97 protein-coding genes, 5 tRNA genes and 3 pseudogenes (1 of these 105 running past the window's edge) are annotated in these 115,343 nt (G+C 41.7%); 53 read left to right on the top strand and 52 right to left on the bottom strand.

The features are described from left to right. The 12 genes from FTU79_RS01700 to FTU79_RS01755 form a co-directional block, all read left to right on the top strand. A partial coding sequence (locus FTU79_RS01700) for an elongation factor Tu (RefSeq protein ID WP_180048777.1) occupies positions 1–815 on the top strand: 815 nt, incomplete at its 5' end. A gap of 55 nt (positions 816–870) precedes the next feature. Continuing rightward, positions 871–946, top strand: a tRNA-Trp gene (locus FTU79_RS01705). Between the two features lie 76 nt (positions 947–1,022). Then, positions 1,023–1,463, top strand: coding sequence for a preprotein translocase subunit SecE (gene secE / locus FTU79_RS01710; RefSeq protein ID WP_078189832.1), 441 nt, complete (start codon positions 1,023–1,025; stop codon positions 1,461–1,463). 7 nt (positions 1,464–1,470) lie between these two features. After that, positions 1,471–2,004 carry a transcription termination/antitermination protein NusG gene (gene nusG, locus FTU79_RS01715; RefSeq protein ID WP_078189831.1) on the top strand — a complete coding sequence of 178 codons (534 nt, stop codon included), beginning with the start codon at positions 1,471–1,473 and terminating at the stop codon, positions 2,002–2,004. A 115-nt stretch (positions 2,005–2,119) separates the two neighbouring features. After that, on the top strand, positions 2,120–2,548 hold the full coding sequence (gene rplK, locus FTU79_RS01720; protein WP_004868049.1) for a 50S ribosomal protein L11: 429 nt from the start codon (positions 2,120–2,122) through the stop codon (positions 2,546–2,548). Between the two features lie 3 nt (positions 2,549–2,551). Then, positions 2,552–3,247 carry a 50S ribosomal protein L1 gene (rplA, locus tag FTU79_RS01725; RefSeq protein WP_078189830.1) on the top strand — a complete coding sequence of 232 codons (696 nt, stop codon included), beginning with the start codon at positions 2,552–2,554 and terminating at the stop codon, positions 3,245–3,247. A 301-nt stretch (positions 3,248–3,548) separates the two neighbouring features. Continuing rightward, the gene (gene rplJ / locus FTU79_RS01730; protein WP_111885844.1) at positions 3,549–4,055 is read left to right on the top strand and encodes a 50S ribosomal protein L10; all 507 of its coding nucleotides are present in this window, start codon (positions 3,549–3,551) and stop codon (positions 4,053–4,055) included. 48 nt (positions 4,056–4,103) lie between these two features. Next, on the top strand, positions 4,104–4,475 hold the full coding sequence (gene rplL / locus FTU79_RS01735; RefSeq protein ID WP_078189828.1) for a 50S ribosomal protein L7/L12: 372 nt from the start codon (positions 4,104–4,106) through the stop codon (positions 4,473–4,475). A 303-nt stretch (positions 4,476–4,778) separates the two neighbouring features. Beyond that, the gene (gene rpoB, locus FTU79_RS01740) at positions 4,779–8,867 is read left to right on the top strand and encodes a DNA-directed RNA polymerase subunit beta (protein ID WP_180007035.1); all 4,089 of its coding nucleotides are present in this window, start codon (positions 4,779–4,781) and stop codon (positions 8,865–8,867) included. A 140-nt stretch (positions 8,868–9,007) separates the two neighbouring features. After that, positions 9,008–13,207: a DNA-directed RNA polymerase subunit beta' gene (gene rpoC / locus FTU79_RS01745; RefSeq protein ID WP_180007037.1), complete on the top strand. Its 4,200-nt coding sequence runs from the start codon at positions 9,008–9,010 to the stop codon at positions 13,205–13,207. Between the two features lie 159 nt (positions 13,208–13,366). After that, on the top strand, positions 13,367–13,909 hold the full coding sequence (locus FTU79_RS01750; protein WP_180048778.1) for a hypothetical protein: 543 nt from the start codon (positions 13,367–13,369) through the stop codon (positions 13,907–13,909). Positions 13,910–14,038: 129 nt separating this feature from the next. Continuing rightward, positions 14,039–14,395 carry a DNA transfer protein p32 gene (locus tag FTU79_RS01755; protein WP_078192840.1) on the top strand — a complete coding sequence of 119 codons (357 nt, stop codon included), beginning with the start codon at positions 14,039–14,041 and terminating at the stop codon, positions 14,393–14,395. A gap of 50 nt (positions 14,396–14,445) precedes the next feature. Here the strand turns inward: FTU79_RS01755 and FTU79_RS01760 are convergent, their stop codons facing one another. After that, complete coding sequence (locus FTU79_RS01760; RefSeq protein ID WP_180048779.1) at positions 14,446–14,928, bottom strand: DUF4442 domain-containing protein; 483 nt, start codon at positions 14,926–14,928, stop codon at positions 14,446–14,448. A gap of 128 nt (positions 14,929–15,056) precedes the next feature. Here FTU79_RS01760 and FTU79_RS01765 point away from each other — a divergent pair, with 128 nt between their 5' ends. From FTU79_RS01765 to FTU79_RS01790, 6 genes are all read left to right on the top strand, one after another. Continuing rightward, positions 15,057–15,932 carry an alpha/beta fold hydrolase gene (locus FTU79_RS01765; protein WP_180048780.1) on the top strand — a complete coding sequence of 292 codons (876 nt, stop codon included), beginning with the start codon at positions 15,057–15,059 and terminating at the stop codon, positions 15,930–15,932. Positions 15,933–16,028: 96 nt separating this feature from the next. Next, a complete protein-coding gene (locus FTU79_RS01770) occupies positions 16,029–17,396 on the top strand; it encodes a Na+/H+ antiporter family protein (RefSeq protein ID WP_111885839.1) in 1,368 nt (455 codons plus the stop codon). Between the two features lie 306 nt (positions 17,397–17,702). Next, positions 17,703–18,314 carry an OmpW family protein gene (locus FTU79_RS01775; RefSeq protein ID WP_111885838.1) on the top strand — a complete coding sequence of 204 codons (612 nt, stop codon included), beginning with the start codon at positions 17,703–17,705 and terminating at the stop codon, positions 18,312–18,314. 156 nt (positions 18,315–18,470) lie between these two features. Beyond that, positions 18,471–18,818, top strand: a complete 348-nt coding sequence (locus tag FTU79_RS01780) for a lysozyme inhibitor LprI family protein (RefSeq protein WP_078189819.1) — start codon at positions 18,471–18,473, stop codon at positions 18,816–18,818. Positions 18,819–18,935: 117 nt separating this feature from the next. Then, the gene (gene htpG, locus FTU79_RS01785; protein WP_180048781.1) at positions 18,936–20,855 is read left to right on the top strand and encodes a molecular chaperone HtpG; all 1,920 of its coding nucleotides are present in this window, start codon (positions 18,936–18,938) and stop codon (positions 20,853–20,855) included. Positions 20,856–21,008: 153 nt separating this feature from the next. Beyond that, positions 21,009–21,284, top strand: a complete 276-nt coding sequence (locus tag FTU79_RS01790) for a hypothetical protein (protein WP_180048782.1) — start codon at positions 21,009–21,011, stop codon at positions 21,282–21,284. Between the two features lie 67 nt (positions 21,285–21,351). Here the strand turns inward: FTU79_RS01790 and FTU79_RS01795 are convergent, their stop codons facing one another. From FTU79_RS01795 to FTU79_RS01815, 5 genes are all read right to left on the bottom strand, one after another. Further along, entirely contained in the window at positions 21,352–22,440 is a 1,089-nt protein-coding gene (locus tag FTU79_RS01795; protein WP_373685641.1) for a hypothetical protein, read from the bottom strand. A 149-nt stretch (positions 22,441–22,589) separates the two neighbouring features. Beyond that, the gene (locus FTU79_RS01800) at positions 22,590–24,038 is read right to left on the bottom strand and encodes a hypothetical protein (protein ID WP_180048783.1); all 1,449 of its coding nucleotides are present in this window, start codon (positions 24,036–24,038) and stop codon (positions 22,590–22,592) included. A gap of 11 nt (positions 24,039–24,049) precedes the next feature. Continuing rightward, positions 24,050–24,229 (bottom strand): hypothetical protein, encoded by a 180-nt coding sequence (locus tag FTU79_RS01805; RefSeq protein WP_078189814.1) that lies wholly within the window; start codon positions 24,227–24,229, stop codon positions 24,050–24,052. Between the two features lie 350 nt (positions 24,230–24,579). Next, entirely contained in the window at positions 24,580–24,768 is a 189-nt protein-coding gene (locus FTU79_RS01810) for a hypothetical protein (RefSeq protein ID WP_078189813.1), read from the bottom strand. A gap of 234 nt (positions 24,769–25,002) precedes the next feature. Then, complete coding sequence (locus tag FTU79_RS01815; protein ID WP_171525839.1) at positions 25,003–25,251, bottom strand: glycine zipper domain-containing protein; 249 nt, start codon at positions 25,249–25,251, stop codon at positions 25,003–25,005. 237 nt (positions 25,252–25,488) lie between these two features. Here FTU79_RS01815 and FTU79_RS01820 point away from each other — a divergent pair, with 237 nt between their 5' ends. Further along, positions 25,489–25,689, top strand: a complete 201-nt coding sequence (locus FTU79_RS01820; protein ID WP_067761311.1) for a dodecin family protein — start codon at positions 25,489–25,491, stop codon at positions 25,687–25,689. A 77-nt stretch (positions 25,690–25,766) separates the two neighbouring features. Here FTU79_RS01820 and FTU79_RS01825 read toward each other — a convergent pair whose 3' ends face one another. The 5 genes from FTU79_RS01825 to ompR all read right to left on the bottom strand — a co-directional run bounded on the left by FTU79_RS01825 (position 25,767) and on the right by ompR (position 31,380). Then, on the bottom strand, positions 25,767–26,453 hold the full coding sequence (locus FTU79_RS01825; RefSeq protein ID WP_111885832.1) for a DsbA family protein: 687 nt from the start codon (positions 26,451–26,453) through the stop codon (positions 25,767–25,769). A gap of 146 nt (positions 26,454–26,599) precedes the next feature. After that, a complete protein-coding gene (locus FTU79_RS01830) occupies positions 26,600–27,019 on the bottom strand; it encodes a GNAT family acetyltransferase (RefSeq protein WP_168377983.1) in 420 nt (139 codons plus the stop codon). Positions 27,020–27,145: 126 nt separating this feature from the next. Then, entirely contained in the window at positions 27,146–28,663 is a 1,518-nt protein-coding gene (locus tag FTU79_RS01835; protein ID WP_180007250.1) for an acetyl-CoA hydrolase/transferase family protein, read from the bottom strand. 206 nt (positions 28,664–28,869) lie between these two features. Continuing rightward, a complete protein-coding gene (locus FTU79_RS01840; protein WP_168377982.1) occupies positions 28,870–30,330 on the bottom strand; it encodes an ATP-binding protein in 1,461 nt (486 codons plus the stop codon). A 285-nt stretch (positions 30,331–30,615) separates the two neighbouring features. Further along, entirely contained in the window at positions 30,616–31,380 is a 765-nt protein-coding gene (gene ompR, locus FTU79_RS01845) for a two-component system response regulator OmpR (protein ID WP_078189809.1), read from the bottom strand. 335 nt (positions 31,381–31,715) lie between these two features. Here ompR and FTU79_RS01850 point away from each other — a divergent pair, with 335 nt between their 5' ends. From FTU79_RS01850 to FTU79_RS01860, 3 genes and pseudogenes are all read left to right on the top strand, one after another. Further along, complete coding sequence (locus FTU79_RS01850; RefSeq protein WP_180048784.1) at positions 31,716–34,076, top strand: Tex family protein; 2,361 nt, start codon at positions 31,716–31,718, stop codon at positions 34,074–34,076. A gap of 89 nt (positions 34,077–34,165) precedes the next feature. Further along, complete coding sequence (locus FTU79_RS01855) at positions 34,166–36,133, top strand: DUF2075 domain-containing protein (protein WP_180048785.1); 1,968 nt, start codon at positions 34,166–34,168, stop codon at positions 36,131–36,133. Between the two features lie 232 nt (positions 36,134–36,365). Next, positions 36,366–38,546 (top strand): annotated as a pseudogene (locus FTU79_RS01860) (SulP family inorganic anion transporter). Positions 38,547–38,616: 70 nt separating this feature from the next. Here FTU79_RS01860 and FTU79_RS01865 read toward each other — a convergent pair. The 7 genes from FTU79_RS01865 to FTU79_RS01895 form a co-directional block, all read right to left on the bottom strand. Next, positions 38,617–38,931, bottom strand: coding sequence for a hypothetical protein (locus tag FTU79_RS01865; protein WP_078189807.1), 315 nt, complete (start codon positions 38,929–38,931; stop codon positions 38,617–38,619). Positions 38,932–39,003: 72 nt separating this feature from the next. Beyond that, the gene (locus FTU79_RS01870) at positions 39,004–40,083 is read right to left on the bottom strand and encodes a patatin-like phospholipase family protein (RefSeq protein ID WP_180048786.1); all 1,080 of its coding nucleotides are present in this window, start codon (positions 40,081–40,083) and stop codon (positions 39,004–39,006) included. Positions 40,084–40,189: 106 nt separating this feature from the next. Next, complete coding sequence (locus tag FTU79_RS01875; protein WP_180010239.1) at positions 40,190–40,597, bottom strand: hypothetical protein; 408 nt, start codon at positions 40,595–40,597, stop codon at positions 40,190–40,192. 111 nt (positions 40,598–40,708) lie between these two features. Then, on the bottom strand, positions 40,709–42,328 hold the full coding sequence (locus FTU79_RS01880) for an AarF/ABC1/UbiB kinase family protein (protein WP_180007065.1): 1,620 nt from the start codon (positions 42,326–42,328) through the stop codon (positions 40,709–40,711). Positions 42,329–42,346: 18 nt separating this feature from the next. Further along, a complete protein-coding gene (locus FTU79_RS01885) occupies positions 42,347–43,015 on the bottom strand; it encodes an SCP2 domain-containing protein (protein ID WP_180002881.1) in 669 nt (222 codons plus the stop codon). A 16-nt stretch (positions 43,016–43,031) separates the two neighbouring features. Continuing rightward, positions 43,032–43,976: a bifunctional demethylmenaquinone methyltransferase/2-methoxy-6-polyprenyl-1,4-benzoquinol methylase UbiE gene (ubiE, locus tag FTU79_RS01890; RefSeq protein WP_078189802.1), complete on the bottom strand. Its 945-nt coding sequence runs from the start codon at positions 43,974–43,976 to the stop codon at positions 43,032–43,034. Positions 43,977–44,201: 225 nt separating this feature from the next. Further along, positions 44,202–44,915: a hypothetical protein gene (locus tag FTU79_RS01895; protein WP_180026789.1), complete on the bottom strand. Its 714-nt coding sequence runs from the start codon at positions 44,913–44,915 to the stop codon at positions 44,202–44,204. 205 nt (positions 44,916–45,120) lie between these two features. On the opposite strand from FTU79_RS01895, the gene FTU79_RS01900 reads away from it, so the two are divergent. Beyond that, complete coding sequence (locus tag FTU79_RS01900) at positions 45,121–46,539, top strand: phosphate--AMP phosphotransferase (protein ID WP_180007071.1); 1,419 nt, start codon at positions 45,121–45,123, stop codon at positions 46,537–46,539. A 138-nt stretch (positions 46,540–46,677) separates the two neighbouring features. Here the strand turns inward: FTU79_RS01900 and FTU79_RS01905 are convergent, their stop codons facing one another. Beyond that, complete coding sequence (locus FTU79_RS01905; RefSeq protein ID WP_180024754.1) at positions 46,678–47,199, bottom strand: hypothetical protein; 522 nt, start codon at positions 47,197–47,199, stop codon at positions 46,678–46,680. 179 nt (positions 47,200–47,378) lie between these two features. Between FTU79_RS01905 and FTU79_RS01910 the strand changes: the two genes are divergently transcribed. From FTU79_RS01910 to FTU79_RS01935, 6 genes are all read left to right on the top strand, one after another. Next, positions 47,379–51,164 carry an exodeoxyribonuclease V subunit gamma gene (locus FTU79_RS01910; RefSeq protein ID WP_180048787.1) on the top strand — a complete coding sequence of 1,262 codons (3,786 nt, stop codon included), beginning with the start codon at positions 47,379–47,381 and terminating at the stop codon, positions 51,162–51,164. Continuing rightward, positions 51,161–54,931: a UvrD-helicase domain-containing protein gene (locus tag FTU79_RS01915; protein WP_180048788.1), complete on the top strand. Its 3,771-nt coding sequence runs from the start codon at positions 51,161–51,163 to the stop codon at positions 54,929–54,931. Before FTU79_RS01910 ends, FTU79_RS01915 begins: the two co-directional genes overlap by 4 nt. A 74-nt stretch (positions 54,932–55,005) precedes the next feature. After that, positions 55,006–56,853, top strand: a complete 1,848-nt coding sequence (recD, locus tag FTU79_RS01920; RefSeq protein ID WP_373685639.1) for an exodeoxyribonuclease V subunit alpha — start codon at positions 55,006–55,008, stop codon at positions 56,851–56,853. Positions 56,854–57,720: 867 nt separating this feature from the next. After that, positions 57,721–57,990 carry a 30S ribosomal protein S15 gene (gene rpsO / locus FTU79_RS01925; protein ID WP_067761248.1) on the top strand — a complete coding sequence of 90 codons (270 nt, stop codon included), beginning with the start codon at positions 57,721–57,723 and terminating at the stop codon, positions 57,988–57,990. Positions 57,991–58,263: 273 nt separating this feature from the next. After that, positions 58,264–60,351: a polyribonucleotide nucleotidyltransferase gene (pnp, locus tag FTU79_RS01930; RefSeq protein WP_180048870.1), complete on the top strand. Its 2,088-nt coding sequence runs from the start codon at positions 58,264–58,266 to the stop codon at positions 60,349–60,351. Positions 60,352–60,488: 137 nt separating this feature from the next. Beyond that, on the top strand, positions 60,489–61,757 hold the full coding sequence (locus FTU79_RS01935) for a magnesium transporter CorA family protein (RefSeq protein WP_180022601.1): 1,269 nt from the start codon (positions 60,489–60,491) through the stop codon (positions 61,755–61,757). 184 nt (positions 61,758–61,941) lie between these two features. Here the strand turns inward: FTU79_RS01935 and FTU79_RS16465 are convergent, their stop codons facing one another. The 10 genes from FTU79_RS16465 to FTU79_RS01980 all read right to left on the bottom strand — a co-directional run bounded on the left by FTU79_RS16465 (position 61,942) and on the right by FTU79_RS01980 (position 71,189). Further along, entirely contained in the window at positions 61,942–62,064 is a 123-nt protein-coding gene (locus tag FTU79_RS16465; RefSeq protein ID WP_257224018.1) for a hypothetical protein, read from the bottom strand. Between the two features lie 158 nt (positions 62,065–62,222). Beyond that, positions 62,223–62,486 carry a YdcH family protein gene (locus FTU79_RS01940; protein ID WP_078192816.1) on the bottom strand — a complete coding sequence of 88 codons (264 nt, stop codon included), beginning with the start codon at positions 62,484–62,486 and terminating at the stop codon, positions 62,223–62,225. Positions 62,487–62,567: 81 nt separating this feature from the next. Continuing rightward, positions 62,568–62,906 (bottom strand): chaperone modulator CbpM, encoded by a 339-nt coding sequence (locus FTU79_RS01945; protein ID WP_111885626.1) that lies wholly within the window; start codon positions 62,904–62,906, stop codon positions 62,568–62,570. A 10-nt stretch (positions 62,907–62,916) separates the two neighbouring features. Then, positions 62,917–63,879 carry a DnaJ C-terminal domain-containing protein gene (locus FTU79_RS01950; RefSeq protein WP_180007253.1) on the bottom strand — a complete coding sequence of 321 codons (963 nt, stop codon included), beginning with the start codon at positions 63,877–63,879 and terminating at the stop codon, positions 62,917–62,919. A 141-nt stretch (positions 63,880–64,020) separates the two neighbouring features. Further along, positions 64,021–64,485, bottom strand: coding sequence for a DUF2147 domain-containing protein (locus tag FTU79_RS01955; RefSeq protein ID WP_168377965.1), 465 nt, complete (start codon positions 64,483–64,485; stop codon positions 64,021–64,023). A gap of 188 nt (positions 64,486–64,673) precedes the next feature. Continuing rightward, complete coding sequence (locus FTU79_RS01960; protein ID WP_168377964.1) at positions 64,674–65,138, bottom strand: DUF2147 domain-containing protein; 465 nt, start codon at positions 65,136–65,138, stop codon at positions 64,674–64,676. A gap of 284 nt (positions 65,139–65,422) precedes the next feature. After that, positions 65,423–65,875, bottom strand: a complete 453-nt coding sequence (locus FTU79_RS01965) for a DUF2147 domain-containing protein (protein WP_180048789.1) — start codon at positions 65,873–65,875, stop codon at positions 65,423–65,425. Positions 65,876–66,120: 245 nt separating this feature from the next. After that, on the bottom strand, positions 66,121–66,996 hold the full coding sequence (gene hslO, locus FTU79_RS01970) for an Hsp33 family molecular chaperone HslO (protein ID WP_078189788.1): 876 nt from the start codon (positions 66,994–66,996) through the stop codon (positions 66,121–66,123). Positions 66,997–67,046: 50 nt separating this feature from the next. Further along, positions 67,047–68,888, bottom strand: a complete 1,842-nt coding sequence (locus FTU79_RS01975) for a monovalent cation:proton antiporter-2 (CPA2) family protein (protein ID WP_180048790.1) — start codon at positions 68,886–68,888, stop codon at positions 67,047–67,049. A gap of 78 nt (positions 68,889–68,966) precedes the next feature. Continuing rightward, positions 68,967–71,189 carry a primosomal protein N' gene (locus FTU79_RS01980; RefSeq protein WP_180048791.1) on the bottom strand — a complete coding sequence of 741 codons (2,223 nt, stop codon included), beginning with the start codon at positions 71,187–71,189 and terminating at the stop codon, positions 68,967–68,969. A gap of 150 nt (positions 71,190–71,339) precedes the next feature. On the opposite strand from FTU79_RS01980, the gene gspF reads away from it, so the two are divergent. The 4 genes from gspF (at position 71,340) to FTU79_RS02000 (ending at position 74,208) form a co-directional block, all read left to right on the top strand. Beyond that, entirely contained in the window at positions 71,340–72,545 is a 1,206-nt protein-coding gene (gene gspF, locus FTU79_RS01985; protein WP_078189785.1) for a type II secretion system inner membrane protein GspF, read from the top strand. Between the two features lie 36 nt (positions 72,546–72,581). After that, a complete protein-coding gene (gene gspG, locus FTU79_RS01990) occupies positions 72,582–73,019 on the top strand; it encodes a type II secretion system major pseudopilin GspG (protein ID WP_078189784.1) in 438 nt (145 codons plus the stop codon). Between the two features lie 283 nt (positions 73,020–73,302). Further along, positions 73,303–73,638: a hypothetical protein gene (locus FTU79_RS01995; RefSeq protein ID WP_180022604.1), complete on the top strand. Its 336-nt coding sequence runs from the start codon at positions 73,303–73,305 to the stop codon at positions 73,636–73,638. 231 nt (positions 73,639–73,869) lie between these two features. Beyond that, positions 73,870–74,208, top strand: coding sequence for a tRNA-binding protein (locus FTU79_RS02000; RefSeq protein WP_180048792.1), 339 nt, complete (start codon positions 73,870–73,872; stop codon positions 74,206–74,208). Between the two features lie 84 nt (positions 74,209–74,292). On the opposite strand, the gene lnt is transcribed toward FTU79_RS02000, so the two are convergent. Then, complete coding sequence (gene lnt, locus FTU79_RS02005) at positions 74,293–75,852, bottom strand: apolipoprotein N-acyltransferase (protein ID WP_180048793.1); 1,560 nt, start codon at positions 75,850–75,852, stop codon at positions 74,293–74,295. Then, on the bottom strand, positions 75,849–76,688 hold the full coding sequence (locus FTU79_RS02010; RefSeq protein ID WP_078189781.1) for an HlyC/CorC family transporter: 840 nt from the start codon (positions 76,686–76,688) through the stop codon (positions 75,849–75,851). The genes lnt and FTU79_RS02010 overlap by 4 nt, the downstream gene beginning before the upstream one ends. A gap of 200 nt (positions 76,689–76,888) precedes the next feature. On the opposite strand from FTU79_RS02010, the gene tusA reads away from it, so the two are divergent. From tusA to FTU79_RS02030, 4 genes and pseudogenes are all read left to right on the top strand, one after another. Continuing rightward, positions 76,889–77,146 (top strand): sulfurtransferase TusA, encoded by a 258-nt coding sequence (gene tusA, locus FTU79_RS02015; RefSeq protein WP_111885617.1) that lies wholly within the window; start codon positions 76,889–76,891, stop codon positions 77,144–77,146. 133 nt (positions 77,147–77,279) lie between these two features. Next, positions 77,280–79,844: pseudogene (locus FTU79_RS02020) on the top strand (type VI secretion system Vgr family protein); the annotation flags it as partial. Positions 79,845–81,003: 1,159 nt separating this feature from the next. Further along, positions 81,004–81,930 carry a hypothetical protein gene (locus tag FTU79_RS02025; protein ID WP_180007097.1) on the top strand — a complete coding sequence of 309 codons (927 nt, stop codon included), beginning with the start codon at positions 81,004–81,006 and terminating at the stop codon, positions 81,928–81,930. Positions 81,931–82,150: 220 nt separating this feature from the next. Next, positions 82,151–82,546, top strand: a complete 396-nt coding sequence (locus tag FTU79_RS02030) for a hypothetical protein (RefSeq protein WP_180048795.1) — start codon at positions 82,151–82,153, stop codon at positions 82,544–82,546. Between the two features lie 223 nt (positions 82,547–82,769). Here the strand turns inward: FTU79_RS02030 and FTU79_RS02035 are convergent, their stop codons facing one another. Beyond that, positions 82,770–84,482 carry an electron transfer flavoprotein-ubiquinone oxidoreductase gene (locus FTU79_RS02035; RefSeq protein WP_180048796.1) on the bottom strand — a complete coding sequence of 571 codons (1,713 nt, stop codon included), beginning with the start codon at positions 84,480–84,482 and terminating at the stop codon, positions 82,770–82,772. Positions 84,483–84,676: 194 nt separating this feature from the next. Here FTU79_RS02035 and FTU79_RS02040 point away from each other — a divergent pair, with 194 nt between their 5' ends. From FTU79_RS02040 to FTU79_RS02060, 5 genes are all read left to right on the top strand, one after another. Then, positions 84,677–85,285, top strand: a complete 609-nt coding sequence (locus tag FTU79_RS02040) for a DUF1285 domain-containing protein (RefSeq protein ID WP_168377951.1) — start codon at positions 84,677–84,679, stop codon at positions 85,283–85,285. A 49-nt stretch (positions 85,286–85,334) separates the two neighbouring features. Next, positions 85,335–86,222: a glutamate racemase gene (gene murI / locus FTU79_RS02045; protein WP_168377950.1), complete on the top strand. Its 888-nt coding sequence runs from the start codon at positions 85,335–85,337 to the stop codon at positions 86,220–86,222. A 122-nt stretch (positions 86,223–86,344) separates the two neighbouring features. Next, on the top strand, positions 86,345–87,373 hold the full coding sequence (locus tag FTU79_RS02050; RefSeq protein ID WP_180048797.1) for a DUF4062 domain-containing protein: 1,029 nt from the start codon (positions 86,345–86,347) through the stop codon (positions 87,371–87,373). A 65-nt stretch (positions 87,374–87,438) separates the two neighbouring features. After that, positions 87,439–88,452, top strand: a complete 1,014-nt coding sequence (gene hemH / locus FTU79_RS02055) for a ferrochelatase (protein WP_180048798.1) — start codon at positions 87,439–87,441, stop codon at positions 88,450–88,452. A 20-nt stretch (positions 88,453–88,472) separates the two neighbouring features. Continuing rightward, positions 88,473–89,117 carry an MBL fold metallo-hydrolase gene (locus FTU79_RS02060; protein ID WP_180048799.1) on the top strand — a complete coding sequence of 215 codons (645 nt, stop codon included), beginning with the start codon at positions 88,473–88,475 and terminating at the stop codon, positions 89,115–89,117. Between the two features lie 86 nt (positions 89,118–89,203). On the opposite strand, the gene FTU79_RS02065 is transcribed toward FTU79_RS02060, so the two are convergent. Further along, positions 89,204–89,389, bottom strand: coding sequence for a DNA gyrase inhibitor YacG (locus FTU79_RS02065; protein WP_078189771.1), 186 nt, complete (start codon positions 89,387–89,389; stop codon positions 89,204–89,206). Between the two features lie 83 nt (positions 89,390–89,472). On the opposite strand from FTU79_RS02065, the gene FTU79_RS02070 reads away from it, so the two are divergent. From FTU79_RS02070 to FTU79_RS02080, 3 genes are all read left to right on the top strand, one after another. Then, the gene (locus FTU79_RS02070) at positions 89,473–90,123 is read left to right on the top strand and encodes an SAM-dependent methyltransferase (protein WP_180002966.1); all 651 of its coding nucleotides are present in this window, start codon (positions 89,473–89,475) and stop codon (positions 90,121–90,123) included. 6 nt (positions 90,124–90,129) lie between these two features. After that, positions 90,130–91,335, top strand: a complete 1,206-nt coding sequence (locus tag FTU79_RS02075; protein WP_180048800.1) for a TIGR03862 family flavoprotein — start codon at positions 90,130–90,132, stop codon at positions 91,333–91,335. A 73-nt stretch (positions 91,336–91,408) separates the two neighbouring features. After that, positions 91,409–91,819: a GFA family protein gene (locus FTU79_RS02080; RefSeq protein WP_180048801.1), complete on the top strand. Its 411-nt coding sequence runs from the start codon at positions 91,409–91,411 to the stop codon at positions 91,817–91,819. Between the two features lie 127 nt (positions 91,820–91,946). Here FTU79_RS02080 and FTU79_RS02085 read toward each other — a convergent pair whose 3' ends face one another. Further along, a complete protein-coding gene (locus FTU79_RS02085) occupies positions 91,947–92,522 on the bottom strand; it encodes a hypothetical protein (RefSeq protein WP_168377944.1) in 576 nt (191 codons plus the stop codon). Between the two features lie 9 nt (positions 92,523–92,531). Next, the gene (locus FTU79_RS02090) at positions 92,532–93,308 is read right to left on the bottom strand and encodes a class I SAM-dependent methyltransferase (protein ID WP_180002910.1); all 777 of its coding nucleotides are present in this window, start codon (positions 93,306–93,308) and stop codon (positions 92,532–92,534) included. A gap of 116 nt (positions 93,309–93,424) precedes the next feature. Between FTU79_RS02090 and FTU79_RS02095 the strand changes: the two genes are divergently transcribed. The 4 genes from FTU79_RS02095 (at position 93,425) to FTU79_RS02110 (ending at position 96,545) form a co-directional block, all read left to right on the top strand. Next, positions 93,425–94,696 carry an alpha/beta fold hydrolase gene (locus FTU79_RS02095; RefSeq protein WP_180048871.1) on the top strand — a complete coding sequence of 424 codons (1,272 nt, stop codon included), beginning with the start codon at positions 93,425–93,427 and terminating at the stop codon, positions 94,694–94,696. A 124-nt stretch (positions 94,697–94,820) separates the two neighbouring features. Next, positions 94,821–95,012, top strand: coding sequence for a hypothetical protein (locus tag FTU79_RS02100; protein ID WP_180048802.1), 192 nt, complete (start codon positions 94,821–94,823; stop codon positions 95,010–95,012). Positions 95,013–95,109: 97 nt separating this feature from the next. After that, entirely contained in the window at positions 95,110–96,063 is a 954-nt protein-coding gene (locus tag FTU79_RS02105; RefSeq protein WP_180048803.1) for a 2-hydroxyacid dehydrogenase, read from the top strand. Positions 96,064–96,164: 101 nt separating this feature from the next. Next, the gene (locus FTU79_RS02110; RefSeq protein ID WP_180048804.1) at positions 96,165–96,545 is read left to right on the top strand and encodes a hypothetical protein; all 381 of its coding nucleotides are present in this window, start codon (positions 96,165–96,167) and stop codon (positions 96,543–96,545) included. A gap of 30 nt (positions 96,546–96,575) precedes the next feature. On the opposite strand, the gene FTU79_RS02115 is transcribed toward FTU79_RS02110, so the two are convergent. The 8 genes from FTU79_RS02115 to glyQ form a co-directional block, all read right to left on the bottom strand. Further along, positions 96,576–97,085, bottom strand: a complete 510-nt coding sequence (locus FTU79_RS02115; RefSeq protein ID WP_180048805.1) for a hypothetical protein — start codon at positions 97,083–97,085, stop codon at positions 96,576–96,578. A gap of 111 nt (positions 97,086–97,196) precedes the next feature. Continuing rightward, complete coding sequence (locus tag FTU79_RS02120) at positions 97,197–97,685, bottom strand: hypothetical protein (RefSeq protein WP_180021197.1); 489 nt, start codon at positions 97,683–97,685, stop codon at positions 97,197–97,199. A gap of 262 nt (positions 97,686–97,947) precedes the next feature. After that, positions 97,948–98,595 (bottom strand): hypothetical protein, encoded by a 648-nt coding sequence (locus FTU79_RS02125; protein WP_180007117.1) that lies wholly within the window; start codon positions 98,593–98,595, stop codon positions 97,948–97,950. 352 nt (positions 98,596–98,947) lie between these two features. Then, positions 98,948–99,337, bottom strand: a complete 390-nt coding sequence (locus tag FTU79_RS02130) for a hypothetical protein (RefSeq protein WP_078189759.1) — start codon at positions 99,335–99,337, stop codon at positions 98,948–98,950. A 106-nt stretch (positions 99,338–99,443) separates the two neighbouring features. Next, positions 99,444–99,800: a DUF3060 domain-containing protein gene (locus FTU79_RS02135; protein WP_078192788.1), complete on the bottom strand. Its 357-nt coding sequence runs from the start codon at positions 99,798–99,800 to the stop codon at positions 99,444–99,446. 235 nt (positions 99,801–100,035) lie between these two features. Further along, a complete protein-coding gene (locus FTU79_RS02140) occupies positions 100,036–100,509 on the bottom strand; it encodes a hypothetical protein (RefSeq protein ID WP_180007118.1) in 474 nt (157 codons plus the stop codon). Positions 100,510–100,616: 107 nt separating this feature from the next. Continuing rightward, the gene (gene glyS, locus FTU79_RS02145) at positions 100,617–102,686 is read right to left on the bottom strand and encodes a glycine--tRNA ligase subunit beta (protein WP_180048806.1); all 2,070 of its coding nucleotides are present in this window, start codon (positions 102,684–102,686) and stop codon (positions 100,617–100,619) included. Continuing rightward, positions 102,686–103,669 (bottom strand): glycine--tRNA ligase subunit alpha, encoded by a 984-nt coding sequence (glyQ, locus tag FTU79_RS02150; RefSeq protein WP_067666981.1) that lies wholly within the window; start codon positions 103,667–103,669, stop codon positions 102,686–102,688. Before glyQ ends, glyS begins: the two co-directional genes overlap by 1 nt. A gap of 343 nt (positions 103,670–104,012) precedes the next feature. Between glyQ and FTU79_RS02155 the strand changes: the two genes are divergently transcribed. Next, positions 104,013–104,267, top strand: a complete 255-nt coding sequence (locus FTU79_RS02155) for a hypothetical protein (protein ID WP_257224234.1) — start codon at positions 104,013–104,015, stop codon at positions 104,265–104,267. 291 nt (positions 104,268–104,558) lie between these two features. Here FTU79_RS02155 and FTU79_RS02160 read toward each other — a convergent pair whose 3' ends face one another. Both FTU79_RS02160 and FTU79_RS02165 read right to left on the bottom strand, forming a co-directional pair. Further along, positions 104,559–105,161: an OmpA family protein gene (locus FTU79_RS02160; RefSeq protein WP_168377937.1), complete on the bottom strand. Its 603-nt coding sequence runs from the start codon at positions 105,159–105,161 to the stop codon at positions 104,559–104,561. After that, positions 105,161–105,742, bottom strand: coding sequence for a hypothetical protein (locus FTU79_RS02165; RefSeq protein WP_180048807.1), 582 nt, complete (start codon positions 105,740–105,742; stop codon positions 105,161–105,163). Before FTU79_RS02165 ends, FTU79_RS02160 begins: the two co-directional genes overlap by 1 nt. A gap of 275 nt (positions 105,743–106,017) precedes the next feature. On the opposite strand from FTU79_RS02165, the gene FTU79_RS02170 reads away from it, so the two are divergent. After that, positions 106,018–107,124, top strand: coding sequence for an HPP family protein (locus FTU79_RS02170; RefSeq protein ID WP_180048808.1), 1,107 nt, complete (start codon positions 106,018–106,020; stop codon positions 107,122–107,124). A 118-nt stretch (positions 107,125–107,242) separates the two neighbouring features. Here FTU79_RS02170 and FTU79_RS02175 read toward each other — a convergent pair whose 3' ends face one another. Continuing rightward, positions 107,243–107,500 (bottom strand): PspC domain-containing protein, encoded by a 258-nt coding sequence (locus FTU79_RS02175; protein WP_078189754.1) that lies wholly within the window; start codon positions 107,498–107,500, stop codon positions 107,243–107,245. Between the two features lie 300 nt (positions 107,501–107,800). Between FTU79_RS02175 and FTU79_RS02180 the strand changes: the two genes are divergently transcribed. Further along, positions 107,801–108,454, top strand: coding sequence for a hypothetical protein (locus FTU79_RS02180; RefSeq protein WP_180048809.1), 654 nt, complete (start codon positions 107,801–107,803; stop codon positions 108,452–108,454). Positions 108,455–108,576: 122 nt separating this feature from the next. Here the strand turns inward: FTU79_RS02180 and FTU79_RS02185 are convergent. The 6 genes from FTU79_RS02185 to FTU79_RS02210 form a co-directional block, all read right to left on the bottom strand. Next, positions 108,577–108,652, bottom strand: a tRNA-Lys gene (locus tag FTU79_RS02185). 262 nt (positions 108,653–108,914) lie between these two features. Next, a tRNA-Lys gene (locus tag FTU79_RS02190) sits at positions 108,915–108,990 on the bottom strand. Between the two features lie 49 nt (positions 108,991–109,039). Then, a tRNA-Lys gene (locus FTU79_RS02195) sits at positions 109,040–109,115 on the bottom strand. Positions 109,116–109,136: 21 nt separating this feature from the next. Continuing rightward, positions 109,137–109,212, bottom strand: a tRNA-Lys gene (locus FTU79_RS02200). A gap of 140 nt (positions 109,213–109,352) precedes the next feature. Beyond that, positions 109,353–111,194 (bottom strand): long-chain-acyl-CoA synthetase, encoded by a 1,842-nt coding sequence (locus tag FTU79_RS02205; protein ID WP_180048810.1) that lies wholly within the window; start codon positions 111,192–111,194, stop codon positions 109,353–109,355. Positions 111,195–111,379: 185 nt separating this feature from the next. Continuing rightward, complete coding sequence (locus FTU79_RS02210) at positions 111,380–114,808, bottom strand: Rne/Rng family ribonuclease (protein WP_180048811.1); 3,429 nt, start codon at positions 114,806–114,808, stop codon at positions 111,380–111,382. Positions 114,809–115,202: 394 nt separating this feature from the next. Here FTU79_RS02210 and FTU79_RS16705 point away from each other — a divergent pair. Beyond that, positions 115,203–115,343 (top strand): annotated as a pseudogene (locus FTU79_RS16705) (hypothetical protein) (it continues 168 nt past the right edge of the window).

Raw genomic sequence — 115,343 nt, forward strand, 5'->3', positions numbered from 1 at the left:
TAGGTGTACCTTACATCGTTGTATTCTTAAACAAATGCGACCTTGTTGACGACGAAGAGCTTCTTGAATTAGTAGAAATGGAAGTTCGTGAACTTCTTTCTACTTATGACTTCCCAGGCGACGACACCCCAGTAATCCGTGGTTCTGCTCTTGCAGCGCTTAATGGTGAAGCTGGTCAATATGGCGAAGACGCAGTAGTTGCTCTTGTTGAAGCTCTTGACTCTTACATTCCAGAGCCAGAACGTGCTATCGACCTTGCATTCCTTATGCCAATCGAAGATGTATTCTCAATTTCAGGTCGTGGTACAGTAGTAACTGGCCGTGTTGAAACTGGTATCGTGAAAGTAGGCGAAGAAGTTGAAATCGTTGGTATTAAAGATACAGTTAAAACAACTGTAACTGGCGTAGAAATGTTCCGTAAACTTCTTGACGAAGGTCGTGCGGGCGAGAACTGTGGTGTTCTTCTACGTGGTACTAAACGTGAAGACGTTCAACGTGGTCAAGTATTGGCTAAACCAGGTACAATCAAACCGCATACTAAATTCGACGCAGAAGTATACGTACTTTCTAAAGACGAAGGTGGTCGTCATACTCCATTCCTTAACGGTTACCGTCCACAGTTCTACTTCCGTACAACTGACGTAACTGGTGCGATCGCGCTTAAAGAAGGCGTTGAAATGGTTATGCCTGGTGACAACGTGGAAATGTCAGTAGAATTAATCCACCCAATCGCAATGGACGCTGGCTTACGCTTCGCGATCCGTGAAGGTGGCCGTACAGTTGGTGCGGGTGTTGTTTCTAAAGTAACTGCATAATATAATACAGTTATCTTTGTACAGATCGAGAGTTTCGACTCTCGATTTGCTCTGCAGGTCAGTAGTTCAATTGGTAGAGCGTCGGTCTCCAAAACCGAATGTTGGGGGTTCGAGTCCCTCCTGGCCTGCCAAATTTTTTTAAAAAGAAGCTTGATGCTGGCTCAACTGGTCATATAATAAGTCGCGAATCCTACGACGAGTACAAAAATGTCGAATGATAAATCGCGTGACGCATTAAGCGACGCGCCAATTCCTCAAAGAAATAATCCTGCTGAAGTTGTTAATTCTGGTTCCCCTTTAGACTATGTTCTGTGGGTTATCGCGTTGATTTTACTCGGTAGTTCTATGATGGTGAATCAACATTTGCCAGCATACTGGGCACCAGCGAATGATGTTTGGGTCCGTGTTGGGGTAATTTTGGCTTGTATCATCGTGGCTTTAGGTTTATTATACGCCACCCATCAAGGCAAAGGCTTTGTTCGATTGTTGAAAGATGCTCGAATTGAGTTACGTCGAGTGACTTGGCCAACCAAGCAAGAGACCATGACCACATCTTGGCAGGTACTTGCGGTAGTCTTAGTGGCATCTATTTTATTATGGTGCTTTGACTATGCTTTGAGCTGGTTAATGAAGTTTATTATCGGGTAAGAGAGCTATGAAACGTTGGTACATTATTCATGCCTATTCTGGTTATGAAAAACAAGTGTTACGCTCACTTAATGATCGAATCCAGCGTAGCGCTGTAGCCGATAGCTTTGGTGAAGTCCTTGTCCCTACTGAAGAAGTAGTGGAAATGAAGGATGGTAAGAAACGTAAATCTGAGCGTAAATTCTTTCCCGGCTATGTGTTAGTCGAGATGGAAATGAATGATGAAACTTGGCACATTGTTAAAGAATGTCCAAAAGTATTAGGTTTCATCGGTGGTACTGCAGAAAAGCCTGCACCAATTACGCAAAAAGAAGCTGATGCGATTCTTGCACGTGTACGCAATACTGGCGAAGCACCTCGTCCTAAGACGATGTTTGAACCAGGTGAAGAATTACTCGTAATTGACGGTCCATTCACCGATTTTAAAGGCGTGGTGGAAGAAGTTCTATACGATAAGTCACGTTTAACGTTGACGATTAATGTATTTAATCGACCAACTCAGGTTGAGCTGGAATTTCGCCAAGTCGAAAAATCGGTTTAATTTAACTTGGTTGATAAACGCCCGATTTGTTATGAGTCGGGCATTGTTGTTGTAACGGTATCGTTACTTAAATGTATGGGGAGCCTAGCGGCGTTAGTACCCAGAGGTAATTGAAATGGCTAAGAAGATTGACGGCTATATCAAGCTGCAAGTTCCAGCTGGTAAAGCAAATCCATCTCCACCGATTGGTCCTGCACTAGGTCAACGTGGTGTTAACATCATGGCATTCTGTAAAGAATTTAATGCTGCGACACAAAAAGTTGAAGCTGGTCTTCCAATTCCAGTAGTGATCACTGTGTACAACGACAAGTCGTTCACATTCATCATGAAAACTCCTCCTGCTGCGATTCTTCTTAAGAAAGCTGCGGGCATCCAAAAGGGTTCAGCTGTACCTAACAAAACTAAAGTTGGTAAGTTGACTCGCGCTCAATTAGAAGAAATTGCGACTACTAAAGAACCAGATCTTACTGGTGCTGATTTAGACGCACGTGTACGTACCATTGCTGGTTCTGCGCGTTCTATGGGCTTGGAAGTGGAGCTATAAGACATGGCTAAATTAACTAAACGTCAAAAAGCCATTGTTGCTGCTGTTGAAGCTAACAAAGTTTACACTTTGGAAGAAGCAGTTGCAGTTCTTAACGGCCTTCCAGCAGTAAAATTCAAAGAATCTTTGGATGTTGCTGTAAACCTAGGTGTTGATCCTCGTAAATCTGACCAAGTTGTTCGTGGCGCGACTACACTTCCTGCAGGTACTGGTAAAACTGTACGTGTAGCTGTGTTTGCTCAAGGCGCTGCTGCTGAAGCTGCTAAAGCTGAAGGCGCGGACGTTGTTGGTTTTGATGATCTTGCTGAAAGCATCCAAGCGGGTAACCTTGACTTTGACGTAGTAATTGCAGCTCCGGATGCAATGCGCGTTGTTGGTAAGTTAGGTACGATTCTTGGTCCACGTGGCTTAATGCCAAACCCTAAAGTGGGTACTGTAACTCCTGACGTAGCTTCTGCTGTTAAAAATGCGAAAGCTGGTCAAGCACGTTACCGTGTAGACAAAGCAGGTATCATCCACGCTGCGATCGGTCAAGTAGGTTTCACTGCTGAAGCTGTTCGTTCAAACGTTGAAGCTCTTGTAGCAGACCTTAAGAAAGCAAAACCTGCTACTTCTAAAGGTGTTTACATCCAAAAGATCACTCTAAGCTCTACTATGGGTCCTGGTCTTGTTGTTGATGTGGCAAACGTTTCTAAATAAGTTTCGACTTATTACAGAATTTTAAAGCCCTGAGTAATATTTGAAGCACCGCTTTAAATATTACGCAAGAAACGTTCCGTCGTATATTGCGTGATTCAGGCAAACTTTGAATTGATAAATTTAGATTTATCAGCGTCAAAGACCTCAGGCGAGGGGAGTTTTATGCTTTCTTCTTAATAGCCCAGCCTGAGTAGACGCGGTGGTGTGATTTGTTCCTCCTCCGCGTGTTGGTTCAGTGATGAGCTAACGAATTGGGAGTGCATCTGTATAGGTGCATAAATCACCGTTAGGAGGTTTTACAATGGCTCTTCTTATCGAAGGCAAAAAACAGATCGTAGCTGAAGTAACTGAAGTTGCTTCTACTGCGTATGCTGCTGTTGTTGCTGACTATCAAGGTTTAACTGTTGAGCAATTAACTGCTCTACGTGTTGAAGCTCGTAAACTAGGTGTTGCTACTCGTGTAGTTCGTAACACTTTGGCTAAACGTGCTCTTCAAGATACTCAATTCAATATCTTGAGCGACAACCTTGTTGGCCCAACAATCTTAGCTTTCTCAACTTCTGAAGACGACATGGGCGCAGCTGCTCGTTTGTTCGAAGAATTTGCTAAAACTAATAAAGCATTTGAACTTAAAGCTGCTGCATTTGACGGTAAAGTTTATCAAGGTGCTGAAGTTAGCGTTATCGCGAACCTTCCAAACCAAGAGAAAGCGCTTACTATGCTTGCAAACGTTCTTCAAGCTCCTATTTCGAAATTGGGTCGCCTTATTACTGCGCTCAAAGAGAAAAACGAGTCAGAAGCTGCTTAAGCTTAAATCAATTTACACACCATTCAATACCCATTTGGAGTTACTCTCATGGCTTTAACAAACGAAGAAATCTTAAACGCAGTTGCTGAAAAAACTGTTCTTGAACTTGTTGAACTTATTTCTGCTTTCGAAGAAAAATTCAACGTATCTGCTGCTGCTGTAGCAGTTGCTGCTGCTCCTGGCGCTGCTGGTGCTGCTGCTGAAGAACAATCAGAATTCAACGTTGAGTTGACTTCTTTCGGTGCTAACAAAGTTGCTGTAATTAAAGCAGTTCGTGAAGCTACTGGCCTTGGTCTTAAAGAAGCTAAAGATCTTGTTGAAAGCGCTCCTTCAGTTCTTAAAGAAGGCGTTTCTAAAGAAGAAGGCGAAGAACTTAAGAAAAAACTTGAAGAAGCTGGTGCTACAGTTACACTTAAGTAATCTTAAGGGGAGTCGATTTTTTTATAATCGGCTCCAAAAAATGGCTGGTGGCCCTTGGGTCATCAGCCTTTTTGCGTTACAATAATCGGCTCGATTTTTGTTTGCATGATATAAAAATCATACAAATTAAAAATAATTTATAAAACCAAACGCTTACCAATATTTTTCAGTAAAAAATATTGTTAAGCGTTTTAATACCACTAAAAATTGCAGCATTTGTGAAAGTGGTGGCCATATCGGCCTGCGTAATTCCTTCTAAGTTCGTTCTGCAGGCGGACTTAGTTTACTTTCCGAGGACTCCAGATGGCATACTCATATACCGAAAAGAAACGGATCCGTAAGAATTTTGGTAAATTGCCCAAGGTAATGGATGTTCCGTACTTGCTCGCGATTCAAGTCGACTCGTACCGAACTTTCCTTCAAGACGGCAAAACTCCAAAAAACCGCGAAGATATCGGTCTCCAAGCCGCATTTCGTTCAGTTTTTCCTATTGAAAGTTATTCTGGCAATGCTGCTTTAGAATTTGTTGAGTATAGTCTTGGTAAGCCTGAATTTGATGTGCGCGAATGTATTCTTCGTGGCTCAACTTATGCGGCGCCAATGCGTGTAAAAATTCGTCTGATCATTAAAGATCGCGAAACTAAAACAATCAAAGATGTGCGTGAGCAAGAAGTCTACATGGGTGAAATGCCACTTATGACAGACAACGGTACCTTTGTGATCAATGGTACTGAGCGTGTAATCGTATCTCAATTACACCGTTCACCAGGTGTATTCTTTGATCACGATAAAGGCAAAACTCACTCTAGCGGTAAAGTTCTTTATTCTGCTCGTATCATTCCTTACCGTGGTTCATGGTTAGACTTTGAATTCGATGCAAAAGATCTTGTATATGTTCGTATTGACCGTCGTCGTAAATTACTTGCGACTGTTGTGCTTCGTGCCTTGGGTTATAATAACGAACAAATCCTAGACATGTTCTACGAAAAAGTACCTGTATATCTTGATATGGGTAGCTATCAAATTGACTTGGTTCCAGAACGTCTACGTGGCGAAATGGCACAGTTTGATATCGTGGGTACAGACGGTAAAACAATTGTTGAACAAGGTAAACGTATTAACGCGCGCCATGTTCGTCAAATGGAAGCAGCAGGTCTTGAAAAACTTTCTGTTCCTGATGAATACCTATATGAACGTATCGTTGCTGAAGATGTAACGTTACGTGATGGCGAAGTTGTTGCGGCAAATACCGTACTTAGCCATGAAATTATGGTGAAATTGGCTGAGGGCGGCGTTAAGCAATTCAACGTACTTTATACCAATGACATCGACCGTGGTCCATTCATTGCGGACTCTTTACGTGCAGATACTACAACTGGTCGTGAAGAAGCACTTGTAGAAATCTACAAAGTGATGCGTCCGGGTGAGCCACCAACAAAAGAAGCTGCTGAAAACTTATTCAATAACTTGTTCTTCTCTTCTGAACGTTATGACTTATCACCAGTAGGTCGTATGAAGTTCAACCGTCGTTTGGGTCGTCCTTACGAAGTGGGTACGGATCAGAAGTCTCGTGAAGTTGAAGGTATTCTTTCAAACGAAGACATCACTGATGTATTGAAAACATTAGTTGAAATCCGTAACGGTAAAGGTGAAGTCGACGATATCGATCACTTGGGTAACCGTCGTGTTCGTTCTGTTGGTGAAATGACAGAAAACCAATTCCGTGTTGGTCTAGTTCGTGTTGAACGTGCTGTTAAAGAACGTTTATCTCAAGCTGAAACTGATAACTTGTCTCCGCAAGATTTAATCAATGCGAAACCAGTTGCTGCTGCAATCAAAGAATTCTTTGGTTCAAGCCAGTTGTCTCAGTTCATGGACCAAAACAACCCGTTGTCTGAAATTACACACAAACGTCGTGTATCAGCATTGGGCCCAGGTGGTTTGACTCGTGAGCGTGCGGGCTTCGAAGTACGTGACGTACATCAAACTCACTACGGTCGTGTATGTCCAATTGAGACTCCTGAAGGTCCAAACATTGGTTTGATTAACTCATTGTCTGTATACGCTAAATGTAACAGCTTCGGTTTCTTGGAAACTCCATACCGTAAAGTTGTTGATGGTCGTGTAACGGATGATGTTGAATACCTTTCTGCGATTGAAGAAGTAGGTACTGTGATTGCACAGGCCGATTCTGGTATCGATAAAGACGGTAACTTAACTGAAGAATTCGTATCTGTACGTCACCAAGGTGAATTCGTACGTATTCCACCAGAAAAAGTAACGCATATGGATGTATCTGCTCAGCAGGTGGTATCTGTAGCGGCATCACTTATTCCGTTCCTTGAACACGATGATGCCAACCGTGCATTGATGGGTTCAAACATGCAGCGTCAGGCTGTTCCTACATTACGTGCTGACAAACCGCTTGTTGGTACAGGTATGGAAGCAAACGTAGCGCATGACTCGGGTGTGTGTGTACTTGCGAAACGTGGTGGTCGTATTGAATTCGTTGATGCTTCTCGTGTCGTTATTCGTGTAAACGAAGAAGAGATGGTGGCAGGCGAAGCAGGTGTAGATATCTACAACCTGATCAAATACACACGTTCGAACCAAAATACATGTATCAACCAAAACGTTGTTGTACGTTTAGGTGATAAAGTTGCACGTGGTGACGTTCTTGCTGATGGTCCATCAACAGATGGCGGTGAATTGGCATTGGGTCAAAACATGCGTGTAGCGTTCATGACTTGGAACGGTTACAACTACGAAGACTCGATCTTATTATCAGAGCGTGTACTTCAAGAAGATCGTTTAACGTCTATACACATCCAAGAGCTTTCATGTGTTGCACGTGATACCAAATTGGGTGCTGAAGAAATTACAGCGGATATCCCGAACGTGGGTGAAGCTGCACTTTCTAAATTGGATGAATCAGGTATCGTTTATATCGGTGCTGAAGTAACTGCTGGTGACATTCTTGTAGGTAAAGTAACGCCTAAAGGTGAAACTCAGTTAACTCCGGAAGAAAAATTGCTTCGCGCAATCTTCGGTGAAAAAGCGGCTGACGTAAAAGACTCTTCATTACGTGTATCTTCATCTGTGAAAGGTACTGTAATTGACGTTCAAGTATTTACACGTGACGGTCTTGAAAAAGACGAACGTGCTCAAGCAATTGAGAAAGCACAACTTGATGCTTACCGTAAAGACTTGAAAGAAGAATACAAAATCTTCGAAGAAGCGGCTCGTGAACGTATTGTTCGTCTATTGAAAGGTCAAGAATCTAACGGTGGCGGTACAACTAAACGCGGTGACAAATTAACTGAAGAGTTATTGTCTGGTCTTGAGTTGGTTGATCTTATTGAAATCCAACCAGTTGACGAAGCGATTGCTGAGCGTTTAACTCAAATTCAAGTGTTCTTGAAAGAGAAGAGCCTTGAAATTGACGAAAAATTTGCAGAGAAAAAACGCAAACTTTCTACAGGTGATGAACTAACAACTGGCGTATTGAAAGTTGTTAAAGTTTACTTGGCTGTAAAACGTCGCATCCAACCGGGTGATAAAATGGCGGGTCGTCACGGTAACAAAGGTGTTGTATCAAACATCTTGCCTGTAGAAGACATGCCACACGATGCAAACGGTGTTCCAGTTGATGTTGTACTTAACCCACTGGGTGTACCATCACGTATGAACGTGGGTCAGATTCTTGAAACTCACTTAGGTATGGCAGCTAAAGGTCTTGGCGATCAAATCGACAAGATGATGAAAGAGCAACGTACTGTACTTGAGCTTCGTGATTTCTTAGACAAGATTTACAACAAAGTTGGTGGCGAACAAGAAGATCTTGATAGCTTGACTGATGAAGAAATCTTGGTGCTTTCAGGTAACTTGCGTAAAGGTGTTCCTTTAGCAACACCAGTATTTGATGGTGCTGAAGAATCACAAATTAAAGAATTGTTAGAACTTGGTGGCATTTCACGTACTGGTCAAACAGTATTGTATGATGGTCGTACAGGTGAACGTTTTGACCGTCCAGTAACTGTAGGTTACATGTACATGTTGAAACTGAACCACTTGGTTGACGACAAGATGCATGCGCGTTCTACTGGTTCTTACTCTCTAGTAACTCAACAGCCGCTTGGTGGTAAAGCACAATTCGGTGGTCAGCGTTTCGGTGAGATGGAAGTATGGGCACTCGAAGCTTACGGTGCAGCATACACACTTCAAGAAATGCTTACTGTGAAGTCGGATGACGTTGAAGGTCGTACCCGTATCTATAAGAACATTGTAGATGGTAACCATTACATGGACCCAGGTATGCCTGAATCGTTCAACGTATTGACCAAAGAGATCCGTTCTTTAGGTATCAACATTGAACTGAAAAATGGTGACTAATTAGCTCCATTGAATCTCCCTTGCGAAGCAGTGCTTCTCACCTCTTTAATCAAGAGGAGCAAGGGGGATTTCTCAGTTAAAAAACAATATTTGTGACCCAGTTGTGAAGTGAAAATCTCCACAACACACGGAGAAAAAAATTGAAAGACTTGCTCGATATCATGCGCAAAAAGACGGATTCAGACGGTCATGCTCCTGTAGAGTTTGATCGCATCCGTATTGGTCTTGCGTCACCAGAAATGATTAAGTCGTGGTCTCATGGTGAAGTTAAAAAGCCTGAAACCATTAACTACCGTACGTTCAAACCTGAACGTGATGGTTTATTCTGTGCCAAAATCTTTGGTCCAGTAAAAGATTACGAATGCTTGTGTGGTAAATACAAGCGTATGAAATACAAAGGCGTCATTTGTGAAAAATGTGGCGTTGAAGTAACAACTGCAAAAGTACGTCGTGAGCGTATGGGTCATATTGACCTTGCTTCTCCAGTTGCGCATATTTGGTTCTTAAAATCACTTCCTAGCCGTATCGGTCTGCTTTTAGACATGACTTTACGTGATATCGAACGTGTATTGTATTTCGAATCATACGTTGTAACTGACCCAGGTATGACTCCACTTGAGAAATACCAACTTCTAAACGATGAAGAATACTTCACGGCTTTAGAAGAACATGGTGATGAATTCACTGCGAAAATGGGTGCAGAAGCAGTTCAAGATTTGTTGAAAGACATCGATCTTGAAGCTGAAATTTCACGTCTTCGTGAAGAAATTCCAAATACAACTTCAGAAACGAAGCTTAAAAAAGCCTCTAAACGTCTGAAATTGATGGAAGCGTTCAAAGAGTCGAACAACAAGCCAGAATGGATGGTGATGAATGTACTTCCAGTACTTCCACCTGATCTTCGTCCGTTGGTTCCTCTAGAAGGTGGTCGTTTTGCGACTTCTGACTTGAACGATCTTTACCGTCGTGTAATCAACCGTAACAACCGTTTAAAACGTCTTCTAGACCTTGCAGCACCAGACATTATCGTACGTAACGAAAAACGTATGTTACAAGAGTCTGTAGATGCATTGCTTGATAACGGTCGTCGTGGTCGCGCAATTACCGGTTCGAACAAACGTCCTCTTAAATCTTTGGCAGACATGATCAAAGGTAAACAAGGTCGTTTCCGTCAAAACTTATTGGGTAAACGTGTCGATTACTCTGGTCGTTCGGTAATTACTGTAGGTCCGACTTTACGTCTGCACCAATGTGGTCTTCCGAAAAAAATGGCGCTTGAATTATTCAAACCATTCATTTTCGCGAAACTACAAGCGTCTGGCCAAGCGACAACCATTAAAGCTGCGAAAAAAATGGTTGAGCGTGAAACTCCAGAAGTTTGGGATGTACTTGCTCACGTAATTCGTCAACATCCAGTGATGTTGAACCGTGCGCCTACACTTCACCGTTTGGGTCTTCAAGCATTTGAACCAACCCTGATTGAAGGTAAAGCAATCCGTCTTCATCCGTTAGTTTGTGCGGCATTTAACGCCGACTTCGACGGTGACCAAATGGCGGTACACGTACCATTAACACTTGAAGCTCAGTTAGAAGCTCGTGCGTTAATGATGTCAACAAACAACATTCTTTCTCCTGCGAACGGTGAGCCAATCATCGTACCTTCTCAGGACGTTGTCTTAGGCTTGTACTACATCACTCGTGATGCGATCAATGCCAAAGGTGAAGGCATGGTGTTTGCGGATACTGACGAAGTAAACCGTGCACTTGCAACAGGTCAAGTTGATTTACACGCTCGCGTAAAAGCACGTGTACACCAAACTGTCATTGACGAAAATGGTAACCGTGAACAACAAACCATTGTTGTAGACACAACTCCAGGTCGTTGTTTACTTTGGGAAGTTGTACCTGAAGGTATGGATTTCCAACAAATCAACGTTGAGATGACTAAAAAGAACATCTCTAAATTGATCAACTCTTGCTACCGTAAATTAGGTCTAAAAGATACTGTTATCTTCGCTGACCAATTGATGTACTTGGGCTTCCGTCAAGCGACTCACTCAGGTGTGTCTGTTGGTATGGAAGACATGTTGATTCCGCCACAAAAACAAGCAATTATCGAAAAAGCTGAAGTTGAAGTTCGCGAAATTGAACAACAATTTGAACAAGGTTTCGTAACTGCCGGCGAACGTTATAACAAAGTTGTCGATATTTGGGCGCGTACAAACGACCAAGTAGCGAAAGCGATGATGGACAACTTATCTTTCACTACTGTTAAAAACAAACAGGGTGAAGACGAGAAACAAAAATCATTCAACTCGATCTATATGATGTCTGACTCAGGTGCCCGTGGTTCGGCAGCTCAGATTCGTCAGTTAGCGGGTATGCGTGGTTTGATGGCGAAACCAGATGGTTCGATCATTGAAACACCAATTAAAGCAAACTTCCGTGAAGGTTTGACTGTACTTCAGTACTTCATTTCAACACACGGTGCACGTAAAGGTTTGGCCGATACTGCATTGAAAACTGCGAACTCAGGTTACTTGACTCGTCGTTTGGTTGACGTTGCACAAGACTTGGTAATTACTGAGCCAGATTGTGGTACTTTCGACGGTCTTGTAATGACTCCGTTCATTCAAGGTGGCGATGTCATCGAGAACTTAGGTACTCGAGTATTGGGTCGCGTACTTGCTGAAGATGCGAAGAAACCAGGTTCGGATGATGTGATTCTTCCACGTAATACTTTAATCGACGAAAAACTTGCAAACTACTTAGAAGAGCAAGGTGTCGATGAAGTGAAAGTACGTTCAGTTGTAAACTGTGAATCTACTTTCGGTGTATGTGCGAAATGTTACGGTCGTGACCTTGCTCGCGGTCACTTGGTGAATCCAGGTGAATCTGTGGGTGTAATGGCTGCTCAATCAATTGGTGAGCCAGGTACACAGTTAACAATGCGTACGTTCCACGTAGGTGGTGCTGCGAGCCGAACTTCTGCTGCTAACAGCGTACAAGTTCGTAACAAAGGTACAGTACGTTTCCACAATGTGAAAACAGTACAACACGCTAAAGGTCACTTGGTATCAACTTCACGTTCAGGTGAAATCGGTATCGCAGATGACATCGGTCGTGAACGCGAACGTTACAAAATTCCATACGGTGCTTCAATCATCATTAAAGATGGCGAAGCTGTGGAAGCTGGCGGTATCGTAGCGACTTGGGATCCGCATACACATCCACTTGTTACCGAAGTTGCAGGTAAAGTGCGTTTCAGCCAAATCGCTGATGGCGTAACTGTGACATCGAAAACTGATGATGCAACAGGTATGACTACAATCGAAATCTTACCAGTGACTTCACGTCCTGCGTCAGGTAAAGATATGCGTCCAGCGGTTGTATTGGATACAACTGATGGTGGCGAACAGTTCTACTTCTTGCCACAAAATACGATTCTGACTGTTCGTGATGGCGAAACAATTGGTGTCGGTGACGTAATTGGTCGTGTACCACAAGAATCTTCACGTACTCGTGATATTACCGGTGGTCTTCCACGCGTAGCTGACTTGTTCGAAGCACGTAAACCGAAAGAACACGCGATCCTTGCTGAAATTTCAGGTATCGTAAGCTTCGGTAAAGAGACCAAAGGTAAGAACCGTCTTGTGATTACTCCGGATGATGGCTCTGAGATTTACGAAGAGCTAATTCCGAAATGGCGTACGATTAACGTGTTCGAAGGCGAGCATGTGAACCGTGGTGAAACCATTTCTGATGGTCCGCAAAACCCACACGACATCTTACGTTTGAAAGGCGAAGTTGCACTGACAAACTACATCGTGAACGAAGTTCAGGACGTATACCGTCTGCAAGGTGTAAAAATCAACGACAAGCATATTGAAGTGATCGTACGTCAAATGCTTCGTAAAGTTGAAATCACTGACGGTGGTGATACAAGCTTCATCAAAGGCGAGCAAGTGGAATACATCCGCGTTGTTCAAGAAAACCAAGCTGTGGCAGCTCAGAACAAGTTTCCAGCGAAGTTTGAACGTCAATTGATGGGTATTACCAAAGCGTCGCTTTCTACTGACTCGTTCATTTCTGCTGCATCGTTCCAGGAAACAACTCGTGTGTTAACTGAAGCTGCTGTAACAGGTAAAGAAGATGAATTACGTGGTCTGAAAGAAAACGTAGTTGTAGGTCGTCTGATCCCAGCGGGTACAGGTTTGGCTTACCACTTAGAACGTCGTCGTCAGGAGTCTGAAGCTGCAGAGCTTGAGCTTCACAATGATTTCTCTGATGTAGATCAAGCATTAAGCCAAGCATTTAGCGATGAATTTAACGGTCTTTAATTAGCCCTTAAATTATTCAAAAAAGCCACCTTTGGGTGGCTTTTTTTATGCGGATGAATTGAAAATTAAAGCTTTCCTAATGTTGATTTATTTCCTATAGTAAAAATAGAACATAACAAATCTCTTGATTTTTAAACTTAAACATAACGGGGTCTTTTGATGAAATTCGCACAGCAATTATTCGCAGTTTCTGCATTATTCAGCTCATTGACAGCGATTGCTGCACCTATGCCCAATTCGATTGTGGTAGAAGATAAAGCTGTAGTTCCAGTACTAAAAACAGAAGTGATTCGCCGTGTTGCAGGTCAAGAACCTGTACGCCAAGTAACTGCAACAGTGTTAGAAATGACCAATAAAGGTCAGGATATCGTGGCACGTGAAATTGAACTTTCAGATCACCAAAGTGATTTTTCTGAAAAGAAATTATCGATTCCAGTAGTACAACGTGGTGGTGTCATCATCCCGACTTCTAAAATTGAAACCAAGACTACGGTGAAGCAGGACGGTCAGATTATTCGTCAAAACACCAATATTGATGCAGAGGGTGTAGAGTTTAAGAAAGGGCAGGAACCGATTAAACGCACGCTAAAACTAGATCAGGCAACAGATCCAGAAAGCAAAGCCAAACTCTCTCATGCTGTGCTGACTGAAAATGGTGAAACCACAAAAGATTTGATGATTTTGGATGAAAACCCTGAGTAATTCGTAAGCGATTAGGCGTGGTTTTTACAAAATGCAGCATTTATGCTCCAAGCCGTAACAAGCTATGTTTAATTGTTTCATACAATGGTTTTAGAATCATAGGTATTGAAGAAGACAAGGAACATCACAATGAAAAAAGTAATGAGCGTATGTGCAGTCGCGATGATGTCGACCCTAATGCTTGCTGGTTGTGAAAGCATGTCGCCCAATGAACAACGTATTGGTGCTGCAGCTTTAGGTGGTGCCATAGGTGGTGGTGTGGGTAATAATGTCGGTGGTGGTGTAGGTGCAGCCGTTGGTGGTGGTGCTGGTGCAGCTGTCGGTAGTAAAACTCAAAACGGTTCAAACCGAAATGCTACATATAGTGGTGTAGGTGGTGCGATTGGTTCTGCAGTCGGCAAAAGTATCTTTGGTGGTAACACCGGTGCTGCGATTGGTGGTGCAATCGGTGGTGGCGCAGGTGCTGCAATTGAGCAAAATCGCTAATCCAATCCGCTAAAATTGAATGAAAAGGCGCTTAAAGATAAGCGCCTTTTTTATTTGCGTGGACGGGGTTGTTTGCGACGAATGTATAGCGTTTTTTGAATTTCAGCGATACGTAAGCCTGCTTCATCAAAAATATTTAAGCTATAGTTCCGTAAAACAGGTGCGTGGTTATCTGCTAAGTTTTTAATATGATTGATTTCATTTGGGGCGAGCTGGATGTCAGCGTATACCGTTCCACGCCCGGGAGATAAAAATTGGATATTTGCCGCTTTGTCCCACACGATATAACGTGAGCCAAGGTGATGCATCAAAATCAACATATAAAATGGGTCAACCATTGAATAAAGACTACCGCCAAAATGTACACCGACGATATTTTGATTTTTACGAGTTAATGGCATTTTGACGCGAATGTGATAATTGGCGAGATCAATTTTATCAATCGAAATGCCAGCACCTTTATAAGGGGCATAATGATTGAGTAAGAATTTAGAGACAATAGGCATTGTCATTATTTTCTGGATTATGCTCATACTGGGTCAATTTTTTTTTATGCTGAACTTTGCATACTAAATGAGTTTCCAAACTGTGGCATTGATCACATTGCCCATGTTCACAAATAAAACGTCAATTCGATGGAATCGATAAAAGGACAAGAAGAATGCAACCACTAAATACGCAATGGGTGAATACCACAGATCAACAACGGCTCTATGTGAAGACATGGGGTGATGAAACAAAGCCAGCATTGGTTTTGGTTCATGGTTATCCTGATAATCAGGAAGTATGGGAACCGGTTATTGAACATCTTATTGCTGAATTTTATATCGTCACCTATGACGTGCGAGGTGCAGGGCAGTCCTCTGTGCCCCGTAAAATACGAGATTACCGTTTAGAACAACTTTCACTTGATTTGGATAGTGTGACGCAAGCGGTATTAGGCGAGCGTAGTTTTCACCTAGCTGCGCATGACTGGGGTTCAATCCAATCTTGGGAGTCGGTCACAGAAGCAAAGTTTAGATCGCGAATTTTGTCTTATTCAACCATATCTGGGCCATGCTTAGACCATGCTGCATTTTTATTAAGAGATAACTTTAAACATCAGCAAAAAAAATTACTCAAATTGTTGAGCAAGTCATGGTATATCGGAGTATTCCAATTACCATTTCTTGCACCTGCCGCTTGGCATTTTTTGAATGCAGAGCGATGGGGGAAAATTGTTAATGATTTAGAACGAACTCAACAATTGCCGTTAAATCATAATATTCAACATGACGGTAAATATGGTATCGCGCTTTACCGTGCTAATTTTACTCCTCGTTTAACGCAGCCAAGACAACGTCATGCTATATGTCCTGTGCAAGCCATCGTATTAAAATATGATACTTTTGTCAGTCCAGATTACATTAAAGAATTAACTAATTGGGTTGAAGATTTATCGGTGGTTGAAGTCAATGCCAATCATTGGGCTGTGCTAAGCCAACCCGAAAAAATTGCAGGTTACATCGCTCAATTTGCGCAATCACAGCAGCTTTAAGTAAATCTTTCAACAGTGTCAGTTTCATCGATAGGGGGCTAAATAGCGAGCAAATTCTGATAAAATACGGTTTTTTGTCAGACTCCCTTTTTTCTTATGTTTGCTATTCTTGCCGCAATTACAGTCATGTTTGGACTGTCGCTGGCACGCGTGCCTGTTGTATTTGCACTGATCATTGGTGCAGTAACAGGTGGCTTGTTAGCTGGCCTTGGTATTCATGGCACCATCGAAGCGTTTAATAGTGGCTTAGGCAACGGTGCTCAAATCGCACTTGCTTATGGCGTGTTGGGGGCATTTGCTTTGGCACTTGCGCGTTCAGGTTTGCCAGATTTACTGGCTTATCAACTCATTACTAAACTCAAAGGTAACAGTAATGTGAAAGCCCAGAATCGCGTGAAATACGTAATTTTCGCTACTATCGCTTTAGCCGCCGTATGTTCACAAAACGTGATTCCAGTGCACATTGCGTTTATTCCAGTATTAATTCCACCATTACTCAGCGTATTTAATCATTTAAAACTTGACCGTCGTTTGATTGCTTGTGTTCTGACTTTTGGTCTTGTGGCGACTTATATGCTGGTACCTTTTGGTTTTGGTGCTATTTTCCTTAATGATATTTTAGGTCAAAACATCAATACCTTTGGTAAGCCATACGGTTTCAACATCAGCTATGATCAAATTCCAACTGCTATGGCAATTCCAGTATTTGGGATGTTTGTTGGCTTATTAATTGCTGTTTTTTATAGCTACCGTAAACCACGAGAGTATGCTGACGTTCAGGTTAAGGAATCACAGCACACCATCTCCTCTGATGTAAAAGCAGATGAAAATGGTAAACCACAAGTCGCTAAATTTACTTTGATTATGGCTGCGGTTGCAGTGGTTGCTACGCTTTCTGTTCAAGTCATATCTGAGTCGATGATTTTGGCGGGTCTCGTTGGTGTTGCGATCTTAAGCTGTGCAGGTATCTTTAAGTGGAAAGAAGCCGACGATGTCATTATCAGTGGTATGCGCATGATGGCACTTGTGGGTTTCATTATGATTTCTGCGCAAGGCTTTGCATCTGTGATTGAGGCTACGAATCAAGTACCAACACTGGTACAAGCTTCAGTTGAATGGATTGGAAACAGCCAAGGTTTAGCGGCATTTTGGATGTTATTAATTGGGTTATTAGTTACCTTAGGTATTGGTTCTTCATTCTCAACAATCCCAATTTTGGCCATTATTTATGTACCACTTTGTATTCAATTTGGTTTTAGCCCAGCGGCAACGATTGCCATTATTGGTACAGCAGCAGCTTTAGGAGATGCAGGTTCTCCGGCATCAGACTCAACTTTAGGCCCAACATCAGGCCTTAATATGGATGGTCAGCATGACCACATGAAAGACAGTGTGGTCCCGACCTTCATTCACTACAATATTCCATTAATGATCTTTGGTTGGATTGCCGCAATGGTACTCTAAAAAATTTTCAAAGATAAATAAAAAGGCGATTATATAATCGCCTTTTTTGTTATTTAATCCTGAGGATTTTGGTTGGATTAAAATAATTCATTTTATTAATTCTGATTAAAAAGGTTGGTATATTATGAATAATAAATTAATTATAACGGTGAAAATATAAAACCAAGCATTGCACTATGATTAAAATAAATATATATAATTAATAATGACTTATATAATAATGTAAAAATTTATAAAATAATAATGTTGCATAATTTTAATACTAATGTTTAATATTAATTATTCATTCTAGAAGGTTGCTTTAAAATGTTAAAACAAGCTGCTCTTATTGCATTATTGGGTATGTCTGCTTCAGCGATGGCTGGTCAATGGCAGGTTAAAGTTGGTGCTTCTGTAATTGCTCCAACTGCAGATACTGATATTGCTAATGGTGCTTTAAATGTAAAAGCAGATCATGAGTTTGCATTTACACCGTCTGTAGAATATTTCTTTAATGACAACATTTCAGCTGAATTACTATTAGCTACACCAATTAGTCATGATGTGGATGTAACAGCTGCGGGTTCAAAAGTTGCTGGTGTTAAATTGAAACATCTTCCACCAACAATTACTGCGAAATATAACTTTAAAAATTCAACTGGCTTTACACCTTACATTGGTGTGGGTGGTACAGCATTTGTTGCTTGGGATGAAGATGGTTCAGGTGTGCTAGAAGGCACAAAGGTTAAAGTGAAAGAGTCTTATGGTTTTGCAGGTCAAGTCGGTTTTAACTACCAGCCAGCTGATGCAAAAAACTGGGGCGTATTCTTTGATGCACGTTATGCTCAAATCCAGCCTGAAGTTCAAACAGTTGTCGAAACTTTTGATTTAGATATCGATCCTATGGTGTATACAATTGGTTATAGCTACAAATTCTAAGCTGTAGCTGATCTTAAAACCCTGCCTAATGGCAGGGTTTTTTATGCAGCATACTCCATTCATCAGTTGATCGAATTGAACAAATAGGCAATAGAAAATTTAGGTAGAAGTGTTAGAGTCGAGATAAATCAGCAAGTTGGATGAAGAGAAAAGACGATGAAAAAAATTATTCAGGGTATGCTGGTCTTGGGCAGTGCTTATTTTATTTCGACAAGTTATGCCGCAAGTTTTGATTGTAAAAAGGCGAAAACCATTACCGAACATGCGGTTTGTGATAACCGTAGTATTAATGATGCCGATGTCAAAATGGCAACAACCTATACGATTATTCGTCATTTGGTTCCCATGGGGACACGTGGTGCAATTCAAGATCAACAAATAAAATGGCTACAACTACGCGATCAGTGCCGTGACAATGTCAGTTGTTTAAGTGATGTATATAAAATGCGGCAGCAAAAACTGGATCTCTACATGGACCGCGTTTATAAACAAGGACCTTTTTAAACCTTAAAATTTAGTGCGACAGAATAAAAATTTTCCATTCACACTATTGAAAAATAGTGAAGTCCCTCCATTCATATAGGCAATTGATAATTTTACTCAGTATGAACGGAGAGACTGATGAGCGAACAACAATCTCAAAAACACAGCTTCCAAGCGGAAGTGGCTCAGTTACTGCATTTAGTAACACATTCTTTATATTCAAATCCTGAAATTTTCCTTCGTGAGTTGGTATCAAACGCATCTGATGCCTGCGATAAATTACGTTTTGAAGGCATTAACCATCCTGAATATTATGAAAATGATCCAGATTTACATGTGCGTATTCATTTAAATAAAGAGCAGAAGACAATTACCATTTCGGATAATGGTATTGGTATGACACAACAAGAAGCGATTGATCATTTGGGTACGATTGCTAAGTCTGGCACTAAAGATTTTATGTCGAAGCTTACGGGTGATCAAAAGTCAGATGCACAATTGATTGGTCAATTTGGTGTGGGCTTCTATTCAGGTTTTATTGTTGCTGAAAAAATTACAGTGGAATCACGTCGTGCTGGGGTAAATGCCGCTGAAGGGGTACGTTGGGTTAGTAATGGTACAGGTGAGTTTGATGTAGAGCCAATTGATAAGGCTTCACGTGGAACCGACATCATTTTGCATTTACGCGAGGATGCTTTAGATTATTTAGATCGTTACAAAGTTAAGCAGATTATTAATAAATACTCTGATCATATTAGTTTGCCAATTGAGATGCAGAAAGAAGTTTGGCAACAAGAGGAAGCTGCCGAAGGCGAAGAAGCAAAACCTGGTCAATATGTACTGACGGATGAATGGGAAGCGATTAACTCAGCAAGTGCATTATGGACGCGTAATAAAAATGAGATCAGTGAAGAACAATATACTGAGTTTTATAAAAACCTGAGCCATGATTTTGAAGCTCCGCTTGCGTGGACACACAACCGTGTAGAGGGAAGTACGGAATATACACAGTTACTTTATATTCCATCTCGCGCACCAAGCAATATTTTCACACGTGAAGCTAAAGCAGGAATTAAGCTGTATGTGAAACGTGTATTTATCATGGATGATGCGGATAATTTGATTCCTAATTATTTACGTTTTGTTCAAGGTGTGGTGGATAGCGCAGACTTACCACTTAATGTAAGCCGTGAATTATTACAAGAAAGTCGCGACGTTAAAACGATTCGTGAAGGTAACGCCCGCCGTATTTTAACGGTGCTAGATGGTTTGGCGAAATCTGAAGATGTTGCTGATCAAGAGAAGTTTGCAAAATTCTACGCTGAGTTTGGTTCAGTCTTAAAAGAAGGCTTAGGCGAAGACATAGCGAATCGTGAGCGTATTCTAAAATTATTACGCTTTGCTTCGTCAAATAATGATGAAGTGAAAACATCATTTGCAGACTATAAAGCCAATATGAAAGAAGGCCAAAAGGCAATTTACTATGTGACTGCTGATAGTTTAAATGCTGCGAAAAACTCACCACAACTTGAATTGTTCAAGAAAAAAGGTATCGAAGTGCTGCTCATGACTGAACGAGTGGATGAGTGGGCGATGGAATTTGTTTTTGAGTTTGATGGAACACCATTACAGAATGTATCGAAAGGTGCAGTTGATTTGGGTGATCTACAAGATGCTGAAGAGAAGAAAGCACTTGAGGAAGCTGCTGAGCAGTTTAAACCTGTTGTTGAAAAACTGTCGGATGCGTTAAAAGATAAGACCTCTGAAGTGCGTGTAACAACACGTTTAGTGGACTCTCCTGCGTGTTTGGTGGTGGCTGAGGGTGAGTTATCACCGCAACTGGTCCGTATGCTAAAACAAGCAGGACAAGCGGTTCCCGAGTCAAAACCAGTCTTGGAAATCAATCCATCCCATCCGTTGGTACAAAAATTAGAAAGTTCGGCGCAGTTTGATGACTTGGCGAATGTTATTTTTGATCAGGCGTTGATTGCTGAAGGTGGTTTACCCGAAGATCCTGCCCAATATATCAAACGGATTAACAGCTTATTGCTGAAGTAACGGTAGATATGAAATGAACCTCCTTCGGGAGGTTTTTTATTTGGTTTTTCGATAGAGCACATGAATAAAAACGTCCATGTTTTAATCTTTAAAATAAATTAAAAATAAATAATTAATCTATAATAACGATCATTAAGTATTGGGAATCTTAAGATGAAAATTTTAGTGATCGCTGTAATGGGCTCGCTGCTGTCTATGGGCCTCATGCAATCTGCTCAGGCAGACAGCTCTAAGCAAAAAATGGTGCGTAATGACCGTGTGCAGGTTTCAAAACAAATCGCACAATATGATATCAATCCTTTTGTAGATAGTCGCCGTGTGATGCGAAATGATCGTATTCAGTATAGTTTTCCTAAAGTGAAAAAAGTCGCTGAAAAACAGCCGAGTATTGTACGTAATGATCGTGTGCGTGTGATTAAGAAAAATTGAACCTGAGTAATTAAAAAAAGCCCATCCTGTTGAGATGGGCTTTTTATTCGCTGTGAAATAGAGGGTATTAGAACAAGGCTTCAAGGCGCACTAAAGCGCCCACAAAATGGCTTTTATCGTCACGATGGTTGTTGAGGTAGTTGAGATCACCTTGGATATAAAACCATTCGCGCAGAAAGGGCTGTCGCCATGATACATAGGGTCCCCAACTGTTTAAACGCAGTTGATCGTTATTGTAAAAACCACCTGTATACAGTCCGTAGTTGAATCGGTTACCTTTAAAAAATTGGTGTTGGCGGTAACTGAAGTTATCCCATTTCAGATCATCATCCTGTGCATCTGCATAGGTCAGGTTGAATTGGTTTGAGATAAAGGGTTGGCCTGGACGGGCATGGGTTAATTCTAAATTGGTTCTCAGATAATTTTCACTGTCGATGCCATAGCGATAAATTTGTTCGGCTAAAAAGCTAAAGTCGTTGTCGAGTTGCCATTTTTTAGCTGCTTTTAAGCGGACATATAGGTCATCTCCAGATCGTAAGCCGAGATCGACATCGGTTTCAAATGGAAGCCGATCTGAAATTTCAGACCAACGTAACGCGAGCGAACTGTTGTCATCCCGCGCTTGCTTATTGTCATAATGTTTATCGTTTCGTCCATCCGGATTTTCATTGGTAATCGCGGCATTATTTTCAAGCTCATTATCCAAAGAGTCATCACCAAACACGACGCTTAACTTTTTCTCCAAGGTCGGAAGCTTAATTTTACCGCGAATACGTGGCTTAATTTCGTATTCATCGTGCTTATTCCAACTGTTGTCTAAAATCACCCTAAGGGTAGCATTGGCTGGTTTATCAGGCTCACTTTGCCCAAACCAGTTATCCATGCGAACGGCCGTTCGATCTGCCCAATTTCGGACTTTCTTCTGTTGTCGATCGGTCCAGCTATTATTTTCCGTTTGTTCTGTTGTCGGAACAATGGGGTGATCTGATTGTTCAGGTAAGAAGGTCGGTGTTGCATCAATCCAACGAGGAATTTGATCTAAAAAATCATAGGTCTTTGGCATGATATACGGTGAACTTTGCTCGGTTGCAGGCACATCCTGCGAATGTTGCCCCTCAGTTTCATTGGCCCAAGCAACTTGATACATCAAGCTCATTGATGCGGAAAAAAGCAAAGTCCGAATAAAGTACTGTTGTTTTTTATGCATATGTTTTGGCTCTATTTAATTATCATCTGAGTATCCTGCATCTGTAGTTTTGTTATTTTTGTCGGATAAATGCAAGCCAAACTACAAAATAAATGCAATTAATCTTCGGTCGTTTGCTTAAGTGCTTGATAAAGCGAAATCACATCAATGGGTTGAGGCAATTGTTGGATCACATTTTGGATGCTTTGCCAATTTAAACCTTGCTGTCGATGGAGGATCAAATAGGGAAGGGCTTGTTCGGTACGCAAGAGTGCCATGCGTTTTTGACCGTGGATTAAACGTATTTTTTGACGTTCTTGTAATAATAACAGCGGGGTATGTAGCGTCGGTTCAGGTTCATCAAAATGAATGAATTTTTGCGTATTAACTAACTGTGCCGGGATAAATGGATAATAGTCGTTTTGCGACCAAATTATTTCAGCCTGCTGAGACTGTTGATAGAGCTGATCAGGTGCAGCACAGAGTTGCTCTAGATTGTCCCATGTCATGACTTTAATCGCGGCAAGTTCATGTTGATGTTGTTGGCAAAACAGCTGAGAGAGTCGAATGGCTTCCATTTGCGTTTGAGCACCAAACAACAAGAGATATTTGATGAAGCGACCTTCGGTATTGATTTGCTCTGCTAAATACAGTGGCTGGTTTTTCCAATCTGTACCATCTGTCGTATGCAATAGAACATCAAGTTGCGTTGTGAGTTCAGGCTGATCTATAAACTGCAATTCATACAAGGCCAATTGCGCATCGATGTTTTGCAGCGTTTGAACGCGAGCGGCATATTGAGCGATTTGAACCTGTTCAGGAAGTTCAACGCCTGCCATTGTCGAGTTGAGATGTTCCTCCGATGGCGCATGTGTTGGCTGCTCAATTAGAACAAGAGGAACGGTATCAGGTGCAGAAAGCTCCGGTTTATTTGTATTTGAGTTATCAAGCAACGTATCCGCTTCATTGATTTGCTTATCGCAATGATCTAGATCGACAGAACCGTCTTTATTTATCGCTTCAATTGGCAGTAGGTCGTCCACACTTGCGGCAACACAGCTTGGCGCTGTGATGATTTCATCCTTTAGGCGTAAGGTATGTAGACTTAGATCGGTATCACTGATTAAACATTTATATAGCTGTTGTTGTTCAATTAACCAATCATAGCATTCGTTAAAATTGCCCCATTCACTGAGTAAAGCCGTGCGCTGTTTGGCTGGAATCATCCACACTTGCCAACCTAATTCATGGTCATGCAGCAAGGCCCAACCCATCTCTGGATATTGATATAAAGCATTTTCAAGTGCAGCATCATGGTTAAAATAGCCACGAAATAACAATGAATATGGCGTTTGTTTGGAAAATTCAGTGGCAGCCATTTGTGGCTTAGTTAATGCACGATAACTTAATATTTGCTTTTGAAAAATTGGTTCATCGCATAAGGCAAAAATTTCATGAATCCGACGTTTAGAAAGCGCAGTTTCATAAAAACTCAAAGCACGGTGTTCAAGTTGATGGGTCAGTACATGGATTTCTTTTATTAATTGTACTTTCTCTTGTAAATTCATTTGTCCGCTTCCTAAAGGACTTTTTGTGCTTTTTCTAAATATTTAGCCAATACAATATTGGTTGCAAGTTCTACTAATTTATATTCAGCCGAATTCGGGTTTCGATATGTATTGGCCAATTCAATCAGGCGTTCAATATCTATGACCTGCGGTGAAATTTTTCCTTGTATCAGTGCCTGAAGTTCTTGCATAGGACAATGTAAATTTAAAAATAATGAAGTCGATTAGTTCATTTGATTATAGAGATTTCATTAAAAAAAACATGGAAATAAATGTCAGCTTCTACAAATTAAGCGTTAAATATGACAATTAATGCGCATTTTGTTTAAAAATAATACCAAATCATTAGCTTAAAGATAGGTTTTGCAAAAGATATAGCGGTATGGTTTGATCAATTTTTTTGAAGTCATCATCAGCGATTAAGCGCTGCTAGACGTTGATTTTTAATGTTGAGTAAAGAATAAAGCCCAAAGAAAAGGCACAAAAAATAAAAAACCGATGGTGGAAGCCATCGGTTTTTTATGGAAAAATCAGCTAAAAATTAAGCTTTTTTTTCTGTGTTTGTTACAACTTCGGTTGTATCAGCAGCGGGTGCTTTGTTATCTGCATTGGCAGTTTCAGCAGTCACAGCTTTTTTTACTGGAAAATCTGGTACATAAACGATTTGTGCAGAAACAGTTGCAGAAAGCGCCATCACAGCAACAGCCATAGCATATTTGATTGCGTTCATTTGTGTATTCCTATCAATCATTAGTGACTCAAAAATTGAGTCAGGGAGAAAATTAATCACTTGAATTTATGTGAAAATAATATCAAAAAATAATCAATTAAAAATGATCGATTCGGCAACGCAAGATAAACGGTATGAATTAATATTTATATAAAACAGTCTATTAGAGTTATTGCTCTAGAGCTTTTGGTGGCTGAGTGACAGCGTTGTATCACTCAGATAAAGATGAAAAATCTATGAATGTTTGGCACATTTCTTTTCATAGACTTTGCCTGCGATACCACCAATAATGGCACCGCTGATCGTACCAAAAACGGGCAAAATACTGCCTGCAACAGCACCGATCGCAGCACCTTTGACGGTCGGAGAAAAGCGAGAGAGAAAGCTATTCTTCCCTGTTTGCGACTCGTTGGCGGTTGCTTGAGGGGGTGTATTGGTAGATAGATCGGTTTCAGCAGAAGTTACTTGAGGTTCAATTGTCATGACATTACTCCCGAGCATGATCATTAGAAGAATGAAGCTTTTAGCCTAATCGGAAGCGACCACTGCTTAAACAGAAAGCATGTAATAAATGATGGTCAGTTTGTAATCCCGCGAAGTGGAATTCACTCCTGTGTAAGACATGTAATATTTTGCTGTTTTGATGTTTAAAAAATAACCAAAATAAGCGACTTAATCATATGATGAAGTTTCAAAATCATAACAATGAGGATAAATACAATGTCAGTTGCTAAAGTCGTTGAAGTAAATGCAAGTAGCACAAAAAGTTTTGAAGATGCAATTCAAACGGGAATTAATAAAGTCACTGAAACCGTGAAAAACGTTCAGGGTGCATGGATTAATGAACAGAAAGTCGTGGTGAAAGACAATAAAATTGCGGAATATCGAGTGAACTTAAAAATCAGCTTCTTGGTTGAATAAGTTTTAATTTTATTGATGTTAAAAACTGATCAAAAAAAATCCCCGAAGTTCGGGGATTTTTGTTTGAACACGCTGAATTATTTTTCAGGCGTTTCACAGCTTTCATCATTACACACAGGTGTAGGAGCAAGCTCAGGAAGTTCCGCAGCTTTGTCCATCACTTTTTTAAATACATCTTTCGGTTGAGCGCCTGCTAAAGCAATGCGTTGCTCAAATACAAAGAACGGTACACCCGTAACTTTAAGTTGATCGCGTGCTACTTCTTCATCGTATTTGACGAAATCGGCAAATTCATCTGAGTCTAATAAATCATCGACTTCAACAGGGTTTAGACCAATACGAGATGCAACGTCTTCTAAGGTTTCACGTTCACCAATGGCCAAGCCTTGCGTCATATAGCTATAGAAGAAAGCTTCTTTGGCTTCACTACCGAGACCTTTGCTTTGTGCAAGGTGAATCAAGCGGTGCGCGTTGAAAGTATTGCCTGAATTGGCTTTTTGCCAGTTAAATTCAATACCTTCAGCTTTCGCCATTTCGGCGATATTGCGCTGCATTTCCTCTACTTCTTCAATACTGCGACCATATTTTTGAGCCAGACGTTCAGTATTGGAAATTTCTAGACGAGCGGGCGCATCTGCATCAAGTTGATAGCTATGCCAAAACACTTCAAGTTCTACACCCGATTCTTCGGCAGCAGCTTCAAGGCGTTTTTTCGCAATATAACAAAATGGGCAAACCACGTCTGACCAGATATCTACACGCATGGGAAATCTCTTTTCTATGTTCTGGGAAAATGATGGGGGCAAATCCTAAAATTTAAAGCCAAGCAATGCAATCCATTTTTTTCGATGGCGCAATGTCGAGTTTTTTTGATGTTGTTTCAAGGCTTGACCGAAGAATTGTCGGGCCACTAATCCGTGATTAAACGTTTACCCAAACAAATCACTTCAACCTCTTCATAGCCCAATTGTTCATAAAAATTTTGTACGTCAATGTTGTCTTGGCGAATCAGTAATTGAAGTTTGGGGCAACCTAAAGCAATTAAGCGTTTTTCTAATTGCTGAATGAGGGCGGTAGCGACGCCATTTCGCTGAAAATGTGGATGTACGGCAAGATAATTGACCCAGCCTCGGTGTCCATCATAGCCACCCATGACAGTTGCGATCAATTGATCATCTTTGACAGCCAATAAAAATAATTGATCACGTTGAGCCAATTTTCGAAATATATCAATTTCAGGGTTATTCCATGGACGGGTCAGATCACACAGTTCCCAAAGTGCAATCACTTCATCTAAATCAGATTCGAGATAGGGGCGGATAATAAACATAATTTTTGTTTTAGCATGTATTTTGACCAATTTAGATTAGTCGAGTTTTGCAGACTTGATAAGTCATATTGAAAAATAAAAGCCATAAAAAAACGCTCCGAAGAGCGTTTTTCATTTCACTGTCAATTAAGCAGTTTTCACTTCAGGTTGAGCAGCTAACATGTGGCCGTTCTCTTCGAAGTTGATGTGCCAAGACAATGCTTCACGTAGAAGGTGAGGTGTTTGACCACCTTTCGCACATGCACGGTCGAAGTAATCATTTAGCGCATCACGGTACATAGGGTGAGCACAGTTGTCGATTACTGCACGAGCACGTTCACGTGGAGCAAGACCACGTAAGTCAGCAAGACCTTGTTCAGTAACTAAGATGTCAACGTCGTGTTCAGCATGGTCAATGTGAGAAGCAAATGGAACAACAGAAGAAATGTCGCCGCCTTTTGCAATTGATTTAGTCACGAAGATCGCCAAGTGTGCATTACGTGCGAAGTCACCTGAACCACCGATACCGTTCATCATTTTTGTACCGCAAACGTGAGTTGAGTTCACGTTACCGTAGATATCAAACTCAAGCGCAGTGTTGATACCGATGATACCTAAACGACGTACAAGTTCTGGATGGTTCGAAATTTCTTGTGGACGTAATACAAGTTTGTCTTTGTATTGTTCAAGGTTATTAAATACTTTTTCGCCATATTTAGCAGAAAGCGTAATAGAAGAACCTGAAGCAAATTTCATTTTGCCTGCGTCGATCAATTCAAATGTACAGTCTTGAAGTACTTCAGAGTACATGATCAAGTCTTCAAAGTTTGAATCTTTAAGACCAGTCAATACTGCGTTTGCAATTGAACCGATACCTGCTTGTAATGGACCAAGGTTTTTCGGTAAACGACCTTCTTCTACTTCTTTTTCAAAGAAAGCGATCAGGTGGTTTGCAATACCTTGAGTTTCATCATCAGGTGCAGTCACTGTAGATGGAGAGTCATGCAATTCGTTGTTAAATACGATACCTACGATTTTTGAAGGATCGATGTTGATTGCATGTGTACCAATACGTTCGTCAACTTGAGTCAATGGAATCGCTTGACGTGTTGGACGATACGTTGGGATATAAATATCGTGTAAGCCTTCGAATGCTGGGCTTAAGTTGGTGTTGATTTCAACAATCACTTTTTCAGCAAAAATTGCGAAGCTTGCAGAGTTACCTACAGAAGTTGTAGGGATGATGCCACCATCTTCAGTGATCGCAACAGCTTCAATAATTGCCACATCAGGCTTTTTAAGCTGAAGGTTACGCATTTGTTCAACTGTTTCAGACAAATGCTGATCGATGAACATCACTTCGCCTTTGTTGATGGCTTTACGTAATGTATTGTCTACTTGGAACGGTAAACGACGAGCAAGAACACCTGCTTCAGTCAATTTTTTGTCCAAATCGTTACCCAAGCTCGCGCCAGTAATTAGGGTAATTTTAAGAGGATTAGCATGAGCCTGTTGAACCAACGCTAAAGGTACAGCTTTCGCTTCACCTGCGCGTGTGAAACCACTCATACCTACCGTCATACCATCCTGAATGAATTCAGCAGCTTTTTCTGCGCTGATAACTTTGTCGTGAAGGGCAGCTAAACGGATGCGATCTAAAGACATCATATACTCTCGTGAAATTCTCAAAACTGATACGGATTGTACCGATCAAAAAAGCCATTTTGCATACCTGTTAGGCTAAGGTCTAATTTTTTGAAAAAATGTGGGTATAAGATTTTATTATGTTTTTTAAACTACTGAATAATAAAGTTAAAAATATCAATGGTTAAAGCTTAAACAAAACTGTTCGTTGCTTTTTTGAACGCTTGTTAAAAGCGTTCAGTTAAACTTTGCTTAATTTTTTCCAATGGGCTGTTGTTTAATATTTCATCATTTTCGAGTTTTTGCAGTGGTAAAGAAATGATCGCTTCGAGTCCACCTTCTGCTCGATTGTGAATTGAAAGTTGACCTTCGTGAATATCCACAATACGTTTTACAATGGCTAAACCGAGTCCACTGCCTTGAATGGTACGTGCATCATTACCACGTACAAAAGGTTGCATCAGGTCTTCAATTTGGTCTTCAGGAATCCCTTCGCCATTATCGGCAACGCGAATTTGAATATGATCACCTTCATATTCGGTAGACAGTTCAATCGGCTCGGCACCATAGCGTTTTGAGTTATTGATTAAGTTCCCTATTAATCGTTTTAAGGACAGGCTGCGTGCTTGAATAACGGGTAAGTCTTGGGGTTCAAAGCGAATATCTAAGGGTTTAAATTGAATCACTAATTCCTGCAATAACGCATTTAAATCGGTATCTTGCGGAACTTCATCTGAACCGTCACGCATATACGAAATGAACTGATTCAGAATTGCATCCATATCTTCAACATCGTAAATCAGACCTTCTTTTAGGAAGTCATCATCAGGCATCATTTCTGCGCTGAGTCGAATACGGGTCAGCGGAGTACGCAAATCGTGGGAAATACCGGCCAACATGATGCGGCGATCACGTTCAGTTTGTTCCAGCGTGTAGACCATGTGGTTAAAGGCTTGGTTTACTTCACGGATTTCTTGTGGCCCATGGTTGGTTTCTAAATAAGGTGCAGTGCCGTGTTTACTATAGTTGTTTGCCGCATCTTGTAAACGTTTTAGTGGACGGTTGAGCTGACGAACCAAGGTTAAGATAATGATGCCAGCAATCAGCGGAATACCCAATAACCAGCCTAAAATCAGCTCTGCGCTATAGTTGGCATAGGTTTTTAAAGGCTCGCGAACCCAGTTGCCATTCATTTCTGGAGTTTGAATCCAGATGCGTGGGTCAGGTTTAAATTGGAAATACACGGTCGCATTATCAATGCGCATTTCTTTGGCCAGTTTCTTTTCAATTTGATTGGTAAAGAACTCTGCAATGACTTTGTCTTTGACATTGGGGAATTCTTTCGGATCGGTCACATATTCGATCCCGACACGGTTGCGCATCCAGTCGTCGACATCCACTTCGGCATTGTTATGAAAAATCCGTAAATCAGGATTGTTAATGATTTCAAGCTCGACCGCGAGGTAACGAGCATGTTGTTGAATTTCGGGTAAATAGAGTGTGCGCCAAAAGAACCATAAGGACATAAACAGGCTAAAAAACACCACAAATAAGACCAATACGGTGGTCCGCATGGCTGCAGAGCGGGGTTTGATTTTATCGAGGAAGCGTTCCCAAGGTGTCCGTTTTTTTTCGGAGTAGGTAACGTAGTCGGTAAATTCCTGTGGGTCGATGGGTTCGAGTTTCACGCTATATCCCTAGAGTAAATTTTAGAGTGTGAGATCAATTAACCCTGTTGGATACGCGTTCAGGTCATACGCAACTGTTCGAGGCAGGAAGCATGGAATAGATTATGTTTCTGCGATGATTCTGATATGAAGCAGAAATGAGACGAGTTTTGCGTATGACAATGGTTTTGCTTACTTTTGCCGAAACAAAAGTAAGGCGAACCGCAGGTTATTGGATAAATTTAATGTTCAATGAAAAGACTCCGCCTAATGAACGGCGGAATTTTTTATTACTATTTATTTGGCTTATTCAGCACCATCTGGAACAAAGACATAACCTACGCCCCAAACGGTTTGAATATAGCGCGCACGTGCTGGGTTTTCTTCAACCAAACGACGCAGGCGAGAAACTTGAACGTCAATTGAACGTTCCATAGCACCCCATTCACGACCACGAGCAAGATTCATTAACTTGTCGCGTGTCAGTGGTTCACGTGGGTGTTGAACTAATGCTTTGAGTACGGCAAATTCACCCGTTGTTAATGTGACGACTTGACCTTCACGGGTTAATGTACGAGTAGACAGGTCGAGTGACCAAGGACCAAAAGACACCACTTCCATTTGTTGGCTTGGTGCGCCCGGAACTTCACGCACTTGACGACGTAATACGGCACGAATACGTGCCAAAAGCTCATTCGGGTTGAATGGTTTTGGTAAATAGTCATCTGCACCGGCTTCAAGTCCAGCAATACGGTCTGAATCACTACCACGAGCGGTCAGCATAATGATCGGGGTATCGATGCTAGATTGGCGCAGACGGCGACAAATACTCAAGCCATCTTCAACAGGTAACATAAAGTCGAGCACAATCAGGGAAAAGAGTTCCCGCTGCAACAGACGATCCATCTGAGTCGCATCATGTGCGGTTTTGACCACAAAACCTTTATCTTCTAGGAAGCGTTGTAAGAGGGTGCGTAGACGCACATCATCATCGACAACCAGAATGCGTTCGACTCGGTCGGTTTCGGCTTGTACGGCATCTGTTTTTTCAGCAGGTACAACTAAACTCATGACGTGCTCCTTATTCTTTATTGTCATCGTAAACAAAAAGTCGATTTCACTTGAGTATACGATTCATTTATATAAATTTACTATGCTCTAAAGCAACAAATATTGCAGTTAAAATCAAGACATAGATACCAAATGTATACATGTTGTTCGAATCAGTTTGCTTGTCTAAGTCTCGCTAATTTGCTGTTTCATAGTCAGTTTCGTAAAAAAATGTGTATTTGAGATGAATTGGCATTAAAAACCACGAATAAATTTATAAAAACAATTGTGGATTTTATGGTCTTGGTCTTTATAATCATGGCTTTTAGAACTTATCCTTGCAGGGATCTAATACGATGACTGACTTAGTTCAGCAGTTGGCAAAAGAAATTGCCGTACGTCCAAATCAAATTGAAGCTGCCATCAAGCTCATTGATGAAGGTGCCAGTGTTCCATTTATCGCACGTTACCGTAAAGAAGTGACGCAAGGTCTGGACGATACTCAATTACGTCAGCTCGATACACGTCTGACTTACCTGCGTGATTTATTTGAGCGCCGTGAAAAGGTAATCGAATCTCTAAAAGAACAAAACAAGTTATCTGATGACTTACTTGCTCGCGTGAATGCAGCAGAAACTAAAAATGCTTTAGAAGAGATTTACGCACCGTACCGTCCAAAACGTACCAGTAAATCATTTAAAGCCAAAGAAGCGGGTTTAGGCCCAATCGCTGAAAAAATCTTTAATGAAGCGGTTGATCCAACCGAAGCTTTAGCTGGTTTTAGTCATGAAGATTATGCTGATGTTGAAAGCCAATTAGACGCGATTCAACACATTTTAATTGATGACTGGGCACAAAATATTGCATTAACCACTGAGCTAAAAGCGACATTTGCGAAAACTGCAGTGTTGAAAAGTTTAGTTGCAAGTGATGAGAAAAAGGAAGTCGGTAAAAAATTCCGTGATTACTTTGATTTCTCTGAAAGCTTAAACAAAGTCCCTTCACACCGTTTATTGGCGATGCTCCGTGGCCGTCAAGAAAATGTCTTGGGCTTAAAAGTTGATGGTGAAGATGATGCGCCATTGGCTCGTATTGATACTGAATACAATTTAGAAACAGCTCAGCCACAAGCGCGTGCAGATTTCTTAAAACAAACTGCAAAATTGTTCTGGCTCGGTAAAGTTCGCCCTGCGATTGAACATTCATTATTGACTGAAAAACGTTTGGCTGCTGAAGCTGAAGCGATGGATGTCTTTGCTGAAAACCTACGTCATTTATTACTTTCTGCTCCTGCAGGGGCACGTTGCACATTGGGTGTAGACCCTGGCATCCGTACGGGTGTGAAATTGGCTGTTGTGAATGCATCAGGTGATGTCCTTGCACATAGCACGATTTACCCATTTGCTCCGAAAGAAGACAAAGCTGGTTCAGTTGCTGAACTTGCGCGCCTTTGCCGCGAATTCAATGTTGAATTAATTGCGATTGGTAATGGTACTGCAAGCCGTGAAACTGAAGCTGTTGTGGCTGAAATGATGGCAGCAAATACAGACTTGAACTTGATTCGTGTGTCAGTATCTGAAGCAGGTGCGTCGGTTTACTCTGCATCTGAATTGGCGTCACAAGAGCTTCCAGAGTTGGATGTTTCAATTCGCGGTGCTGTGTCGATTGCACGTCGTTTACAAGATCCATTGGCGGAGCTTGTGAAAATTGATCCGAAATCGATTGGTGTGGGTCAATATCAACATGATGTGAACCAAACCGGTTTGGCAAAAACGCTAGAAGCGGTTGTGGAAGACTGTGTGAACTCAGTAGGTGTCGATGTCAACACAGCATCATCTGCTATTTTGGGTTATATCGCGGGTCTAAACAAATCGATTGCACAGCAAATCGTTGAATTCCGCAAAGAAAATGGTCGTTTTGATAACCGTCAAAGTTTGAAGAAAGTACCTCGTTTAGGCGAACGTACCTTTGAACAAGCAGCAGGTTTCTTACGTATTCAGGATGGTTCTGAACCATTGGATGCATCTGCAGTTCACCCTGAATCTTATGGTTTAGTAGAAAAAATTGTGGCAGCGAAAGCAACCACAGTCAAAGATATTATTGGTAATACTGAAATTATTCGTCAGGTCGATGCAGCAGCATTTGTAAATGATCAATTTGGTTTGCCAACGATTCAGGACGTTTTATCTGAACTTGAGAAACCAGGTCGTGACCCGCGTCCAGAGTTCCGCACGGCTAAATTCCGTGAAGACATCACTGAAGTTGGTCAATTGACTGAAGGCTTACAGCTTGAAGGTGTGGTTACGAATGTGACGAACTTCGGTGCATTCGTGGATGTGGGTGTACACCAAGACGGTTTAGTGCATATTTCTGAACTTGCAAATGAATTTGTTGCAGATCCGCACAAAGTCGTGAAACCAGGTCAAATCGTTCAAGTTCGTGTACTAAATGTCGATGTTGAACGTAACCGTGTCAACTTGTCTATGCGTGCAGAAGGTGCTGCTGCAGCGAAACCACAACGTCAACCACGTCGTGACAATGCGCAGCAAGAACAACGTGGTGAGCGTAAGCCACATGCGAAACGTCCACAGCATGCCCGTCCGCAAGGCGACCGCCCACAAGGTCATAAAAAACCTCAAGCAGCGAAACCACAAGAAAATAAAATTGGTGGTTTAGGTGCGTTGTTATTACAAGCAGGGATTAAAGGTTCGAAGTAATCTTTAACTGTTAAAAAAACCTCCCATTTGGGAGGTTTTTTTATATAAGATTAAAACAATCAAAGCTTAAATAAACTTAGAAGACCATAATGTTACGTAGTTATTATCAGGGTTCAGTGCAACAATTCATACATACAAATGAACAAGAAATTATGGGGGCTTTGGCACTACAGCATGAATTTGCATTGGAAGATTTACAAAAGAACGCTTGGTTAAAACAAATTGAGATTTTAAAACAACAGTTGGATTTTTTAGATGAGGGAGAAATCTTTTTTGAATTCTCTATTCCACGGATGGGTAAGCGCGTAGATAACATTCTTTTGATACGTAATTTAATTTTTGTTATTGAATTTAAAGTAGGTGAAAAGAGTTACCCACAATATGCTAAGACTCAGGTCATAGATTATTGTTTAGATTTGTTGAATTTTCATGAAGGTAGTCATCAGCAAAAGGTCATACCACTTTTAATTTCAACCCAAGCTCAAAGTTGTGAACAGTCATGGTCAGCGGTATCCACTTATCAAGATACTTTATGCTGTAACACCCATAATTTACGGATTGTAATCGAACAAGCGCTTGATCAATTTGCAGGTCTTACGCAACTTAATATCAAACAGTGGGTTGAGTCTCGATATAAACCAACACCCACAATTATTGAAGCAGCTCAGGCGTTATATCAAGGTCATACAGTGGATGAAATTTCTAGAAGTGATGCCGGTGCAAAAAATTTAGCGATCACTTCGAAAAAAATCGAACAAATTATTGAAGATGCAAAATTAACAAATAAAAAAACGATTTGTTTTTTAACGGGTGTACCTGGTGCAGGAAAGACATTGGCCGGTCTTAATATTGCGAACCAGCGTTTAAAAACAAATGAACAAGAACATTCTGTATTTTTATCTGGGAATGGTCCTTTAGTTGATGTTTTACGTGAAGCATTGGTTCGAAATACCGTGGAACTTGCTAAGCAACAAACAGAAAAAAAGACGCGATCTGAGGCAGAACGTGAAGCCAAAGCCTTTATACAAAATATTCATCATTTTAGAGATCATTATTTGAAGTCAAATGAGGTGCCAATCGAAAAAGTCGTTATTTTTGATGAAGCTCAAAGGGCCTGGCAAAAGGATCAGGTTTCAAACTTTATGAAACAGAAAAAAGGTATTGATAATTTTTCGATGTCTGAACCAGAGTTTCTCATTAGTGTTATGGATCGCCACGCTGATTGGTGTGTCGTTGTTTGCCTGATTGGTGGTGGGCAGGAGATTAACACTGGAGAAGCAGGTGTTTCTGAATGGCTATCAGCATTAGAACATAAATACCCGAAATGGAAGATCTACTTTTCTAACAAAATTTTGCAGGATAAAGTCTATTTAACTGATCCTAAACAACAATTCTGGGTTCAAAAAAATGGAAAAAATGAGGAAGATTTACATCTTGCTGTTTCTGTCCGGTCATTTCGCAGCGAACAAGTTTCACATTTGATTCAACATGTATTAGATGGTGATGCAAAGTCCGCGAAAGAAACTTACCATATGATGTCCCAAGATTATCCTATTCTGCTTTGTCGTGATTTTAATGTTGCTAAACAGTGGTTAAAAAGAAAGGCTAAGGGTTCAGAGCGCTTTGGGGTTATTGCTAGTTCGGGTGCCAGACGTTTAAAAGCCGAAGGTATTGATGTAAAGAATAAAATAACACCTGCAGATTGGTTTTTGAATTCAAATACAGATGTACGTTCTGCGTATTATTTGGAAGATATTGCAACTGAGTTTGATGTGCAAGGCTTGGAAATAGATTACAGTTGCGTGGCATGGGATATTAATTTTTATTTTGATCAAGATTGGCAATTTCAAGCCTTTAAAGGTAGTCGATGGCAAAATATAAGGCAAACTGAAAAGCAGAAATACCTGTTAAATGCATATCGAGTGCTACTGACTCGGGCGCGACAAGGTATGGTGTTGTATATACCATCTGTAGATGACAGTGACTGGACTCGTCCCAAGAAATATTATGATTCGACGTATAATTTTTTGAAGCAATGTGGTTTCAATACGCTATAAAAAACCTCCCATTTGGGAGGTTTTTTTATTTCTTTTAAGGCTTATCAAAGATAAATGAGCTGAATCTTAAACTTCGCAATAAAGTGTAAAAATCACACAAATCACGTATCAAAACACACTATAGAATCGTTCGATTGTCAGACAATATAAGTCACGCCATAAAGTGGTCACAAACTTTAGGCTTTACATACTTACATCTAATTATTTGATATTTATTATAAACGGTAAAATGATGACATCTAAAATTGAACGACATCGATTTCATATTCACGACTTTTTATCTGGAACAGTGGTATTTCTCGTGGCTTTACCGCTATGCCTAGGCATTGCATTGGCTTCTGGCGCACCGATTCTCTCTGGCATTATTTCCGGCATTGTCGGTGGTATTTTAGTCGGAGCATTGAGTGGCTCACATATCAGTGTTGCAGGGCCAGCAGCAGGTTTAACAGCAGTCATTTTGGTACAGCTTGAACTACTCGGCGGCAACTATGCCGCCTTTTTATTGTGTATTGTTTTTGCCGGTATTTTACAGATTGGATTTGGCTTATTTCGGCTCGGTTTCTTTGCCAACTTTATTCCAAACAATGTCATATTGGGTTTATTGGCAGCTATCGGGCTGATCTTGATTGGGAGTCAAATTCCTTATCTGTTTGGCTTGAACCAATTTTCATGGTCAGTGTTGTGGCAGTCACAGCCGCTCAATTTGCAATGGGATGTGGGTGCCATTGTGATCGGTATCGGTAGCCTTGTACTGATGTTGCTTTAGGAGCAGAGCCCATGCAAAAAATGGGTTTTGCCTTCAGCCTTGGTTGCTGTCGTTCTTGCTGCACTATGTAATGCCGTGTTGGTGCTTAGTGGCTCGTCTTTTGCAGTTCATCCATCAAATCTCATCCAACTTCCTAACCTTTGGGATCAGCCACAAAATGTGATGATCTTTCCGGATTGGACCGCTTTAAATAATCCTCTGATTTATACGGGCGCTATCACTTTGGCGGTTGTGGCGTCATTAGAAACTTTATTGAATTTAGAAGCAGCAGATAAATTGGATCCGCATAAGCGCTCTTCACCCCCCAACCGAGAGTTATGGGCGCAAGGCATCGGCAATGTCGTTTCGGGTGCTATAGGCGGGATGCCGCTGACGTCAGTAATTGTTCGTAGTTCGGTCAATGCCAGTGCTGGAGCTAAAAGTAAATGTTCTGCCATCTTTCATGGCGTGTTGCTCCTGTTTGCCGTGCTGTGTTTAGTGCCTTTGATGAACATGATTCCACTTTCAGCATTAGCTGCAATTTTAATCCTCACAGGTTTTAAACTGACGCATCCCAAATTGTTTAAACAGCTTTATTTAAAAGGTTGGAAACAATTTATTCCTTTTATCATTACCTTGTTGGCGATTTTACTCACAGACTTATTGCTCGGAATCTTGATTGGTTTAGCCAGTAGTGCGGCCTTTATTTTATATGCCAATTTTAATAAGGGACTGAAGGTGTATAAAGAGCATCATTTACATGGGGTGATTACACGGATTGAATTGCCTTCACAAGTCAGTTTTCTCAACCGTTCGGCATTAATATCTGCATTGGAACATATCCATCGCGGCGAACAAGTGGTGATTGATGCTACACATGTGAGTGATATGGATGCTGATATTTTCCAGCTTATTCAAGAGTACCAGCAGGAAAAGGCAGCACAGCGTAAAGTGCAAGTGCAGTTGATTGGTTTCAAGACACACTATGCCGATGCGCAGGAGGCGGCATTAGATATAGATATTAGTACAGCAGCTTTACAGCAACGTTTGAACCCAGAGGACGTGCTCGCTTTGCTTAAAGCAGGCAATAAACGTTTTGTACAAAATGAGCGTTTGCAACGAGATATCTATCGGCAACTGCGGGTGACCGCTGAAGAAGGGCAGCATCCGATTGCGGCAGTGTTAGGTTGTATGGATTCTCGTGCGCCGACTGAAATGATCTTTGATGTTGGAATTGGCGATTTATTTAGTTTACGCATTGCGGGGAATGTCGCGGGACAAAAAGTTTTGGGATCATTGGAATTTGCCTGCGAAGCCAAAGGTGCCAAAGTGATCGTGGTGCTTGGTCATACGGACTGTGGTGCGGTTAGCAGTGCTTGTCAGTTGCATTTAGCTGGTCAATCGATTCAGAGCCTGACGCGTATGCCACATATTCAATATGTGCTGGGGCCACTCAATGAGTCTGTATCGCGTGTTGCCGAATTGATGCAACCACAAACGCTGAGTCCGGCATTTTTAGAGCAAGTGACGCAAATGAATGTGCATTACAACATCCGCTATATTTTGCAAAATAGTGAAGTGCTACAGCAGTTGGTGCAAGAAGGTAAAGTGGCGATTGTTGGTGCAGTGTATGATGTAAAAACTGGACGGGTTAATTTCTTCGGATAAATAAAATCCGATGACATAAAAAAGGATCATCATGAACACATGATGATCCTTTTTATTGAACTAAAATACATTAGCGAATCATCGGTACGATCCAACTGGTAATGATCAGCAAAATACCGAAGTGTCCCAATTTACGGGTGACATATACCAATTTAGACGGTTTTTGTTCCAATTGTTTCGCATAGTCTTCGATACTAATGCCTTGTTTTGCATTACTAGTAAATAAAAATACCGCCAAATCGATACAAATTAAAATGGTACCGACATCTGCCACTACTTCCATTAAATCGTATTGGCCGCTGATCAAGGCGGTTGACACTTGATAAACAAGGAAAAGTGCAAAAGCGATGCAGGCATACTGCAAAACAGTTAAAAATATCCGCATAAATCTATACTAAATAAGCTCAAAATTCTGAAACAGGATTATAGCGTCCCTCGCAAGAGATTACTGTAACGCTTAGAGTGCTTGCATGACTGCTGGGAAATGTTGCTTCTCAACCATTTCCAAAAACTCATCGCCCATACGCTGACTTTCAGCCACGCATTGGTTCCACATTTTAATCCGTTGTTGGTTGTCTAAACCTTTGAGGGTAAAATCTTTGCGGTCAGGCAGTCGGCCAAGCGGCAAGCTTGCAAGGTATTCTTGTGAAGGTGATAGTAACAAGGTACGCGCTTGATTGTCTGGATTAGCCTGACGTTTAAATAATTTATCAAACCAACCGGGGGTGATGCTATCTGTGAAATGTGGATATAGTACGATGCCTTGACTTTGGAAGGGCAGGTCAATGTGATAGTCGATTAGGCCGCCATCGCGGTAACTGCCTTGTGGTGCATCAGGGATATCACGGATCGCGGCCATAACACCAGGAATAGATGCAGATGCCATAAGCCACGGCATAACACTATTTTGAGTCAATGCATGGTAATGCGTGGTAAAGCCATCATCCGCCACGGTAAATTGATGACCTGACACAGGCTGACTAATTACACGCTGCATGAAATAACGACTGTGTTTACGTGCGAGCGCTGTCGTTCCCACGATTCCTGCGACAGAGGCTAATAGCGGCAGAGCTTTATCACTTTGGAAAATATGCTGAGCTTTGACTGAAAGCACAGTGAGGTGATAATCCGGGTGATTAACCAGTGCCGCTTCTTGACCTTGAATCAAATCGATCAGCATGCCACGACACACATCGCTGACTTCTTGACGGCTCATCTTTTTATGAAAGCTCAGATTGGTATACAGCTCAGAGAGGCGTTTCGTCCCTTCAATGGCTCCCCAAGCAGCAATACTGGCAAAGCGCCAACTGCCAATCGATGAACCAATTAAAGTACGCTTTTGTTGCGCGCGTGGCAAAAAGTCAGCAAAAATCGCCTGATCTAAACCTTGAATACCAATGCCTTTCGGACCACCCGCAGCACCGGGCAGGATATCCACTTGAGCAGCGTTTAAACCCTCTTGTTCAATCAGTTGGCGGGCTAAATGGCCAGCACGGATATTGAGCGCAGGCGGTCTTTTTTGCAAAATTTGAGTCATGGTAGTCGCTTAAAATACAGTCGTAGAATTATTCTAATGCGTTTTTGCACAGACCCAATGGCTGAAACTTCCGACAAATGACTTCTCAGTCATATCAGGGCGTCTCTCAGGAATGCTGTAATAGTTGTTCGTTATGCCGATGCAATTGAAACAAACTGAGGCAGACGATTGCCCATGTCGCCATTGGAAAGACCGCCCAAGCAAATAGGTTAATGATAAAAATCACGGCCCCAGCTAATAACCAATAATTTAACCCCGCCATCAGCTTTTGCTGTGGCAAACAAAGTAGGAATAAACAGGGAAGTGCATTAAAGAGAATGATCCACCAAAATGTAGCGCTATGCTGCATCCGATACAGGGTGGTGTTGGCTGGCGGTTGCCAGTTTAGAAAAGGCATGTGCATATTTAATTGAACCAACACATCGAGCAGGGTCGAAAAACTATACAGCAAGGCCGTTGCACATGCTCGGAGAGGGTTTCGACCATACAGTACCCCTAAATAACTGTATGACATGGCGTTCAGCCTTATTTAAATTTTTGAATTTTTTGTTTTTATGGCTTTAAGCCTTTTATTGTCAAAAGGCTTAAAGGAGCTATGGATACATCAAGATCATTTAAACACAGATTATTTAAACACACGCCAAATGGCAAGTAAGCTTGAAAGTGCAATTAATACGATGGAAACATACCATGGCGCAATTATCGCGATGGAGAGGAAGATGGCCATAATACTGCCAAAAACCCAACTACGTTTTTGCTGATGTTCCATTTGCAGGCGCATGCTTTGCAGTTCATTCAGTTGTTTGGCATGCCAAGCCGACTGATTTTTTAAACCATTCAGGCTGTCGATCATCAGCGTTGGTAAATCTTGCGCACCTAAAAGTAAGTCTGGAATTTTTTGCCCGAGTTCTTTTAAGTTTTTCTGCGGATTCATTTGCGCTTTAATCCAATCGGTGAGGATTGGTTTTGCCAAACTCCAAATATCCAATTCAGGATAGAGATCAGTTCCTAAACCTTCAACATGGACCAAGGTCTTGAGCAGCAACATCAGTTGTGGCGGAATCTCTAAATGGAAACGACGCGCAATATCCATCACTTGAATCAGGATGCCGGCGAAGTCCAATTCATGCATTGGTTTAGAGACCATTGGGCCAACGGTACGACGCATTTCACGTGCTAAGGCATCTTGATCTGTACCCGGTGGAATCCAACCCGCTTGATGCACGATTTGAATCAGTTGCATAAAGTCGCTGTTCATAACCGCAAGCAGCATGCGTGCTACGGTCATTTGGTCGTGCTTTGAAAGCTCACCCATAATCGCGCAGTCCAAGGCAATAAAGCGTGGATTGCTTGGATTAATGGTTTCGACGAAGACATTCCCCGGATGCATGTCTGCATGGAAGAAGTTGTCGCGGAACACTTGGGTAAAGAAAATGGTGAGCCCTTTTTCGGCTAAATCTTTACGATCCATGCCCAAGCGATCAAAGGTCGCAATATCTGAAATTGGTACACCCGTAATACGCTCTTCGACCATGACATCACGGCTGTCCATATAGACTTCAGGCACGTACATCATGCTTGAACCGGTGAAGTAATGACGCATACGACGCGTGTTATCCGCTTCTAAAGTCAAATCCAATTCATTGAGAATAATTTGACGGTAGTCTTGAATAATTTCAGATAGATGCAGGGCACGAGCGGCTTCTAGGCGTTTTTCAAGGAACTGACCAAGCCACTCTAATATTTCAAAATCATGCAGAATTTGATTGCGAATATTCGGGCGAGCCACTTTCACTACGACTTCGCGACCATCATGCAGTGCAGCAGTATGCACTTGTGCGATAGATGCTGCGGCTAAAGGTTGCTCGTCAAAGCGTGCAAATAAGGTATTAACATCGGCTTTGAGTGATTCCTGAATGCGCATTTTGGCAACGTCATTTGAAAAAGGTTTTACACGGTCTTGTAAAAGCACCAATTGCTGTAAAACTTCAGGTGGAATCAAGTCACGACGGGTAGACAGTAATTGACCGAGTTTAATGGCCAAAGGTCCCATATCTTCTAAAGCTTGTTTTAGCTTCAGTGGATTTTTACGTTCTTTGCTTAAACGTGCTGCAGGATGTATACGAATGAGGGAAATAATATGACGGGCTTTTTCCGGTAATTCTTCCGCAGGAAACAACGTGTCGAGTCTATAGTGCGCAGCAATGCGCCAAAGGTCGAGTAAACGTGAAACGTGCGGAATCATATATGCAATTACCTAGTCTTAAGTGTTGTCTTGTAATGAGTCAATTTGGCTGTGCAGCTGCTGAATTTTTGCTTCTGCACGGTCCAGATTTTGATTCAAAATTCGGGTGTCTTGATTCAGGTCATCCATTTGCCAGCGTGGGGCAAGCAAGCCTGAATCTTCTTTTAACGCGTCTTCAGCAAAGAACAAATGGCTTTGTAAAGTACGTTTGAGATGTTTGGGTGCAAGTTGTAACTTACCAATTTCATGCGCAAGGCTTGGACCAATCCAAGGGCTTAGATGCGAAGCTAAATCAGGCTCAGCTTGCTGCATAATGCGCTGGATATCCTGCAATAAGTGATAATCACCTTGCAATGGAATATTGCCGACATCTTCAGCCAACAGCAGTTTGAGGAGCTCGACGACCGTTTTGACATGTAAGGTCGCCGTTGCTTCAGTTATGTTTGACTGCTGCTCGAAAGGGCGTTGCTCAAAGATGGATGCGGTTTCAGTATGTCCTGTTGGCGTCGGTTCTAAGCGAACTTTCTGATCGTCAAAAAACACATCCACCGACAACTGTGGTGAGTCGATCACCACACGAAGCATTTTGCCTTGCAATTCATTCAGTTGGATGCGGGTAATCGCATCCAAATCAATGACATGATGAATTAAGCGTTCAACTGCACCAAGTGCGAGAATCGACCACATAGTTCAGCCTGCAGTATTAAAGTTTGAAACCACGGTGTACAGCCACGATACCACCCGTTAAGTTGTGGTAATCACAGTTTTGGAAGCCCGCATTTTCCATCATACCTTTAAGAGTACGTTGGTCTGGGTGCATACGAATTGATTCTGCAAGGTATTTATAGCTTTCAGAGTCATTCGCTACGATTTTACCCATGATCGGTAATGCAGTGAATGAGTACAAGTCATACAGTTTTGAGAAAGGTTCAAATACCGGTTTAGAGAATTCTAAAATCAGTAAACGACCACCTGGCTTAAGTACGCGGTACATGGCAGCTAGTGCAGCATCTTTGTCAGTCACGTTGCGTAGACCAAATGAAATGGTCAATAGGTCAAAACTGTTGTCTGCAAAAGGTTCTAAAGTTTCAGCATTGGCCAAAACGAAATCGACATTGGTACAACCAGCATCAATGAGGCGGTCACGACCGACATTGAGCATCGATTCATTAATGTCTGAAAGCACCACATGACCTGTCGGGCCAACTTCACGGCTAAATACTTTGGCAAGGTCACCAGTACCGCCTGCAATATCTAGGACGTGCTGACCGCGACGTACACCAGACATGTTAATGGCAAAACGTTTCCATAGACGGTGAATACCAAATGACATTAAGTCATTCATGATGTCGTATTTTGCAGCCACTGAGTGGAAAACTTCCGCTACTTTTTGTGCTTTATCTTCGCTGCTCACGGTTTGATAACCAAAGTGCGTGGTTGCCCCAACGTTACCAGTATTCGCGCCACGTGGCAGATTATATTTGGGTACTGAACCTGTCACAGGTGTGTCGGTCAGACGTTGTTCTAAAGATTGTTGCTGACCTTGCGCTGTCCCTTGTGGTAAAGGCTCAGTTAAGAATGGACTCACTTTGTCTGTATTTTGTGCCGACTCAGGTGTAGGGGCAGGCGTTTGATTCTCGTTAGACATTAGAGTCACTCCTAACTTATAAATAGGGTTAATGTTGCTTTGCAAGCATGATGACAGATTCTCTGTTGTTATACAGCAGTCATTTGCATTTGTTGTGAATAATATACAGAAAAAATAAGGGTCTGCTGTAATTGCTTTGCAAATCCCCTATAAAAAATCTGAATTCAGTCTTGCAAGCCCAGTTTGTTTTATATCAAACATGGGCTTTGTGGGATGTGAGTTTTGTTAAGCCGCAGGCTGAAACGGGTTCGGGTCACCGGCATGTACACGGTCAACGATTTGGCGTTCTACAGCGGTAAATTCGCGGACAAATTTTTCTGCTGACTTGAGCGGTTTCATCGCCAAGAAGCCATCTTGCATAAAGTCGTACATCACTTCGAAGTTGTATTTGTTTGCTGCGCCCTTACACATTTTAAAGGCGGTATAGACCATAAACGAGCGCATATATTTATCTAAATTACGACCTAAATCGTCTAACAGTTGCAGTTGCAACATGCGGTCTTTGCCCTGATCGAGCTTGAGATAGGTCTGGCGCATCATTTCATCGGTCAGGGTTGGATTATTTGGATAATCTTCCAGTAATTGAATGGCCACTTGTTCGTCAAGCTGTACGGCCAATATCGCAAGTTGTACGCCCGAAGTGCCGGTCTTAATGGCATTGTCTGGAATTAGTTTTTCTGCTTTATGCGCATAGCGGGTGAGACGTGCAATTTGTGCAGCTAATGCATCAAAATCAGGACCGCCATATAAACGGTTAATAAAATATTCAGACATCAGTACATTGTGTTTTTCAGCAAATTGCACAGCATGCGTACGTTGCATGCGCTGTTTTTGCCACTGTTGGACATCTTGTAAACGCTGTAAAATTTCTGGCTTTTTGTGGTAATTCAACTGGTAATACAGTTCAAGTAAATCATCTAATACCGCAAGTTTGGACATTGAGTGTCTCAATTATTTTTTAGATGTTTGAATCTTAGTGGGTGTTGGAGCTTAGGGCTATGACAAAGTGACGAAATTACAGGTCAATCTGAGTCAGTTTGTTGCAGAAACGGTCATATTTTGCATTTCAGCACATACATGAAAGCATTGTTGTGTGATGAACGGCATGGTTATACTCAAAACAGAATAAAACCAAGGGTCCGCCATGAGCTTAAAAGAAACAGAATTTCAATTGATGGATGAAGAACAACTCTCGGTTGAGCTGATTGAAGCGCAGTATCAACTGAAAAATACCAGCCGTCAGCCCAATGCCAAAAGCATGTTGATTTTAGTGAGTGGAATCGAGCTTGCGGGTAAGGGAGAGGCTGTCAAACAGCTCCGCGAATGGGTCGATCCACGCTACTTAAGGGTGAAAGCGGATGCCCCGATCATGTTTAATCAAAAACAAACGTTTTGGCAGTCTTATGCACGGTTTATTCCTGCCGAAGGGCAAATCATGGTGATGTTTGGAAACTGGTACAGTGATTTGCTCAGTACCGCCATGCATGTGTCGAAGCCTTTGGATGAAACCTTATTTGATGAATATGTCGAGAACATGCGAGCCTATGAACAAGACCTAAAAAATAATCATGTCGATGTGATTAAGGTCTGGTTCGATTTATCTTGGAAATCCTTACAAAAGCGCTTGGATGAAATGGACCCGAGTGAAGCGCGTTGGCATAAATTGCATGGTTTAGATTGGCGCAATAAAAAACAATATGACAACCTACAACGTTTACGTCAGCGTTTTAGTCATGACTGGGTCATCATCGACTGTGAAGATGAGCAAGTCCGTGATCAACAATTTGCACAGCATATTTTACGCACTTTAAAACATTGTCCAGCACATGAAACCAAAGCGGTGGGGCGCTGGAAACAAGCCAAAACACCACAGGCGTTATTGGAACCCAGCACTGTCGTGGCTGATGAGGCTGATTATAAAAAAGAATTAAAAAAATTAAGCCGCAAGGTGGCTGAAGCTTTACGTTTTGATTCACGCAATGTGGTGATCGTCTTTGAAGGAATGGATGCCGCAGGAAAGGGCGGGGCAATTAAACGCATCGTCAAAAAGTTGGACCCACGCGAATATGAAATTCATACCATTGCAGCACCCGAAAAATATGAGCTACGCCGTCCATACTTATGGCGCTTTTGGAATAAAATTCTCCCTGAAGAAAAGATCACGATTTTTGACCGCAGTTGGTATGGTCGCGTTTTGGTTGAGAGAATTGAAGGCTTTGCCAATACGGTTGAATGGCAGAGAGCCTATGATGAAATCAACCGTTTTGAAAAGGACTTATATGACAGTCAAACGGTTGTCATCAAGTTCTGGTTAGCCATTGGAAAGGATGAGCAAGCTGCACGGTTTAAAGCCCGAGAAGAAACCGCGCATAAGCGTTTTAAAATTACTCCAGATGACTGGCGGAATCGTGACCGTTGGGATGATTATCTCAAAGCTGCCGCAGATATGTTGCAACGCACGGATACAGAATATGCGCCGTGGCATGTGATCGCCACCAATGACAAACATAGTGCGCGCTTACAAGTGCTAGAGACGATCTTGGCGCAATTGAAAGCAGATTAAATGCATGAAAAAAGCCACGATATTCGTGGCTTTTTTCATTTTCAAAACTAGCTCATTTTCAGATTTACTTAATCTTCAGATCTATGGTTTAGATCACTTTGATTATTAAATCTTGTTGATGCGCTATACATCGTTTCGTTAACCATTGTTCGGCGTTGGGACAGGTTGGTTCGGAAATTTCTGTTGAATACGCTTCGCCAATTGGTAGCTTTCTTCTACATGGGTTTCAGCGACTTTTTTCATCACAATATAACCCAAACTGGCTGCCACCAATTGTCCACCTAGTGGAATAAATTTAGTGACTTGTTTGGTAATATATTTTGCTGCAATGTTATTTAGCGATTTTTTCATGGCGGTTCGTGCAACCACTAAACCAGAAAATTCGACACCACGTTTACGCAGTTCTGTCCAATGAATTTGTTTGGTTTTCGGGTCATACACACTAATTTGATCTGGCGCTAAACCAAAACGCGCATTAATTTCTGGAATGAGCTGTGACAAAATTCCGACATCAATCACCACATCCAAAAATGGCACAGGAATAATAGCTGCACCTGCTGAAAAATAAGCACGTTTTTTCACAAGCTCTAAGCATTCAGCGCGAATAATGTCCAGATTTAAGTTAGGGTCGATGGAATCAGGAATGTTATCAATTTTCATAAGCAGATACCCTTGATACTGGATTGGTTTTTTTCTCATAAAGTATCATTAAGATACTTGTTTAAAAGCATTTTTTGCAATCTATTCTCTTGTCAAAGTCGCATAGACAGCCCAAGATGTATAGTAAATAATCATTGTTGTTTTGTAGTAGTTGGTCACTCAGGCTGTAAAGGTAATCCATGGCAATACATGTAATTCAAAGTCAACGAATCGAAGTTTTGGTGGATTGTCTAATCGAAAAATTGAAATCGAATCAATCGACCAATGCTTTGTCCGTCTTGCAAGAACGACATATCGTGGTGCCCGATCAAGCCATTGCTGCATGGTTAGAAAAACAAATTGCTGAAAAAATCAGTATTAGTGCCAATATTAAGCATCATCGTAAAATTTTAGGGTTGCAGTGGAAAGCCTACGATTGGGCCTTGCCGAATAAACAAGACCGAGAGCGGATTAAAGGTATCAACATGCCGCCGTTGATTATGCAATGGCGTATTTATAATGCTTTAGCGGTTTTTATTGCAGCTGATCAGTTTGATGCAGCACAGATTCCGACAGATGTTCAGCCCTTAGTTCAGCGTATTTTTGACAGCACAGCACAGCTCTCAGATCGAAAAAAACGTGAGCAAAAGCGGCAAGAAATGTTGTACTGGATCGCTGCTCAAGTCACTCGGCTTTTTACCAACTACATGGCCTTTCGTGGCAGTTGTATTCATACCCCAGATGAAGGTGTTGAGCACTGGATTTGTCCACATTGCGATACCGATTGGTTGAAGGCGTGGAGTCACAATCAGCCTTTAAATATCATGCAACTCACAGGTCTGAAACCTGAACAAGCCGATGAATATCTACCGACGCAGGCTCGACAACTGGAGCATTGGCAGCGTTGGTTATGGCATCAAGTATTCCAAAAAGACTTTAATGACCGTCAGGAAATAGACAATAAATTTTGGTTTGCCTTGGCGCGTGCTGAGCAAAATCGGCAGCAGCAGTTTGATTTGGATGCTGAGGATGATGAACGCGATGATGATGAGCGTCATCAAACCTATAACGGTTTGCCTGAACAAATTTTTGTTTTTACGACCTTAGAATTACCACCTGCACAACTGAAATTTTTATATTGCTTGGCGGCGTATACCAAAGTACATTTGTTGTATTTCAACCCATCGCGTGAGTATTGGGCAGACATGGTCGATCCAGTTTGGAAAGATCGTTATAACTTGAAATTACAACAGCGTTATATTGAGCGAAATCCCAATGTCAGCACAGCGCAAATTCAGGCCTATCTGAGTACGACCAATGCCGAATTTCGTGAATCACAGCATTCACTACTGACGCGTTTAGGCAAGCGTGCGCGGGATAACTTTGCATTATTGGTGAATATGTCTGGTGGCGAAGGCTGGGAAGATATTTTTCCAGACACCGAGCCGACAACACTGCTCGCTCAAATTCAATATGACATCATGACCTTAGAAGAACCCGAGCAGCATCAATATGCACTCGCGGGGGCAGATGAATCGATTCAATTTCATGTCTGTCATTCTAGCCTGCGTCAGTTAGAGGTTTTACGTGAACAGTTGGTGCATTGGTTGGCCGATGGCACGGAACAAGAGCCACGCCATCCGAGTGATATCTTGGTCTTGGTGCCAAACTTAAAAGAACTGGAACCGCATATTCGGACGGTCTTTTCGACGACTCGAGGCATGGGTCGCAGTGCTGTGGATTTACCTTATATCCCAGTCAAAATTGCAGGGGTGGTCAGTCAAGATATTCAAAATGCATGGCAAGCCTTTGTTGGACGCATTGAAATTAGTCAAGGTCGTTTTACCGCAGAAGATTTTCATGATTGGCTGAATTTGAATGCGGTGCAAGAACTGTATCAGCTCGACCATGTGCAAATGGAACGTATGATGGAACTGCTGATTCAAGCCGGTTTCCGTCGTGGTTTAGACGAACAGCACATGTTGGCTTATTTGTCCGAGCAAGACCGAGATTATCGTTATACCTTTAAATTTGCATTAGACCGTTTGGCTTTAGGGATTGCGATTCCACAACATGCCGTATTTGAGGACACGTTAAGTTTTGCAGGGGTGTTGAGTAGTGATTTTGAGTTGGTGCAAACTTTAATTCAGATCTACCGAGATATCAGTGCGCGTCGAGATTGGCTCAATCCAAATCTCAGCGCACAGACGGTCAAAGCATGGTTGCAACAATTAGACGCAGATTTGAAGCCTTTTGTGGAGGCCAGTGGTCGTGCATTTGAAACCATTCGCAGTGTAATGCGTGCGATGACGCAACGTCTGCACAATGCTCAAAGTGATAAAGTTGAGTCGCTCCCCAATAGCTTTAATTTGCCATTATCTTTGCTGCTCAAAGAAATACAACAAGGCATCGATAGCTCTGCCGATCAGATCGAACCGACAGGATCCGTGACCTTTGCGGACATGGGGAAAATCCGCCAAGTCCCATTTTCATTGGTGGTGTTGATGAACATGGATAGTGGTAAGTTTCCACGTCGTGATCAGCAAGTGCCTTTTGATTTGATGGATGTGTTTAAACCGGTATTGGGTGATCGCTCACGTTTGGAAGATGATAAAGGTGCATTTTTAGATGCCTTGTTATTTGCCCGACAGTCCTTGTGGATTTTCTATAATGGCTTTGATGTCAATGATGGTGAAAGTCGTGAGCCATCATCCGTGATTTATGAATTTAGCCAATTCCTCGCACGGATGATTCAGCCGCAGCAATTGAACCAACCACATGATGCCATGCTGGATTTGGATGGCTTACGCATTCCACAGCAGCTCGAGCCGCTATACCATATTTATCCTTTGCAGCCATTTGACCCGATGGGTTTTCAGCAGTCGAAAAACCTACGATATAAAGATCAATGGTTTGCTGTGGCGGAACATATTTTAGATCAGTCTGGTCAACGCCAATCGTGGATTAACCGTGATTATCCTGTGCATGATGAACAAGAAGTACGGGTTTTGGATGGTCAGGAATGGATTAAAGATGTGGTGTTTCCAGCTCGTGCATATTTGAAAACGCTTGGCGTGGCCAGTGTCTATACCGGTGACCAATTACCACAGCAAGAGCCTTTATTGCTCGACCGTTTACAGCAATATCATGTCCGTGACTTATTGCAAAAGCATTATGTGCAACCTGCCTCTCGTGTCCATCAAGCTGAGGATCAGAACTCTACGACTCCAACTGAACCGGATATGGCCTTGTTCCAAGATGTACTGCCTGTGGGACATAGTCAAATAGCGACTTGGAAGCTCAGTTTGCAAGAGCAGGCACAGTTATTAGAGCGTTTAGATGGACGTTGTGTAACCGTGACCACCCTACAAAACCTACAGCTTGAACCGCATTTGATACTGAGCATCACCGTGCCTGAAGACCCTCAGAGTATGCATTGGTTGAGCTGTATGGCGTCAGGGGCAAAGCCTAAGCGTCAGACGCAAACGTGGCTCGAATATCTACTGTGGTTGAGCTATTTAGACTTAGGGGATGAGGGCGCTGCGTATCGTCGTGAAGTGATTTGTAATGATAAAAGCATAGTCTGTTGTGGATTAAGCTCTGCACAAGCCAAGCTGCAGCTCAGTGAATGGGTGGCGATGTGGAAACATGCACAAAAACGTCCTGTGGTGCTGCCTGCTGCCTTAATTCGCCAAGAAAAATGCACTTGGGTGGAGAATGAAACAGGCCAGCTCATGCCAGATAATTTTGCAAAGCTTCAAGAGGAATGGCTGAAAAATCATAGTTTTGGTGGAGTGGAGTTGGAGTCGAATGAAGCCAATAGCCACCATCGTGATTGGAGCTTTATTTTACAGCAACAAGCGGCAGATGAGCTTCTGGCATTGTCCTGTCGTTATTATGCAGAACGTTTATATCATGTGATGGATACCGAGGCGGATGACGGCCTAAAAAAACTTAATGTCATCAAGCCTGAGGTGAAAAAATGAATATGCCACAGCAAGCGATGAAAATGTCCACCAACCCGATTGCAGACATGAGCTTTACCGGACTGCACTGGATTGAAGCCTCTGCGGGTACTGGGAAAACCTATACGCTTTCCAGTCTGATGGTGCGGATTTTTCTCGATCGCTATATGCCGAATCAGGTCATTGCCACTACCTTTACACGTAAGGCTACAGCAGAACTCAAAGCGCGGGTTCGGCTGCGGATTGAAGAAACCCGTGACTTTATTTATGGCCTGCTCGCGGCATCTCAAGGTGAGTTGGCCGAACTTCAGCAAAGTTTGAGTGACCCTTTGTATCAGCAAGTGCTGAAAGATCATGGGCATCACTTAGATTATGCCTACAATCGTCTGAACGTGGTCTTACAACAATATGAAGAACTCTTTGTCGGAACTTTAGACAGCTTTAGTCAAAAGTTATTACGTGAATTTGCCTTTGAAAGTGGTCGTATCGAACAGGTGCAAATCAGTGATGATGAAGACCTGCATATTGAACGTATTATTCATGATTTATTAAGAGATTGGATCCAGCAGCAGCCTGCACATTTGATTGAATATTTGATGTTGAATCATCAGTTGAAAGGTCCTGAATACTATCTCAGCGTGGTAAAGGAAAGTCTAAATTTCCCATCGGTGGATTTGCGCGTCCCTGAATTACCCGAAAATGCCTTAGCGCATTTTGAAGCGATGTGTCATCAGCTTGCGCAAATGCTGCCTGATGCTCGTGTAGAACTTGCAGCGTGTTTTGATGCAGGAAGTCATTATAAAAACCTGGTGGACGCTCGACGTTTTAATAAAGAGGCATTTTTTGTCACCTTTAACACACGCATTCCCGAGTTTTTACAGCACTTTGAAGCTGCGGGTAGCCAAGGGGTTTTGACCCAGTCCGACGTGTTACAACCGACGATGAAAGCCATTCGTTCATTGTTTTATGATCCGAATAAAACTGAATTTAAGCCACGTGTCTTTAAAGACAAAGTCGTTGAAGAGCAGCCTGATGTCTCAAAAGCGTTTTATCAACATGCTTTTGTTCAACAACTCCGAGCGGTGCTCAGCGCTTATGAACATATCAATCAAGCAGAACAATACCTGAATTTTTATTTGGCGCAGGAAGTCAAAAAGCGTTTGCCTCAAGTGTTGTCCCATGCTGGGGAAACCACCTTTTCACAACAAATTCGGACCTTATCGGAAGCCTTACAGCAAAGTTCAGCAGCAGGGAAAGACAGTTTTGCTGCCCATGTTTTAGCACGATATCCGCTGATTTTAGTCGATGAATTTCAAGACACCAACCAAGATCAAGATGACATGCTGTCCAGTATTTGGCGGGTCAAGGAGCGCTTACATCAGGGCTGTATGATTATGGTCGGCGACCCGAAACAGGCGATTTATGGGTTCCGTGGCGGTGACATGCTGACCTATCGTAAAGCGCGTCATGATATTCAAGCCAAGGGTGGGCGTTGTTATACCTTGAACAAAAACCATCGTTCAGTCAAAAACTTGGTTGAAGTGGTGGATGCCTTGTTTCATCGGCAAATGGACTTTGGTGAGCAAGTTGAATACACCCCGATTCAAGCAGGTGAGCGTGAGCATCCGCCGTTGATTGATCATGATCAAGTCAATCCACAACCGCTGCGTTGGTTGGCTTTGGATGAAACGCTAAATGAAGCAGAGCAAGTGGCTTGGCAGATTCAGTCCTTGCTCAACCAAGCTCAGCAAGGACATTTATATTTTCAAGACAATAATACCCAGCGAGCACTGACAGCAAACGATATTGCGGTCTTGGGGCAAAACCATTTCGACTTAGAGCAAGTACAGCAATGTTTATTGCAGCTGGGCGTTCCTTGTTATAAAGCATCTCGGGACAGTGTCTATAAAAGTTCCGTCGCACAAGACGTTGCCGCTTTGCTGACGGCGATTTTAAATCCTTATCAAGAAGCCAAGGTGAAACGTGCGCTGCTGAGCCGTTTATTGGGTTTTGATCTGAAACAACTGGTCGCACTCGAACAGCAAGCGGATGGACTGAGCGAAATTATCGAAAAACTCGAACAGATTCGACAAATTTGGAATGAGCAAGGATTCCGCAGCGCGTGGAATAGCTGCATGACGGTCTTTCAGGTGTGGACGCGTTTGGTGGCTGGGCAAAGTCGAGATAATGAACGCACAGTGGTGAATTTACGCCATATCGCAGAATTATTAAGTCAGCAAAGTGAACATTACACAGGTGCACATAAGCTTTATCAATGGTTTATTCGCCAAATCAATTTAGGCATCAATAATGAAAGCACCCAAGAGCGAAAATTGACTGGGCAATTGGGGGTGCAATTGATGACGATCCATGCATCCAAAGGCTTAGAGTTTGGTTGTGTATTTTTATTGGGAGCAAATGCCGGCTTAAGTGAAAAAGGCAATTTGAATTTTTCCCTTAAAGACAATCAGCAAAAAAGCCTTGGGTTAGAACGTGTGATTGCTGTGAAGTCTTCGGATTTACCCGAAGATGATATTCAACAAAATGATGCGCGCAATGAAGCAGAGCATCATCGCTTGTGGTACGTGGCGTTGACCCGTGCCAGTTATCGTGTCTATGCCGTGCTGCGTCATCATGAAGTAGAAAAGAAACAAGTGGCAGAAGCGCGTTCAGGACTGACTTTTTGGCGTGAAAGCGAACCTGATCTGTTCCAACATGCAGAAAGTGTGGATGCTGATGTTTTGCGTGCAGCACCACCAATTTTGACTCAGACTCAGGTTGAAACTGTTGTATTAGACGCGGAAGAAATTCCCAATAGCCATTTTTATCCACGGGAAACCACCAGCTTTACCGCGCTCACGCGCACGACACATAAGGCACATATACAACGTGACCAACTGGCAGCGGCAATGAACGAACAGGAAGACAGTGCTGCCGATGAAGTGGAACAAATTGAAATCATTGAAGCAGAAACTGCAGAGAAAATTAGTTGGATTAAACGGCATTTTCCAAAGGGAACCAAGCCCGGAAGTTTCTTGCATAAATTGATGGAAAAAGTTCGATTTAGCACCCCAGAAGAGAAGTTGGCCAAAGCCATCGCATCACGTTTTCATAGTGATGTTGAGTTTGATTCGCCGCAAATGTTGCAAAACTTAATGAAACAGTTCGGGCAAACGGCGAACCCTGAACAAGATGAAACTGAACTGATTGAAGAAATGCGGGAATGGTACAGTCAAATTATTCATACACCATTGCATGATGGTTTTAGGCTGCATCAGTTAAACGATGGTGAATACCGTTCAGAAATGGACTTTCATTTAAGTATGGCAGATCGTGCATTGGCGATACGTAAAATACGCATGCTATTTGAAAGCCTAAATGAGCCAGATTTACAGATACAAGATTTGAATGATGTGTTTACGGCACGCTATCTGACGGGGTCGATTGACTTGGTGTATTTTGATGGTCAGCGTTATCACATTGCCGATTATAAAAGTAATTTCTTAGGCGATCAGACCGCACATTATAATCATGCCTATATTCGAGAAAGTATGAGTCATTCCAGTTACTGGTTGCAGGCGGCTTTATATTTGGTGGCCCTGCATCGTTATTTGAAAGCCGTGATGAAAGACTATGATATGACGCAGCATTTGGGTGGGGCGAGTTATCTGTATCTTCGTGGTATGGATGGACAGTCCGATCGTGGAGTATATCACTGGAAGCCGGCGGATACATTCATTCAAAACCTCGATGCAATATTGAGCGAAAAGGTTGTGGCTAAAACGTGAAAAAGCACGAAAAAGATAAAAATATTCACGCTGAAACAATGAGTTGCTTTGTGGATAAGTTTGAGGATAACTGTGTGGAAAATGATCAAAAAGCCTTGTCAGCACAGCCTTTGCACGCGGGACAAGACAGCACTGTAGAAACGCAGGTTTTAGGTACCCAAAATACCCAAGAAACTGCTGATTTAGATGCGGTTTTTCCGGATTGGATTGACTATTTAATCCAACACTATTTACCCAATCAGGCCAGTCATCCTGCTGCAAATCAGTTAATTCAACAATTGATGCAAGCCGTGGAAAAAGGCGACAGTTGTATTTTGGCCGAAGATGCACAGATTCAATGTTTGGCTCAGATGGTTCAGCATGAACACGCTGAAAAAACGCCTGTTGCGCCTTTTATTTTTGATTCACAGCGACTTTATCTTTATCGCTATTGGGCACTAGAAAATGCTTTAGCCAAGCAAGTTGCACGTTTAAAGCAGCAAACTGAGCAAGATCTTAATCAAACGCAGATGCTTAATATTGAAAAGGATTTACTGACAGATCCCCATCAGATCCAAGCGCTGCACATGGTGTGTCAACACAATTTTAATATCATTACCGGTGGGCCAGGGACAGGTAAAACCTATACCTTGGCACGGATTATTGCCGTGTTGAATGAGCAAAATCCAAACTTAAGAATTGCGATGGCAGCGCCGACAGGAAAAGCGGCGCAGCGAATGGAAGAAGCCTTACAAGCAGCGTTTAAAGATCCTGCATTGCAGCATTATTCGATTATTCACAAACATTTGAAACCCGTAACTTTGCATCGTCTATTGGGATTAGGGACGCGCGCTATCCCGCGGTTTAATGAGCGCCAACGCTTACCCTATGACGTTATTGTGGTCGATGAAGCCTCCATGTTGGACTTAAGTTTGGCGCAGATGCTATTCGCGGCAATCCCTCAACACAGCAAGCTGATTCTATTGGGGGATGCAGAACAGTTGGCTTCGGTCGATGTTGGCGCTGTTTTGGCCAACCTTCAGGATGTTGATGCCTTACAAGCCAACCGTACCCATTTACAGACCAGCCGCCGTTTTGTACAGGGTGCAGCCATTGGTGAGTTTGCTCGTTTTATTCAACAACAAGAACAACAGCAAACAACCACAGAAGTTCTGGCGAAATTCGAACATCAGGTGGTATCTGCATCCGAACTTCAGCCGATTCAACTGACACCGAATATGAGCGATGTGATTCAGTTACAATATCTCCCCGAAGCCACGAACAGTGCGGCACATTGGGCAAAATATTATGATCAACTGATGTATGGTTTTCAGCCCTATGTGGCATGGTTAAAACAATGGCCAGAGCAACCCGCTGAATATGCAAATTGGTCAGCCCAATTGATTCGCTATTTTGATGATTATCGGATTCTATCGGCCATTCGACATGGAAAATTAGGCTTACATGAACTCAATCAGCAGATTGAACTTCGGGTCTTAAATGCCTTGGGTGTGTTGAAACAAGGGGATTGGTATGTGGGTCGTCCAGTTATGATGACCTATAACGATTATCAACTTGGACTATCAAATGGTGATATCGGGATTTGCTTAAAACGACCGATGACGGAAAAGTCGCAGTTTGAGGTTTATTTTCCAAGTTTGGATAAATGGGTTGTGGCAACACGGTTACCTAAAAGTATAGAAACTGCCTACGCATTGACCATACATAAGTCTCAAGGTTCTGAATTTACCCATACGGCGGTAGTTTTGGAAAATCATGCAACCGAAATGATGAGTAAAGAGCTGATTTATACCGCCATCACTCGTGCGAAAAAAGTGGTGAGTTTACTTGTTGCAAAAGATGCATTGGCAAAAGCGCTTATAAAAAGAACAGCGCGAGTTAGTGGTCTGTTAGAAAAAATTAACAATCACCTACCTTTATAAAGCCTAGGCAAAATGTACCGTATTTTGTAAGAAATGGCTTACATCGATTCAGGAGATTTGCGCATAGAGCTTTTTAGAGCTTTTTGAGAAGATGACTTCACAGAAAAAGAACTCAACACGGATGGTTGAGTAAAATCGCAAAAGTATAAGAATAACGTCAAAAGACAGCGAACTTACAGTGAAGTAAGGAAATAGGAAACTTACAGCCGCTAAGCCTTGTAGTTTTGGGAGAGACTACAAGGCTTTTTTATGTATAGAAAATAAGAAATGCCTATATGCTGTAACAGAAAAGAAATAGAGCTTAACCGATGTACGAAAAAGCTTACATATAGATACGAAAAATACGACTTTTATCTAACAGCCGTTGTGGCAAAATCTACCACATAAGGAAGTGCAAGTTAAAACATGGAATGTTTGACATAAGGACGCGGAAAAGCGCCACATAAAACAATAAATAATAAAACAATAACTAAAAAAGAAGAAACTACAGCGCAAAAAAGCCCGAGCCTAGCTCGGGCTTTTTTTTAATCATTCCACTTTGAGTTTTGTATCCTAAATATTGAGTGGCAAAATGTATCAAAAATAAGTTTAAAATTCATTCAATAATATGGAATTCAATGTGTTGGAAATATGCAGTTTTGTGTCGTATAGAGTGTCGAAGCATATAAAAAATTTATAATGGAATCGAGAGGAAAAATAAGGCGTTATTGTCATTAAGAAAACCTGACGAAGTCGGCTATCTCTTTTTGCAATTAAGACGATTTTCCCTTAATATAATGCACTTGCTGTAGTGATGCACGGCAGTCAGCTGATTTATCAGTTGATTCGTATCAAAAGTTAACTTTATAAGCATCTCGGAGAAATCGAATGGCTTTAACAAACGCAGATCGCGCAGAGATCATTGCAAAATTCGCTCGCGCTGAAAACGACACTGGTTCACCAGAAGTTCAAGTAGCTCTTTTAACTGCTCAAATCAATGATTTACAAGGTCACTTCAAAGAGCACAAACACGACCACCATAGCCGTCGCGGTCTTATTCGTATGGTTAACCAACGTCGTAAGCTTCTTGACTACCTTAAAGGTAAAGACGCTACTCGTTACAGCGCATTGATTGCTGCTTTAGGCTTACGTCGTTAATTCGATTTAAACTTTTATTTTCGGACTATTGCATGCTAAGTGCCGTATTACTGAAAACTAAAGTCTATCCAACCTTGGTTGGATAATGGGGAAGGGGCGATGATTCGCTCCTTCTTTGTGTCTTAAATTAGTATTTTAAATTAATGTTTTTAATATCTAGTGAGGTCGGCTTCTAAGCTTTGTCATTTATGTTACAGCGTTTGGGGCGTTGAATGAATGCCAAACCTTAGGGGTCTCCACTAGAATAAAATCAGGAAAAAATAAAACATGTCGATGTTTAATATTATTCGTAAAGAATTCCAATATGGTCAGCATCAAGTTGTCCTAGAAACAGGTCGTATTGCGCGTCAAGCGAATACTGTAATCATCACTATGGGTGGTGTACAAGTTCTTGTTGCCGTTGTTGCTCAACCAACAGCTAAAGCAGGTCAAGACTTCTTCCCATTGACTGTTAACTACCAAGAAAAACAATATGCTGCAGGTCGTATCCCGGGCGGTTACGGTAAACGTGAAGGCCGCGCGTCTGAAGCTGAAACTCTTATTTCACGCTTAATCGACCGTCCAATCCGTCCGTTGTTCCCAGAAGGTTACTACAACGAAATCCAAGTGACTGCGACTGTGATTTCTTCTGACAAAACGATGGATGCTGACATTGCTGCAATGTTAGGTACATCTGCTGCACTTGCAATTGCGGGTACGCCTTTCCGTGGTCCAATCGGTGGTGCGCGCGTTGGTTTAATCAACGGTGAATACATCCTTAACCCGAACCACGAACAGCTTAAAGAATCTGACCTTGACCTTGTGGTTGCAGGTACAGAATCTGCAGTATTGATGGTTGAATCAGAAGCGAAAGAACTTTCTGAAGACCAAATGCTTGGCGCTGTATTGTTCGGTCATGACGAAATGCAAATCGCGATCCAAGCGATTAAAGAATTTGCTGCGGCTGCTGGTGCAACAGAGTCTACTTGGACTGCACCTGCGAAAAACGAAGACCTTCGTGCAAAATTAAAAGAAGCGTTTGAAGCGAAAATCTCTGAAGCATACACAATCGCTGTTAAACACGATCGTTATGCAGCACTTGATGCGCTTCAAGCTGAAGCTGTTGCTCAATTTGTTCCAGAAGAAGACGTTGACGGTATCGCTGACGACTTAGCTGAATTATTCGAAGACCTGAAATACCGTACAGTACGTGACAACATCTTGTCAGGTAAACCACGTATTGATGGCCGTGATACTAAAACAGTTCGTGCGCTTGACGTACAAGTTGGCGTGTTAGACCGTGCTCACGGTTCTGCATTATTCACACGTGGTGAAACTCAGGCGTTGGTAACAACAACTTTGGGTAATACACGTGATGCGTTAATGGTAGATACATTAGCGGGTACGAAAACTGACAACTTCATGTTGCACTACAACTTCCCTGCATACTCTGTAGGTGAAACTGGTCGTGAATCTGGTCCTAAACGTCGTGAAATCGGTCACGGTCGTTTAGCGCGTCGTGGTGTACAAGCTGTACTTCCAGCAGCTGACCGCTTCCCGTACGTGATCCGTATCGTATCGGACATCACTGAATCTAACGGTTCATCTTCAATGGCTTCTGTATGTGGTGCTTCTCTATCACTTATGGACGCAGGTGTTCCACTTAAAGCGCCAGTTGCGGGTATCGCAATGGGTCTAGTCAAAGAAGGCGAGCGTTTCGCAGTTCTTTCTGACATCTTGGGTGACGAAGACCACCTTGGCGACATGGACTTTAAAGTAGCAGGTTCTGCAAACGGTATTACTGCACTTCAAATGGACATCAAGATCGAAGGTATTACTGAAGAGATCATGGAAGTTGCATTGAACCAAGCGTATGCAGGTCGTATGCACATCTTAAATGCAATGAACCAAGTAATTTCACGCGCTCGTCCTGAAATCTCTATGCACGCGCCTACATTCCAAGTGATCAACATCAACCCTGATAAGATCCGTGATGTGATTGGTAAAGGTGGCGCAACGATTCGTGCGATCACTGAAGAAACTAAAGCAGCAATCGATATCGAAGATAACGGTACAGTTCGCGTATTTGGTGAAACTAAAGCGGCTGCTTCTGCTGCTGTTGCGAAAATCCAAGCGCTTACTGCTGAAATCGAACCAGGTACAATCTACACTGGTAAAGTGATTCGTATCGTTGAATTTGGTGCGTTTGTAAACATCCTTCCAGGTACTGATGGCTTACTTCATATCTCTCAAATTTCTAACGAACGCATTGCGAACGTTTCAGACGTATTATCTGAAGGTCAAGAGATCAAAGTACAAGTTGCTGATGTCGACAACCGCGGTCGTATCAAATTAACCATGAAAGACATCGAACAAGCTTAATGGTTTGTTGATTCACAGGGTTTCGGCTCTGTGAATGGATTCTAAAAAGCCTTGAGTGCAGTCAGAGTATGAACTTTGACTTGCTCAAGGCTTTTTTTATGGCATCATGAAAAAGTAAACACAATAATAAATGAGATATGCAAACCTATTATTTTTTTCAGCATCCAACAGCCGCGCATATCTATGTGCAAGACCAAGTGCAATGTGAGCATTATCCTGAACTTGAGCCTGAGTTTATTTGGATTGATTGTACCCGTGAAGATGTCGTCAACCGCCCAGAGCAGTGGCAGAGTGATATTTTTCAGGCATCAGATCTACGGGTCAATGAATACCATCTGCGGGATATTTTAAATTTAGAGCATCCGTGTGCCTTTGACACACTCGATGATTATGATTTATTAATTTTTAGAAAAATGGTCACACCCGATGACCAAATTGTTGCAGGTGCAGAAGCTCTTGAAAAGCATGAGCGGGTCTTTGGTTTGGCGACCACCCCGATCAGTTTTTTGATCACGCCCCAAGTGCTGATCACGGTGCGCGAAAAAGGCAACAAAGCCATTGAAAGTTATATCCAACGGATTGAAACTTTAATTTCTCGTCCGATTGATGAACAAAATAAACCACGAAAATTAGCCATTACACCCTTAGATTTGGCATTGCGCTTACTGAATAATATGGTAGATGGATACTTGGATTTACGTGTTCCTTTGACCCGCCGTGTCGAGTTTTGGCAGCGAGAATTGCTGCAAGGGCATCGGCGTTTTACCAAGTGGCATCAACTGTTGCAGGAAAATATGGCCTTTCAGCAAGTGGAAAACTTGTGTGAAGAGCAAATTGAAGCCTTGCAAGAACTGCGTGATGAAGTTGTGGATAATTACCCGCATTTGAAAGGCAAAAAGCGCAGTGAAAAGCAGGATATCATGCTGGTTCGCGTAGATGATTTAACTAGCCATATCGAACGCATTCAAAAACACACCACACGATTACGCAGTGCCGTGCAGGCCGCCATTGATCTGCATTTTTCAGCCGTTGCCAACCAAACCAATGAAAATATGCGTATTTTAGCGATTATTACGGCGATTTTCGCACCATTAACCTTATTAACTGGTATATACGGTATGAACTTTGAGTTTATTCCCGGACTCAAATCGCCAACCGGTTTTTGGATCATGCTTGGTATCATGTTGATTACCACGATTTTACTGCTGTATTATTTTTATCGACGGCATTTGGTGGGGCGTGGCGAAAAAAGTGTGATTGATATGCTGGCACAGCAACATGGCGATCAACACATGAATTTGTTTTGGTTTATGGATTATGAACCAATTAAACAAACGGTGAAGGGCACAGTCAAAGGTACGGTTAAAACTATGAAAGAAATTGAGAAGCTGACGAAACTCAAATAGTTCGCGTTAGCTTCTCTGATGGATGGGTCTGCTTTAAATCCTTTGATAACTTCGAGACTCACCAAGGGTGCATATTTGAGTTTGCCTTTGCGTTTTAAGCACACTTCGACCAAGGGCTTGTACGGCATTGGGCGTATTGCAGTAAGTGTTCCACTATACGTCCCGTCGGCATTTTTGACGATGGTCACATCACCGCGTGAATATCCTGTTTGGTCATCCATGGTTTTTCAAATACTCGTTTATCACTGGCATGCAACAGACCGCTGAAACTGAGTAATGCTCCAAATAGCACATGATGTATTTGCATGATGAATCCTTTGTCATGATTTTATTGTTTTTTAAAAATCTGCAGTACAACGCGATTTGACCGATCCTTATGGTCTTAGTAATTCAATTGTGTAGCCTCGTGGGTTGTACTGCGAACGACATGCATCATGAAAAATCCCCTATACATGAATCGATATCTCAAGAGATATCATCATTTTCGTTACTTTTCAGCAAGCGATAAATTTCATCTTTTAGCTTTAATTTCTTACGCTTAATGGTCTCAATATCCGTGTTATGGTGATTGACAGGATTTAATTCCAATTGAATAATTTCACGATCTAACTCATCATGTTCTTCAAAGATCCGTGCAAAATATGGATTTTCATCACGTAACTGAGAGACCAAATCACGGTACTCAGGAAACATGTTTTTGACTTTTTTATTGCAATCTCGTGTTTTCATGGTTGTCGATCACTTCCTCTACAAGACAAACTCTACAAGAAAAGAAAAACGCCCTGCGAGGCAGAGCGTTCATGATTACATTTAATGTGAATGAAACTGTTGGTGTTTGACTTGGCGACGTAGTTGTTGAACTTCGTCAATTAAATCAAGCATCATAGCGACCGCAGTAAAACTGGCATCGAAATCTCGTTGAAGCCGATACGCACGCCGTGCGCGAGATATATCATCGCCAAAAAATTGATGAATCCTGTCTTCTGAACGGCTAGGCAGAATATCGTATTCGAGTAGTTGCAGAACCCATTCTGGACTTTGCCCACAGGCAGAGGCAAAGTGTTGTAGATCAAAACTACTTTTTTCGTCTACGATTTCAGTCTGTTTACATCCGTCACAGACAATTTCACGATAATGAATTGTTGTCATGGTGCTCTCCTTAAGACTGTCGTGGATTAAATGACGGAAAAGCTTGAGCAAAAGCCGCATATGCTTGTTGCTCTTGTTCGGTTTGTGCAGCTGGTATCTGTATATTTAAAATCAGGTAAAGGTGTCCGGGTGTTTTATTTGGTATCCCTTTGTCCTTTAATCGTAGCTGCTGACCAGTACGTGCATTTTTAGGAATTTGTAGTTCTAATGTTTTGCCATCAGGACTGGTAAATGCAATTTTTTGACCCAATGCGGCTTCCCATGGACTGATATTCAGTTGTTGGAAAATATCAACGCCTTCTACACGGATTTGCTCAGTTTGTTTATACAAAATTTCAATGTATAAATCGCCGGCGGCTCCACCGTTATAGCCAGCTTGCCCTTGGCCGGAGAGTCGAATTTGTTGACCTGATTTCATACCTGCAGGAATTTTGACTTGCAGGGTTTTACGTTGGACTTCAGGCTCACCATGGGGGTTGAGGCTTGGAATCTGTAAGGTGATATTCTGCGTTGCACCATGAAATGCGATTTCTAAATCCACTTCTAAACTGGCGTGTTGGTCTTCACCACGGAAGCTCTTGGTTTGGCGGTTTGCACGTTGATACTGATAGTCACCGCCACCAAAGCCTTGCCCAAAACGACCAAACAAGTCTTCAAATCCACTAAAGTCCGCATGCTGACCATCACTCGTCGATTGGCGATAAAACTGAGATTGGTCAAAACCACCTTGGTTGCCAGCATTAAACCCAGCAAATCCTTGAGGATGATCGAGTTCAAAATCGTATTGTTTTTTCTTTTCGGCATCACTTAAAGTGTCGTATGCAACATTAATCGTTTGCATACGCGTTTCAGCATCAGCCTCTTTACTGACGTCAGGGTGATATTTACGCGCCAATTTTCGATAGGCTTTTTTTATTTGATCAGCCGAAGCATCTCGGGCGATCCCTAAAGTTTGATAGTGATTGTCTGGCATACTCTCTGTATAAATATTGATCATGTTTTAATCAATATAGAAGGGTTCATCAAACTGTCATAGGGGCAAACAGCATCTTATTGTTTCAAAACATGACAATAAAAAAGCCTCACGAGGAGGCTTTTAAAAACACATTTAAAATTAATATTTTATCCAAGTGACACTACGACCAATCACAGATACACCAACATACCCACGTATAGTTAAATGTTTTCCTGAAGCACTAAGTCTTGCTTTGCCTTTATAGATTTTTCCACCAATCGGGTCCAGAACTTTACCGTTTTGGAATTCACGTGGATTTTTTGGATCTTGTTTAAAGTCCCAAATAAATGGCAAGCCGATAAAAGGTTTATTTTTCAATTCACCTGGGCAGTTCGAGCAGACGCCCATTTTTTCAGTGCCAGGGACATTGCGTGTGGTGACAATGATGCCTTCATAGCTTCCATCGGCTTTTTTGCGAATTTCAACGTCTGCACGCGAATATCCTGTACGGTCATCGACGGTTTTCCACTTCCCCACTAGTGGATCGGTTTCCGCAGCAATTGACAATCCTGACAAAGTGCTAAGTACTATTCCGGCAAATAATTGTTGATATATTTTTTTCATTTCATCCCCTGAAAATTCAGAATTGTGTTTTTAGAGTAAGTTGCCTAATTTATATATAAAGACCTACAAAATCAATGTGATAGTTTGTGATGTATTTGGCATATTTTTTTAAAACGCTGCTTTAATATGGAGTTTTTACTCTAATTTTTAAGTTAAAAAAGGCCTTTAATGATTTAAAGGCCTCGTGCTTAGTTTTTGACCCAAGTGACATTGCGTCCAATTGCAGAGCCTTCAGTACGACCATTGATGATCAAATGCTTGCCATTATTCATCAAACGAGCGCGTGCATTGTAGTGCTTGCCAGATTTGGGATCGAGCATTACACCACCCACAAATTCATTGGGCTTTTCTGGATCAGCGCTTAGGCCGGATAAGGTGGTTAAACCGACCATCGGTTTATTTTTCTGAGCACCGGTGCATTGCGTGCATGTCGAAACATTTGCTGTTCCGGGTACGCTTCGGCTTTGGATAATGGTGGCCGAATACAGGTCATGCTTATCTTTACGAATCACCACATCGGCAAGGGAATATCCTGTTCGATCATCAATGGTTTTCCATGTCCCCACTAAGGGGTCAATCGCTGCAAAAGCAGAGGATAAACTGCAGATGGAGAACATGCCGAACAGGATAGAAGGGAGGAATTTAACAGCCATATAATTACCCACATTACACAAAAAGCGGATGCCTAAAACTTAAAGGCATAAAAATATTATGGGTTTAATGTAGCCTGAAATAATATGAATATTCTAGTGATTTTTTAAGAATTGGTATTTATATTTTGAGCCAAAACATGAACGAGTTGGCGCTAAATGAGGTTTATGCTGAACGTCTACGCACTAGTAAAATAGTCGGAATTCATCTCAAAGTAGATTATTATCGGCATGATGAACTCGTCTGGAGTTGAGTTCATCATGCCAATGAAAGCCAAATGGCGACTTTAGTTGACGCGGATCCAAGATACCGTCCGGCCGAGAAGCGTGGTTCCAACATAACCTCGAAGTGTCAGGACATTGCCGCGCGCATTCAATTGCCCTTTACCTTGATAAGTATTGCCTGAAAGTGGGTCGATCACCTTGCCATCGGTGTACGCATTCTCTTTTGCATTATGTTTAAAGCCAGAGAATATCGGTAAACCAATTAAGGGTGCATTTTTGAGTTTACCTTCGCATTTTTCACAAATCGTGGTGACAGGGCGGTTGGGGATGGCATGCACTTTGGTGATTTTACCGCTATAGCTGCCGTCTTTTAATTTAGTGATTTTGACTTCAGCACGAGCATAGCCTGTTTTATCATCTATGGTTTTCCATGTCCCGACGAGGTCTGCTGCATGTGCTGTCATTGGGCCAAAGCAGAACATGGCTAAGGGAATAGCGAGTGTTTTGAGTTTCATATTTTATCCAGTTTTTTACATTATTTTTCTATTAAAAAATAAAGCTTTGTTGGTTTTTTTGACTTTATTTCTGGCGCGATTCTACTCTAAAAAAAATTGATCGCAAATACAGCTGATCATATTGAGGTTCTAAAGTTCGCAACCATTCGACTAAGCGGAAGAAAGTAGTAGGTCTAAATTTTGCGGGGACAACAAAAAAGCACCCCGAGGGATGCTTAGATTTAGGCTTTTAATCATGCAATGATTTAGCTGAGGTGTTGACCAAAAAGGGATAGAGCTTCTTCTGCCGTAAAAGTATATTTTGTATTACAGAATTGGCAGTCCATTTCAATTGGGTTTTGAAACTCTAGAGTTTCACGAACTGCAGCAACACCAATTTGTTCAAGTGCTGTCGCACAGCGTTCTTTTGAACATGTGCAGCCAAATTTTAAGGCTTCAGTTTCAGGTAGACGAACTTCTTCTTCGTTATATAAACGATATAAAATTTCGTTTGCAGATAAAGACGTTAACTCTTCTGCTTTTAATGTCTCGGTCAGCATGGTTAAACGTGGCCATAGATCTTCATCAACTCGGCGTTGTTCTTCTTCGCTGTTACGCGGCAATAACTGGATCAGTAAACCACCTGAACGGCTGTTGCTGCTTGCTAAGACGATGCGTGTCGGGATCTGTGCAGATAGATCATAATATTGCATCAAGCAACCCGCTAAAGTCGGTTTGTCTAAAGGTACAATCCCTTGATAACGCTCACCAAATTCAGGCTCGATATTAATGAAAAGTACTGGGTTTACCAAGGCTTTGAGTACCGTGCTGCTGTCTTCAGCGGTTTGAAAGTGCGGGTCTTCTTCATAATCTGCAAGTGCGCGAACTTCACCGAGATGATTACATTCCGCCATTGCCCATTTAAAAGTGCCTGCAGCCTGAATTTGTAAGCTAATACGACCTTTAATTTTTAAGGTGCTGGCCAACAAGGCAGTCGCGCTGAGCATTTCACCCAAGAGAATTTGTACAGCAGGTGCATAGTCACGCTGTGCAAGAATCGTTTGTAGGGCTTCTTCAAGATGAACCACTTCTCCACGAACAGGGCTATCTTCAATAAAAAAGCGTTGGCGTAAATCTGACATAAAATTCTCCATAACCCTGCTTTAATGGTGACGATATTGTAAAACACAAGTCATTCATTATCATCTCTTGTGACATCAATACGATGACGTTGTAGACTGCGTTGTAAATCAACACCTGTAGGTTTTTCAAGGGCTTGCGCATCGCTTTCAAACAAATGTTCCAGTTCAGCTAAAGCGTTACGATGCGTTTCATAAATTTTTTGTTCATCGGTATAGATTTGCTGCTGTTGAGTCAGCAGTTTTTCATCATAATCACGGAACAATTCGATACTTTTATAGGCATCTTCATCGCTGATGCCTAAGTCGCACAGCATGTGATAGGCCATTCCTAAAGACGATAAATAGGTTTCACGCCAAATATGCTCAATCCCCAAATCACGCAGCAGATGCACCTGATGACGGTCACGCGCACGGACCAATAATTTTAACTGAGGGTAATTCAGGCGAATATGACGCGCCACGTTCATCGAGTCTTCAATATCATCTATGGCAAGGACGAACACTTTGGCATGTTCAATGCCCGCAGCGCGTAAAATATCTGGTTGTGTGGCATCGCCATAATATAGATGACCACCATAATTACGTACGAAATCGACTTTGTCTAAGTTGCTATCAATGGCGGTAAAAGACAAATGCTGTAAATGCGCCACACGAGCAATGATTTGTCCAAAACGTCCAAAGCCCGCAATAATCACAGGATTATGTTCATCCGGAATGTCGTCATATTCGGGGATGGTTTTTGGATTAAAACGCGGCAAAATTTGTGATTGTATTAACCAGTACAACATAGGGGTCAACACCATCGACAAAGTGACGATGAGGGTTAATGGCTCCAAAATGGCTTGCTGTACGACATTTTCACTTTTCGCCACACTAAAGACCACAAAGGCAAATTCACCGCCTTGAGCCAAACAGGTCGCCAGTAAAATACTGTTGCGCCATGAATTTTTAAGATAACGCGCAATCGCCGTAAGTGACGCCATTTTGATGAGCATCAGTGCCAATGCACCACCGATAATGAACCATGGCATTTCAACGAATAATGACAGTTCTGTGGTCATGCCCACGGTCATAAAGAACAAACCAAGTAAAAGCCCTTTAAACGGAGCAATACTGGCTTCGAGTTCATGGCGGAATTCCGAGTCTGCCAATAGCACGCCAGTCAGAAATGCTCCGAGTGTGGTACTGATGCCAAGTACATCCATCAACACCACGACACCCAGCACAATAAATAAGCCAACAGCAGTGATCAGTTCATGCGCACCACTTTTCGCGACGAAACGGAAAAAAGGCCGCATTAAGTATCGACTAAATAAAAATAAGCCTGAAAAAGTTGCAATGAATGCAGCGAAATAGGCGATCCCGTGATGTGATGATTCTGTTCCTGCGAGCAGGGGGATGACTGCAATCAGGGGAATTGCGGCCATATCTTGAAACAGCAAAATCGAAAAGGATTGTTGCCCATAGGTGGTGTTTAATTGCTGTTTTTCACTCAGCATCTGCAAGACAAAGGCAGTAGAGGAGAGTGCCAGAGCGAAACCGATAACGATACTGGCTGCAATGCCTTGTTGTAAGGCAAAAAAACTGCCTAGCGCTAAAAGCAGACCGGTCAGACCGACTTGTAAACTGCCCATGCCGAAAATAGAACTACGCATACTCCATAGCCGCTGTGGACGCAGTTCGAGGCCGATCAGGAACATCAGTAAGATCACGCCAAACTCAGCGAGCTCTTGGATCGCTTCGGGATCACTGGCAATGTTAAAGACATCGGGGCCGAGCAAAATACCAGTGAACAGATATCCCAAAACCGTTGCAATACCAAAGCGCTTGAGCAAAGGGACAAGCAATAAGGATGCGCCAAGGAAAATTGTGATCTGTAACAGTAGTGACATTTACTCGTCCTAGAGTTGTATTTTTGGTCGAAAGTTGCAATTCAGTATGACTGATTTTTCAGACTGAATTGTACGCGTTTAACTGAGTTCCTGTGGGTCTATATCGAGGCTCAATTTCATATTTGATGGCTTGTTATGCAAGATGTTTTGCCACCAATAACGCAGATAATAATGTAAGCGCGCACGATCTGTAGACAGTAAAACCATGTGGGATTGATAACGTCCGGCTTTGCGCTCCATCGGGGCAGGAATCGGCCCCCAAATGTCAATAATTCCAGCAGAGTCCTGACGCAGCAATTGGGCATGTTGCTGTAAAAATTCAGTATTGAGTTCTTGGTTTTTGGACTCACAGCGTACCAATGCGGCATAGCGAAACGGTGGCATTTGTGCCATTTCCCGTTCTTTCATGGTTTCTTTGGCAAATTTTCGATAGTCCTCATTGACCAAGATATTCAAAAGCGGATGGTCGGGTCTTAGGGTTTGTAAAAACACATCGCCTTTACGTTCACCACGGCCGGCACGCCCAGTGACTTGTACAATGAGCTGTGCAGTACGCTCGATGGCACGGAAGTCCACACTCAGTAGACCTGAATCGATATCTAAAATCGCCACCAAGGTGACGTAAGGGAAATGATGTCCTTTGGCCAGCATTTGTGTACCGAGTAAAATGGCAGGTTCGCTTTTTTGAATCTTGTCATAGATTTTTTGCCAACTGCCGACTCGACTGGTGGAATCACGATCGACCCGTATAACGTCATGCTGCGGAAATAGCTCATTTAGGCTTTCTTCAACCTTCGCTGTACCCATGCCCACGGATTTCAGTTCTTGGTGATTACACTGTGGACAATGCTCTGGCATACGGTGAATGGTGCCGCAGTGGTGACAATGCAAGTGTTGATAGGGTGTGCGGTGTACCGTGAAATTGGCATCACAGTGCGGACATTTGGCCTGCCATGCACAGCTTTCACAAATTAAAACCGGGGCATATCCGCGACGGTTTAAAAACACTAACACCTGTTCTTTTTTTTCTAGGCGCTTACGGATTTCACCAATTAATAATTGGCTAATTCCATGCTGTTTCTGTGCCACTTTCAGATCAAGGATGTGCATTTTCGGCATGACTGCGGTGCCAGCACGTTGGTTCAATTCCAGTACAGTCATTTTGCCTTGTTTCGCGAGTGCATAACACTCGATACTAGGCGTGGCAGAACCTAAAATTACGGGGCATTGTTCCAGATGCCCACGGTAAAGTGCGACATCCCGAGCGTGATAGCGAAAGCCTTCTTGTTGTTTAAAGGACAGATCATGCTCTTCATCAATCACAATCAAACCTAGATTCGGCAGTGGAGTATAAATTGCAGAACGCGTGCCTAAGATAATTGACGCCTTACCTGTTTGCGCCGCTTGCCAAGCTTGCATACGTTTTGAATCATTCAAACCCGAATGTAGTAGAGCAATATTGCAATGAAAACGTGATTGGAAGCGGCTGATTGTCTGTGGGGTGAGTCCAATTTCAGGCACTAAAACCAAGACCTGTTTGCCTTGCTTTAGAACCTCTTGCATGATTTGTAAATAGACTTCGGTTTTACCACTGCCGGTCAGACCATCAAGTAAAAATGCCTGATATTGACTCCGTGCTTTTAATACCCGATCAATGGCTTTCTTTTGCTCAGGATTTGCAGTGAGCGGCATTTGCGCCATGCTCATGGGCATCGGGCTAAAGTCCTGTTCGGCCAAGACACATTGACAGATACCTTTTTTCTCTAATGCTTTGAGTGTCGCGGTTTCCACACCTGCCAAATTGAGTAAATTTTCCCCAGTTCCAGTTGGATGTAATTTTAAAATCTTATAGGCTTCTTGCTGTCGTTCCGAGCGCTTAATTTTGTCATCGGCATGGAGGTCGAGGAGATTCCATGTCCGTGCCAATAAATTATAGGGTTTTCCTTGGCGTAACAAGGTCGGAAGGGCACTTTGCATCACTTCACCAATCGGAAATTGGTAATACTGTGCAGACCATGTCAATAAATTTAAAACTTTCTCATCTAAAATGGCGCGATCATCAAGAAGTTCGGTAATGGCCTTGAGTTTAAAGCTTGAATCGAGTGGTGCATCGGGTGCAATTTTTTCCACGATGATACCGGTCAAATTTTGCCGACCAAAAGATACAGCAACGCGTGCAGCTACTTCAGCTTTTTGGTATTGCTCTTGGCTTAAGCTGTAATCGAAGCAGTCGTATAAATATACCGGAACGGCGACTCGAACGCGGTAAATAGGTGTTGCAATGCTCGCTGAATTTGCCATAAAACGTGGATAAGTTCCTGATTAAATTTCGTCGTGATCGTAAAGGAGTTGTGTTAGAGTGAGCTCATATTTTATATCTAAGAATATGAATGATTTTGATGGTCAGACGCAACTGCGCTGATAGAAATTTTGGAAAATTAGAGCATTACAATGCCTGCATATCAGTTTACTGCCATAGACGCTTCAGGGAAGCAGCAGAAGGGTGTACTTGAGGGTGATTCTGCGCGTCAAATTCGTCAACAGCTCAGAGATCAGTCACTCATTCCAGTTGCTGTCGATCCGATTGAGCAAAAAGACAAACACGCGCAGCAGCGCTGGTTTCAAAAAGGGCTGAATGCCTATGACTTGGCTTTATTAACTCGCCAACTTTCAGTTTTGGTTGCCGCTGCGATTCCATTAGAAGAAGCGATTCGTGCTGTGGGAAAACAAAACGAAAAAGCCCATGTGCAAAACCTGTTGATGTCGGTGCGCTCTAAAGTTTTGGAAGGACATTCTTTAGCCAACGCACTACAACAAGCGGGACGTTTTCCTGAACTGTATATTGCCACGATTGCAGCAGGTGAGCGTTCAGGCCATCTCGATCTCATTCTCGACCAACTTGCCGATTACACCGAAAATCGCTTTGCCATGCAAAAAAAAGTGCAGGGTGCGATGATTTATCCGATCATCCTGATGTTAATGTCTTTCGGTATTGTGATGGGACTCATGACCTATGTGGTCCCAGATATTGTCAAAACCTTTGACCAAAGCAAAGATGCCTTGCCGTGGATAACGGTCGCTTTAATGAAAGCCAGTGATTTTATTCGAATGGCCTGGCCATTTTTATTGGTCGGTAGCGTAGTTTCGATTTTTCTCTTGGTTCGATTCCTCAGAACAGCGGCGGGACATTATGCCTTTGACCGATTGACCTTGAAATTACCATTATTTTCCAAACTGTCTAAAGGCATTAATGCCGCTCGTTTTGCCAGTACCTTGTCGATTTTAACCAAGTCTGGCGTGCCTTTGGTCGATGCTTTAAAAATTGGCGCAGCGGTCAGTAATAATTGGGTGATTCGAGATTCGGTCAACCTTGCGGCAGAGAAAGTAACAGAAGGTGGTAATTTAGCAACACAGCTTGAGCGAAGTGGTTATTTCCCACCGATGATGGTACAAATGATCAAAAGTGGTGAAAGTTCAGGCGAATTAGATCGGATGCTAGAACGTGCGTCGACGATGCAAGACCGAGAAGTGACGACTTTAATTTCAACTTTATTGGCGTTGCTTGAACCGCTGATGTTGGTATTTATGGCGAGCATTGTACTGGTGATCGTGATTGCTGTGATGCTGCCAATCGTGAATATGAATAATATGATTTAAGACATTCGAACAATGATGTGAACAGAGATTTGTAACATGCAAGTGAAGACAAAAAATATGAAGCAACAAGGTTTTACTTTAATTGAAGTGATGGTGGTCATTGTCATTTTAGGTGTTTTGGCAGCGCTGATTGTACCGAACGTGATGGGCCGTGGTGAAAAAGCCAAAGTTGATACTACGGCGATTACTTTAAAAAGTGTCGCTGGCTCATTAGATCAATACAAAATGGACAATGGTAAATTCCCTTCAATGCAAGACGGTGGATTAAATGCTTTGGTCACTAAACCTGAGTCTGCTAAAAACTGGTTGCCGGGTGGCTATATCAAAGGCGGCTATCCAAAAGACAGTTGGGACAATGATATTCAATATGTGATCCCAGGTTCTGAAGGCCGTCCTTATGATCTTTATTCATTTGGTGCAGATGGTCAGTCTGGCGGTGAAGAAAATGATGCCGATATTTACTATAAACACTAACTGAGAATAATTATATATTCAGTTTTAATGGAATTAATCACTTCACTTAATAGGGTGTTTCAATATTGAGTGAAGTGATAATAAATCTTAATTATAAAATTAATATTAAGTTATTGAATTTACTTTAAATTTCATAATATTAAATATGTGATATTTATAATAAGAATTATTCCCAATTTTATTGATTACAATAATCGCAAAATATGAATAAATATAGGCTTTTCATTTAAATAAAACCGAGCATAATATCTTTTATGGTACTTTTTTAGCCATGGAGGATAGTATGAAAGCATTATTATTAACGGATGAAATTAACCAATTTCATTGGTCTATGCTGAAATCTGTTCTTTTGATTTTAAGTATTCTGCCGATCAGTCAAGGCATTGTGTATTTATGGCAAAGCACTGAGGGCAGTAGCCAAATTATGGTGGGCTTCTTTGCCATGAGCTTAATGAGTTCATTACTGGCTTTAAGTTTTTGGTCTGCATTAAAAGCGACTGTGGCAAATTTAAAACAAGAACATGCATCTGCCATCGAACAAATGGTTGTTCGTCTTTATCGATATATTCCAATGGTATCTTTAGCTGCCATGCTTTCCTATTTAGTAACGAAGTTATAAACCACAATCAAACCTTCCAAACTGGAGCTTGCTCCAGTTTTTTTATGTCCCGTGCAAATGAACAGTTAGCCTACATCAAAGCGTACATCAATTTGATACGTTTTCTAAGAAGACCTTGCTTTGTCCGTTTTGACGCATCGAATGTCTGCTTCACATATCGTCAGCCTGAATGAAATTTTTATAATGCATAGATAGTCAGATGAAGTACAACAAAGAAAAGCAAGAGGAAAAATGCAACAGATCGATTGGCAAGATTTTTTGAAAGTTGAATTACGTGTAGGGAAAATTGTACAGGCTGAAGTCTTTGAGCAAGCACGTAAACCCGCGTACATTCTCCATGTGGATTTTGGAGAGGAACTGGGCATTAAAAAGTCCAGTGCACAAATTACACAGCTGTATCAGCCGGAAAATCTAGTGGGAAAATTGGTCGTTGCCGTCGTGAATTTTCCAAAAAAACAAATTGGGCCGATCCAGTCAGAGTGTTTGGTCACAGGTTTTCATAATGCAGAGGGGCATGTTGCTCTTTGTATGCCTGATGCAGAAATTCCCCTCGGCACCAAGTTACTTTAAAAAAGCAGGATGAGCTGGCACGTTGAAAGTTTATCAATAAAAAACCGAGCCAAAGCTCGGTTTTCTTGATCTTTTATAGCGGAATCAACGGCGTGATTTAAAAGAAATATCAACTTTACGCGGGCGATAAATCCAACCGAGAACCAATAACAAGAATGAGAAAATCAACACAGGCCAATCACTTAAGCGTGTGTAAAGTGTCTCGCCTTGCATGGCAGGTAAATCACCACGAAGTACCGCATCTTTATCCATCGGTGCTTGTTTCACAATGTGACCATTATGATCAATAAAGGCGGTAATACCAGTATTGGTTGCACGGATAAACCAACGGCCATTTTCTTTGGCACGCATTTGAACCATTTGTAGGTGTTGATGCGGGCTCGCTGTTCCAGTAAACCATGCGTCATTGGAAATAGTCACTAGGTAGTCACTTTGACTGGCATTACGGCGCGTTAAGTTGGGATAAGCCACTTCATAGCAAATCGCCGCACCTAAATCATGACCTTTAACATTCAAAGGCTTTTGGTTGTTTGCACCACGTGAAAAGCCACTCATCGACGGGTCATTTTGTAGGGCAGGCAGTACCCAACTTAGCATCCCTGAAAGCGGAATGTATTCACCAAAGGGAACTAGACGTTGCTTCTTGTATAGGCCAGAAGACTCATCACCAGTTGCCATGATGGTGTTGTAATACATAGGGTGTTGGTTTTGCTGTGATTCTGCCAAATCCCAATAGGGAATACCTGTCACCCAAGCCGTACCTGTTTTATTGGCTTGGACTTTCATCGCATCCAAAAACGGCTCAATATCAGTTTGGAACATTGGAATGGAGGATTCTGGCCAAACAATGACATCACGGCCCCATTCTGTCCGACTTAATGATGCATATTTCATTAAGGTTTGAGCTTGGTATTCTGTTAACCATTTTAAATCTTGTGGAATATTGCCTTGAATTAAGGAAACACTCAGCGGTTTTTCATTTTTAGGCTGAACAAATTGCAGTTGTGCTGCACCCCATGCACCGAGCAAAACAAGGACAGAGGGAACAATCCAAAAGATGCGTTTACGTAGGATTTCAACCAAGGCACAGGCCAATACAATGACCGCAAAAGATACCCCAAAGATCCCGAATAATGGCGCATAGCCATCGAGGAATCGTTCAGTAAAGGTATAACCTGCAAACAGCCATGGAAAACCGGTAAAGACCCAAGTTTTACTCCATTCGAAAAACACCCACAGTGGCGCAAAGGTCAGAGGTGTTTCTGGAAAGAAGCGGCGGTAGAGCCAACTCTGAACTGCGGTAAACAGGCCCATCACAATCGCCATAATGGCAATCATCAAAACACTGAGTGCTGAATTGGTATCACCATAGACATGGATCGAGGTATACAGCCAAAAAGCCCCGACAAACCATAAGCCAAAGCCATAAGCTAGACCAATGAAAAACGATTGTTTAGGGGCACGCTGACTTAAGCAAGCATACAGCAGGGCTGGAGATAAAATTGCCAACCACCAATAATGATAAGGTGCCAGCGACAAGCTGAAGATGGCACCTGAAAATAATGCAATCAGCAAAGGATAGATGAAAGGTAGCTGTTTTTTTTGTTCTGAGTGGTTTAGCAGCTTATCAAAGTAGGTTCTCATTTACGGACAGCTCGGATCAGATGAATAGTACGTGCATCTGCCTCCAAAATGGTAAATTCCCAGTTTTCAAGTTCAATCACTTGACCTTGTAAATCACTGACTAAGCCCATTTCTTGTAGCAGTAAGCCGCCCACAGTTTCTACTTCATCATCTGAAAAATCAGCATCTAAAAGATTGTTAAAATGTTCAATTGGTGTAAGTGCTTGAACCAGCCATGTATTTGCACTGAGTGGGTCTTCATCTGGAATGATAAATTGAGCTTCTTCATCGACTTTGTCGTGTTCATCTTCAATTTCACCCACAATTTCTTCAAGAATGTCCTCTAAAGTGACTAAGCCTGAAGTTGTGCCATATTCATCAATCACTACAGCGATATGGGTTTGGGTATTTTTCAACATACGTAAAACTTGGTCAGAACGCGCGCTCTCGGGTACAAATAAGGGTTGACGCATTAATGCACGAATATCGACTTTGGTGGTCGGTTCTGTCAAAAATGGCAACAAATCTTTGGCCAACAAAATACCGACAACATTGTCTGGCTGGTCTGAGGAAAAGACTGGGAAACGTGAGTGTGCAGATTCAACAAGTACATGCAAAATATCTAATAGCTCATCATCTTCTTGCAAGCTGATCATCGCAGTACGGGGGGTCATGACCTCGCGGATTTTAGTTGCAGGTAAGTCGAGTACCCCTTCGAGCATGGCAACTGTATCGGGTTCTAAGAAGCGACGTGAATCTTGTACCAATTTCAACAGTTCGTCACGGGTTTCTGGTGCAGTGCCCAGCCATTTACGTAAGCCGCGCATGCCCCACGACGGGCCGGATTCCTCTTGCATGATCTTTCCTAAAGACTCTTAATATCTAATAAATGATGATTTTATCATACCGTAGAAAATACAGTTGTCTATTGTTAATGTTGATCTAGATGATGAGCGATGAAGTCATTTTAAGACGTTATCATCTGCATTTTTCAAGCTAACATTCGGTCGTCAGGATTATGCTAAAATAGCCCTAGATTTTAATACTGAGTTTTCTAATGTCTGAGCCTTCTGTGTCCCCATCAATTCAATTAAACACCCGTGGCTTACGTTGCCCTGAGCCTGTGATGATGTTGCATCAAGCCATTCGTAAATCAAAATCGGGTGATATTGTGGAGGTTTTTGCAACAGATAATTCGACCTCTTGGGATATTCCGAAATTTTGTATGCATTTAGGTCATGAGCTTTTGCTTCAAGAAGAACGTCTTGATGAAAATGGAAATAAAGAATTCCATTATTTGGTTCAGAAAGGTTAATTTAAGAGATTGTAAAAAATAATAATTATTAAGATGTTACATTTTTATTAATAAAATAGGCTGGTCAAGTCTGATGGCTAGCCTATATCATTCGCAGCATAATTATACAAAGTTTAAAAAACAGACTTTTAAAATGTCAAATTCGATTGCTCTTATACTTGAAAAATTAGGCTTATCCGCCCAAAAACGTGCCATTCATGTGCAATTTTCCAACCCTGCGTTGAATGACGAGCTTTTTATTCAACGTATTGATGGGGAGCATGTCTTAAACCAAGGCCTGCAAGCGACTTTGATTTGCCTATCTACGAATGCACTTATTCCACTAAAACAATTTATTGGCGCACAGGTCGCCGTTGATCAAGTGACCGATCAGGGCGAACTCTTCCGTACCACGGGTATTATTACCGAAGCCACCCAAGGCCAGAGTGACGGTTCACTCACCCTATATAAACTCACTCTAGAAGACGCAACGTCGCTATGGCATAAACGCCGCAACAGTCGTGTGTTTATGAACAAATCGGTGCGCGAAGTCAGTGAGACTCTCTTTAAAGAATGGCAAAGCAAAAGTCCGCTCTTTGCTGCCAGTCTAACGCTAGATCTAAGCGGTTTAAGTCAGAACTATGATGTACGACCTTTCATCATGCAGTCGAATGAAAGCGATTATGACTTTTTAACGCGTCTTTGGCGCAGTGAAGGCATCAATTGGCTCATCGATGAAGCGCAGCTGAAAGCACCACATTCCTCAGCGCCAATTGAAAAACAAAAACTTCGCCTGATTGATGACAATAGCCAATATCAAGCACTCAGCCGTCGTAGCATCCGCTTTCATCGCTCTAGCGCCACAGAAAAACAAGACAGCATCACCAGCTTGATCGGTGAGCGTAGCATTCAACCGACTGCGGTCCATGTGCAGCGCTGGCAAGCCGATGGACTCAGCCAAGAAGAAGGCGCAGGTTCAGTTCAAAGTAAACATCAGCATAGCCAAAGCCAAGACAATGCCAGCTTAAGTTTGGAACAAGCATGGCATGTCAGCCCTGCATGGATGCAAGATTTAAAAGGTGAAGATCAAGCCACTGCTTCATCCAATAGCCAAATTGAAAAACTGAATCAAAACCTAACGCGCTATCACGAGCTACAATCGAAAAAATTCAGTGCACAATCGACTGTGCGTGATACCCAAGTGGGTTATTGGTTTGAATTGAATGAACACCCAGAAATCGATCAACACAGTGGTGCAGACAAACAATTTTTAATCACAGAAAAAAAATTCTATAACCAAAATAACTTACCTAAAGACCTCTCTGAACAAGTCAATCAACTGATTGAACAAAGTCAGTGGAACATTAAACCGATCCATGAACAGGCCGAGCGTCAGGCCAATCAGCTCACATTACAACGCCGCAATATTGTGACGGTTCCTGCATATAACCCACTCGAACACCGTCCAAGCACCCATCCGCAACGGGCTAAAGTTGTCGGGCCAAGTGGTGAAGAAATACATGTCGATGAATGGGGGCGTATCAAAGTCCGCTTTTTATTTACCCGTGGAGATGACCACAGCCATGATGGCGGTGCAGGCAGCAATGACAATGATACGGACTCTGCATGGGTCGATGTGCTTACCCCATGGGCCGGTGAAGGCTATGGTGCACGTTTCTTACCACGTATTAATGAAATCGTGGTCATCGATTTCTTTGACGGTAACATCGACCGACCATTTGTGGTGGGGCGCATACATGAAGCACAGCGCAGTCCAACCCAATTTGATAGTAAAGGCAAACTGCCAGACACCAAAAAACTGGCTGGAATAAAAAGTAAGGAAGTCCAAGGTGAAGGCTTTGGACAACTACGCTTTGATGACACGACTGGACAAATATCAACACAATTACAAAGTACCCATGGTGCCACCCAGCTCAACCTAGGGAACCTCAGTCATCCTAAAGAAACCGCAGAAAGTGCAGGTCGAGGCGAAGGCTTTGAACTGAGAACCGACCAATGGGGCGCAGTTCGTGCAGGACAAGGGCTCCTTGTCAGCACACACCCACAACAACAAGCAGCAGCAATGCACCTCGATGCACAAGCGGCGAAAGAACAAATCGAAGCCAACTTAAACAGCAGCAAAGCCTTAAGTGAAGTGGCGAAAAAACAGCAAACTGACCCGCTTGAAGTCTTAGATAACCTGAAAAACTTCCTTGGACAAATTGAAAAAGGCAGTAAAGAAAAAGCTGATGCCTTTAAACAAGCCTTAATGATTTTATCTGCACCAAACTCAATTGTTGTGAGTAGTCAGGAAGATATTCATCTTTCAGCAGATGGACAGATCAGCCAAAGTGCAGGCGATAGCATCAACCTCAGCAGTCAAAAATCCTTGATTGCCCATGCACAAAGCAAGATCAGTCTATTTGCAGCACAAGAAGGCTTACGTGCGTATGCGGGCAAAGGCAAAGTTGAAATCCAAGCCCAAGGAGATGGGGCAGATCTGATTGCCCGAAAAGGTATTCAAATCATTTCCACGGAAGATAAAGTTGAAATCAAAGCGAGCAAAAAAATTGTTTTGGTTGCGGGTGGTAGTCAGATTGAGATTAGTAGTGCGGGTGTATTACCGACAACTAGCGGTAAGTTTGAAGTGAAGGCGGGGCAGCATAAGTTTGTGGGAGGGAACAAGATTCCCACTTTGAATGTAAATTTACCTGCACTGAAAATCAAAGAAAATTCAGTGAGCGAATGTCCTATAAGGTTAAAACAATCAAATTCAAATACCGAATATATATCTAATGCTGAGTCATCCACGGCGTTGAATGATTCAGCATTACATGGAAATAGTTGTTCATCTTTATTAAAACCAATTAGTATAGTTGATTATCTACCAGAAGCTCTTTCTGGGAAAATTGTAGATACGGATGAAAACGGAAATTTAATATCAATAGGTATAGAAAAAAATGAAACTTTAGAAGATGGTTATGTTGACTATTATGAAAATTCAAAGAGGTATAAAGTCAAATTTTATGATTATTCAGAGATAAGCCAACCATTTGATATTAAGTTTGATCCACTTAAAAACCTCTTAACAGTAACAACAAAGATATCTTTTAAAGGAAAAAAGCGTGTCTTAGTTGACAATAATAACCAGATAGTTACTAATAAAAGTGGTATAGAAGTAGAATTACCATATGATTCTAGCTTAGATTTGCAAAATTCCATGTTTTCTTTTGAGGATATAGAAATTCCATATAAAGATTGGTTTGACTTTAATAAAGCTAAATCTGAAATTGAGAAAATTTTAAATAAAAATAATTTTTATTTATATCCGAAAAACTGTGCTCAATCAAAATGTACGTGTAAAGTTCCAGTTTGGTTGGAAGTTGTAGAAGCACAAGATGGTCATGAGGTTAATATATACAAATTAAGTACACGTGCGGATTCAAGTAATTGGTCTATAAATGCTACAGCAGAATACGAAGCATCGAAAAAACAGGTAACTGATTACTATCAAATTTATGAATTTATTGAAAACTCAACTTCATTAACTGATTTTCAACAATATGACTTCGGATGTTGGAAATTTGAGCCAAGTTGGATGTCGAATAATATACATGCGCATGAATCTGGTCATTTATTTAATTGGCCAGATGAGTATTTTGCTTATGGGGGAGCAGTAAATCAAAGATATACTTTAGCTACAAGTAATCCACCATATCAAATAGATCTTAAGATTGCAGAGCCTGCAGATTTTTGGAAAAGAAATTCAAAAAATAATTTAATGGGTGAAGGAACTTTAATTAAAAATCCACAAATGCATGAATATTATCTGCATCAAATTCGAGATTGGTTTGAAAAAGAAACAGGGATTAATTGGGATGTTAAATCTTAAATTTATAATGGTTTCAATTTTATTTATGAGTACTGTATCAATGGCGAAAAATAATCAAGAGTTTTACACGAGTACATATCCAAATTATTGGGGTAATCCTCTTATAGAAAAATTTTGGGCTAATAATGGTAAAGAATTTTATTTGAAAAATTCTACAGTAGATAGAATAGGTAGTAAAAATAATAAAATAAACGGAGTCGGTTTGATTGTTAAAAGCTTAACCGAAAAAGAGGCTGAAGATTATGACAAATATGGAAAAAAAATTTTCTTGCTTAATAAAAAATATGATGTCAAAAGTAGTAAAGATAAGAAGCTAAATTTTAGATTTTTTGAAATTTCAGGTGAGAATACTGTTTCTTCAATACTTTTTAATTCAAAAGACAGTAATGGGCAGGAAGTTTTAAAATGGTTTAATGAAAAAAAAATAAATTTTATTAATTCCAGTGAAAGTAAAATGGAAATAGGATTTAAAATTATTACTAAAATAAAAAAAAGTGAATCTAATTATGTTTTAGAATTGATATTTGAGAATTTATCTGGGCAAGATATATTAATCACTGGGGTTAATGATTGGGAGGTGAGTAATGAAAATAGAAGAAGTAAAATAATATCAAATTTAGTGATTAGGGATGGTTTGAATGCATCTTTTAAATTTAGTTTGAATAAATATAATTTGATAGAGAAAAATGAGGATTTATTAAACAATCTAATATTACCTGGGAAAATGAAAAAAAGTATTCATTTCAAGTTAGATAAAAATGAAATGGATAAGCTAGAAGAATATCAAAAAATTATAGATGATGCAGAGCTAAAATATTATGTTGTTATGGATCTTAGAGTGCTATCGCCAAGTATTATTGCAGGTGATTTTCATTATTTAACTAGTTTGAATGAATTTATTTATTCTAAATGAATTGCATGTCGTATATTTGGTTTTTTTCATATTTTTTTGTGCAGGGGAATTGTATTTTTAATGTTTGAAGTAATAATTTTGTAGGCGGAATTTTATTCTGATTTTTTAATTATTTAAACTTTCTTGCAATGGTTTTTGTTGATATTGATTTTTTAATTTTATTTAGTGGGTTTGATTTTAAAAAAATTATGTATTTTATTTTTAATAAATAAATTGAGCTATGATGAATTTTGTTGGTGTTTTTAGATTGTTATTTATAGTGCTCATTAGCTCGCATGTATATGCTGATGACGAAAAAATAGCATATTTATACGAGAAAAATAAACAAGCGCTTTTTTTAGGTGGGTGTAATAGGGGAGTTTTTCCATTTAATAGTACTGATTTTTCTAACATAAAAGATCTAACCTTAAAATATAAGTTGGAAAAAATTCATCGAAATCATGAAGAGCCGACATCGTTTAATTTTCTGATCGAAAATAAGGAAATTACAATGTACGGTGGAGGAGATGAAGTTGTAAGTAAGCTTTGTAATATGGAAAGTTCTAGAGAAATTAAAATTAATTATTATAAAATTGAAGGATCTAAAAGAATATATTACTATATAGATGAAATTTAAATTTTTATTTAGGCTTAGTGAAATTATTTCTTTTAATTATTTATAAAATATCTAAATCTAGTGGATATAAAATAATACATTGATAATTATTTTAAATGAAATACTTATGAAATTCATTTTTTATAGGAATTAGTTTTTTTGTAATAATATTTATTTAAAGAGTGTGATTGTCTATTAAAAAATAAACCCGCATTAAGCGGGTTTATTTCAATCTCAAAAGAGATTACATATTAGGATAATTAGGACCACCGCCACCCTCAGGTGTTACCCAAGTAATGTTTTGAGACGGATCTTTGATGTCACACGTTTTACAGTGTACACAGTTGGCCGCGTTAATTTGGAAACGTTTAGAACCGTCATTCTCTTCCATAATTTCATAAACACCAGCAGGACAGTAGCGCTGAGCAGGCTCATCCCATTTTGGTAAGTTCACATGTACAGGAATAGAAGCATCTGTCAATTTCAAGTGAGCAGGTTGGTTCTCTTCATGTACCGTATTTGATACGAATACTGAAGACAAACGGTCAAATGTAATTTTACCATCTGGTTTTGGATAATTCGGTTTGAAGTTCGCAGCATCGACAGTTTTTAAAGCGCTGAAGTCGGGCTGTAAGTCATGCAGCGTGAACGGCACTTTAAAGATGTTTTGATCAACAAAGTTGAACGCACCACCCATCCATTGACCAAACTTATGCATAGCAGGGCCGAAGTTACGAGAGTTATATAACTCTTCTTTCAACCAACTGTTGTTGAACTTGTCTGTGTACGCAGTTAACTCTTTAGCGAAGAAGTCTTCACCTTCAGTCACACGTGCAATGGCAAGGTCACCACCTTTTTCCACACCCGCAGCAATCGCTTCAAATACAGCTTCACCGCACAGCATGCCTGATTTCATTGCTGTATGAGAGCCTTTGATTTTCGCAAAGTTTAGGAAACCTGCGTCATCACCAATTAAGCTACCACCAGGGAAAGTGAATTTAGGTAATGAGTTGAAACCACCTTTTACAACCGCACGTGCGCCATAAGAAATACGTTTACCACCTTCAAGATATTGCTTGATCAGTGGATGTGTTTTCCAACGCTGCATTTCCATAAATGGATACATGTGTGGATTTGTGTATGACAAGTCAACAATCATACCCAACGTCACTTGGTTGTTTTCAGCGTGGTATAACCACCAACCACCTGAAGAACCTGTTTCGCTTAAAGGCCAACCTGCACCGTGCATCACCAAACCTGGCTTGTGTTTAGCAGGATCGATTTCCCAAAGTTCTTTAATACCAATACCGTAATGTTGCGGATCAGCATCTTTATCTAAGTTGAATTTTTGGATTAAACGTTTACCCAAATGACCCCGACAGCCTTCAGCAAATAATGTGTATTTGGCATGAAGTTCATAGCCAGGAGTAAAGTTATGCGTTGGTTCGCCATCTTTACCAATGCCCATGTCACCAGTCTGAATACCTTTCACAGTACCATCTTCGTGGTAAAGGATTTCAGACGCTGCAAAACCTGGGAAAATAGACACTTCTAATTCTTCAGCTTTAGCGCCCAACCAACGAACCACATTACCTAACGAAATAACATAGTTGCCATCGTTATGCATGGTTTTAGGCACCATCCAATGTGGTGCTTCTTGTGATTTTTCATCAGACAATAAGAAGAAGGTTTTATCTTCAGTCACAGGCACATTTAAAGGTGCACCTTGTTCTTTCCAATCTGGGAACAATTCATTCATTGCGCGAGGTTCAAGCACAGCACCTGATAGAATATGCGCACCCACTTCGGAGCCCTTTTCCACGACACAAACGGACAGATCGTTTAGGTTATTTTCAATTGCAAGTTGACGAATTTTAATCGCAGCAGATAGGCCGGCAGGACCTGCACCGACGATAACTACGTCAAACTCCATCGATTCACGTTCGATGTGTTCCATGTAGGACTCCTCATATTTCGGAAGGTGGCATCCATTCAATTCATTTAAATGGTGCTGCCATGAGTGTTCTTAATGCCCAGACACAATTTTTCTATCGTGTCTTTGATATTGTGGGCTAGTATAGTTTTAAACCGAGTTCTAGCCAATTGGCTGAATCATATTATTTTTCCGTCACTAAGGTATTTATTAGGCGGATGAAGCAGCAATTGAACGAAAACCCGACGAAAAAATTCATTAATAGGGATGATAGAAATTTAATGAACATTGCACAATACTTAAAAGATGGACAGTCCGGTCACAAAAGGTCAATCCCTCCATTAGATCAATGGCATCCAAAGCATTGTGGTGCAATGGATTTGAAGGTTTTAGCCAATGGAGAATGGTGGCACGATGGTCAATTGATCAAGCGGCAAGCACTCATTGATCTGTTCTCAACCGTGCTTTGGAAAGAAGATGGGAAATTCTATTTAAAAACCCCTGTGGAACAAATTGAAATACAGGTGGAAGATGAGCCTTTATTTGTCAATCAGGTGGATCACGTTGAGATTGACGCTAAAAACTATATTCAATTCACCACAACCACCCAAGACCTGATTATTGTTGATCAGGAACATCCGATTTTTATGCGTGAATATCAGGGTGAACTACGTCCTTATGTGCATGTTCGTTTTGGTATAAATGCCTTAATTCAACGTGCTGCATTTTTTCATTTAGTCGAGATGGGTGAGCTGCTTGAAAATGAGCAAGGGGAGTCCATTTTAGTGTTACAAAGTGGTGATTTGCACTTGCAATTAGGCACCTGAGGTTTAAGCTTTCCACCTTGTCATTCTGAATCTAAATTAAAGTGACCCTATGACCGCCATTCATCCCATTTACCCCTTAAATGTACCCATGCCAAAAGCGACTGCTGATGCGCCTATTGGGGTATTTGACTCAGGTATTGGTGGTTTGTCTGTTGCGTTGGAAATTGCACGTTATTTACCGAATGAACGGATTGTTTATTTTGCAGATACGGCACATGTCCCTTATGGCCCGCGTCAAGATCAGGACATCCGTGAACTGACTGCACATGCGATTGAGTGGTTATACCGTCAGGGGTGTAAAGTCGCGGTGGTGGCATGCAATACGGCATCGGCATTTAGTTTGGATTATTTGCGTGAACACTACGGTGAAAATTTTCCGATTATTGGCTTGGTTCCAGCCTTAAAACCTGCGGTATTACAGACCAAAAGTAAAACTGTGGCTGTCCTCGCAACGCCTGCGACTTTTCGGGGTAAATTAATCAAAGATGTCATGCAGCGATTTGCTGAACCTGCAGGGGTGCAAGTTTTGTCAGTGACTTCTTTGGAATTGGTGCCCTTTGTTGAAGCGGGGGCGCAAATGACTGAGCCTTGCCTGCAGACATTAACTGAGATATTACAGCCAGTTGTAGATGCAGGTGCAGATTATTTAGTGCTTGGATGTACGCATTACCCCTTCCTAAAATCGGCAATTCAGTATATTTTTGGTCAGAAGCTGACATTAATTGACTCGGGATTTGCGGTTGCACGACAAACAGCCCAAATTTTGATTAAAAATGAGTTATTATTTGAGCATAACCGCCAAGATTCACTGCGTATCGAATGTTATGTCAGTGGAAATAATGCGGAAAACTTAACACCTGTGGTAGCACGCTTAATTCAAGATGATCAAATCACTTGGAAAATCTGCAATATTCAGGCGGCAAGTTTAGAATTTTAATCATTGTGATTGAACGATTTTAGATAAAACAATTTAAATCTATTTGGGGTAGTCATGCTGTATGTTTCAGCAACCACTTTTTTGAGTGCTGGATATAGCGTGCAACGGGAAGAGGATCTCTAATGCTCGATAAGCGTTATCAAGTATTCATTTCCACATCTGGTAGCGAAATGCAGCCAGAACGGATCATTTTGGCTCAGACGCTTGTAGGAATGGGGTTTTTCTCATGGGGGCTAGAACAACGCACACCATTGAGCACTGCTTTTGCACGTCGTCAAATTGACGATTGTGACTATGTGATGATTTTATTGGGCAGTCAATACGGTGAGCAGTCTGTGTCTGGTGTGGGCTATATGCACCTTGAATACATCTATGCGGTGACCAAGCAAAAACCTGTCATTGTGTTTATGCATGATGATCCAGATTCACGTGATGATGCGTTACATGATGCTAAACCTGAACTTCGTGAAAAATTTAAAGAATTTAGAAAACTATTACAAAATGAAGTGGATCAAGTCTTTAGCTATCGAACCTTGCGTGATTTAGAAATGGCAGTGCGATTGAACATGCCGCAAATGCTAGAGCGCTATCCTGTTACAGGTTGGGTGCGCCCACAGAATACCCAAGCTTTGCATGATGAAATTGATCGCTTAAAAGCCCAGTTAGTTCAACTCGAAACAGAATCAGGAAAACGAGAAGTCGACCCATTCCTATCTTTACCAAAAGTGTCTATGCATGAAGTGTTCTCTTTTGAATATCGCATGCATGCCTATCAAGACGGCAATTTTAAAGAGCTGAAAGTTCAGAAAAAAATGACGTGGGCACAGTTGCTTTCGATTTTAGGTTCAACTTTTGTCAATCCGACCCCAGAAGAGTTTTTCTCTAAACGCATGAATGAATTTCTAAACGAAACAGGTTTGGAAGATGCCCGCGTTGAAATGCCTCGTGCGCATGCGGTTGCTCGTGCTCAGGTGAATATTCGGGCTTTGCATAGTATCAAGAGTCAAATGCGTCAAAATGATTGGATCATTCCAAATGGACGTGATGACCGTCAACGCATGTTGTGGCAAGTGACCTCGAAAGGTCAAAAACTACTGGAAAGTAATTTGTTGGATAATGATCGGGTTTTCCAATTTAAAACTGTATATTAATCTGTTTTATAAAATAGATAAAAAGCTGCTACATTAGCGTCATTCAAATTGATGGAAAAAGTGTAATGTTGTCTGCCGAAAAAGCTAAAGTCACCATTATTCTGGCGAACTTAGGCACGCCTGATGCGCCAACTGTGCCCGCAGTGCGTCGTTTTCTGCAACAGTTTTTGTCAGATCAGCGGGTGATTGAAATTCCAAAACCGATTTGGCAATTGATTTTGCGTTTGTTCATTTTGCCATTTCGACCAAAGCGTGTGGCGCATGCCTATGAAATGGTTTGGGGCAATGATTCGCCTATGCGTGAAATTTTATTTGAGCAAGTTGCCGCAGTAAAACAGCATCTCACAGCAAAATATCCAGAATTTGAACTGAATGTGATTCCGGCCATGACTTATGGTAATCCAGGGATTTCTACCGCTTTAGCGCAATTGGCTGAGCAGCCTCAAGACCACATTCTATTATTTCCGTTGTTTCCACAGTATTCAGCAACATCTACGGCACCTTTATACGATGCCATTGCTAAATGGATTCCACAGCAGCGTAATTTGCCGGGTCTGAGCATTATTCGTGATTACTATCAGCACCCGCTATTTATTCAAGCTTTAGCGCAAAGTGTGCGTGATTATCAAGCGGAGCATGGGGTCGCGGATAAGTTATTGATGTCTTTTCATGGCATTCCACAGCCTTATGCAGACAAGGGTGATCCCTATGCTGACCGTTGCCGTGTAACAGGACATTTAGTCGCGCAAGCGCTTGGTTTAACTGAAGATCAATATGAAATCAGTTTCCAATCGCGCTTTGGTAAGCAAGAATGGGTGAAACCTTATACTGATGCCACTTTGGACGCATGGGGCAAACAAGGCGTGAAATCGGTACAGGTTATGAGCCCTGCATTTTCAGCGGATTGTTTGGAAACGCTAGAAGAGTTGGCGCTGCAAAATGCTGAAATTTTCCAAGCTGCAGGCGGTGGTGAATATGGTTATATTCCTGCATTAAACGCGCGGGATGATCATGTCGCATTGCTCAATTTGTTACTTCAAGCTAATCTTGATGCCTTAAAGCAAACATTAGCCCATTAACGCCTTGAGGTTGTCGCCCTATGTTGCAAGTTAAAATCGTGCCCGTCACGGCATTTCAACAAAACTGTTCCATTGTTTGGGACTCTGAGTCGAAAGAAGCGGTCTTGATTGATGCAGGGGGAGAGCCGGAAAAATTAAAAGCCGAAGTTGAAGCGCTCGGTTTAACGGTCAAAGCCTTGTGGTTAACGCATGGCCATTTAGACCATGCAGGTGCGGTTGGGGCATTAACCCAAGCTTGGAATGTTCCAGTGATTGGCCCGCATAAAGAAGATGCGTTTTGGTTGGACATGATTCAGGAGGTTTCTGCGAAATACGGTTTCCCGATCCCTGAAAATGTCCATGTGACCCAATGGTTGGAAGGCGGCGAAACCTTGAAGCTGGGTGCAGAAGAGTTTGAAGTTCGTTTTGCACCGGGGCATACACCAGGTCATGTCATGTTCTATAACGCAAAATATGCCGTGCTTTGGACGGGGGATGTGTTATTTAAAGGCTCGATAGGCCGGACAGATTTTCCACGCGGTAACCATCAACAATTACTCGACTCCATTCAGCGTGAATGTTTTAGCTTGCCGGATGACACGCAGTTTATTTCAGGGCACGGTCCAATGAGTACCATTGGTTATGAAAAGCAGCACAATCCTTTTGTTGCGGGTAAAACCGGTTAAGCAATATGCTTTAACTGGATTCGTTAAAATAAAAAAAGGTCTACTAGGTTAGACCTTTTTTATATTTAAATCTGAGCTAAACGTATTTAGAATTGGTCTTCTTCACGGCCACCATCGGCCTGAGGTGCATCTTGTGTCGGCAGACGATATTCATCATTGGCCCATGCACCGAGATCAATCAATTTACAACGATCTGAGCAAAACGGGCGATATTCATTATTTTCCCAAGTCGTCAATGCGCCGCAGCGTGGACAATTCATGGTGGTGGGCATGCTTAACTCCAGCAAAAACGGATGATTCAATTAGGCAAATACAGTCGCAGTTGTTAGACTTATGCCGTTCTGTTTAGTTTGATCTGTTTATGCCTATTCGTCAATTTCAAGCGCAGCGTATGCGAGCTCCCCGTGATTTTCAGCCGATTGATTCCACGCCGATTTGTGTGGAAATTGGGGCTGGTAAAGGTAAACATGCATTATTGTTTTCAGCCAATCACCCTGAATTTCAATTGATTGCTGTTGAGCGGACACGTGAAAAATTTGTGGCAATGCAAAAGCAGCATCAACTTGAAGGGCAAAGCAATTTAGCTCCAATTCATGCTGATGCATTGCCTTGGGTAGTACATGCCTTACATCCTGCGCAAGTACAGCAATTCTTTATTTTGTATCCAAACCCTGAACCGCATAATCCTGCACAGCGCTGGTTAAATATGCCGTTTTTTGAATTTTTATTGTCGCGTTTGCAGCCGGGTGGTCAGATTACCTTGGCCAGTAATATTCCTGAATATATTGAGGAAGCGCAGCAGCAGTTAATCGATGTTTGGAAGCTACCTTTTGTCAAAGAACGCATTGCAGAGACTTCAGCACGTACACACTTTGAGATTAAATATCTAGAACGTGGTGAGTTGTGCCAACAATTATTGGTGACTAAACCCGCTGGCTATACCACACGTTTTGATGATTTTCAGCCGCTACAAGGCAAGCAACCCACCGAAGCATCTGCGGAATAATTGGGCATGACTCAGCGTATTGCAATCATTGGGGCAGGTCCTGCGGGATTGATGGCGGCGGAAGTGCTTAGCCAATTTGACTATGACATTCATGTTTATGAGCAAAAACCATCGGCAGCCCGTAAATTTTTAATGGCTGGCAAGACGGGGCTGAATATTTCGCATGCAGAACCCGTTGAACAATTTGTGCAGCGCTATGATCAAGTGGAATGGCTGAGCCCATGGGTTAAGCAGTGGGATGCAGCATGGATTCAACAGTGGATGATGGGGCTGGGCATTGAAACCTATATTGGTTCATCAGGTCGGGTCTTTCCTATTGAAATGAAAGCTGCGCCTTTGCTGCGAGCCTGGTTAAAACGTCTTAGTCTAGACGGGGTGCAGTTTCATTATCGACATCAAGTTTTGGACTTACAGTCCAATCAGCTAACGATTCAAAACCTTGTTGATGAATCAAGTCAAGTGCTTGGCTTTGATGCGATTATTATGGCATGTGGCGCAGTGTCTTGGTCACGTTTAGGCAGTGATGGCGCATGGCAAAAATGGCTGCAGCCTGAGAGCATTGAAACTTTTCAAGCCAGTAATGCTGGCGTGGAACGCGCTTGGTCGAAGTTTATGCAGCCTGTGTTTGGACAGCCCTTAAAGCGAGTCAATGCATGGGTCGATCAAGCCGAGCCGACCCAAGGCGATATCATCATTTCACACTATGGGCTGGAAAGTGGATTGATCTACAAACAAGGTCGAGCACTGCGTCAACAGGTGAAATCTGCTCAGCCCATGCAGCTGACTTTGGACCTATTGCCAGATCAATCTGTTGAGCAATTGGCAAAGAAACTACAGCCTTCGAAGAAGCAGTCTTTAACCAATGTTTGGCGTAAAGCCGGTTTAGATGCGGCGAAAGCTGCGCTGGTCCGTGAACTGGTGGATAAATCTTTTTGGCATGAGCCGGCCTTACTAGCAGCGAAAATTAAACATTTAGATATTCAACTTGACGGATTTCGCCCGATAGATGAGGCGATTAGCTGCGCAGGTGGTGTGAAGCGTTCAGTCCTAAATGATGGCTTACAATTGAAGAGCAATCCTGCAGTATTTGCTTGCGGTGAAATGTTGGATTGGGATGCGCCTACTGGAGGCTATTTACTAACAGCCTGCCTTGCAACCGGTCGAGCAGCGGGTGAAGGGGTTCAAAACTATCTGGTTTCTTTGCAGAACTAAGCGCTTCAAATTGTCACAATCTTGCTGAGGAGTTGTGATATTTTGAGATGAAATTCTTCTAAGAAAGACCACTATGCGCGTACAAGAACAATATACCGGAAGCTGCTTGTGTGGAGCGGTTTGTTATGAGATCAATGGTCCGGTCGGTGAGATCATGCAATGCCATTGTTCTCGGTGCCGCAAAGCCAATGGTACAGCATTTGCGACCAATGCCCCGATTGCTAAAGCAGATTTTAAAATTGTAGCCGGTGAGCAGTTTCTGAAACAGTATGCGTCTACCGCTACCACACAGCGCTGTTTTTGTAGTGAGTGTGGTTCGCCGATCATCAGTATAAAGGCTGAAACGCCTGATTATTACCGCTTACGTATAGGCACCTTAGATACACCTCTGACGCAGAAACCAACCTGTCATATCTTTGTCGCATCCAAAGCAGAATGGGATGATATCGCAGGTGATTTACCACAATATGCTGAACGACCATAGCGCAAATTAAGATTGAGCAATCACCTCAAGGGCATGAATTTGCCCTTGAGGTTGAGTTTTAAGCTCGTGTCACCTTCTCATTCATCCATGTTGAATTTGGGTGCATAGATTGCAACAGGGTGGATGATTAGGGTTGTCGAGTTTTTTGTAGTTCAGGATATTGTTCTTGCCAATGTCCCAATTGTTCTTGAGCATGAATAAACTGACCGAGACCTTTGACACTATCACTAGGATTTTTCAACTCACCATCGGCTGCTTGATTTTTCTCACGATAAATTTGTGATTGATTGTCCCAGTACTGATACATCAAGCCTTGAATATAACGGCCTTGCTCAGTTTTCATTTCGAGTTCTTTGAGCATATTCAGTGCTGACTGGATGTTGTCACGCTTACGCTGTGTAGCAAATTCATCAGTGAGTTTGCCTTCCTCACGCAGTTTCATCAGCTCATCTTCCATCTCATCGCTAATTTGACTAAAGCTCTCGTCATATTGCGTCAGAAGCGTGAGGTCGTGTAGATCATCTGGGGTCTTGGCAAAGTTTTTAATAGGATCACTATTCAGTTCTTTCATGATTTGATCATCGGAACTGATTTCACTATTTTGTTCCACCGTTTTTGATGATTTTTCACATGCAGTGAGTCCTAAGACTGTACCCATGAGGAAGATGACACTGAGTTTTTTTAAAGAGATTGGCAAGAGCATAATCGTGTCCTAATGTGTTTTTCTAAAGATATAGACATGCGTGATATAGGGAAAATCAATGAAATCCTGCGCAGTCTTTTGGGTTGATTCAGCCACGATATTTTCAAATTGTTGTTTCAGTTTTTGTTGTTCATCCAGGCTTAACGCTGCAATAAAACTGGTGGACAATAATCGTTTGGAAACCACGTGTTCCACTGTACCATGATGCAATTGTTGAAAGGTGGTTTCGGCAATTAATTTAAATTTTTGCTGCTGCTCAAACACTTTTTGCCATTGCCCACTATGATAACGTGGTGTGTCACCTTCGAGCTCACTCAAGACATCAGCGAGTTGTTTGACCCAATTGACTTGGATATCACGTTGGTTCCAAATCAATACAAGATCCCCATTGGGAACTAAGATACGACTGATTTCATTGAGGGTTTCAGGGGTGGCAAACCAATGAAAAGACTGGGCACAAAATACCGCTGCCACAGAATGATCATGCAGTGGAATCTGATCACTTTGGGCGGCTAAAGTTGCAATATGCGGATGTTTTTTCTGCAATTGTTGCAGCATTTCATGCACAGGTTCGATCGCGGTGATATTTTCACTGAGTGGGCGAATATACTCGAGAAATTTGCCTGTACCTGAGCCTAAGTCCACCAGATGGGCTTGAGGGGCTAAAGCTAAATGTTGTTGTAGCCACGCACTGATTTCAATCGGGTAGTCAGGGCGGGCTTGTTGATAGAGTTCAGCTGCAGAGCTAAAGCCTTGTTGTGCGGCAGGATGTATTGAATGTGTCATATTCTGCACTTTTTAATCTATATGGCCTCTATAAAATAGCATATTCGGAACAAGATAAACTTTGAATGCAACAAGGAAGGAAAAGCGTGACGCAACAAGGACTGGAGCAAAGTACAATGGAAAAGCACATCATTTTTGAAGATGATCAAATTCGTGTCATTTTTCAGCCTGGCAGTTCTCGTGAGCTTATTTTCTCCTTCGGTGATTTGATTACCCGCGCCAAGGGCTTGAGCATCAATGCCGAGAAGTCTTTGCAAAAATATGGTTTTAATGTGATCGGTGTGATGCCGAAACAAAAATCGTGGTTTCCAGCATCGTCAATGCAACCGATGTATCAAGCCATCAAGCCGATCCTAGAGCAATTTGAGATGCGTATTGCCTATGGTGGTTCCATGGGCGGCTATGCTGCCATTAAGTATGCCAATTTATTTGGTTTTCAGCGCGTGGTCAGTATGGTGTCGCAGTACTCCATAGACCCAGAAGACATTGTCGATACACGCTATGGCATGTTCTTTCAGCCCAATCTGCATGCCAATATGCGGGTGCTTGCTGAAGACGTATCGACTACACGTGAATATATCGTGGTGTATGATCCTTATTGTCCAGAAGATCGCGCACACTTTGAAAAACTACAGGCCTTAATTCCGCATGTGCATGTGTTACATCTGCCGTTTACAGGGCATGATGCCATTGCGGTATTGGCGAGTTCTGAACTGTTAAATGATTTCTTGAGACATCCTTTTGATGCGCCGTATTTTTATCAAAAAATGCGTCGGGTTAAGAAAAACAGCAAATTTTATTATCGAAAAGTTATCGAAAATTTACTGACTCGCCATCGAGATGCCTTGGGTGAAATTTTAAAAAGTAATTCGTTTCAGCTTGATCCACAATTTTTTGATGCCAAACAAAAGCAGACCTTATTACGAGTATTGTTTAATAACAAACAAGTCAGTGAGCAAGATCTGCAAAAGTTGGGGATCACAACTTTTGTGCCACAGGATAATCGTAACCTGTTACTCGACCAGTTTGATCATGGTTTAGTGTTTAACGTGATTAGCCAAAAAATTGAAAGCTATGCAGCCGGTGTGATTGCACTGAATCACAAGTTTTTGATCCCTTTGCAGCCGAAGGGCACAGGCCTGGTATACGTACAAGTCCAAGATGAGCGTTACATGGTGGTGATGAATGACCGTCAGGTAATGAAATTGGTCTTAGCTCAAGATGAGCTTGCGACAGGTATGCATCCGATTTTAATGCAGAAATATGTGGGCTATTACACGCTGAACTATAAAGAAATGCGTTTGAGTAGTGATGAATTCGGTCAAATCTTCTTTGTCGAAAATGCCGATGCATCTTGTCAGTTCGTGGTGCAACCCGAACAGATTTAAGCTCGACATTTAGTTGAAAATCCAAAGCTTGCTAATTTGTAGGAAGAGATTATGATGAGAGAAAGGCAGTATAAAAAACAATCATACTGCCCAAAACATCATAAGGAATATGAGGGGTATCAGTATGCATTCAACACAGATGCTTGCTGTATTATTCATCTTAGTGCTGACCATGGGTTCAGCCTATGCACAGGGGGTTAGTTCAAGCATACTGATTTTTAGCAGCAGTATGTTGTTACTTACGATACTGACCATTTATGTCATACTCAAAATTCAAAATTCACTGCAACATCATCTCGATAAACCCGCGAAATAGCGGGTTTTTTTATATGCTGTTCGATTGCACTTTGGTGCATCACAGGTTTTAATCATTCACAATCGAATCTTTATAATCGGCCAGAAGGGAAGCAGCCATGAAAGCGGTATTTCTAGATTATCAGTCTCTAGATAAACAGGACTTAGATTTTAGCGGACTAGAAGCACAGTTTGATGACTTGACGCTCTATCCCGCAACAACGGCTGCAGAGGTTACTCAGCGCATACAAGGGGCTGATGTGATTATCAGCAATAAAGTACACATCAATGCTGAGCACATGCAGCTCAATCCGCAATTAAAACTGATCTTGATTTCTGCTACTGGCACCAATAACGTTGACCTTGTACACGCACAGCAACAAGGCATCGTGGTGTGTAATTGCCAAGCTTATGGCACCGCTGCAGTCGCACAGCATACCTTGATGTTAATGTTGAACTTGGCGACATCATTTCGACAGTATGATCGGGCGGTCCAACAGGGAGATTGGCAAAAAGCGGATCAGTTCTGCTTACTAGATTTTCCAATTATTGAGCTGGCTGGTAAGACTTTGGGAATTGTCGGCTATGGTGAATTGGGGCAAGCCGTGGCCCATTTGGCTAAAGCTTTTGGCATGAAAATTATGATTGGTGCGCTACCGAATCGACCTATGGTGGCTGAGCGAGTGGGATTTTCTGAGATGTTAGCGCAGGTCGATTTTCTGAGTTTGCATTGCCCTTTAACTGATGAAACTCGTGATTTACTCAATCATGAAAGCTTGGCTCAAATGAAAGCATCGGCCTTTGTGATCAATTGCGCACGAGGTGGTGTGGTTAATGAATCGGCATTAGCCGAGGCATTAAAATCAGGAAAGATTGCAGGCGCAGCAACCGATGTCTTGACGGTTGAGCCACCCAAGCAGGGTAATGTGCTGCTCGACCCAAGTATTCCAAATTTAATCATTACCCCACATAGTGCATGGGGAAGCGTCGATGCGCGACAACGCATTGTGCAGCAATTGGTGGAAAATGTAGAAGCCTTTAAAGCGGGGATGGTCATTCGACAGGTGAATTAAAATCGAGTTTAAGGAACATTATTTTTGAACAATGCTCCATATAAATAGGGATGTCTATGCAGGTCGATCTTGCCAATAAAAAAAGTTTAAGATTATTTTGCATGCTGATTCTCTTTACCGCATGCATCACTTGGGCATGGTACAGTTATGTACTAAATATCAGTGAAAATTATTTATTGCAGAACCCTGATTTTGAAGTTCATAAATTCATGCCGACCTTACAAGTTGTGCTGGTTTCGGTATTTTTTATTGCGCATTTTATCTTAGCGCTTATTGATTTTTTAAATCGCTATTGGTACTGGGGGCTATGGCTTGTTGTAGTGCCTATTATTGTGGGACAGGTCTATTTTTCTGTCTTTGGAGAGGTTGCTCATATTGATCATTTATCAGTCTGGGGTGACTATCCATTTTGCCTGTTGATGCTTATTCAAATCTGTACAGCATTGTTTGTACGTAGGCGATATCTCAAGCCTACTACTTAATGCATTAATGCTTAATTTAATAGTTAAATTTCAGCATTTTTTCAAAAATTTAGCATTGAAATGATTTTTGATTTGCTCAAATTCAAGTTCAGTCTTGATACTGTTTGGCATCATGATTCGTAAATAACTTTTTTCGAGTTTAAAAGGCTCTTTGGTATTGGGTTCAGCGTAAAAGCCACCGTTTGGATAAGTCAGATATGTTTCATAGGCACGTATAATCTGACCTTTGTGAAAATAATAACTTGTTAGGCTTTGATAGGATTCACCAAAAACATAGAGGTTTATTTTGCATTGACCATCAAGTTGATACAACGTCGCTTCATTGCCTTCAGTCGATTTGTATTCTTCGTCATCTAGCATCTCTAAGGTTTGTAATAATTTACCTTCGGCATCATGGTTATATTGGTATGAATCGTACAATTGGGGAAAAATAGTCTGCAACTGTGGATAACTTTTCAACAATTGTGGAAAACGTTGCAAGCCAATCACAGAGCCAACGTAGAGCAGAATACCAAGCAAGATACCAAATAAAATTCGCATTTTTTTCTCATTAATTCATTGTTTTTATAGGCATAGGCCAAAGACCAAAAGCATTCAATTTTGGTTTTAAAAAAGCCCAACCAAAGTTGAGCTTTTAAATGTGGTGTTAAATTATAAATCAGTCACTGGATACGTCGTAGACGTCGAACTCGATGGATAACTACTTTGTGGATATTGATTGTTATTTTGTCCCGCATTGTTGCTTGGAGCCGTATTGATCGTATTGCCTGAAGACGGTTCACTCAACGACTGTTGGCTAATGGGCGCAGGTTGGCTAGTTTTACCTGTAATATTTTCACGGGTTTGTTTCAATTTTTCATTGACGTTTTGAGTGGCTTGCTGTGCGCCCTGATCAACCTGTTGCACTGTATTTTGAGTAGCAGTTTTCGTATTGTCCCAAGCTTGGTCAACCGAAGGCTTAATTTTAGAAATTCCACGTTCAGTCATTTCACCAATATTTTTAGCAGCACCGACCACGCCTTCTTGGGCTTTATAGGCCCACACATGCAATAAATTTGGATTATCGCCATAAGGGCTCACAGGCTTTTTCGCTTGTTGCTCAGTACTTTGCGCTGCTGTTTTTTCTTGTGCCCAAAGCATGGGTGTCGTGAATATTAAGCTTAGGCATAACGTTGCTTTTAATGAAATTTTCACAGCTTCACCTCTGAATTTTATAGATTTTCTATCTGATGAACGGTTTTAACGCATTATAGGAAAAATTGCAGCGAAAAAAACCTGCCGTAGCAAAATCAATACAGCAAATGACAGCTTTGTACACGTTTGTATTTTGCCTAGGGTAAAAAAAAGGCCCACTGAAGGGTGAGCCTACTCTCTGGAGGAGAGGGTATGAAAGCCAGTTTATTTATTTGTGAGCACCTAAGCTGGCTTCATGTGAGCTATGGACTTCAGCTTGTGCGACAGGCGTTTGCAACTGTACATTGCTACTGCCACTCACATTAGCTTCTTGACCTTTTTGGAAATTCGCTTTGGTTTGTTGCCATTTTTCACTGGCAAATTGGCGACCTTCCTGAGCTTTTTCACCTAAATAACTCTTGGTTTGATTAACTTTGTTGTCGACATTGCTTTTACGTTCATCGAGTTTTGCTTTGTCTTTTGCAGCTTTTTCATCGAGCTGTGCTTTGCGCTCATCAAGCTTAGCTTTATTTTGCTCAGCCTTGGCATCGATCTTGGCTTTCGCTGCATCTGACTTTTCATCTTTAGACTGTTTTAGGTCAGCCCATTTATTTTTTGCATCTTGCTTTTTGTCAGCACTGAATTCTTTGGTGTCTTGCCACTTTTCTTGGGTGAATGTTTTGGTCTTATCGACGCCTTTTTCAATTTTGTCACCGGCTGTATGCGCAGACTGATTAATGTCTTGTTTTAGATTTTGCAGTACAGACGGTTGCTGTGTTTCAACTTTCGCATTGGCTTCTACTGCGGTGTTCGCAAATAGTGGGGTGCTTGCGAATAATGCTGCGGTGATCAGTGTTGTTTTAAATAAAGGTTTCATCTTTGCAATTGTCCTCTTTTATTGAACGCTGCTGTTGCACTCAGCATTTGCGCTTTTGGAGCAGAGGACATCTTAAGAGTAAAAAAAAGCAAAAAGTGGTTTTGTGCGATAAGTCACACAATGCAATAACAGCTCAGATACGCGGAAGTTTGAAGTGTGGAAACATGGTTAAGTTAATGCATTATTGTAATTTTATGAAAATACAGTGGCTTATATGTGTTTTGAGCGTTGCTGTGGTGTGGTTCTAGTTACGATTTTCATGATTAAAAATTATGGGTTTGAACTGATTATGATTCAAGATTAAACGAAAAATGAAACCATACCTCCATTTTGGAGATATGGTTTTTATTATTTATTCACATTGTGTAAGCGCATCTTTTGCAAAATGACCGCGTAATGCAAGGAAGTTTTTCTGTACATCCGCCGCATTTAAATCAAAATTGTGCGCTGAACTTGTACCATCTTTGGCAAAGGTTGCTGTACCACCTGAAATTAGGGTTAAGCCTTTAAATGACCATTGTTCAACAGATTTTGCTTCTTCTAAATTGCCTGTAAATTCAATCACGCATTTATCTACAAATTTAGTCAGTTTTGCTTTGTTATCTGTGGTATCTGGGTAGACATCAATGTTTTGAACTTCTTGTAATACACCTGTTTCAAGTTGTGGAATTGTTGGTGCAGATGTACATGCAGAAAGTGTTAGACCCGCAAGACCAGTCAAAAGGAATGCTTTCAATTTCATAAGTTTCATTCTTGTTGAGTGTTGTTGGATTGAGTATAGGGAATTGGTGAATTATTGGCTATAGATTTAAGTCTTAAGCCCAAATTCAACTTCATTCACTTAATATTTAACGTTTATAGGCTGCACTTCCTGGACCAACGGCATTGATGCTGACTTGGCGTGATGGATGGGTGCTTTTTTGATAATACACTTTCGAATTTGGTCCATAAATATTGATTTTATTGACTGATTCTACATAGACCGTTGTATTTGGACCTGCAACCGTAATCATCGGGCAACTGCCTTTTAGAGTAATACGGCTATCTGGAGCAGGAATATTCACTGAGCGTCCTGCGCAATCATAACTTGCAACGGTATCAGGTGAAGAAATGATGATTTGAGAATGAGTCATTTCCGTTCCAGCATTTGCAGAAGAAATAGATAGGATCAATAATCCAAAGCTAAGTAATTTTTTATTCATCATAGGTATTTCATTTTATTCAGGTTGAGTTATTTTTAGCATGCCGAGATTTATTTGCTCAAGTCTTATTCAACTTTATTTAAAACGAGATATTGAGTGCAACAGCAGATCTTTTTCACATTGATGTATTAAGAAGTGATTTAGCTTGGTGATTGATCTCGTATTTCAAACCGTCTCATTGAATTATCAGGACGTTATTCTAAATAACCCATGAAGCCTTAGCTGGTTTATTTAGCGATTAAAGTTTTGGCAAAAAGAACAACAACACAAGGCCACCCAATACTCCACCGATAATGAGCCAATCTTTCTTACGCATATCTGCAACACGAATTACTGAAAAATACAGGCTGCTAAAAAATAGAAAAACGAAGACAAATAGCACGAGGGGATTATTGAATATAAATTTAGTACTGCCCAATAAAACGAAAATGGTTGTGCTCGACAACCAATACACCAAACTTAAAACAAATTTTGAAAGCGTTAAGTAACGCACAGTGCGGTCTAATCTTGGCAAAGTCACCGCAAGGATGACGATTCCAATAAATCCACCCAAAACAGAAATAATCAAAAAGAATAAAGCACCCATATCTGGCTTGTTTGGAATGTATGGATAAACCTTCCAAAGGTAAAAGCTGCATGCCATCAATACTGTATGTAAGATAAAAAGATAGAGATCTGGGCGGTAAGGATGATTGACTGTAATACTTTTCATATATTGTTCTTATCAAAAAATCCCGCTATTTCTAACAGGATTTTACCTAGATTTCAAACGGCATAAAAAAACCCGCTTTAAAGCGAGTTTTTAATTAATGCTTAAACTTAGTGCTGTAACACTGAAATATCAGCCACTTTCGTAAACAAGTCACGAAGTTGTGCAAGCATACGTAAACGGTTTGCTTTTAGGTCAGCATCATCTGCCATCACCATCACACCGTCAAAGAACGCATCAACAGGCGCACGAAGTGCAGCAAGTGCAGACAACGCAGCAGTGTAATCTTTCGCAGCAAATAACGGCTCAACCACAGGTGTGATTTTCGCAAGTTCAGCGAACAATGCTTTTTCAGCATCTTCAACTAAGTTTGCTTCAACGACATTTCCTTCAGGAGCAGCTTCTTTTGCAAGAATGTTTGCAACACGTTTGTTTGCAGCAGCAAGCGCAGCAGCTTCAGGTAAGTCACGGAAATGATTTACCGCATTTACACGTTTATCAAAATCAAGTGGTGATTTTGGAGAAAGTGCTTGAACGGCTTGAATCACATCTACAGCCACACCTTGGTCTTCGTATTTCGCACGGTAACGACCTTCAAGGAATGCAACAGCATCCGCTAAAGTTTTATCGTGATCTTTTAATACATCGCCATAGGCAGCAAGTGCAAGTTTGATTAGATCTTCAATCGAAACGTCTAAATCATTTTCAGTCACAAGACGCAAAATACCAATCGCAGAACGACGTAGTGCAAACGGGTCTTTAGAACCTGTAGGTGCTTGACCAATACCAAAAATACCTGTGAGCGTATCTAAACGATCCGCAAGGGCAATCGTTGTACCTGTTTTGGTTTTCGGTAAAACGTCACCAGCGAATTTAGGTAAGTATTGCTCACCTAAAGACTCAGCCACTTCATTATTTTCACCTTCAATACGTGCGTAGTAAGTACCCGCAATACCTTGAAGCTCAGGGAATTCACCCACCAACTCAGAGGTTAAGTCGCATTTTGCAAGGAGTGCAGCTTTTTCAGCATCTGCTGGGTTTGCCCCAGTGATTGCAGAAAGTGCAACAGCCAATTTAGCAATACGTTCAGACTTGTTCCAAAGGGTACCCAATTCAGCTTGGAATACCATATTTGCAAGTTTCTCTTTACGAGATGCAAGTGGTTGCTTTTGGTCTTGTAAGAAGAAGAATTCAGCATCTGACAAACGCGGACGTACAACTTTTTCATTACCTTCAATAATTTGAGACGGATCTTTCGACTCAATGTTTGACACGGTAATGAAGTAAGGTTGAAGTTTATTGTCGCTATTCACTAAGCAGAAGTACTTTTGGTTGTCCTGCATCGTCGTGATGAGTGCTTCTTGAGGAACAGCAAGGAAACGTTCTTCGAAGCTTGCACGAAGAGCAACAGGCCATTCAACCAAAGCAGTTACTTCGTCACGAAGGTCGCTAGGGACAATCGCAATGGCATTCACTTCATCCGCCAAAGCTTTCACTTGTTGGTCGATGATCGCTTGGCGCTCTTCAAAGTTTGCAATCACTTTTGCAGTACGAAGGGCATCAAGATAAGCATCGGCATTTGCAAGTGTAATTGCTTCAGGAGCATGGAAACGGTGACCATAAGTCACGTTACCTGCTTGGTGATCCTGAATGGTTGCTTCAATTACATCACTGTCTTTCAACAAAACAACCCATTTTACAGGACGTACAAACTCAGTACGGCTTGCAGCAGAACGCATGCGTTTTGCGATAGGTAGGTTATCTAAAGCGTGTTGTAAAATTTGAGGAAGTAAAACATCAAGGCTTTGACCTTTTACATCTTTTAAGTAGCACACTTTTTCAACTTTACCTGCTTGGAAAGTTGAAACTTGATCAACCGTAATGCCTTGACCGCGCATAAAGCCTTCAAGTGCTTTAGTCGGTTTGCCTTCGGCATCAAACGCTGCTTGTTTTGCAGGGCCGTCGAAACGTTTTTGAGTGTCGGCTTGCGCTGCATCAACATTCACAATTTTAAGTGCAAGGCGACGTGGTGCTGCATAAGCTTCAATCGCATCAAATGCAAGACCTGCGTCTTTTAAGCCTTTTAACGTTTCTGCATGTAGCGCATCACGTAATTTTTTTAAGCTTTTTGGTGGAAGTTCTTCGCAGCCTAATTCGAACAATACTGTATGTTTAGACATTATTTGCTCTCCTTAGATTCTACTTTTGCTTCCGCTTCAACTTGTGCTTTAAGTTGAGCAAGGACTTCGTCACGTAAAGCTGGTTCTGCCATTGGGAAGCCCAGCTTCGCACGTGCAGCAACATAACTTTGCGCAATCGCACGAGCCAATGTACGTACACGTAAAATATAACGTTGACGTTCAGTTACTGAAATTGCGCCACGTGCATCAAGCAAGTTAAAACTATGCGATGCTTTAATCACTTGCTCGTAAGCAGGAAGTGGAAGTTCCGCTTCCATTAAACGAGTCGCTTCCGCTTCATAGAAGTCGAAGAGTTCAAACATTTTTTCAACGTTGGCATATTCGAAGTTATAGGTTGATTGTTCAACTTCGTTTTGGTGGAACACGTCGCCATAGGTCACTGTACCAAACTGACCTTTGGTCCAAACCAAATCGTAAACAGAGTCTACACCTTGGAGGTACATCGCTAGACGTTCTAGACCGTAAGTGATTTCGCCAGTTACAGGGTAGCATTCAACACCACCGACTTGTTGGAAGTAAGTGAACTGAGTCACTTCCATACCATTTAACCAAACTTCCCAACCTAAGCCCCATGCGCCAAGTGTTGGAGATTCCCAGTTGTCTTCCACGAAACGAATGTCGTGAACAAGGGTATCAATACCAATGGCTTTTAATGAATCTAAGTACAACTGTTGGATGTTGTCTGGGTTTGGTTTCAGCACCACTTGGAATTGGTAGTAGTGTTGTAGGCGGTTTGGGTTCTCACCATAACGGCCATCTTTCGGACGGCGAGATGGCTGAACATAAGCAGCATTCCAAGTTTCAGGGCCTAAGGCACGTAGGAAAGTTGCAGTGTGGAATGTACCCGCACCCATTTCCATATCGTATGGTTGAAGAATTACACAGCCTTGTTCAGCCCAGTAGTTTTGTAAGGCAAGAATTAAGCCTTGGAAGGTATCAATATGCGATATGGCGCGACTCATGGTCATCCACTTAAAATTAGATAAAAATTGTGCTCAATTATAAGGATTTTGGGGGTGTGTGGCAAAGGTTTCGCGTGAACAAGTGGGCTTTTAATGCCAGATAGAATAAAGGCACTGCGGGTTTTAAATGAAGCTGAGTATTTATTGGTAAGAATGGTAGCAATAAGAAAGCTTCATCAGTGATACTGTTGTTAACGATGATCATGCTATAAAAATACAATAAAATTTAGGAATAATAAAATTATTCAAAGACTTATGGGTTTTAAATGGTTGCATTGATAAAAGGAAGACAGCATTCGGGTTCAGATAAAATGTTGTTATTACAAAACCATTTAGGACTTAAATGTGTGCCTATTTTCTTCGTTTTCCTGTGGGTTCAATGATTCCACCACGTCAAGACTCTGTACAATATGGGCAGCATTTTAGGTTGAATATCGTGATTAAAAAATCGAAAGCAGGTGGTGAATTTATATGTGAGCGAAGCATCATTGATTTATCAAGAGTTAAATTATTTAGACCAGATTTGTATCGGCATGAAGTGACTGAGGTGCAAGGCAGCTCATGCTATGTATTAAGTATCGGATGCGTAATCGATTAAATTTGATAGATAAAATCAATATCTTTTAAGAAAATTCAGCCTGTAATTTTCAAAAAAATCCCAAATAACCAACAGGGTAATCGGTCTTTTATAACGTCTTTTGCAACTTAGGTGGCTTGGTACAGCATACGAAAATCGAATAAAAAATATCGCCGCTCAATGAACGTTTGCTATATGACTTTGGCGCGTCTATCGTTTAGAGATATTCTCAAAAAAAGAATCAAAATTCACCACTAAAAATTTAGTCGTAAAATAAAAAATGAGTCGTTTAGACTCATTTTTATCAAGGCTTTATGACTCAGATAAGCTTTTGGTTTTATTAATTACAATTTCAACCCGTCGATTTTTCTGACGACCTTCAGGATTGTCCTCACCATTAGATAGGGTATTCGGTTTAAGCGGCTGACTTTCTCCCATCCCGCTGATTTGATAATTTAAATCAATACCTTGGGCTTTAAAATAATCACGCACCGCTTCAGCCCGTTGTAACGACAGTTTTTGGTTGGCGGCATCTGAACCAATATTATCGGTATGGCCGACAATGGCAATAATGCCTTTACCTTTGCTTTTTAAGGTCTGGGCTGCTTGCTGTAACTCAGGTTCAGCTTCGGGTTTTAAATTGGCTTTGCCAAAATCAAACAGCACATCCGAACTTAAATTCACCTGAATATTAAATTCATTATGATTGGCACTTAAATCTGAACCGACAGCCGATAAATTACTGGCTTCTGCCTGAGGTTGACTTGGTTCAGATGGCTTCGGCTGCTGTTCTGGCACAGTCTGAGTGTTGTCTATTTCTGCGACGTTCTGTTCAGTCTGCGGTGGATCAGTTTTGGAATCTACACATCCTGCAATCAATAAGCTCAAACTTGCGCTATACAGTAATGTTCTCATTAGCGTTCAACCGGTATGCCGTCAAAAGAACCTGCATTACCTAAATTGATGCTAATGGTCTTGGTGCTTTCAGGCGGCGCAGGGAATTTAAAGGTGAGTAAAATAGGTTCATAACTGGCTTTTTGGATAGCTTTATTTGTTGCATTTAAAGGTGCTGCCATCCAAATGCCAGCATCATCTTGCAGCAGTCCTACTTTTTTGGCTGTGTCATCATCAATATAATTGGTTTGTTCCAAATTGATGGATGTGCTCATAAATTCAGTGTTTCCATTTGGGGCAGGGTTAGGTTGAGCTATCACTTTTACGGTTAAAATTTTTCCAATCACCTTGACGCTTTGTAAACCTAAAGTGCCTTTACTCATGGGGATTTCAGCTAAAGTGGGTTGAGGCGCTGGTGCTTCAAATTGTGGTGCTGGTTCTCGAATAAGATCATCCCCATTTTTTGCAGTTTCAGCTGGGGCCATTTCTTGAGGTGTATTATCATTGGCTGGCGGATTGGCTTGTTGAGGTTCTTTGGAGCAGGCCGATAAACCCAAGCCAAGCATACAGAGGGCACACATTGCGAAGATATTTTTATTCATTCAGAACATCCTTTTTTCAAATATTTTTATAGGTCTTTTGACTATAGGGAATTTTAAACAGCTAGCCTGTCTAGGTTTTGTTGTAAAACGTTAATGAAATAAGAGAGATGAGCAGGTGATTGACTCGTGAGCATTATTCAGTTCTTTCGGCTTTAATTTGGATTAGATATTGTTCAGTAGAAAATTTTATAAGATAAAGGTATAAAATAAATACATCTTATAAGAGACTTCGTTTTATAATCGCCCATCTGTTCGAATAATCAATCAGGCATATCGTGTTTCACGCAAAATCAGCTTGGCTTAATACACTTAAACCCAACTTTAAAGTTTTACCATTAAAAGATCGCATCCTATGTGGGGTAGGTGCTTTGCTTGGCTTGAGTATTTCTTCGCTGATTAGTTGGTTAGCGCTAGGTGACTTAAATGCATGGTATATCGCCCCGATGGGCGCATCGTCTGTGCTGCTCTTTGCTGTACCTGCTAGTCCTTTGGCACAGCCGTGGAATATGGTGGTCGGTAATAGTCTTGCGGCTTTGATTGGCGTGACTTGTGCGATGTATATTCCTAATTTAACCGAAGCTTTTAGTATCGCAGTTGCATTAGCGATTATCTTAATGATGACCACGGACTCATTGCATCCACCGAGTGGGGCAGTAGCGATTACCGCGGTATTAGGCGGAGAGGCTGTCCATGATTTAGGCTACGCCTTTCTCTTCTATCCAGTGCTTTTAAATTCGGTACTGCTGATGGTGGTTGCTATTATTTATAACCGATTATTAGGTAAGCAGTATCCACAAAAAGCACAAGTTAATACACGGACGACAGATCCAACACCGACACAAAAAGTGTCGATTCAACCTGCGGATATTCAGCAAGTCTTAGAACAGCAAAGTCAGTTACTCGATATCAGTGAATACGACCTACAAAAAATCATTTTAGAAGCACAGCAGTTAGCTAGTCGTCGTGGTCTAAGCCAGTTTCATTGTCGTGATCTCATGAGCCAGCAAGTGATTAGCTTGCGTGCAGAAGATGATATTCAGTCAGCATTGGAAAAGTTTAAACAAGTCAATTTGATGAGTTTGCCAGTGGTGAGTGATTTGGATCGCTTGGTGGGAAATTTGGCTTTATATGATGTAGTGGAATGGTTTAAACGTGCCGCAGACCCCAAAGCCAGTTGGGAAAATCACGTTTATCAAATTATGAATCCCAAAGTGGTGACCGTGCAGCCGGATCAACCCATTCAAGATTTAGTGCCGTATTTTGTGGAAAGATCTTTTAATTATATTCCAGTCGTTGAGCAAAAACGGTTGGTGGGAATGATTAGCCGTGCTGATATGATCGCAGCGTTATATCAACAGTTAAATCAGCAAACAAAATCTTAAGCCTTAAACTTTGATTTAAATTCATCAGACTTAAATATGGTTTTGCCAAAATGTAGGCAAAAAAAAGCTACGGAATCTTGGGGGAGAAACCGTAGCGACCAAACTGGGTCAAAGGATTTTAACGTCTGTCATCATTCACAGTACGAATCGGGTCTGAATAGCCATTGGTACGGAAAAAGTTATCTTGTGCTTTAGGCATGACTAACCATAAAACCAAGTACACCAAAATACCGGGAAAGGCTGCGCTTAAGCATGATACAAAGATAAAAATAATACGCAGTAAATTTGCGTTCCAACCAAAACGTTCAGCAATACCCCCCATCACACCAGCAATCATGTTAGAGCGGTTTGAGCGATATAAACCAACATTGGCCATTCAGGTCTCCTTCAAAAAAGAATAAATTTGAATATTTCCAAATTCATATTATAGAAATGGTGACAAGCTTTACGATTTAAAGGGTGCAGAAAAAAAATTAAGTAAAGTTATGTAATTTGAAGAATTGGTTTGATTAGTTTGCCTTTAAAATAGCTTGAGTACTAATTAAATATCAACGATAACAATGAGATATGATTAACATATATTGCAAATATATGTATACAGCGTTGATTTTTTGATTACAATATTAAGTCAGCAAGAACTGAAAAAACCAATGAATGATTGGTCTTGGCACATTATATGAAAACATCGGCTTCACCTTTTTTGATGAAATTTGCATATCTTTCAGTGTTTGCAGGAGTGTTCAGCCTCTCTTTTATTGGCTGTAGTCCAACGCATCAACCCGCAGCGGAAAAGGGTGAAAGTTCAGCATCAACTGTCGCATCGGAAGTTCAAGCGAAGCAAGATCATGGAAAAAAATTAACCCAAGTAGCAGGGCAGGCGACATTGCCGAATGATGATGAATTAAAGTCAGCTCCTGTTCCTGAACATGCCAAAATTTTTATTGGACGTTTTCATGCCAAAGTAAAATGCGATGACAGTTTTATTCCATGCCCAGAAGGCGATGCGGAGTTCATTCTTAACTTATTGCCAGATGGCACGGTACACCGCAGTATTATTCAAATTGGTAAAGTGTTTGCTGAAAAAACCAATACGCCAGGCATTAATGTGAAATACCGTAAGGATACGTGGAGTGTTAATGAAGCACATACCGAGCTGGTGGTTCATCGAAAAGAAGGCGTGAATTTCTATTATCATGTGATTAATGAAAATAAAATCACCATGGATTTAGACAAAATTCGTCAAGGTGAAGTCGACCGAAATCAGGAATTATTTTCTAAAGGCTATCCTCAGCCTCAACATGCCTATACCTTGGTGAAAGACCCAAATTAAATACTGCGAATGAAGTAAATAAAATTATAAATTGCGTTTGAGTGTCGGCGTGAAATTCGTAGTTCTTGGCTAATCGAATGGAATTAGCTAAAAAAAATTGAATTATTAATACGATATAGAATTGGTGGGTTGTGTGGGGTTCGAACCCACGACCAATAGATTAAGAGTCTACTGCTCTACCAACTGAGCTAACAACCCTGAGAAAATTTTAAAAGAGCATTTTAAAATTTTAGCAAGATAAACGAAGCGCGTAGTTTTGAATACTAGGGAATATTTGTTATCTAAAATTTTTCAGGTCAAATACTTCATCTAGCAAGACAAGAATGATACTTCGCAACATCGCTATAGCAAAATTTCGAGAATGGCGAATCAAAACCAGTAATGGTGATGGTTTGTCTTGGTCGGAACCTGCAGGTTTCTTTTTCTTCAACTGCCGGAAGAAAGAAGCCCTAAGAAAGAATGGTGGGTCGTCCGCGACTCGAACGCGGGACCAATAGATTAAAAGTCTACTGCTCTACCAACTGAGCTAACGACCCTTAGGGGGTATGCACAAGATTGTAATCTAAAACTGGCATTTTAGAAAGATGGTGGGTCGTCCGCGACTCGAACGCGGGACCAATAGATTAAAAGTCTACTGCTCTACCAACTGAGCTAACGACCCATCTTGTGGTATCGAAGGAAATGGTGGGTCGTCCGCGACTCGAACGCGGGACCAATAGATTAAAAGTCTACTGCTCTACCAACTGAGCTAACGACCCATTTCGCTTGATGGTGCGTATTGTAGCAAGATCTGCTTCAAGCGCAAGTAAAAAATCATAAACTTGCTTGTGTTTGATTATAAATACAACAAAGTAGCTCATTTTAGCGGATATCTGTCGCTAAAATGAGCGCTATTTGCTTAAAAACGGTATTTATATGCCTGAATATTGGCATAAATTTCAGGAGTTAAATCACAGTAAGCAGTTGCATTTGGCAGCAATACCAATAAACGTTCATCAGTTTGCTGAGGATCAAAAGCTTGTTCTTTCAGCTTGTTTTTTTGGTATTTAAATGTGCCTGTGGTTTCGACTTTTTTCTGTACACGTAAAAATACTGGCACGGCATAAGCTGGTAAGCATTTTTTAAATTGTAGAACCATTTCACTACAATCTTGTTCGTTGAGTTCGGCACCGTCGGTGAGCGTGATGGCAGCCATACCTGCACGGCCATTTGTATCTGGAATTTCTACGCCATAAACCACAGCTTCAGCAATTTTATCGTACTCACTCACCATATTTTCAACTTCAGTGGTTGAAACGTTTTCACCTTTCCAGCGGAAAGTATCACCTAGACGGTCGACAAATTGTGCATGGCGGAAGCCAATGTCACGAACCAAGTCGCCAGTGTTGAAGTATGAATCACCATGCTTGAATACATCTTTCATAATGACGGATTTGTTTTTTTCCGTGTCGGTATAGCCATCGAAAGGTGAGCGACGGGTAATTTTACCGATGAGTAAGCCAACTTCGCCTTTTTTAACTTTAATGCAGCGACCTTTAGCATCATGTACAGCTTCATTTTTTTCTTTATCAAACTGAATAATCGCATAAGGCGTTGGTGAAAAACCAACGGTATTGTCGAAGTTAAACACATTACTAAAGCCGACGTTGCCTTCACTTGAAGCATAGAGTTCAAGGACTTCTTCGACCCCAAAGCGTTCTTTAAACTTATCCCAAATGTTTGGTCGCATGCCGTTACCAATCATTTTTTTCACACGATGGCCTTTTTCAAGGTCTGAATGTGGAGCATCCATCAAATAGCGGCAAAGCTCGCCCACATAGCCAATGGCTGATGCATCAAATTTTTGTACATCTTTCCAAAATGAAGAGGTCGAGAACTTGCGACGCAGGGCAAGGGTGGCGCTACCGGCAATCACCCCACACCAACAAACTACAGTGCCTGTAGCGTGATAGAGCGGCAAAGTTACGTACATCACATCATCTTTATTCAGATTAAGGACGTGACCATATGTTCCATAAGCCAAAGTCCAACGGCTGTTGGTGAAAATCACCGCTTTAGGTAAGCCTGTTGTCCCAGAGGTGTAGATATAAAATAGGCCGTCTTTGCCTTTTACACTTGCAGTGGTGGGTGTGTTGAATTTTGGAAATTCATCAATCGCTTCTGCAAGGTTTAAGAAGCCTTTAGGTGCTTGACCAGCATCTACACGAGTGGCTTGATCTGCGAACCAATGTAAACGATCTGCAGCTACACTGAGATCACCACGAATCTCTTCTACGGCTTGGCGGCATTCTTCGCCCACAATTACCGCAATTGGGTTCACTAAGTTGATGCTGTGTGTCAGGACTTTGCCGACTTGTGATGTGTTGACCAAAGCACTGGTGACGCCAATTTTGGCTAGTGCCACGATGGTTGCCACGAGTTCAGATCGGTTTTCGATCATCACTGCAATCACATCACCTTTTTTTGCACCGAGTGCAAGGTAATAGTGACCAATTTGATTGGCCCATTCATTTAATTCGTTATAGGTATATTTTTGCTCTTCAAAATAAAGTGCATAACCCTTGGGATTACGCTTTACGGCTTTTTCAAATGCAATTCCCAAGCCTGCGGAAGTATTTGGGGTACGTAAATAGGCTTGCTTTAGACCACTCAACAGGTTGGGTACTTTGCTAATGAACGCGGGAATTTTTGCTGCAACATCAGCAATCCCAATAAGGTCGTGTTGTGTAGTTTGGCTCATGTGAATCCTATTTATTTTTCGTAATCCGATACGGTCTATTTCTTTGCAATGAAATTTGCAGCAAATTCTACAATTGTCTTTTAATCGTTTCGATCTAGTGCAATCAACCTAATTTGACAAAAGTATCAAAAAAAAACCAGTCACCGAAATGACTGGATTTTTTTATTCACCTGCAAAATAGCAAATTACTGCTCAGTTGCGGTGTTTGCTTTTTTCGGTGGACGACCGCGAGGACGACGAGGGCGTGCAGGTTTTTCACCTTCAGCGGCCGAGTTTTCGTCTACAGGAACCTCAACTTTCTTTTCCGCTTCAACGGCTTGAGCTTTTTCTTCTACTGGTTTAGTAGGAGCTTCAGACACTTCTTCCGTCTTTTCAGGCTGCGCACTCACATCCAGTTCAGCTTGAACGGGTGTCAGTACTTCAGCTTGAACGGGTTCAGGTGCTTCAGTTTGACCTGCAACGTCGGATACATTGGCTTCAACTGTAGCAGCTTTAGCTTCTGCAACTACAGGCGCCTCAATAGTAGTGTCTGCGACAGGCGTAGCTTCCACCTCAGCATGTGCTTTTGCTTGGTCTTGTTTCGCTTGTTCAGCGGCAAGTTTAGCAAGGCGACGACGCTCACGTGGGTCATTAGCAACACGTTTATCTGACACAGGCTTTGGTGGTGTCAAATCCAACATTGGCGCTGGTTCAGCTTCAGGTGCAGCTTTTGCAACTTGAACATCACGAGTGACAGGCTTTTTCTCTACAGCTGTTTCAGCTGCAGGTGCAGTCAAAGTTGCGGCATATTCTTCCGTGAATTTTTGCAATGCACGGTTGAATGTTGGAATTAAGCCAAATTGCTCAATCAGTACTGAGCAGTCTTCGCCGTATACATGCTTAATCAAGCTGCTTATAGTGTATTGACCTAGTGTCGGCACTTGAGATGGCGAAATTTTCGGAGCCTGTGCTTGTTGAGCACGAGCTTCACGCTGTTCACGGCGGCGCTGACGAGGGTCATTGCTTGCACGAGACGGTTTTTGCTGCGCATGCTGTGGTTTATGCGCTGCTTCTTTTGTTTCAGTCGCAGGTTTTTCCACTTTTTCTGCTTCAACGACAGCGGCTTTTTGGACTACTGGGGTTTCTACAGGTTTTTCAACTGCTGGGGTAGTATTTAGCGCTACGATTTCGCTTTGAGCTTGATCAACATTTACTACAAGTGCTGTTGGCATCACGTCTTGACGTGGTGCATCAACAACTTCAACTTTAGGTTGACGTTGATTGCGGTTTTCAGGTTGTTGCTCAGTTGCAACTTCCTGAGCAATCGCTTGCTCGTTCAATACGCTTTGATCGCGGTGGCGATTTGGGCGATTTGGACGTTGTTGGTTGTTGCGGTCACGACGTGGAACAGACTGCGGTTGCTCATTATTTTGAACATCTTGCTGTACTTGTTCGTTGTTGTGTTGACGGCGTGAGTTACGGCGGTTTTCACGTTGGTCTTGACGGTTGTCTTGGCGCGGTTCTTGACGTTCAGAACGTTGCTCTTGGCGTTCGTTTTGACGTGCTTCGTTATTACGCTGTTCTTGACGGTCTTGACGTGAAGGTTGTAACACTTCTTCATGAACTTGATGCGATTGAGCTTCTTGTTCACGTGGTTCTTTATGCTTAGTACGCTTTTTGTTGTGACGTTTTTCTTCACGGTCAGCTTTTTCTGAATGGCTGTCACGTTCTTGTTTGTGCACAACAGAAGAAGGCGCAAGGTAAGCATTATTGTCTACGACAATAACAGGCGCTGCCGATGCAGGGGTAATTTGACCAAACTGGCCACGGCTTGCAGCACCGCTATTTACCATTTGTTCAATTGCAGCAGCGGCATTGTTTGCAGTACGCGACTGGTCAACGGTTGCAGCTTGTTTTTGAACAAATAAGTTTTCTAACCATGCACATGGACTAGATGATGCTGCAGGAGCGGCAACTTGTGCTGGTGCTTGTTGAGCAGCAACGGGTTGTTGCTTATTCTTTTTGTGGCCTTTTTCTTGTTGTTGTACAGGTGCTTGTTGCTGAGCAGCAGCGGCCTGTTCTTCACCTAAATGCCATTCAGATGCTTCGTAACCCAATTCTTTTTCGCTAGAACGTGTCGCTTCAGTGCGTTCATAGCTTGTAGGTGCAAAACCTTCAGGGTTATACGAAATTTCGTAATGTGGTGTTTCTAGGTGAGGGTGTGGAAGTACAGTCACACGAACATTTGAAGTTTGTTCAAGATATACAAGGCTGTGACGCTTTTCATTCAATAAGAATGCAGCAATTTCAACAGGCACTTCAACTTGAACTTCACCATGACGTTCGCGTAGCGCAATTTCTTCCACTTTACGCATAATTGAAAGTGATAAAGAACGTAGGTCACGTACCATACCTGTGCCATGACAGCGTGGGCACACATAACCAGTGGCTTCTTCAAGCGATGGACGTAAGCGTTGACGGCTCATTTCCATCAAACCAAAGCGTGACAATTGACCGAATTGGATACGTGCACGGTCACTTTGTGTTGCTTCACGAAGTTTAGCTTCGACCATACGTTGGTTACGGTCTTTGGTCATGTCGATGAAGTCGATCACAACCAAACCACCGATATCACGTAAACGTAATTGGCGAGCGATTTCTTCAGCAGCTTCAAGGTTGGTATTGAGCGCTGTATCTTCTACGTCGCTACCACGTGTTGATTTTGCGGAGTTAATATCAATTGAAACCAATGCTTCAGTTTGGTCAATCACAATTGAACCACCAGAAGGAAGTTTTACTTCACGTTCATAGGCAGTTTGGATTTGACTTTCGATACCAAAATGAGCAAATAACGGTTCATTTAACGTATAGGTTTTTAATTTGTCGATTTGACGTGGCATCACCGCTTTAACAAAGTTATACGCTTCGTTATACGCTTGCTCAGAGTCAATCAGAATTTCAGCAACATCATCACGTAAATAGTCACGGATCGCACGTGTAACCACACCGGCTTCTTGGTGAACCAACATTGGTGATGGACCAGAACTTGATGTGCTTTGGATTTGTGCCCAAAGGTCCAGCAAGTGTTGAAGGTCAAGTTGGAGTTCTTCTTGAGAACGACCAATACCTGCAGTACGTACAATCACGCTCATGCCACGAGGGACATTTAAAGACGCCAACATTTCTTTCAATTCTTCACGAACTGAACCTGAAATTTGACGGCTAATACCGCCACCTTTCGGGTTGTTTGGCATCAATACCAAATAACGACCAGCCAGTGAGATAAATGTAGAAAGGGCAGCACCTTTATTACCACGTTCTTCTTTTTCCACTTGAACCAAAAGCTCAGTGCCTTCAGTGATCAATTCGCGGATGTTTGAAGTTTGGCGAGGATCTGCTTTGTAATAAGAATTAGCTATTTCGCGCATCGACAAGAAACCTTGACGACCTGCACCGTATTCAACAAATACAGCTTCTAAAGACGGCTCTACGCGAGTCACATGACCTTTATAGATATTCGATTTTTTTTGTTCACGGGTACGATTCTCTAAGTCAAAATCGTAAAGACGCTGACCAGTGACAAGTGCAACGCGAATTTCTTCGGCATGTGTTGCATTAATCAACATACGTTTCATGGGTGTAACACCTAATAGTGATACACAGAAGAACATCGCCTGACTCGTAGCGAGCATCAGATAGCATGGATCAAGTTGCACAGATCGAAAAACATCATCTGTGCATGTGTACCGACCTTCTTTGGGTGGGCAACGATTTTTGATTCACGTATTGATGATGGCAATACGGCTTCAATCTTTTAAACGATTAAAGTCACCTGAACGCGTTTCACTGGCGGACAAACGGTGCATTGGATGTGAGTAACTTTCACTGTCACATTGCTCGAAGAGCATCTATTCATATCTGATAGAGCGTCTTGATACGGAATTATCATCGTACCTTTACAAACTGTGCAGATCCAATGCATCAAACGTTGTGGCCTGAACACGATTTCCAGGGAGCGACTGGTCTGATGTGTATCAGTTTACGTTTAAAAACCAACCTTGGTTGGCACATATTTTTTTGGGGCAAACTGTTTTATGTACCTACGGCACAATTAAACGCAACAGTTTGCAGTTTTGCCGATATAATAAGCCTTCGGCGTCGGCATAATTC

The sequence above is a fragment of the Acinetobacter sp. YH12144 genome, from assembly GCF_013418345.1.
In the GTDB taxonomy this organism is placed as follows: Bacteria; Pseudomonadota; Gammaproteobacteria; order Pseudomonadales; family Moraxellaceae; genus Acinetobacter; species Acinetobacter amyesii.

What these genes read in the sequence shown, in the direction of transcription:
- FTU79_RS01960 (WP_168377964.1), bottom strand. Translation starts at nt 65,138, where the DNA reads ATGGCTGTTAAATTCCTCCCTTCTATCCTGTTCGGCATGTTCTCCATC.
- FTU79_RS02030 (WP_180048795.1), top strand. Translation starts at nt 82,151, where the DNA reads ATGATGAATTTTGTTGGTGTTTTTAGATTGTTATTTATAGTGCTCATT.
- pnp (WP_180048870.1), top strand. Translation starts at nt 58,264, where the DNA reads ATGTTTAATATTATTCGTAAAGAATTCCAATATGGTCAGCATCAAGTT.
- FTU79_RS02120 (WP_180021197.1), bottom strand. Translation starts at nt 97,685, where the DNA reads ATGCTTTGGGCACAAGAAAAAACAGCAGCGCAAAGTACTGAGCAACAA.
- FTU79_RS02175 (WP_078189754.1), bottom strand. Translation starts at nt 107,500, where the DNA reads ATGGCCAATGTTGGTTTATATCGCTCAAACCGCTCTAACATGATTGCT.
- gspG (WP_078189784.1), top strand. Translation starts at nt 72,582, where the DNA reads ATGCAAGTGAAGACAAAAAATATGAAGCAACAAGGTTTTACTTTAATT.
- FTU79_RS01750 (WP_180048778.1), top strand. Translation starts at nt 13,367, where the DNA reads ATGAAATTCGCACAGCAATTATTCGCAGTTTCTGCATTATTCAGCTCA.
- FTU79_RS01905 (WP_180024754.1), bottom strand. Translation starts at nt 47,199, where the DNA reads ATGAAAATTGATAACATTCCTGATTCCATCGACCCTAACTTAAATCTG.
- FTU79_RS02065 (WP_078189771.1), bottom strand. Translation starts at nt 89,389, where the DNA reads ATGCCCACCACCATGAATTGTCCACGCTGCGGCGCATTGACGACTTGG.
- FTU79_RS02040 (WP_168377951.1), top strand. Translation starts at nt 84,677, where the DNA reads ATGAAGCAGCAATTGAACGAAAACCCGACGAAAAAATTCATTAATAGG.
- secE (WP_078189832.1), top strand. Translation starts at nt 1,023, where the DNA reads ATGTCGAATGATAAATCGCGTGACGCATTAAGCGACGCGCCAATTCCT.
- FTU79_RS01995 (WP_180022604.1), top strand. Translation starts at nt 73,303, where the DNA reads ATGAAAGCATTATTATTAACGGATGAAATTAACCAATTTCATTGGTCT.
- FTU79_RS01800 (WP_180048783.1), bottom strand. Translation starts at nt 24,038, where the DNA reads ATGAATTTACAAGAGAAAGTACAATTAATAAAAGAAATCCATGTACTG.
- FTU79_RS01940 (WP_078192816.1), bottom strand. Translation starts at nt 62,486, where the DNA reads ATGAAAACACGAGATTGCAATAAAAAAGTCAAAAACATGTTTCCTGAG.
- FTU79_RS01830 (WP_168377983.1), bottom strand. Translation starts at nt 27,019, where the DNA reads ATGTTTATTATCCGCCCCTATCTCGAATCTGATTTAGATGAAGTGATT.
- FTU79_RS02110 (WP_180048804.1), top strand. Translation starts at nt 96,165, where the DNA reads ATGCTGATTCTCTTTACCGCATGCATCACTTGGGCATGGTACAGTTAT.
- FTU79_RS01755 (WP_078192840.1), top strand. Translation starts at nt 14,039, where the DNA reads ATGAAAAAAGTAATGAGCGTATGTGCAGTCGCGATGATGTCGACCCTA.
- FTU79_RS01885 (WP_180002881.1), bottom strand. Translation starts at nt 43,015, where the DNA reads ATGTGGTCGATTCTCGCACTTGGTGCAGTTGAACGCTTAATTCATCAT.
- FTU79_RS02140 (WP_180007118.1), bottom strand. Translation starts at nt 100,509, where the DNA reads ATGAAAAGTATTACAGTCAATCATCCTTACCGCCCAGATCTCTATCTT.
- FTU79_RS01815 (WP_171525839.1), bottom strand. Translation starts at nt 25,251, where the DNA reads ATGACAATTGAACCTCAAGTAACTTCTGCTGAAACCGATCTATCTACC.
- FTU79_RS01825 (WP_111885832.1), bottom strand. Translation starts at nt 26,453, where the DNA reads ATGCGTGTAGATATCTGGTCAGACGTGGTTTGCCCATTTTGTTATATT.
- FTU79_RS01975 (WP_180048790.1), bottom strand. Translation starts at nt 68,888, where the DNA reads ATGTCACTACTGTTACAGATCACAATTTTCCTTGGCGCATCCTTATTG.
- FTU79_RS01850 (WP_180048784.1), top strand. Translation starts at nt 31,716, where the DNA reads ATGACTGACTTAGTTCAGCAGTTGGCAAAAGAAATTGCCGTACGTCCA.
- FTU79_RS02060 (WP_180048799.1), top strand. Translation starts at nt 88,473, where the DNA reads ATGTTGCAAGTTAAAATCGTGCCCGTCACGGCATTTCAACAAAACTGT.
- FTU79_RS01895 (WP_180026789.1), bottom strand. Translation starts at nt 44,915, where the DNA reads ATGTCCAAACTTGCGGTATTAGATGATTTACTTGAACTGTATTACCAG.
- ubiE (WP_078189802.1), bottom strand. Translation starts at nt 43,976, where the DNA reads ATGTCTAACGAGAATCAAACGCCTGCCCCTACACCTGAGTCGGCACAA.
- FTU79_RS01780 (WP_078189819.1), top strand. Translation starts at nt 18,471, where the DNA reads ATGAAAAAAATTATTCAGGGTATGCTGGTCTTGGGCAGTGCTTATTTT.
- rplJ (WP_111885844.1), top strand. Translation starts at nt 3,549, where the DNA reads ATGGCTCTTCTTATCGAAGGCAAAAAACAGATCGTAGCTGAAGTAACT.
- FTU79_RS01875 (WP_180010239.1), bottom strand. Translation starts at nt 40,597, where the DNA reads ATGTCATACAGTTATTTAGGGGTACTGTATGGTCGAAACCCTCTCCGA.
- FTU79_RS01880 (WP_180007065.1), bottom strand. Translation starts at nt 42,328, where the DNA reads ATGATTCCGCACGTTTCACGTTTACTCGACCTTTGGCGCATTGCTGCG.
- FTU79_RS01955 (WP_168377965.1), bottom strand. Translation starts at nt 64,485, where the DNA reads ATGAAAAAAATATATCAACAATTATTTGCCGGAATAGTACTTAGCACT.
- FTU79_RS01770 (WP_111885839.1), top strand. Translation starts at nt 16,029, where the DNA reads ATGTTTGCTATTCTTGCCGCAATTACAGTCATGTTTGGACTGTCGCTG.
- FTU79_RS02205 (WP_180048810.1), bottom strand. Translation starts at nt 111,194, where the DNA reads ATGAGCCAAACTACACAACACGACCTTATTGGGATTGCTGATGTTGCA.
- FTU79_RS01810 (WP_078189813.1), bottom strand. Translation starts at nt 24,768, where the DNA reads ATGAACGCAATCAAATATGCTATGGCTGTTGCTGTGATGGCGCTTTCT.
- FTU79_RS02100 (WP_180048802.1), top strand. Translation starts at nt 94,821, where the DNA reads ATGCATTCAACACAGATGCTTGCTGTATTATTCATCTTAGTGCTGACC.
- FTU79_RS02050 (WP_180048797.1), top strand. Translation starts at nt 86,345, where the DNA reads ATGCTCGATAAGCGTTATCAAGTATTCATTTCCACATCTGGTAGCGAA.
- FTU79_RS02125 (WP_180007117.1), bottom strand. Translation starts at nt 98,595, where the DNA reads ATGAAACCTTTATTTAAAACAACACTGATCACCGCAGCATTATTCGCA.
- murI (WP_168377950.1), top strand. Translation starts at nt 85,335, where the DNA reads ATGACCGCCATTCATCCCATTTACCCCTTAAATGTACCCATGCCAAAA.
- FTU79_RS01805 (WP_078189814.1), bottom strand. Translation starts at nt 24,229, where the DNA reads ATGCAAGAACTTCAGGCACTGATACAAGGAAAAATTTCACCGCAGGTC.
- FTU79_RS02085 (WP_168377944.1), bottom strand. Translation starts at nt 92,522, where the DNA reads ATGCTCTTGCCAATCTCTTTAAAAAAACTCAGTGTCATCTTCCTCATG.
- FTU79_RS01865 (WP_078189807.1), bottom strand. Translation starts at nt 38,931, where the DNA reads ATGCGGATATTTTTAACTGTTTTGCAGTATGCCTGCATCGCTTTTGCA.
- FTU79_RS01870 (WP_180048786.1), bottom strand. Translation starts at nt 40,083, where the DNA reads ATGACTCAAATTTTGCAAAAAAGACCGCCTGCGCTCAATATCCGTGCT.
- FTU79_RS02025 (WP_180007097.1), top strand. Translation starts at nt 81,004, where the DNA reads ATGTTAAATCTTAAATTTATAATGGTTTCAATTTTATTTATGAGTACT.
- FTU79_RS02080 (WP_180048801.1), top strand. Translation starts at nt 91,409, where the DNA reads ATGCGCGTACAAGAACAATATACCGGAAGCTGCTTGTGTGGAGCGGTT.
- FTU79_RS01835 (WP_180007250.1), bottom strand. Translation starts at nt 28,663, where the DNA reads ATGTCTTTAGATCGCATCCGTTTAGCTGCCCTTCACGACAAAGTTATC.
- FTU79_RS02135 (WP_078192788.1), bottom strand. Translation starts at nt 99,800, where the DNA reads ATGATGAATAAAAAATTACTTAGCTTTGGATTATTGATCCTATCTATT.
- FTU79_RS01790 (WP_180048782.1), top strand. Translation starts at nt 21,009, where the DNA reads ATGAAAATTTTAGTGATCGCTGTAATGGGCTCGCTGCTGTCTATGGGC.
- FTU79_RS02130 (WP_078189759.1), bottom strand. Translation starts at nt 99,337, where the DNA reads ATGAAATTGAAAGCATTCCTTTTGACTGGTCTTGCGGGTCTAACACTT.
- glyS (WP_180048806.1), bottom strand. Translation starts at nt 102,686, where the DNA reads ATGTCTAAACATACAGTATTGTTCGAATTAGGCTGCGAAGAACTTCCA.
- FTU79_RS01820 (WP_067761311.1), top strand. Translation starts at nt 25,489, where the DNA reads ATGTCAGTTGCTAAAGTCGTTGAAGTAAATGCAAGTAGCACAAAAAGT.
- ompR (WP_078189809.1), bottom strand. Translation starts at nt 31,380, where the DNA reads ATGAGTTTAGTTGTACCTGCTGAAAAAACAGATGCCGTACAAGCCGAA.
- gspF (WP_078189785.1), top strand. Translation starts at nt 71,340, where the DNA reads ATGCCTGCATATCAGTTTACTGCCATAGACGCTTCAGGGAAGCAGCAG.
- rplA (WP_078189830.1), top strand. Translation starts at nt 2,552, where the DNA reads ATGGCTAAATTAACTAAACGTCAAAAAGCCATTGTTGCTGCTGTTGAA.
- hslO (WP_078189788.1), bottom strand. Translation starts at nt 66,996, where the DNA reads ATGTCAGATTTACGCCAACGCTTTTTTATTGAAGATAGCCCTGTTCGT.
- FTU79_RS16465 (WP_257224018.1), bottom strand. Translation starts at nt 62,064, where the DNA reads ATGCAAATACATCATGTGCTATTTGGAGCATTACTCAGTTTCAGCGGT.
- FTU79_RS02115 (WP_180048805.1), bottom strand. Translation starts at nt 97,085, where the DNA reads ATGCGAATTTTATTTGGTATCTTGCTTGGTATTCTGCTCTACGTTGGC.
- FTU79_RS02090 (WP_180002910.1), bottom strand. Translation starts at nt 93,308, where the DNA reads ATGACACATTCAATACATCCTGCCGCACAACAAGGCTTTAGCTCTGCA.
- FTU79_RS02160 (WP_168377937.1), bottom strand. Translation starts at nt 105,161, where the DNA reads ATGAGAACATTACTGTATAGCGCAAGTTTGAGCTTATTGATTGCAGGA.
- FTU79_RS02180 (WP_180048809.1), top strand. Translation starts at nt 107,801, where the DNA reads ATGAAAACATCGGCTTCACCTTTTTTGATGAAATTTGCATATCTTTCA.
- rpsO (WP_067761248.1), top strand. Translation starts at nt 57,721, where the DNA reads ATGGCTTTAACAAACGCAGATCGCGCAGAGATCATTGCAAAATTCGCT.
- rpoB (WP_180007035.1), top strand. Translation starts at nt 4,779, where the DNA reads ATGGCATACTCATATACCGAAAAGAAACGGATCCGTAAGAATTTTGGT.
- tusA (WP_111885617.1), top strand. Translation starts at nt 76,889, where the DNA reads ATGTCTGAGCCTTCTGTGTCCCCATCAATTCAATTAAACACCCGTGGC.
- FTU79_RS01760 (WP_180048779.1), bottom strand. Translation starts at nt 14,928, where the DNA reads ATGAGCATAATCCAGAAAATAATGACAATGCCTATTGTCTCTAAATTC.
- FTU79_RS02010 (WP_078189781.1), bottom strand. Translation starts at nt 76,688, where the DNA reads ATGCAAGAGGAATCCGGCCCGTCGTGGGGCATGCGCGGCTTACGTAAA.
- FTU79_RS02075 (WP_180048800.1), top strand. Translation starts at nt 90,130, where the DNA reads ATGACTCAGCGTATTGCAATCATTGGGGCAGGTCCTGCGGGATTGATG.
- FTU79_RS01945 (WP_111885626.1), bottom strand. Translation starts at nt 62,906, where the DNA reads ATGACAACAATTCATTATCGTGAAATTGTCTGTGACGGATGTAAACAG.
- FTU79_RS02155 (WP_257224234.1), top strand. Translation starts at nt 104,013, where the DNA reads ATGTGTGCCTATTTTCTTCGTTTTCCTGTGGGTTCAATGATTCCACCA.
- FTU79_RS01900 (WP_180007071.1), top strand. Translation starts at nt 45,121, where the DNA reads ATGAGCTTAAAAGAAACAGAATTTCAATTGATGGATGAAGAACAACTC.
- rplK (WP_004868049.1), top strand. Translation starts at nt 2,120, where the DNA reads ATGGCTAAGAAGATTGACGGCTATATCAAGCTGCAAGTTCCAGCTGGT.
- FTU79_RS01795 (WP_373685641.1), bottom strand. Translation starts at nt 22,440, where the DNA reads ATGAGCTTGATGTATCAAGTTGCTTGGGCCAATGAAACTGAGGGGCAA.
- nusG (WP_078189831.1), top strand. Translation starts at nt 1,471, where the DNA reads ATGAAACGTTGGTACATTATTCATGCCTATTCTGGTTATGAAAAACAA.
- FTU79_RS01775 (WP_111885838.1), top strand. Translation starts at nt 17,703, where the DNA reads ATGTTAAAACAAGCTGCTCTTATTGCATTATTGGGTATGTCTGCTTCA.
- FTU79_RS01910 (WP_180048787.1), top strand. Translation starts at nt 47,379, where the DNA reads ATGGCAATACATGTAATTCAAAGTCAACGAATCGAAGTTTTGGTGGAT.
- FTU79_RS01765 (WP_180048780.1), top strand. Translation starts at nt 15,057, where the DNA reads ATGCAACCACTAAATACGCAATGGGTGAATACCACAGATCAACAACGG.
- hemH (WP_180048798.1), top strand. Translation starts at nt 87,439, where the DNA reads ATGTTGTCTGCCGAAAAAGCTAAAGTCACCATTATTCTGGCGAACTTA.
- FTU79_RS02035 (WP_180048796.1), bottom strand. Translation starts at nt 84,482, where the DNA reads ATGGAACACATCGAACGTGAATCGATGGAGTTTGACGTAGTTATCGTC.
- FTU79_RS02095 (WP_180048871.1), top strand. Translation starts at nt 93,425, where the DNA reads ATGGAAAAGCACATCATTTTTGAAGATGATCAAATTCGTGTCATTTTT.
- htpG (WP_180048781.1), top strand. Translation starts at nt 18,936, where the DNA reads ATGAGCGAACAACAATCTCAAAAACACAGCTTCCAAGCGGAAGTGGCT.
- FTU79_RS02165 (WP_180048807.1), bottom strand. Translation starts at nt 105,742, where the DNA reads ATGAATAAAAATATCTTCGCAATGTGTGCCCTCTGTATGCTTGGCTTG.
- FTU79_RS02105 (WP_180048803.1), top strand. Translation starts at nt 95,110, where the DNA reads ATGAAAGCGGTATTTCTAGATTATCAGTCTCTAGATAAACAGGACTTA.
- FTU79_RS01855 (WP_180048785.1), top strand. Translation starts at nt 34,166, where the DNA reads ATGTTACGTAGTTATTATCAGGGTTCAGTGCAACAATTCATACATACA.
- FTU79_RS01915 (WP_180048788.1), top strand. Translation starts at nt 51,161, where the DNA reads ATGAATATGCCACAGCAAGCGATGAAAATGTCCACCAACCCGATTGCA.
- FTU79_RS01935 (WP_180022601.1), top strand. Translation starts at nt 60,489, where the DNA reads ATGCAAACCTATTATTTTTTTCAGCATCCAACAGCCGCGCATATCTAT.
- FTU79_RS02000 (WP_180048792.1), top strand. Translation starts at nt 73,870, where the DNA reads ATGCAACAGATCGATTGGCAAGATTTTTTGAAAGTTGAATTACGTGTA.
- FTU79_RS01950 (WP_180007253.1), bottom strand. Translation starts at nt 63,879, where the DNA reads ATGCCAGACAATCACTATCAAACTTTAGGGATCGCCCGAGATGCTTCG.
- glyQ (WP_067666981.1), bottom strand. Translation starts at nt 103,669, where the DNA reads ATGAGTCGCGCCATATCGCATATTGATACCTTCCAAGGCTTAATTCTT.
- lnt (WP_180048793.1), bottom strand. Translation starts at nt 75,852, where the DNA reads ATGAGAACCTACTTTGATAAGCTGCTAAACCACTCAGAACAAAAAAAA.
- rplL (WP_078189828.1), top strand. Translation starts at nt 4,104, where the DNA reads ATGGCTTTAACAAACGAAGAAATCTTAAACGCAGTTGCTGAAAAAACT.
- FTU79_RS01965 (WP_180048789.1), bottom strand. Translation starts at nt 65,875, where the DNA reads ATGAAACTCAAAACACTCGCTATTCCCTTAGCCATGTTCTGCTTTGGC.
- FTU79_RS02210 (WP_180048811.1), bottom strand. Translation starts at nt 114,808, where the DNA reads ATGAAACGTATGTTGATTAATGCAACACATGCCGAAGAAATTCGCGTT.
- FTU79_RS01980 (WP_180048791.1), bottom strand. Translation starts at nt 71,189, where the DNA reads ATGGCAAATTCAGCGAGCATTGCAACACCTATTTACCGCGTTCGAGTC.